This window comes from Rhizobium oryzicola (assembly GCF_030504645.1).
Taxonomy (GTDB): domain Bacteria; phylum Pseudomonadota; class Alphaproteobacteria; order Rhizobiales; family Rhizobiaceae; genus Neorhizobium; species Neorhizobium oryzicola.
This window is the reverse complement of record NZ_JAUKWQ010000008.1, coordinates 55,298-168,389: the sequence shown is the minus strand read 5'-3', so window position 1 is coordinate 168,389 and position 113,092 is coordinate 55,298. Positions and strand designations below refer to the sequence as shown.

At 59.9% G+C, this 113,092-nt stretch carries 103 protein-coding genes, 2 tRNA genes and 1 other RNA gene (2 of these 106 cut by a window edge); 57 read left to right on the top strand and 49 right to left on the bottom strand.

Going from position 1 to position 113,092, the window contains the following annotated elements:
* The 3 genes in view from murG to murB are tightly spaced (each overlapping or abutting the next) and all read left to right on the top strand, a layout consistent with a single transcriptional unit that may run on beyond the window.
* Positions 1 to 919: the 3' portion of an undecaprenyldiphospho-muramoylpentapeptide beta-N-acetylglucosaminyltransferase gene (murG, locus tag Q2T52_RS20620; protein ID WP_302078732.1), read on the top strand. The gene continues 206 nt to the left of window position 1, outside the view; only the last 919 of its 1,125 coding nucleotides appear in the window; its start codon lies off the left edge, out of view; the stop codon is at positions 917 to 919.
* Positions 916 to 2,331 carry a UDP-N-acetylmuramate--L-alanine ligase gene (gene murC / locus Q2T52_RS20615; RefSeq protein ID WP_302078731.1) on the top strand — a complete coding sequence of 472 codons (1,416 nt, stop codon included), beginning with the start codon at positions 916 to 918 and terminating at the stop codon, positions 2,329 to 2,331. The genes murG and murC overlap by 4 nt, the downstream gene beginning before the upstream one ends.
* The gene (gene murB, locus Q2T52_RS20610) at positions 2,328 to 3,302 is read left to right on the top strand and encodes a UDP-N-acetylmuramate dehydrogenase (protein ID WP_302078730.1); all 975 of its coding nucleotides are present in this window, start codon (positions 2,328 to 2,330) and stop codon (positions 3,300 to 3,302) included. The genes murC and murB overlap by 4 nt, the downstream gene beginning before the upstream one ends.
* Before the next feature lie 617 nt (positions 3,303 to 3,919).
* Here murB and Q2T52_RS20605 read toward each other — a convergent pair.
* On the bottom strand, positions 3,920 to 5,224 hold the full coding sequence (locus tag Q2T52_RS20605; protein WP_302078729.1) for an MFS transporter: 1,305 nt from the start codon (positions 5,222 to 5,224) through the stop codon (positions 3,920 to 3,922).
* 264 nt (positions 5,225 to 5,488) lie between these two features.
* On the opposite strand from Q2T52_RS20605, the gene Q2T52_RS20600 reads away from it, so the two are divergent.
* The 8 genes from Q2T52_RS20600 (at position 5,489) to Q2T52_RS20565 (ending at position 14,912) form a co-directional block, all read left to right on the top strand.
* Complete coding sequence (locus Q2T52_RS20600) at positions 5,489 to 6,415, top strand: D-alanine--D-alanine ligase (RefSeq protein WP_302078728.1); 927 nt, start codon at positions 5,489 to 5,491, stop codon at positions 6,413 to 6,415.
* Positions 6,412 to 7,335, top strand: coding sequence for a cell division protein FtsQ/DivIB (locus Q2T52_RS20595; protein WP_302078765.1), 924 nt, complete (start codon positions 6,412 to 6,414; stop codon positions 7,333 to 7,335). Before Q2T52_RS20600 ends, Q2T52_RS20595 begins: the two co-directional genes overlap by 4 nt.
* A complete protein-coding gene (gene ftsA, locus Q2T52_RS20590) occupies positions 7,332 to 8,663 on the top strand; it encodes a cell division protein FtsA (protein ID WP_302078727.1) in 1,332 nt (443 codons plus the stop codon). Before Q2T52_RS20595 ends, ftsA begins: the two co-directional genes overlap by 4 nt.
* Before the next feature lie 86 nt (positions 8,664 to 8,749).
* Positions 8,750 to 10,555, top strand: a complete 1,806-nt coding sequence (ftsZ, locus tag Q2T52_RS20585) for a cell division protein FtsZ (protein ID WP_302078726.1) — start codon at positions 8,750 to 8,752, stop codon at positions 10,553 to 10,555.
* Between the two features lie 269 nt (positions 10,556 to 10,824).
* The gene (gene lpxC, locus Q2T52_RS20580; RefSeq protein ID WP_302078725.1) at positions 10,825 to 11,778 is read left to right on the top strand and encodes a UDP-3-O-acyl-N-acetylglucosamine deacetylase; all 954 of its coding nucleotides are present in this window, start codon (positions 10,825 to 10,827) and stop codon (positions 11,776 to 11,778) included.
* A gap of 204 nt (positions 11,779 to 11,982) precedes the next feature.
* The gene (locus Q2T52_RS20575; RefSeq protein ID WP_436799565.1) at positions 11,983 to 12,825 is read left to right on the top strand and encodes an outer membrane protein assembly factor BamD; all 843 of its coding nucleotides are present in this window, start codon (positions 11,983 to 11,985) and stop codon (positions 12,823 to 12,825) included.
* Positions 12,826 to 12,834: 9 nt separating this feature from the next.
* On the top strand, positions 12,835 to 14,508 hold the full coding sequence (gene recN / locus Q2T52_RS20570; RefSeq protein ID WP_302078723.1) for a DNA repair protein RecN: 1,674 nt from the start codon (positions 12,835 to 12,837) through the stop codon (positions 14,506 to 14,508).
* 71 nt (positions 14,509 to 14,579) lie between these two features.
* Positions 14,580 to 14,912, top strand: a complete 333-nt coding sequence (locus tag Q2T52_RS20565; protein ID WP_302078722.1) for a hypothetical protein — start codon at positions 14,580 to 14,582, stop codon at positions 14,910 to 14,912.
* Here the strand turns inward: Q2T52_RS20565 and Q2T52_RS20560 are convergent.
* Entirely contained in the window at positions 14,888 to 15,553 is a 666-nt protein-coding gene (locus tag Q2T52_RS20560) for a transglutaminase-like cysteine peptidase (protein WP_302078721.1), read from the bottom strand. The genes Q2T52_RS20565 and Q2T52_RS20560 overlap by 25 nt on opposite strands.
* A 228-nt stretch (positions 15,554 to 15,781) precedes the next feature.
* On the opposite strand from Q2T52_RS20560, the gene ligA reads away from it, so the two are divergent.
* The gene (gene ligA / locus Q2T52_RS20555; RefSeq protein WP_302078720.1) at positions 15,782 to 17,938 is read left to right on the top strand and encodes an NAD-dependent DNA ligase LigA; all 2,157 of its coding nucleotides are present in this window, start codon (positions 15,782 to 15,784) and stop codon (positions 17,936 to 17,938) included.
* 334 nt (positions 17,939 to 18,272) lie between these two features.
* On the opposite strand, the gene Q2T52_RS20550 is transcribed toward ligA, so the two are convergent.
* Positions 18,273 to 18,800, bottom strand: coding sequence for a GNAT family N-acetyltransferase (locus tag Q2T52_RS20550; protein ID WP_302078764.1), 528 nt, complete (start codon positions 18,798 to 18,800; stop codon positions 18,273 to 18,275).
* A gap of 292 nt (positions 18,801 to 19,092) precedes the next feature.
* On the opposite strand from Q2T52_RS20550, the gene Q2T52_RS20545 reads away from it, so the two are divergent.
* Entirely contained in the window at positions 19,093 to 19,608 is a 516-nt protein-coding gene (locus Q2T52_RS20545; RefSeq protein WP_302078719.1) for a CreA family protein, read from the top strand.
* An 82-nt stretch (positions 19,609 to 19,690) separates the two neighbouring features.
* Here the strand turns inward: Q2T52_RS20545 and Q2T52_RS20540 are convergent, their stop codons facing one another.
* Both Q2T52_RS20540 and Q2T52_RS20535 read right to left on the bottom strand, forming a co-directional pair.
* Positions 19,691 to 20,155 carry a chemotaxis protein CheW gene (locus Q2T52_RS20540; protein WP_302078718.1) on the bottom strand — a complete coding sequence of 155 codons (465 nt, stop codon included), beginning with the start codon at positions 20,153 to 20,155 and terminating at the stop codon, positions 19,691 to 19,693.
* A gap of 2 nt (positions 20,156 to 20,157) precedes the next feature.
* Positions 20,158 to 22,113 (bottom strand): methyl-accepting chemotaxis protein, encoded by a 1,956-nt coding sequence (locus Q2T52_RS20535; RefSeq protein ID WP_302078717.1) that lies wholly within the window; start codon positions 22,111 to 22,113, stop codon positions 20,158 to 20,160.
* A 332-nt stretch (positions 22,114 to 22,445) separates the two neighbouring features.
* Here Q2T52_RS20535 and Q2T52_RS20530 point away from each other — a divergent pair, with 332 nt between their 5' ends.
* From Q2T52_RS20530 to Q2T52_RS20520, 3 genes are all read left to right on the top strand, one after another.
* Entirely contained in the window at positions 22,446 to 23,045 is a 600-nt protein-coding gene (locus Q2T52_RS20530) for an SCO family protein (protein WP_302078715.1), read from the top strand.
* Positions 23,046 to 23,115: 70 nt separating this feature from the next.
* Positions 23,116 to 24,000: a 50S ribosomal protein L11 methyltransferase gene (locus tag Q2T52_RS20525; RefSeq protein ID WP_302078714.1), complete on the top strand. Its 885-nt coding sequence runs from the start codon at positions 23,116 to 23,118 to the stop codon at positions 23,998 to 24,000.
* Positions 24,001 to 24,080: 80 nt separating this feature from the next.
* Positions 24,081 to 25,910, top strand: coding sequence for an aminopeptidase P family protein (locus Q2T52_RS20520; protein ID WP_302078713.1), 1,830 nt, complete (start codon positions 24,081 to 24,083; stop codon positions 25,908 to 25,910).
* Positions 25,911 to 25,913: 3 nt separating this feature from the next.
* Here Q2T52_RS20520 and Q2T52_RS20515 read toward each other — a convergent pair whose 3' ends face one another.
* The 3 genes from Q2T52_RS20515 to pncA all read right to left on the bottom strand — a co-directional run bounded on the left by Q2T52_RS20515 (position 25,914) and on the right by pncA (position 27,647).
* Positions 25,914 to 26,216 carry an AzlD family protein gene (locus Q2T52_RS20515; RefSeq protein WP_302078712.1) on the bottom strand — a complete coding sequence of 101 codons (303 nt, stop codon included), beginning with the start codon at positions 26,214 to 26,216 and terminating at the stop codon, positions 25,914 to 25,916.
* Positions 26,217 to 26,218: 2 nt separating this feature from the next.
* On the bottom strand, positions 26,219 to 26,917 hold the full coding sequence (locus tag Q2T52_RS20510; RefSeq protein ID WP_302078711.1) for an AzlC family ABC transporter permease: 699 nt from the start codon (positions 26,915 to 26,917) through the stop codon (positions 26,219 to 26,221).
* Positions 26,918 to 27,020: 103 nt separating this feature from the next.
* Positions 27,021 to 27,647 carry a bifunctional nicotinamidase/pyrazinamidase gene (pncA, locus tag Q2T52_RS20505; protein ID WP_302078710.1) on the bottom strand — a complete coding sequence of 209 codons (627 nt, stop codon included), beginning with the start codon at positions 27,645 to 27,647 and terminating at the stop codon, positions 27,021 to 27,023.
* Positions 27,648 to 27,828: 181 nt separating this feature from the next.
* On the opposite strand from pncA, the gene Q2T52_RS20500 reads away from it, so the two are divergent.
* On the top strand, positions 27,829 to 29,055 hold the full coding sequence (locus tag Q2T52_RS20500; RefSeq protein ID WP_302078709.1) for a YeeE/YedE family protein: 1,227 nt from the start codon (positions 27,829 to 27,831) through the stop codon (positions 29,053 to 29,055).
* A 380-nt stretch (positions 29,056 to 29,435) separates the two neighbouring features.
* Entirely contained in the window at positions 29,436 to 30,833 is a 1,398-nt protein-coding gene (locus tag Q2T52_RS20495; protein WP_302078708.1) for a DUF2778 domain-containing protein, read from the top strand.
* A gap of 9 nt (positions 30,834 to 30,842) precedes the next feature.
* On the opposite strand, the gene Q2T52_RS20490 is transcribed toward Q2T52_RS20495, so the two are convergent.
* Both Q2T52_RS20490 and Q2T52_RS20485 read right to left on the bottom strand, forming a co-directional pair.
* Complete coding sequence (locus Q2T52_RS20490) at positions 30,843 to 31,988, bottom strand: amidohydrolase (protein ID WP_302078763.1); 1,146 nt, start codon at positions 31,986 to 31,988, stop codon at positions 30,843 to 30,845.
* 8 nt (positions 31,989 to 31,996) lie between these two features.
* Entirely contained in the window at positions 31,997 to 34,468 is a 2,472-nt protein-coding gene (locus Q2T52_RS20485; RefSeq protein WP_302078706.1) for an ATP-dependent helicase, read from the bottom strand.
* 240 nt (positions 34,469 to 34,708) lie between these two features.
* Between Q2T52_RS20485 and Q2T52_RS20480 the strand changes: the two genes are divergently transcribed.
* The 6 genes from Q2T52_RS20480 (at position 34,709) to Q2T52_RS20455 (ending at position 44,921) form a co-directional block, all read left to right on the top strand.
* Positions 34,709 to 35,911, top strand: coding sequence for an efflux RND transporter periplasmic adaptor subunit (locus tag Q2T52_RS20480; protein WP_302078705.1), 1,203 nt, complete (start codon positions 34,709 to 34,711; stop codon positions 35,909 to 35,911).
* Positions 35,908 to 39,060, top strand: coding sequence for an efflux RND transporter permease subunit (locus Q2T52_RS20475; RefSeq protein ID WP_302078704.1), 3,153 nt, complete (start codon positions 35,908 to 35,910; stop codon positions 39,058 to 39,060). The genes Q2T52_RS20480 and Q2T52_RS20475 overlap by 4 nt, the downstream gene beginning before the upstream one ends.
* A 68-nt stretch (positions 39,061 to 39,128) precedes the next feature.
* Positions 39,129 to 39,368, top strand: a complete 240-nt coding sequence (locus Q2T52_RS20470; RefSeq protein WP_302078703.1) for a CopG family ribbon-helix-helix protein — start codon at positions 39,129 to 39,131, stop codon at positions 39,366 to 39,368.
* Between the two features lie 2 nt (positions 39,369 to 39,370).
* Positions 39,371 to 39,664, top strand: coding sequence for a type II toxin-antitoxin system RelE/ParE family toxin (locus Q2T52_RS20465; protein WP_302078702.1), 294 nt, complete (start codon positions 39,371 to 39,373; stop codon positions 39,662 to 39,664).
* Between the two features lie 94 nt (positions 39,665 to 39,758).
* Positions 39,759 to 41,174: an FAD-binding oxidoreductase gene (locus Q2T52_RS20460; protein WP_302078701.1), complete on the top strand. Its 1,416-nt coding sequence runs from the start codon at positions 39,759 to 39,761 to the stop codon at positions 41,172 to 41,174.
* A gap of 75 nt (positions 41,175 to 41,249) precedes the next feature.
* Positions 41,250 to 44,921 (top strand): AsmA family protein, encoded by a 3,672-nt coding sequence (locus tag Q2T52_RS20455; protein ID WP_302078700.1) that lies wholly within the window; start codon positions 41,250 to 41,252, stop codon positions 44,919 to 44,921.
* A gap of 19 nt (positions 44,922 to 44,940) precedes the next feature.
* On the opposite strand, the gene Q2T52_RS20450 is transcribed toward Q2T52_RS20455, so the two are convergent.
* The 6 genes from Q2T52_RS20450 to Q2T52_RS20425 form a co-directional block, all read right to left on the bottom strand.
* The gene (locus Q2T52_RS20450) at positions 44,941 to 45,162 is read right to left on the bottom strand and encodes a ribbon-helix-helix domain-containing protein (protein ID WP_302078699.1); all 222 of its coding nucleotides are present in this window, start codon (positions 45,160 to 45,162) and stop codon (positions 44,941 to 44,943) included.
* A 75-nt stretch (positions 45,163 to 45,237) separates the two neighbouring features.
* The gene (locus Q2T52_RS20445) at positions 45,238 to 45,441 is read right to left on the bottom strand and encodes a DUF4169 family protein (RefSeq protein WP_302078698.1); all 204 of its coding nucleotides are present in this window, start codon (positions 45,439 to 45,441) and stop codon (positions 45,238 to 45,240) included.
* A 15-nt stretch (positions 45,442 to 45,456) separates the two neighbouring features.
* Positions 45,457 to 45,963: an SspB family protein gene (locus Q2T52_RS20440; RefSeq protein ID WP_302078697.1), complete on the bottom strand. Its 507-nt coding sequence runs from the start codon at positions 45,961 to 45,963 to the stop codon at positions 45,457 to 45,459.
* 134 nt (positions 45,964 to 46,097) lie between these two features.
* Positions 46,098 to 46,468: a transfer-messenger RNA gene (gene ssrA / locus Q2T52_RS20435) on the bottom strand.
* A 9-nt stretch (positions 46,469 to 46,477) separates the two neighbouring features.
* The gene (locus Q2T52_RS20430) at positions 46,478 to 47,221 is read right to left on the bottom strand and encodes an AprI/Inh family metalloprotease inhibitor (protein WP_302078696.1); all 744 of its coding nucleotides are present in this window, start codon (positions 47,219 to 47,221) and stop codon (positions 46,478 to 46,480) included.
* Between the two features lie 93 nt (positions 47,222 to 47,314).
* Complete coding sequence (locus Q2T52_RS20425) at positions 47,315 to 48,136, bottom strand: PhzF family phenazine biosynthesis protein (RefSeq protein WP_302078695.1); 822 nt, start codon at positions 48,134 to 48,136, stop codon at positions 47,315 to 47,317.
* Between the two features lie 173 nt (positions 48,137 to 48,309).
* Here Q2T52_RS20425 and Q2T52_RS20420 point away from each other — a divergent pair, with 173 nt between their 5' ends.
* From Q2T52_RS20420 to Q2T52_RS20400, 5 genes are all read left to right on the top strand, one after another.
* Complete coding sequence (locus Q2T52_RS20420; protein WP_302078694.1) at positions 48,310 to 49,104, top strand: thymidylate synthase; 795 nt, start codon at positions 48,310 to 48,312, stop codon at positions 49,102 to 49,104.
* Positions 49,101 to 49,646 (top strand): dihydrofolate reductase, encoded by a 546-nt coding sequence (locus Q2T52_RS20415; protein WP_302078693.1) that lies wholly within the window; start codon positions 49,101 to 49,103, stop codon positions 49,644 to 49,646. The genes Q2T52_RS20420 and Q2T52_RS20415 overlap by 4 nt, the downstream gene beginning before the upstream one ends.
* A 135-nt stretch (positions 49,647 to 49,781) precedes the next feature.
* On the top strand, positions 49,782 to 50,900 hold the full coding sequence (hflK, locus tag Q2T52_RS20410) for an FtsH protease activity modulator HflK (RefSeq protein ID WP_302078692.1): 1,119 nt from the start codon (positions 49,782 to 49,784) through the stop codon (positions 50,898 to 50,900).
* The gene (hflC, locus tag Q2T52_RS20405) at positions 50,897 to 51,838 is read left to right on the top strand and encodes a protease modulator HflC (protein ID WP_302078691.1); all 942 of its coding nucleotides are present in this window, start codon (positions 50,897 to 50,899) and stop codon (positions 51,836 to 51,838) included. Before hflK ends, hflC begins: the two co-directional genes overlap by 4 nt.
* A 167-nt stretch (positions 51,839 to 52,005) precedes the next feature.
* The gene (locus Q2T52_RS20400) at positions 52,006 to 53,580 is read left to right on the top strand and encodes a DegQ family serine endoprotease (protein ID WP_302078690.1); all 1,575 of its coding nucleotides are present in this window, start codon (positions 52,006 to 52,008) and stop codon (positions 53,578 to 53,580) included.
* Positions 53,581 to 53,754: 174 nt separating this feature from the next.
* Here Q2T52_RS20400 and Q2T52_RS20395 read toward each other — a convergent pair whose 3' ends face one another.
* Both Q2T52_RS20395 and serB read right to left on the bottom strand, forming a co-directional pair.
* The gene (locus Q2T52_RS20395; RefSeq protein ID WP_302078689.1) at positions 53,755 to 54,357 is read right to left on the bottom strand and encodes a GNAT family N-acetyltransferase; all 603 of its coding nucleotides are present in this window, start codon (positions 54,355 to 54,357) and stop codon (positions 53,755 to 53,757) included.
* Positions 54,354 to 55,247: a phosphoserine phosphatase SerB gene (gene serB / locus Q2T52_RS20390; protein ID WP_302078688.1), complete on the bottom strand. Its 894-nt coding sequence runs from the start codon at positions 55,245 to 55,247 to the stop codon at positions 54,354 to 54,356. The genes Q2T52_RS20395 and serB overlap by 4 nt, the downstream gene beginning before the upstream one ends.
* On the opposite strand from serB, the gene miaA reads away from it, so the two are divergent.
* Entirely contained in the window at positions 55,246 to 56,169 is a 924-nt protein-coding gene (gene miaA / locus Q2T52_RS20385) for a tRNA (adenosine(37)-N6)-dimethylallyltransferase MiaA (protein WP_302078687.1), read from the top strand. The genes serB and miaA overlap by 2 nt on opposite strands.
* On the opposite strand, the gene Q2T52_RS20380 is transcribed toward miaA, so the two are convergent.
* The gene (locus Q2T52_RS20380; protein ID WP_302078762.1) at positions 56,154 to 58,190 is read right to left on the bottom strand and encodes an ATP-binding protein; all 2,037 of its coding nucleotides are present in this window, start codon (positions 58,188 to 58,190) and stop codon (positions 56,154 to 56,156) included. The two genes, miaA and Q2T52_RS20380, sit on opposite strands and share 16 nt — an antisense overlap.
* A gap of 414 nt (positions 58,191 to 58,604) precedes the next feature.
* Here Q2T52_RS20380 and Q2T52_RS20375 point away from each other — a divergent pair, with 414 nt between their 5' ends.
* Both Q2T52_RS20375 and ilvN read left to right on the top strand, forming a co-directional pair.
* Positions 58,605 to 60,383, top strand: coding sequence for an acetolactate synthase 3 large subunit (locus tag Q2T52_RS20375; protein WP_302078686.1), 1,779 nt, complete (start codon positions 58,605 to 58,607; stop codon positions 60,381 to 60,383).
* A gap of 36 nt (positions 60,384 to 60,419) precedes the next feature.
* Positions 60,420 to 60,992: an acetolactate synthase small subunit gene (gene ilvN / locus Q2T52_RS20370; protein ID WP_302078685.1), complete on the top strand. Its 573-nt coding sequence runs from the start codon at positions 60,420 to 60,422 to the stop codon at positions 60,990 to 60,992.
* A 94-nt stretch (positions 60,993 to 61,086) separates the two neighbouring features.
* On the opposite strand, the gene Q2T52_RS20365 is transcribed toward ilvN, so the two are convergent.
* The 6 genes from Q2T52_RS20365 to Q2T52_RS20340 form a co-directional block, all read right to left on the bottom strand.
* Positions 61,087 to 62,337, bottom strand: coding sequence for a DUF6250 domain-containing protein (locus Q2T52_RS20365; protein WP_302078684.1), 1,251 nt, complete (start codon positions 62,335 to 62,337; stop codon positions 61,087 to 61,089).
* Positions 62,338 to 62,661: 324 nt separating this feature from the next.
* Positions 62,662 to 63,507, bottom strand: coding sequence for an aldo/keto reductase (locus tag Q2T52_RS20360; protein ID WP_302078683.1), 846 nt, complete (start codon positions 63,505 to 63,507; stop codon positions 62,662 to 62,664).
* Between the two features lie 141 nt (positions 63,508 to 63,648).
* Positions 63,649 to 64,182 carry a hypothetical protein gene (locus Q2T52_RS20355; RefSeq protein WP_302078682.1) on the bottom strand — a complete coding sequence of 178 codons (534 nt, stop codon included), beginning with the start codon at positions 64,180 to 64,182 and terminating at the stop codon, positions 63,649 to 63,651.
* A gap of 126 nt (positions 64,183 to 64,308) precedes the next feature.
* Positions 64,309 to 64,932, bottom strand: coding sequence for a RhiA family protein (locus tag Q2T52_RS20350; protein ID WP_302078681.1), 624 nt, complete (start codon positions 64,930 to 64,932; stop codon positions 64,309 to 64,311).
* 65 nt (positions 64,933 to 64,997) lie between these two features.
* Positions 64,998 to 65,606: a RhiA family protein gene (locus Q2T52_RS20345; protein ID WP_302078680.1), complete on the bottom strand. Its 609-nt coding sequence runs from the start codon at positions 65,604 to 65,606 to the stop codon at positions 64,998 to 65,000.
* A 444-nt stretch (positions 65,607 to 66,050) separates the two neighbouring features.
* Positions 66,051 to 67,097, bottom strand: coding sequence for a helix-turn-helix domain-containing protein (locus Q2T52_RS20340; RefSeq protein WP_302078679.1), 1,047 nt, complete (start codon positions 67,095 to 67,097; stop codon positions 66,051 to 66,053).
* Positions 67,098 to 67,304: 207 nt separating this feature from the next.
* Between Q2T52_RS20340 and nthA the strand changes: the two genes are divergently transcribed.
* Genes nthA through Q2T52_RS20325 form a run of 3 tightly spaced genes read left to right on the top strand, consistent with a single transcriptional unit; the run spans position 67,305 to position 68,978 of the window.
* The gene (nthA, locus tag Q2T52_RS20335; RefSeq protein WP_302078678.1) at positions 67,305 to 67,964 is read left to right on the top strand and encodes a nitrile hydratase subunit alpha; all 660 of its coding nucleotides are present in this window, start codon (positions 67,305 to 67,307) and stop codon (positions 67,962 to 67,964) included.
* Positions 67,961 to 68,620, top strand: coding sequence for a nitrile hydratase subunit beta (nthB, locus tag Q2T52_RS20330; protein WP_302078677.1), 660 nt, complete (start codon positions 67,961 to 67,963; stop codon positions 68,618 to 68,620). The genes nthA and nthB overlap by 4 nt, the downstream gene beginning before the upstream one ends.
* Positions 68,607 to 68,978 carry a nitrile hydratase accessory protein gene (locus tag Q2T52_RS20325; protein WP_302078676.1) on the top strand — a complete coding sequence of 124 codons (372 nt, stop codon included), beginning with the start codon at positions 68,607 to 68,609 and terminating at the stop codon, positions 68,976 to 68,978. The genes nthB and Q2T52_RS20325 overlap by 14 nt, the downstream gene beginning before the upstream one ends.
* Before the next feature lie 12 nt (positions 68,979 to 68,990).
* On the opposite strand, the gene Q2T52_RS20320 is transcribed toward Q2T52_RS20325, so the two are convergent.
* From Q2T52_RS20320 to Q2T52_RS20310, 3 genes are read right to left on the bottom strand one after another with little or no spacing between them, the layout of a single operon-like run.
* The gene (locus Q2T52_RS20320; protein WP_302078675.1) at positions 68,991 to 69,767 is read right to left on the bottom strand and encodes an anti-sigma factor family protein; all 777 of its coding nucleotides are present in this window, start codon (positions 69,765 to 69,767) and stop codon (positions 68,991 to 68,993) included.
* On the bottom strand, positions 69,764 to 70,279 hold the full coding sequence (locus tag Q2T52_RS20315) for an RNA polymerase sigma factor (protein ID WP_302078674.1): 516 nt from the start codon (positions 70,277 to 70,279) through the stop codon (positions 69,764 to 69,766). The genes Q2T52_RS20320 and Q2T52_RS20315 overlap by 4 nt, the downstream gene beginning before the upstream one ends.
* A gap of 29 nt (positions 70,280 to 70,308) precedes the next feature.
* Positions 70,309 to 70,692, bottom strand: coding sequence for a COG4315 family predicted lipoprotein (locus tag Q2T52_RS20310; protein ID WP_302078673.1), 384 nt, complete (start codon positions 70,690 to 70,692; stop codon positions 70,309 to 70,311).
* Between the two features lie 148 nt (positions 70,693 to 70,840).
* Here Q2T52_RS20310 and Q2T52_RS20305 point away from each other — a divergent pair, with 148 nt between their 5' ends.
* A complete protein-coding gene (locus Q2T52_RS20305) occupies positions 70,841 to 71,965 on the top strand; it encodes an ATP-dependent DNA helicase (RefSeq protein WP_302078672.1) in 1,125 nt (374 codons plus the stop codon).
* Between the two features lie 7 nt (positions 71,966 to 71,972).
* Here the strand turns inward: Q2T52_RS20305 and Q2T52_RS20300 are convergent, their stop codons facing one another.
* Positions 71,973 to 72,482 carry a DUF4405 domain-containing protein gene (locus Q2T52_RS20300; protein ID WP_302078671.1) on the bottom strand — a complete coding sequence of 170 codons (510 nt, stop codon included), beginning with the start codon at positions 72,480 to 72,482 and terminating at the stop codon, positions 71,973 to 71,975.
* A gap of 126 nt (positions 72,483 to 72,608) precedes the next feature.
* Positions 72,609 to 73,295 (bottom strand): MerR family transcriptional regulator, encoded by a 687-nt coding sequence (locus Q2T52_RS20295; protein ID WP_302078670.1) that lies wholly within the window; start codon positions 73,293 to 73,295, stop codon positions 72,609 to 72,611.
* 228 nt (positions 73,296 to 73,523) lie between these two features.
* Here Q2T52_RS20295 and Q2T52_RS20290 point away from each other — a divergent pair, with 228 nt between their 5' ends.
* Entirely contained in the window at positions 73,524 to 74,276 is a 753-nt protein-coding gene (locus Q2T52_RS20290; protein WP_302078669.1) for a pyridoxine 5'-phosphate synthase, read from the top strand.
* 6 nt (positions 74,277 to 74,282) lie between these two features.
* Here Q2T52_RS20290 and Q2T52_RS20285 read toward each other — a convergent pair whose 3' ends face one another.
* The gene (locus Q2T52_RS20285; RefSeq protein WP_302078668.1) at positions 74,283 to 75,197 is read right to left on the bottom strand and encodes a bifunctional helix-turn-helix transcriptional regulator/GNAT family N-acetyltransferase; all 915 of its coding nucleotides are present in this window, start codon (positions 75,195 to 75,197) and stop codon (positions 74,283 to 74,285) included.
* A 96-nt stretch (positions 75,198 to 75,293) separates the two neighbouring features.
* On the bottom strand, positions 75,294 to 76,175 hold the full coding sequence (locus Q2T52_RS20280; protein WP_302078667.1) for an SDR family oxidoreductase: 882 nt from the start codon (positions 76,173 to 76,175) through the stop codon (positions 75,294 to 75,296).
* A 130-nt stretch (positions 76,176 to 76,305) separates the two neighbouring features.
* Between Q2T52_RS20280 and Q2T52_RS20275 the strand changes: the two genes are divergently transcribed.
* Complete coding sequence (locus Q2T52_RS20275; protein WP_302078666.1) at positions 76,306 to 76,710, top strand: winged helix-turn-helix transcriptional regulator; 405 nt, start codon at positions 76,306 to 76,308, stop codon at positions 76,708 to 76,710.
* A 3-nt stretch (positions 76,711 to 76,713) separates the two neighbouring features.
* Here the strand turns inward: Q2T52_RS20275 and Q2T52_RS20270 are convergent, their stop codons facing one another.
* Together Q2T52_RS20270 and Q2T52_RS20265 are read right to left on the bottom strand one after the other, a co-directional pair.
* On the bottom strand, positions 76,714 to 77,082 hold the full coding sequence (locus Q2T52_RS20270; RefSeq protein ID WP_302078665.1) for a DUF4087 domain-containing protein: 369 nt from the start codon (positions 77,080 to 77,082) through the stop codon (positions 76,714 to 76,716).
* A 189-nt stretch (positions 77,083 to 77,271) separates the two neighbouring features.
* The gene (locus Q2T52_RS20265) at positions 77,272 to 77,469 is read right to left on the bottom strand and encodes a hypothetical protein (protein WP_302078664.1); all 198 of its coding nucleotides are present in this window, start codon (positions 77,467 to 77,469) and stop codon (positions 77,272 to 77,274) included.
* A 371-nt stretch (positions 77,470 to 77,840) separates the two neighbouring features.
* On the opposite strand from Q2T52_RS20265, the gene Q2T52_RS20260 reads away from it, so the two are divergent.
* Together Q2T52_RS20260 and ilvC are read left to right on the top strand one after the other, a co-directional pair.
* Complete coding sequence (locus Q2T52_RS20260) at positions 77,841 to 78,461, top strand: TetR/AcrR family transcriptional regulator (protein ID WP_302078761.1); 621 nt, start codon at positions 77,841 to 77,843, stop codon at positions 78,459 to 78,461.
* 57 nt (positions 78,462 to 78,518) lie between these two features.
* On the top strand, positions 78,519 to 79,538 hold the full coding sequence (ilvC, locus tag Q2T52_RS20255; protein ID WP_302078663.1) for a ketol-acid reductoisomerase: 1,020 nt from the start codon (positions 78,519 to 78,521) through the stop codon (positions 79,536 to 79,538).
* Positions 79,539 to 79,573: 35 nt separating this feature from the next.
* On the opposite strand, the gene Q2T52_RS20250 is transcribed toward ilvC, so the two are convergent.
* The 3 genes from Q2T52_RS20250 to Q2T52_RS20240 form a co-directional block, all read right to left on the bottom strand.
* Entirely contained in the window at positions 79,574 to 80,050 is a 477-nt protein-coding gene (locus Q2T52_RS20250) for a hypothetical protein (RefSeq protein ID WP_302078662.1), read from the bottom strand.
* A gap of 186 nt (positions 80,051 to 80,236) precedes the next feature.
* The gene (locus tag Q2T52_RS20245; protein ID WP_302078661.1) at positions 80,237 to 81,412 is read right to left on the bottom strand and encodes a GNAT family N-acetyltransferase; all 1,176 of its coding nucleotides are present in this window, start codon (positions 81,410 to 81,412) and stop codon (positions 80,237 to 80,239) included.
* Positions 81,413 to 81,563: 151 nt separating this feature from the next.
* Positions 81,564 to 82,664, bottom strand: a complete 1,101-nt coding sequence (locus Q2T52_RS20240; RefSeq protein ID WP_302078660.1) for a branched-chain amino acid aminotransferase — start codon at positions 82,662 to 82,664, stop codon at positions 81,564 to 81,566.
* Between the two features lie 250 nt (positions 82,665 to 82,914).
* Here Q2T52_RS20240 and Q2T52_RS20235 point away from each other — a divergent pair, with 250 nt between their 5' ends.
* From Q2T52_RS20235 to Q2T52_RS20190, 10 genes are all read left to right on the top strand, one after another.
* On the top strand, positions 82,915 to 84,141 hold the full coding sequence (locus tag Q2T52_RS20235; protein ID WP_302078659.1) for an aminotransferase-like domain-containing protein: 1,227 nt from the start codon (positions 82,915 to 82,917) through the stop codon (positions 84,139 to 84,141).
* 147 nt (positions 84,142 to 84,288) lie between these two features.
* Positions 84,289 to 85,272 (top strand): ABC transporter substrate-binding protein, encoded by a 984-nt coding sequence (locus Q2T52_RS20230; RefSeq protein ID WP_302078658.1) that lies wholly within the window; start codon positions 84,289 to 84,291, stop codon positions 85,270 to 85,272.
* A 12-nt stretch (positions 85,273 to 85,284) separates the two neighbouring features.
* A complete protein-coding gene (locus Q2T52_RS20225; RefSeq protein WP_302078657.1) occupies positions 85,285 to 86,976 on the top strand; it encodes an ABC transporter permease in 1,692 nt (563 codons plus the stop codon).
* The gene (locus tag Q2T52_RS20220; protein WP_302078656.1) at positions 86,964 to 88,001 is read left to right on the top strand and encodes an ABC transporter ATP-binding protein; all 1,038 of its coding nucleotides are present in this window, start codon (positions 86,964 to 86,966) and stop codon (positions 87,999 to 88,001) included. The genes Q2T52_RS20225 and Q2T52_RS20220 overlap by 13 nt, the downstream gene beginning before the upstream one ends.
* Before the next feature lie 25 nt (positions 88,002 to 88,026).
* Entirely contained in the window at positions 88,027 to 88,767 is a 741-nt protein-coding gene (locus Q2T52_RS20215) for an NUDIX hydrolase (RefSeq protein ID WP_302078655.1), read from the top strand.
* Positions 88,768 to 88,832: 65 nt separating this feature from the next.
* Complete coding sequence (locus Q2T52_RS20210; protein ID WP_436799564.1) at positions 88,833 to 89,744, top strand: PhzF family phenazine biosynthesis protein; 912 nt, start codon at positions 88,833 to 88,835, stop codon at positions 89,742 to 89,744.
* 186 nt (positions 89,745 to 89,930) lie between these two features.
* Positions 89,931 to 90,125: a hypothetical protein gene (locus Q2T52_RS20205; RefSeq protein ID WP_302078653.1), complete on the top strand. Its 195-nt coding sequence runs from the start codon at positions 89,931 to 89,933 to the stop codon at positions 90,123 to 90,125.
* Between the two features lie 84 nt (positions 90,126 to 90,209).
* Complete coding sequence (locus Q2T52_RS20200) at positions 90,210 to 90,464, top strand: hypothetical protein (protein ID WP_302078652.1); 255 nt, start codon at positions 90,210 to 90,212, stop codon at positions 90,462 to 90,464.
* A gap of 160 nt (positions 90,465 to 90,624) precedes the next feature.
* On the top strand, positions 90,625 to 91,566 hold the full coding sequence (locus tag Q2T52_RS20195; protein WP_302078651.1) for an NAD(P)H-dependent flavin oxidoreductase: 942 nt from the start codon (positions 90,625 to 90,627) through the stop codon (positions 91,564 to 91,566).
* Between the two features lie 217 nt (positions 91,567 to 91,783).
* Positions 91,784 to 92,002, top strand: a complete 219-nt coding sequence (locus Q2T52_RS20190) for a hypothetical protein (protein WP_302078650.1) — start codon at positions 91,784 to 91,786, stop codon at positions 92,000 to 92,002.
* 82 nt (positions 92,003 to 92,084) lie between these two features.
* Here Q2T52_RS20190 and Q2T52_RS20185 read toward each other — a convergent pair whose 3' ends face one another.
* The 3 genes from Q2T52_RS20185 to Q2T52_RS20175 form a co-directional block, all read right to left on the bottom strand.
* Positions 92,085 to 93,188 (bottom strand): hypothetical protein, encoded by a 1,104-nt coding sequence (locus Q2T52_RS20185; protein ID WP_302078649.1) that lies wholly within the window; start codon positions 93,186 to 93,188, stop codon positions 92,085 to 92,087.
* Positions 93,189 to 93,473: 285 nt separating this feature from the next.
* Positions 93,474 to 93,617 (bottom strand): DUF1127 domain-containing protein, encoded by a 144-nt coding sequence (locus tag Q2T52_RS20180; RefSeq protein WP_302078648.1) that lies wholly within the window; start codon positions 93,615 to 93,617, stop codon positions 93,474 to 93,476.
* Between the two features lie 272 nt (positions 93,618 to 93,889).
* The gene (locus Q2T52_RS20175; RefSeq protein WP_302078647.1) at positions 93,890 to 94,036 is read right to left on the bottom strand and encodes a DUF1127 domain-containing protein; all 147 of its coding nucleotides are present in this window, start codon (positions 94,034 to 94,036) and stop codon (positions 93,890 to 93,892) included.
* A 688-nt stretch (positions 94,037 to 94,724) separates the two neighbouring features.
* Here Q2T52_RS20175 and Q2T52_RS20170 point away from each other — a divergent pair.
* Positions 94,725 to 94,809, top strand: a tRNA-Leu gene (locus Q2T52_RS20170).
* Between the two features lie 161 nt (positions 94,810 to 94,970).
* Positions 94,971 to 96,458 (top strand): trigger factor, encoded by a 1,488-nt coding sequence (tig, locus tag Q2T52_RS20165; RefSeq protein WP_302078646.1) that lies wholly within the window; start codon positions 94,971 to 94,973, stop codon positions 96,456 to 96,458.
* Between the two features lie 159 nt (positions 96,459 to 96,617).
* On the opposite strand, the gene Q2T52_RS20160 is transcribed toward tig, so the two are convergent.
* Positions 96,618 to 96,860, bottom strand: coding sequence for a hypothetical protein (locus tag Q2T52_RS20160; protein ID WP_302078645.1), 243 nt, complete (start codon positions 96,858 to 96,860; stop codon positions 96,618 to 96,620).
* Between the two features lie 146 nt (positions 96,861 to 97,006).
* Entirely contained in the window at positions 97,007 to 97,726 is a 720-nt protein-coding gene (locus tag Q2T52_RS20155; protein WP_302078644.1) for a Crp/Fnr family transcriptional regulator, read from the bottom strand.
* Positions 97,727 to 97,849: 123 nt separating this feature from the next.
* Here Q2T52_RS20155 and Q2T52_RS20150 point away from each other — a divergent pair, with 123 nt between their 5' ends.
* Positions 97,850 to 98,098: a DUF6894 family protein gene (locus Q2T52_RS20150; protein WP_302078643.1), complete on the top strand. Its 249-nt coding sequence runs from the start codon at positions 97,850 to 97,852 to the stop codon at positions 98,096 to 98,098.
* 42 nt (positions 98,099 to 98,140) lie between these two features.
* Here the strand turns inward: Q2T52_RS20150 and glgB are convergent, their stop codons facing one another.
* The 5 genes from glgB to Q2T52_RS20125 all read right to left on the bottom strand — a co-directional run bounded on the left by glgB (position 98,141) and on the right by Q2T52_RS20125 (position 109,231).
* A complete protein-coding gene (gene glgB / locus Q2T52_RS20145; protein ID WP_302078642.1) occupies positions 98,141 to 100,348 on the bottom strand; it encodes a 1,4-alpha-glucan branching protein GlgB in 2,208 nt (735 codons plus the stop codon).
* Positions 100,345 to 103,626: a maltose alpha-D-glucosyltransferase gene (gene treS / locus Q2T52_RS20140; RefSeq protein WP_302078641.1), complete on the bottom strand. Its 3,282-nt coding sequence runs from the start codon at positions 103,624 to 103,626 to the stop codon at positions 100,345 to 100,347. The genes glgB and treS overlap by 4 nt, the downstream gene beginning before the upstream one ends.
* 15 nt (positions 103,627 to 103,641) lie before the next feature.
* A complete protein-coding gene (locus Q2T52_RS20135) occupies positions 103,642 to 106,893 on the bottom strand; it encodes an alpha-1,4-glucan--maltose-1-phosphate maltosyltransferase (RefSeq protein WP_302078640.1) in 3,252 nt (1,083 codons plus the stop codon).
* A gap of 161 nt (positions 106,894 to 107,054) precedes the next feature.
* Positions 107,055 to 107,276 (bottom strand): DUF982 domain-containing protein, encoded by a 222-nt coding sequence (locus Q2T52_RS20130; RefSeq protein WP_302078639.1) that lies wholly within the window; start codon positions 107,274 to 107,276, stop codon positions 107,055 to 107,057.
* A gap of 77 nt (positions 107,277 to 107,353) precedes the next feature.
* A complete protein-coding gene (locus Q2T52_RS20125; protein ID WP_302078638.1) occupies positions 107,354 to 109,231 on the bottom strand; it encodes a diguanylate cyclase in 1,878 nt (625 codons plus the stop codon).
* A 169-nt stretch (positions 109,232 to 109,400) separates the two neighbouring features.
* Here Q2T52_RS20125 and Q2T52_RS20120 point away from each other — a divergent pair, with 169 nt between their 5' ends.
* From Q2T52_RS20120 to Q2T52_RS20110, 3 genes are all read left to right on the top strand, one after another.
* Positions 109,401 to 110,111: a BA14K family protein gene (locus tag Q2T52_RS20120; RefSeq protein WP_302078637.1), complete on the top strand. Its 711-nt coding sequence runs from the start codon at positions 109,401 to 109,403 to the stop codon at positions 110,109 to 110,111.
* Between the two features lie 91 nt (positions 110,112 to 110,202).
* The gene (locus tag Q2T52_RS20115) at positions 110,203 to 110,850 is read left to right on the top strand and encodes a thermonuclease family protein (protein ID WP_302078636.1); all 648 of its coding nucleotides are present in this window, start codon (positions 110,203 to 110,205) and stop codon (positions 110,848 to 110,850) included.
* Between the two features lie 495 nt (positions 110,851 to 111,345).
* A complete protein-coding gene (locus Q2T52_RS20110) occupies positions 111,346 to 111,606 on the top strand; it encodes a DUF6074 family protein (protein WP_302078635.1) in 261 nt (86 codons plus the stop codon).
* A gap of 58 nt (positions 111,607 to 111,664) precedes the next feature.
* On the opposite strand, the gene Q2T52_RS20105 is transcribed toward Q2T52_RS20110, so the two are convergent.
* Together Q2T52_RS20105 and Q2T52_RS20100 are read right to left on the bottom strand one after the other, a co-directional pair.
* Positions 111,665 to 111,841 (bottom strand): hypothetical protein, encoded by a 177-nt coding sequence (locus Q2T52_RS20105; RefSeq protein WP_302078634.1) that lies wholly within the window; start codon positions 111,839 to 111,841, stop codon positions 111,665 to 111,667.
* A gap of 471 nt (positions 111,842 to 112,312) precedes the next feature.
* Positions 112,313 to 112,388, bottom strand: a tRNA-Lys gene (locus Q2T52_RS20100).
* 319 nt (positions 112,389 to 112,707) lie between these two features.
* On the opposite strand from Q2T52_RS20100, the gene Q2T52_RS20095 reads away from it, so the two are divergent.
* A protein-coding gene (locus Q2T52_RS20095; protein WP_302078760.1) for a heme-degrading domain-containing protein crosses the window boundary here: on the top strand, positions 112,708 to 113,092 show its 5' portion. It continues 113 nt past the right edge of the window; 385 of the gene's 498 nt are visible here — the first part of the coding sequence; the start codon lies at positions 112,708 to 112,710; its stop codon lies beyond the right edge, outside the window.

Here is a 113,092-nt window from a genome sequence, read left to right as displayed (position 1 = left end):
CGTCGGACGCTCGCTGCTGACCTTGTGGACAGGCTATCGCGCAGCGCGGCGCCTGATTGCGCGGCTGAAGCCTGTTGCCGTGGTGGGCTTTGGCGGTTATCCGACCATTCCGCCCATGCTGGCGGCAACGGCGCTGGGCGTGCCGTCTGTGATCCACGAGCAGAACGCCGTCATGGGGCGCGCCAACAAGGCGCTTGCCAGCCGCGTGCAGGCGATTGCGGGCGGGTTCCTGCCTGAAGGCGCCGGCGCCTATGCCGCAAAGACCGTGACGACGGGCAATCCAGTGCGGCCTGCCGTTCTGGCGGCGGCGCAAGTTCCCTATCAACCCTCCCGTGACAACGATCCATTCCGCCTCGTCGTCTTCGGCGGCAGCCAGGGCGCGCAGTTCTTCTCGGGCGCCGTGCCGACTGCACTTGCTCTTCTGACAGAAGATGAGCGCAACCGGATCGTACTGACACAGCAGGCTCGCCCGGAAGATCGCACCCAGGTGGACAGTTGCTTTGGCAAGCTCAAGATATCCGCTGATGTGTCCCCCTTCTTCGGTGACATGGCGGAGCGGATTGGCGCGGCACATCTGGTGATCAGCCGTTCCGGAGCGTCTACCGTATCGGAAATTGCCGTGATCGGACGACCTGCTGTTCTCGTTCCCTATCCGCATGCGCTGGATCACGATCAGGCCGCCAATGCCGCCGCCCTTGTTGCTGCGGGTGGCGCAAAGGTCGTGCCGCAATCGGAACTGTCTGCCGAGAAGCTTGCTGCCATTCTGTCGGCAGCGCTTCGCGAACCGGATCGGCTGGCGCAGATGGCAGAGGCATCTCGCAAGGTTGGCCGCCCCAATGCGGTCGGCTTGCTTGCCGACCTCGTGGTGGCTATTGCTGCGGGCGAAGGACTATCGAAGTTTAAAGGAGTTAGCGCATGAAGATGCCGAAGGCCATCGGGCTCGTTCATTTCATCGGCATCGGCGGGATCGGCATGAGCGGCATCGCCGAGGTGCTTCATAACCTCGGCCACCGCGTTCAAGGTTCCGACCAGGCGGATGGCGCGAACGTTCAGCGCCTGCGTGACAAGGGTATTCCGGTTTTTGTCGGCCATCAGGCGGAAAACCTGGGTGACGCGGAAGTGGTCGTGGTTTCCACCGCCATCAAGAAGAACAATCCCGAACTGATCGCCGCGCGTGAAAAATCGCTGCCAATCGTGCGCCGTGCGGAAATGCTGGCGGAACTGATGCGTTTCCGCAATGCGATTGCCATCGGCGGCACGCATGGCAAGACGACCACCACATCCATGGTCGCAACGCTTCTCGAAGCTGGCGGGCTAGACCCGACCGTCATCAACGGCGGCATCATCAACGCTTATGGCACCAATGCCCGCATGGGTGAGGGTGAATGGATGGTGGTGGAGGCCGACGAATCGGACGGGACCTTCCTGAAGCTTCCGGCCGACGTGGCCGTCGTCACCAATATCGACCCGGAGCATCTGGACCATTACGGCAATTTCGATGCGGTGCGGGCAGCCTTCCGGCAGTTCGTGGAAAACGTGCCCTTCTACGGTTTCGGCGTCCTCTGCCTCGATCACCCGGAAGTACAGAGTCTCGTCGGCAAGATCGAGGACCGCAAGATCGTCACTTACGGTGAAAACGTGCAGGCTGACGCACGCTTCTCGAATGTGCGCATGGAAGGCACCAAGTCGATCTTCGACGTGGAGATTCGCCGCCGTCGCACCGGCCGCGTCTTCACCTTCAAGGACCTGACACTGCCAATGCCAGGCCGGCACAACATTTCCAACGCCACGGCAGCAATTGCCGTTGCCAATCGCCTCGGCATTTCCGAGGAAGATATCCGCAAGGGTCTCGCCTCTTTCAGCGGTGTCAAGCGGCGCTTTACGCTGACGGGGACCTGGAACGATGTCTCCGTCTTCGACGATTACGGTCACCATCCGGTCGAGATCAAGGCAGTGCTGAAGGCCGCGCGCGAAAGCTGCAAGGGCCGCATCATTGCCGTACACCAGCCGCATCGCTACAGCCGTCTTGCCAGCCTGTTCGAGGATTTCGTCACCTGCTTCAACGATGCAGACAGCATCATCCTCGCCCCCGTCTATGCGGCAGGCGAGGATGCGATCGAGGGTATTAATTCGGAAGCGCTGGTTTCTCGCATCCGCGCTGGCGGTCACCGCGACGCCCGTTATATGGCATCGCCCGATGCTTTGGCCGGTTTGATCGCAGGCATTGCGAAACCAGGTGATTTCGTGGTTCTTCTAGGGGCTGGTAATATTACGCAGTGGGCAGCAGCCCTGCCCAAGGAATTGCAAAGCATATCGGGACAGTTTGCATGAAACAGGTGAATGGGGAGAAGCTGCTGGCTTCGCTGGGGTCGGGTGTCAATGAGTTGCGGGGCAGGTTGACGCCTGACGCGCCGATGGAGCGTGTGACCTGGTTTCAGGCGGGTGGTCTGGCCGAACTGATGTTCCAGCCGCATGACGTGGACGATCTGGTCACGTTCCTGAAGCTGCTGCCGGAAGAGGTTCCGCTGACTGTTGTGGGTGTAGGCTCCAACCTGCTGGTCCGCGACGGCGGTATTCCGGGCGTTGTTTTGCGCCTCTCCGCGAAGGGCTTTGGTCAGGTGGAACTCGCTGGCGAGAACCGCATCCTGGCCGGTGCCATCTGCCCGGACAAGCACATCGCTGCCATGGCCATGGATAACGGCATCGGCGGCTTCGCCTTCTACTACGGCATCCCCGGTTCTATCGGCGGCGCGCTGCGCATGAATGCCGGCGCCAATGGCGGCGATACGGCTGCTCGTGTGGTGGAAGTGCATGCAGTGGACCGCCAGGGCAACAAGCACGTGCTCTCAAATGCGGATATGGGCTACACCTATCGCCATTCCGCGGTTCCTGCGGACCTGATTTTCACCCATGCGATCTTCGAGGGCTACTCGGATGAGCGCGCGAAGATCCGGGCCGAGATGGACGCAGTGCGCCATCACCGCGAAACCGTGCAGCCGGTCAAGGAAAAGACAGGTGGCTCCACTTTCAAGAACCCGCCCGGCCACTCTGCCTGGGAGCTGATCGATGAAGCCGGTTGCCGTGGCCTGATGAATGGCGGCGCGCAGATGTCATCGCTTCATTGCAACTTCATGATCAATATCGGCCACGCCACCGGCTATGACCTTGAATATCTTGGCGAGACGGTGCGCCAGCGAGTGTTCGAAAAGTCGGGCATCAAGCTGGAATGGGAAATCAAGCGCCTTGGCATCTTCATGCCGGGCCGTGAGGTAAGACCGTTCCAGGGTGCGACGACGGAGTGAGAGGGAGTTCCTGTCCCAGCATATGGAGCCTCATTCGTCATCAAGTACGAAAATTGCAATCCTGTTCTGTGAAACAGTAATCAGTCGCTTGTCACCCGCGGTTGAGATCTTATGCTGCAATTGCCATCTTGAGTCGTTTGGGGGACTTAATGTTACGTATTCTTCTCGCTTCCGCATTGATCTTGTCGTCATCCGTTTCTTCGATGGCGACAGAATTTACAATTACGCCAATGCTTTCATTGAAGGTGGGAAAAACCACCGTGATTACGGGAGTAGGTGGTAGAAGCTGTAGCGGTCCAGCTCCTTCCTGGGCTGAAGTCGCGGCTCATCTTCCGAGAACGACAACGGGTCAATTCACAGATGCCGGTGTGGGGTATGTGAAAAAACATGAGTGCTCGGGGGCTCTGGCGCCGGCTCGTGGCGTTAAGTTTACAGCGATCAGGGCCGGGCATGAATCCTTTAGATTCCGCGGAAATTTGTACTCGATCACCGTTTTTTAAAATGGAGTTGCTCTACGATGGAATATAGCCTCCGCTTGCCAAATCCCGGCGTCCACAAAAAAGCCCGCGAAGCCAGAAACTTCGCGGGCTTTTCTGTCAGTTTGAATCCGGTTGCGATCAGACTTCTTCGCGGCCGGACAAGAGGATGCAGACCAGTGTGATCACGGCCGAGAGGCCGAGATACAGGCCGACAGCCCACATGCCGTAGGTCGCCTGCAGCCAGGTGGCGGCATAGGGTGCCAGAGACGCACCGAAGATACCGGCCAGGTTGAAGGTGATCGACGAACCCGTATAGCGGACCGCGGTCGGGAAGGGGGCGGCAAGCGCGGTCCCGATCAGTCCGTAGGTCACGCCCATCAGCGCCATGGCGGCTGCCGAGAAGACGAAGATCATGCCGAGGCCATTCGTCATCAGTGGCGGCAGCAGGAAGGAGAACAGTGCAATCGCCACCGTCACGCCGATCAGCAGCTGACGACGGCCGATCCGGTCGGCATATTTGCCGGCCAGCGGAATGAAAATGCCGAAGACGATTGCGCCGACCAGCTGCACTTCCAGTGCCTGCAGAAGCGGCAACTGAAGGACCTTGGTGTTGTAAGCCAGCAGATAGGCCGAGCCGATATAGAACAGCACGAAGGTAGCAAGCGCCACGAAGGTGCCGAGCACGATGCTGCGCTTGTGGTTGCGGAAGAGGGCCGCAATCGGCACTTCCACGCGCTCATGCGCTTCCATGGCCTTCTGGAAGGCAGGCGTCTCGGTGATCGAGAAGCGGACCCAGAGGCCAACAGCAATCAGCAGGCTCGATGCCAGGAACGGAACGCGCCAGCCCCAGGAGAGGAGCGCATCCTTGGAAATGACCTGCAGCAGCAGCCAGAAGATGCCCGACGACAGGAAGAGACCAATCGGTGCCCCAAGCTGCGGGAACATGCCGTACCAGCTGCGCTTGCCGGGAGGCGCGTTTTCGGTTGCCAGCAGAACCGCGCCGCCCCATTCGCCACCAAGGCCAAAGCCCTGGCCGAAGCGGCAAAGCGCCAGAAGCAGCGGTGCCAGAACGCCAATCTGCGCATAGCTTGGCAGAAGGCCGATCACGACGGTGGAGATGCCCATGGTCAGAAGGGCGGCAACCAGCGTTGCCTTGCGGCCGATGCGGTCACCGAAATGGCCGAAGACAATCGCGCCGAAGGGGCGAGCGAAGAAGGCGATGGAGAAGGTTGCGAAGGAGGAGAGCTGTGCCGCCATCGGGTCGCTGTTCGGGAAGAACAGGGCCGGAAAGACCAGCACGGCAGCCGTCGCATAAACATAGAAATCGAAGAATTCGATTGTCGTGCCGACCAGGCTGGCCGTCAGGACTCGTGCAGGAGAATTGAGTGCAACAGGTACCAACGGCTCAGCGGACGGTGACACGGAAGGCGTCACTTGAGACATGGCTTGGGTCCACTGAGATAGTTACGTGAGCTCTAAAAGAAGGGCTGCGGCTCCCTTAAGGCAATTTTTGAACGATCAAAAGCCACATTCTGAAATTTTATCGAATTTTCGCGCCACGCATGCCCTGCGGAAGGGGCTCTCCTCAGATGCCGGATTAACGAAAGTAAACGATTCATTAACCTTAATCAGGGTCTAATGGACATGCGCAAGAATCACATCTGCGCACCGGCAATCGACAATAGAAAAGCAAGCAGGGGCATTTTGATGAGTGGCAAGCATGTGGCGGTTCTGATGGGAGGTCTGTCTTCCGAGCGCCCGGTAAGCCTGTCTTCGGGGAATGCCTGTGCGGATGCGCTGGAGGCGGAAGGCTTCCGCGTCACTCGTATTGATGTCGATCGCAATGTGGCGGCGCGTCTCAACGAATTGCGTCCCGATGTTGCCTTCAATGCGCTGCACGGTCCCTTTGGTGAGGACGGTGCGATCCAAGGCATTCTCGAATATCTGCAAATTCCCTATACGCATTCGGGCGTACTGGCATCTGCGCTTGCCATGGACAAGTCGCGCGCCCGCCATGTGGCGGCGTCAGCCGGCGTGCCTGTCGCGGAAGCGCTGGTTGTGGATCGTCATCAGATCGGCTCGGAACATCCGATGCCCGCGCCTTACGTGGTGAAGCCGGTTCGTGAAGGTTCTTCCTTCGGTGTGGTGATTGTCCGCGAAGGCCAGTCTCATCCGCCGCAGGTGCTGGGTTCCAGTGACTGGCGCTATGGGGACACTGTTCTCGTCGAGCGCTATGTGGCAGGCCGCGAACTGACCTGTGGTGTGATGGGTGATCGCGCGCTGGGTGTGACCGAGATCGTGCCGCTCTCCAACACCTTCTACGACTATGATGCGAAGTACGCGGCCGGTGGCTCGAAGCATGTCATTCCGGCGCAAATTTCACCAAATATTTACCAAAAGATACAAACACTCGCTCTTAAGGCGCATCAGGCGATGGGCTGTCGTGGAGTGAGTCGGTCCGACTTCCGTTACGACGACCGCTTCTCCGAGGACGGCGAGCTGATTTGGCTTGAGATCAATACCCAGCCCGGCATGACCCCAACCTCCCTGGTGCCTGAAATGGCGGCCCATGAAGGCCTTTCCTTTGGTGAGCTCGTCCGTTGGATGGTGGAGGATGCTTCGTGCTTGCGATGATCGGTAGAAGAGCTTCGGCCGCACGTGGCCGTTCTGCGGACTACCCGGTATCCGGGGATGACCGGATGATCCTTCCGCGCCCGTTGCGGCGCGTTTTCCGCTTCTGCGTCAGCCTTGCCACGGGCCGAATCAACATCCCGCGCCACACTGGCACGGTCTCCGTGTTTGCCTTCTTCGGTGCCGTTGGTCTCTATGGCATGTCGCTCGGCGGCCATGCGCAGGATTTTGCGCAGGCAACGACGTCTGCTGCCGGTTTTGCCATCGAAAGCGTTCGCGTCTCTGGCAACAACGAGACGTCCGAAATCGATATCCTGCAGCTGCTCGGTCTCGATGGCACGACGTCGCTTCTGTCGCTCGATGTGGATGCCGCCCGCCGCAAGCTCTCTGGCCTGCCTTGGGTCGAGTATGCGGAAGTGCGCAAGGTCTACCCGAAGACGATCGAGGTGATGCTCAAGGAGCGCAGCGCGTTTGGCATCTGGCAGCACGGATCGGAGCTATCGCTGATCGAGAAGGACGGCAGCATCATTGCGCCGTTGCGCGACAACAAGTTTGCGTCTCTGCCGCTGTTTGTCGGTCGGGATGCCGAAAAATATGCAGCCACCTTCGAGGCCGAGCTTTCCAAGTGGCCGGATATCAAGAACCGCGTTCGCGCCTATGTGCGCGTCGCTGGTCGCCGCTGGGATTTGCATCTCGATAACGGCGTGGTTCTCAAGCTGCCGGAATTCGATATCGAGCGCGCCATGGCTGTGCTTGCCAAGTACGAGGCGGAGCAGGGCGTTCTGCAGCGCGATATCGCCGCCATTGATCTGCGGCTTGCAGATCGCACCACTATTCGCTTGACGCCCGGCGCTGCCGACCGGCGCGCGCAGGCGCTTGCCGCCCGCACCAAGGCGCTTGCCAAGGCAGGAGGTCAGACGTGAGCCTGTTCGGTTCTTCCCATTTCGGCCTGCCCCGGCTGAAGCCGCTTTCTTCTAAGCGCACGCATGTGGTGTCGGTCCTTGACATTGGCTCCAGCAAGGTCGTGTGCATGATCGGCCGTCTGACGCCGCGTGCGGAAAGCCAGATCCTGCCGAACCGCACCCACCACGTCGAAATCATCGGCATCGGTCATCAGCGTTCGCGCGGCGTGAAATCCGGCGTGATCGCCGACCTCGATGCCGTCGAAAGCGTGGTGCGTCTCGCCGTTGATTCCGCCGAGCGCATGGCCGGCCTCACTATCGACAGCCTGATCGTTAATGTGTCGGCCGGACGTCTCACCAGCGATGTCTACACCGCGACAATCGATCTCGGCGGCCAGGAAGTGGAAGCGGGCGACCTGCGCAAGGTGCTGACGGCTGCGGCTCAACAGTCGCTGCGGCAGGACCGCGCCGTGCTGCATTCCCTGCCGACCGGCTTCTCCCTGGATGGCGAGCGCGGCATTCAGGATCCGCTTTCGATGTATGGCGATGTGCTTGGCGTCGACATGCATGTTGTGACCGCTGAGCGCGCCGCACTCCGCAATCTGGAGCTTTGCATCAACCGGGCGCATCTCTCCGTCGAAGGCATCGTCGCAACGCCTTATGCAAGCGGCCTTGCTGCCTTGGTTGATGACGAGGTGGAGCTGGGCTGTGCGGCGATCGATATGGGCGGTGGCACGACGACGATTTCCGTCTTTGCGGAAGGCAAGCTCGTGCACACGGATGCGATTGGTATCGGTGGACATCACGTCACGACAGATTTAGCACGCGGACTATCTACCCGAATCGAGGACGCTGAGCGTATGAAGGTAGTCCACGGGTCGGCGATTGCGACAGCAGCCGATGAACGGGATCTCATATCCGTACCGCCGATCGGCGAGGATGACCGTGATCAGCCAACACAGGTGCCACGCGCCCTGGTGACGCGCATCGTTCGCGCTCGCCTGGAGGAGACGCTGGAACTGATCCGCGACCGCATACAAAAGTCCGGTTTCAGCCCCATCGTCGGAAAGCGCGTCGTTTTGACGGGCGGCGCCAGCCAGTTGACCGGCCTGCCGGATACGGCACGTCGTATCCTGGCCCGTAATGTGCGTATCGGCCGACCGATGGGGGTCTCGGGCCTGCCAACGGCAGCCAAGGGGCCAGCCTTTTCGACCGCGGTGGGTCTGATGATTTACCCGCAGGTCGCGGACATGGAGACGCATGCGTCGCAAGGCGGCTTCCTGTCGGGATTCGGCAATGGAAACAGCCGGATCGCTCGAATGGGGCAGTGGTTGAAAGAAAGTTTCTGAGGCGCGAGTTTCACGCAAGCGTATCAGCCTAATGGAAAGAATCGGCCGGCTTGGCGAGGCGGCCAGAGAAAGAAGGAACGGTTACAATGACCATCAAGCTGCAAAAGCCGGACATTACCGAGCTTAAGCCTCGGATCACTGTCTTCGGCGTCGGCGGTGGCGGCGGAAACGCTGTCAACAACATGATCACCGCTGGTCTCGAGGGTGTCGATTTCGTCGTCGCCAACACCGATGCCCAGGCCCTGACGATGTCCAAGGCCGAACGCATCATCCAGATGGGCGTACAGGTAACCGAAGGCCTCGGCGCCGGTTCGCAGCCGGAAGTCGGCCGCGCGGCTGCCGAAGAATGCCTCGACGAGATCATGGATCACCTGTCGAGCACGCATATGTGCTTCGTCACCGCCGGCATGGGCGGCGGCACCGGCACGGGTGCGGCTCCGGTTGTGGCTCAGGCGGCCCGCAGCAAGGGCATTCTGACGGTTGGCGTCGTGACCAAGCCCTTCCACTTCGAAGGTGGCCGTCGCATGCGTCTGGCCGAGCAGGGCATCTCCGAGTTGCAGAAGTCGGTCGACACGCTGATCGTCATTCCGAACCAGAATCTCTTCCGCATCGCCAACGACAAGACGACCTTCGCCGATGCCTTCGCCATGGCTGACCAGGTGCTCTATTCGGGCGTTGCCTGCATCACCGACCTGATGGTGAAGGAAGGTCTCATCAACCTCGACTTCGCTGACGTGCGTTCGGTCATGCGCGAAATGGGCCGCGCAATGATGGGTACCGGCGAGGCTTCCGGCCAGGGCCGTGCGATGCAGGCCGCCGAGGCCGCGATTGCCAACCCGCTGCTCGATGAAACCTCGATGAAGGGTGCACAGGGCCTGTTGATCTCCATCACCGGCGGTCGCGACCTCACCCTGTTTGAAGTCGACGAAGCGGCAACCCGCATTCGTGAAGAAGTCGATCCGGATGCGAACATCATCCTGGGCGCGACCTTCGACGAGGCGCTGGAAGGCGTCATCCGCGTGTCCGTCGTTGCCACCGGCATCGATCGCGCCATGGCGGAGAACGATCTTCGTGCGGCTGAAATGCGCGCTGCGCAGAAGCCGATTATCCGTCCTTCCGCGGCCGTTGCTTCGGCTCCGGCCGCAATGCAGCCTGCAATGACGCAGGCACCCCGTGCTCCGATCATCGACCCGGTTGCCGATACGATCCGTCAGGCAGAAGCCCAGCTGGAACGTGAACTGGCGTTGAACTCCATGCACCAGTCTGTCCCGGCTCCGCAGCCGGTCGCCCCGCAGCCCGCGCCGGCTCCGGTTGAGGAAGAGTTCCGTCCGCAGAGCCGCCTGTTCCAGGCCGCCGCGCCGGTCGAGCCGATCGTCTCCCGTCCGGCGCCTGCACCGGCTCCCGCGCCGTCTTTTGCAGCGCAGCCCGCACCGGCACCTATGATGGCACAGCCAGCACCGGTTGCGCCGCAGCCGGCCGCTCCGCGCATCAGCCAACCGATGGAACAGCCGTCGCCTCTGGTTCGCTCCAGCATCGATCAGGTTCGCATGCCGAAGGTCGAGGACTTCCCGCCCGTCGTGAAGGCCGAGATGGACCATCGTGCGCAGCCGGTTCAGCAGGCCGCTGAAGAGCGGGGACCGATGGGCCTTCTGAAGCGGATCACGAATTCGCTTGGCCGTCGCGAAGACGAGGACAATGTTTCGGCTGACATGACGAACCAGGCACCGTCTGCGGCTTCGCAGCAGCGCCGTCCGCTGTCGCCGGAAGCAAGCCTTTATGCACCCCGTCGTGGCAATCTGGATGATCACGGTCGCGCTGTTCCGTCCTCCAGTGCTCACCACGAGGACGATCAGCTGGAAATCCCTGCTTTCCTGCGCCGTCAGTCCACCTGAAGCGCTTGAAATATCTGTTGAAAAGAAGCCCGGGCCGCTTGCCTGGGCTTCTTGCGTTTTGACGCCAGGCGGCTAGCCGCATAGCACGGTGACGGTTTTGCGGATTTCGTAACAATGCGAAAAAAACAGTGATTTGGAATGGGCGGGCAGCCGCCGTATTTACGAAGATAGAAGAAGCCGGAATCGACCGTCCCATTATGCGACGTCTGGCCAAAAAGATCCCGGGTCGGACCTCCAAAGTCCGGGCTGGCAATATAAAGGCAAATGAAATGACTATTGGACTTCTTGGGTTTCAGACCACGATCGCCGCTCCGGTTACGCTGTCGGGTATTGGTGTTCATTCCGGTAGTCCTGTCTCCATTACCTTTCAGCCTGCCGAAGCCGGTACCGGCATCCTCTTCAGCCGAACATTGGCCGACGGGTCTGTCGTAGAATATCGCGCCGTCTCGTCGAACGTCGGTAACACGGATCTTTGCACTGTCCTCGGCACGTCTCTGTCGCGTTCGATCGCAACCATTGAACATGTCATGGCCGCGCTTTATGCCCTTGGCCTCGATAACGTGGTTGTGGAAGTCGAAGGCGCCGAAATGCCGATCATGGATGGCAGTTCCTTCACGTTTATCGACGCCATCGAACAGGTCGGCATCGTCAATCTCGGTGTGAAGCGTCGTTACATCAGGGTGCTGAAGCCGGTGCGAATCGACTCCGGTGCCTCCTGGGCGGAGTTCCTGCCGTACGACGGCACACGCTTTGAAGTGGAAATCGACTTTGATTCGCCGCTTATCGGCCGCCAGTCCTGGAAGGGCGATCTGAGCGCCGGCGTGTTCCGCGAGGAACTGTCGCGCGCCCGCACCTTCGGCTTCATGCGGGATGTGGAGCGTCTCTGGGCTGCCGGTTTCGCGCTCGGTTCTTCGCTCGAAAATTCCGTCGTTATCTCGGATGACGATACGGTCGTGAATGTGGAAGGCCTGCGTTACAAGGACGAATTCGTGCGTCACAAGACACTGGATGCCGTGGGGGATCTGGCTCTGGCCGGCGCGCAGTTCATCGGTTGCTACCGCTCCTACCGCGGCGGCCACAAGCTGAACGCCAATGCGCTGAAGGCTCTCTTGAGCGATCGTACGGCTTATGAAGTCGTTGAGGCACCGGCTCGCAGCCAGCGCGTTCGTGCACGTGAGTTTGTGGCTGTCAACGTTCCCGAGTTCGCACCCTGGGTTGGTTGAAAATTCATAGTCCAGTCGACTGGGCCGTCTCGGTGAGGCGGCCTTTTTTCTTGGGAACCTTAACACTTGCTGCCATAAAATTGCGTCAAAGGGTGACCATTGCGTTGCTATCACGCTTCTTTTATGGCTAGAACGCCAGCAAGCGGTTGATCTTATCGCGTGGCAATCGGGAACTGTCGTATGGCTCAGTCAATGTCTATGGGAATGAGGAACACCGCCCGCGTGGCTCTGGTGTCGCTGGTAATGATCGGCGCCGGGGTTTTGGTGACGGGTTGCCAATCAGATCCCGATATCGACATCACCAAACTCGGCCTGGCTACCGACCCGCCGGAACAGCTCTACAAGCAGGGCCTTGCCAATATGAAGGCCGGCAATTTGGCGGAAGCCAGCCGCAAGTTCGATTCGATTGATCGCCAGAACCCGTTCAGCGAGTGGGGCCGCAAGGCGCTCGTCATGAGCACCTTCACCAAGTATCGTCTTGGGCAGTATGACGAAGCCGTCACCACCGGCAATCGCTACATGAAGCAGTATCCGCGTTCTGACGACAGCGCCTATGTTCAGTATCTGATCGGCCTGTCTTATTCGAAGCAGATCGCCGATGTGACGCAGGATCAGCGCGCAGCCTCTCGCACGATCGACGCCATGAGCGTCGTGGTGAAGGATTATCCGAAGTCGGAATATGTCGAGGATGCGCAGGCGAAGATCCGCTTTGCGCGTGACCAGTTGGCCGGCAAGGAAATGCAGATCGGCCGCTACTACCTCGAGCGCAAGGAATATCTGGCGGCTATTTCCCGCTTCCGCGTCGTGGTTGAACGTTACGGCAACACCAATCAGGTTGAAGAGGCGCTCGCGCGTCTCGTCGAGGCCTACTATGCCATGGGCGTGACCGAGGAGGCGCAGACAGCTGCGGCCGTTCTCGGCCACAACTACCCAGACAGCCAGTGGTATGCCGATTCCTTCAAACTGCTGAAGGGCGGCGGTCTTGAACCCCGCGAAAACAGCGGCTCGTGGATTTCGCGTGCCGGAGCGAAACTTCTCGGCACCTGACGGGGCATCATGCTGATCCAGTTGTCGATCCGCGATATCGTCTTGATCGAGCGGCTGGACCTGTCCTTCGAGAGCGGCCTATCTGTGCTCACCGGGGAAACCGGTGCGGGCAAGTCCATTCTGCTTGATAGCCTTTCGCTGGCCCTTGGCGGGCGTGGCGATGGCGGTCTCGTGCGCCATGGTCTGGACAAGGGGCAGGTGACGGCGGTCTTTGACGTGGCCGGCAACCACCGCGCCCGCGTTCTCCTGCGTGAGAACGGTATCGATGATGATGGCGACCTGATTTTCCGCCGCGTTCAATCCGCCGATGGCCGCACCAAGGCTTCCATCAACGACCAGCCGGTCAGCGTGCAGCTGATGCGACAGGCAGGCCAGATGCTGGTGGAAATTCACGGCCAACATGATGACCGTGCGCTGGTGGACATTGCCGCTCATCGCACGCTTCTCGATGCGTTTACGGGTGTCACCGATGAGGCAACTGCCGTCTCTGAGCTGTACCGCAGCTGGCGGGATGCCGAGCGTGCCTTGAAGACGCACAAGGCGCGCGTCGAAGCGGCACAACGGGAGGCGGATTATCTGCGTTCCTCCGTCGAAGAACTGGAGACCTTAAGTCCCCGCGATGGCGAGGAAGACGAGCTGGCGGAAGAGCGGGCGCGGATGCAGAAGTCCGAGCGGATTGCCGGCGACATCGCGGAAGCGTCCGAGTTCCTGAATGGCAGCGCATCGCCCGTGCCGCTTCTCTCCTCGATGATGCGGCGCCTGGAGCGAAAGAGCCATGAGGCGCCGGGTCTCTTGGAAGACACGGTTCAGCTGCTCGATCAGGCGCTCGATCTGCTTTCCAATGCGCAGATGGAGGTGGAGGCGGCGCTGCGCAAGACGGAGTTCGACCCACGCCAGCTGGAGCGCGTGGAAGAGCGTCTGTTTGCCCTGCGCGCCGCGGGCCGCAAATATTCCGTGGCGGTCGCTGACCTGCCAGCGCTTGCCGAAAAGATGGTTGCTGATCTCGCCGAACTCGATGCGGGGGAGGAGCGTCTCGGCCAGCTGCAGAAGGTGTCAGAGGCCGCCAAGCTGGCTTACGACGCTGCCGCTCTCGCTCTGTCCGCCAAGCGCCATCATGGTGCCGATGCACTGGCAGACGCTGTGATGGCAGAACTTCCGGCGCTGAAGCTGGAGCGCGCGCGCTTCATGGTGACGGTCTCTACCGATCCAGAGAATGCTGCGGCGGAAGGTATCGATACGGTCGAATTCCATGTGCAGACCAATCCCGGCACGCGTCCCGGCCCGATCATGAAGGTGGCCTCGGGCGGCGAGCTCTCGCGCTTCCTGCTGGCGCTCAAGGTGGCGCTCGCCGATCGCGGCTCTGCTCCCACGCTTGTCTTCGACGAAATCGATACCGGCGTGGGTGGCGCGGTGGCGGATGCCATTGGCCAGCGGCTCAAGCGTTTGTCGGATCGCGTGCAGGTTCTCTCCGTCACCCATGCCCCACAGGTGGCGGCGCGCGCCTCGACGCATCTGCTCATCTCCAAGGGACCGGCGGGCGATGGATCGGACAAGATCGCCACGCGCGTCGCGACCATGGCGCCGGAACATCGGGCCGAAGAGATTGCCCGAATGTTGTCCGGTGCTTCCGTGACGGACGAGGCGAGGGCGGCTGCGGCGCGTCTGCTGGCTGGTAACGGCTGATTGAAGCGCTTTCCGTTGCGTTTCGGCATAGGATCAACGGATTGAAACTCCGTATTGTATGAGAGAGTTTGATGCCGCCGTTTTCCGTTCTGATCGCTTCTATGGTCGTGCTGGTGGCAGCGCCCGGTGAGGCGCCGCCAACGCGGGCGGATCTGTCGCAGCGGGTGGAACAGGCCTTGGCCAGGCGATTGGATATCATGCCCCTTGCCACCCGCATCACGCATGTGGGGGAGAACCGCAACAAATCCGGATTTACCGTCTGCGGTTATGCCGATGAACGGGCGGGAACGGCTCGTAAAGGGCAGACCGAGCGCTTCTTTGTGGTCGTCCCCGGCAATTTCGCCATCCTCGATAGGGATGGCGCAGATCTCATGGATGATTACTGGCGAAATGCCGGCTGCTGAGCCTGGGCCGTCCGGACCGCTGCCGTTCTGACGCTGTTGTCGAAGCTGATCCAACGGTTGGGGTTCTCAGCCGTCTGGCGCTTCAGGAAGGTGTAGCCGGTCTCGTTCCAGTAGACGATGTCGTCGGTCATGTTGTCCAGAATGATATCGCCGCGATCGGTGCGTACCATCAACACCAGGTGACCCGCCTGCTCATGATCGAGCACGACCGTCAGCAGAAGGGCCGAGCTGTCCAGGCCTGCCTCGACCAGCAGCCGCTTTTTCAAGATCACATAGTCGTTGCAATTGCCCTTGCCGTCATCGGGATAAGTCCACCAGTTGGCGATGCCCTTGGCGGCGATATGATAATGGTCTTCGTCAGAGAGACCGGCGATCTGGTGATTGACCAGAAGGTTGATCCGCTGCAGGACGTTCCAGCGATGATCATCCAGTGTCAGCGCCTCTGTCTTGGGTTGGGGGGCATGGCAATCTGCAGGCTGCGCCTGGCAATACAGAACCCATCCGATCGGGATTGACGTCTGCTGATCGGTCGCTGCGAAATGCGTGTCCTTCGGTGTGCGCGCGGCGATGGCCTGTGTGGTTGCGATGACCAATACCGCACTGAGGCCGAACAGGATGGAGGCGATCTTCGAAATGCTCATGGAAATAATACCGACTTCGTTTCCGCCATGGATCGGCGAAAACGTTGAAGGCGGGCTCGACATAATCTGAAGGATTTTATCGATCTGTCGGGCTTCGGTACGATCGGCGCAAAGCTAGTTAACGATCGGCTACGTGGAAATTTAGAACTGGGTCTTTCCCGTTCTGGCGCTTTATTGTTGCCGGAGGGCGGTCTAAAAAGCCTCACGCAAAAACGAAGTGAGGGCTGAATGTCTCTGGATCAGATCCCGGTCGAAACCTTGAGCGAAGAGCAGGCCGCAGCCGAGCTTGCCTTTCTGGCGGCGGAGATCGCCCGCCACGACCAGCTCTATCACGGGGGGGATGCGCCGGAGATTTCGGACGCGGATTACGACGCGCTGAAGCGGCGCAATGATGCGATCGAGAAGCGATTCCCGGCGCTGGTGCGTGCCGACAGCCCGACATTGCGTGTTGGTTCCGCCCCGCTGCCAACCTTTGCGCAGATCACCCATTCGCGTCCGATGCTGTCGCTCGACAACACGTTTTCCGATGAGGACGTGCGCGACTTCGTCAATTCCGTCTATCGCTTCCTGGGCCGCTTGCCGGATGGCTCGATTGCCTTTACCGCCGAGCCGAAGATCGATGGCTTGTCCATGTCGATCCGCTACGAGAACGGGCGGCTGGTGAGCGGTGCGACGCGTGGTGATGGCACGACCGGCGAAAACGTCACCGCCAACATCCGCACCATTGCCGAAATCCCCAACCAGCTGCCCTCTGGCGTCCCTGCCGTGGTGGAAGTGCGCGGCGAGGTCTATATGGCGAAAAGCGATTTCCTGGCGCTCAACGCGCAGATGGAGGCTGAGGGCAAGCAGACCTATGTGAACCCACGCAATACGGCCGCCGGCTCGCTGCGCCAGCTGGATGCAAAGGTGACGGCAAGCCGCAAGCTGCGCTTCTTCGCCTATGCCTGGGGTGAAATGTCGGAGATGCCGGCCGATACGCAATTGGGCATGGTCGAGACCTTCCAGCGCTGGGGCTTCCCGGTCAACCCGCTGATGAAGCGGCTGAACTCCATCGAGGATATTCTGGCGCATTACCAGGAGATCGGCCTGAAACGGCCGGACCTCGATTACGACATCGACGGCGTTGTCTACAAGGTCGATAGCCTTGAACTGCAGCAGCGACTGGGTTTCCGTTCGCGCTCCCCACGCTGGGCAACGGCCCATAAATTCCCGGCAGAACAGGCCTTCACAACAGTGGAGAACATCGACATCCAGGTGGGTCGGACAGGCGCACTGACGCCGGTGGCGCGGCTCACGCCTGTCACTGTTGGTGGCGTCGTGGTGACCAATGCCACGCTGCATAATGAGGATTACATCAAGGGCATCGGCAATTCGGGCGATCGCATTCGGCCGGAGGACCATGACATCCGCATCGGCGACACCGTCATCGTGCAGCGGGCGGGCGACGTCATTCCGCAGGTGCTTGATGTGGTGATGGAAAAGCGTCCCGCGCAAGCTTTGGCTTACGAATTTCCGAAGAAGTGTCCGGTCTGCGGTAGTCATGCGGTGCGCGAGCGGAACGAGAAGACGGGCAGACTCGATTCGGTCACCCGCTGCACGGGCGGCTTCGTCTGCCGGGCGCAGGCGGTGGAGCATCTGAAGCATTTCGTCTCCCGCAATGCCTACGACATCGAAGGGCTGGGCTCGAAACAGATCGACTTCTTCTTCGAGGCGGAAGACCCGGCGCTGCAGATCCGCACCGCCCCCGACATTTTTACGCTGAAGCGCCGGCAGGAGCAGTCGCTGACCAAGCTCGAAAACATCGAAGGCTTCGGCAAGGTCAGTGTGCGAAAGCTGTATGACGCAATCGACGAGCGGCGCGAGATTGCGCTGAACCGCTTCATCTTTGCGCTCGGTATCCGCCATGTGGGTGAGACCACCGCCAAGCTTCTGGCGCGGGCCTATGGCACCTACGAGGCATTCGAGGCTGCGATGAAGGCGTCCGCCTCCTTCTCCGGCGAGGCCTGGGACGACCTCAACAACATCGAGGGCATTGGTGAGGTGATGGCGCGCGCCATCGTGGAGTTCTTCCATGAGCCGCGCAATATCGAGGTCATCAATCGCCTGCTGGAGGAGGTGCGCCCGCAAGCTGCCGAACAGCCGGTCAGAATGGACAGCCCTGTTGCCGGCAAAACCGTCGTGTTCACCGGCTCCCTGGAGAAGATGACACGCGACGAAGCCAAGGCGCGCGCTGAAAGCCTGGGCGCGAAAGTGTCGGGTTCCGTCTCCAAGAAGACGGATATCGTGGTGGCAGGGCCGGGCGCGGGTTCCAAGCTCGACAAGGCGCGCGAGCTTGGAATTGAGACCATGGACGAAGACGAGTGGCTGGCGCTGATCGGCGGGTGAAGCCAGCTTCTGTTTAAAGAGGTTGGGTGACAAATAGTGACCCCACCTAACTAGTTTCATGCGGAGTTTTGAGGAGTGGACGCGACGGCAAGATGAAGAAACCCCCTCTGGCCTGCTGGCCATCTCCCCCACAAGGGGGAGAAAACTCGCGACCAGGCCTTCACCAAATCGGGGCATGGAAGGTTCTGCGGGTTAAGGCCCTCCCCCCTTGTGGGGAGGGGTTGGGGAGGGGCGTTCTTCCCCCATCGATAGATGCGCGTCTGAAGGAATTGATCCGTCACTATCACTCGAAAGCGCAGCGCGCTGTAGAGTGCAAATGGTGTTGTGGAGAGGCTCAACTCCTCATCCGCGCCATCGTATAGGCATCGACATACTCGCCATCGCGGAAGGCAAAGTCCCGTAGCGTCCCCTCCACCTTGAAGCCGAATTTTTTGTAGAGGCCGATCGCGGCGTCGTTGTCGGTGTAGACGGTGAGTTCAATACGCCGAAGGTTCAGCCAGTTATCGGCGAGATCAAGAGCGGCAGCTAGGAGCGCCGTCCCGACGCCTTGTCCGGTGTAGTCATCATGGACACCCATGCCGATCGATCCGGCGTGTGAGCGCCTGCCTTGAAGGCGTGTCAGCCCAACTTCACCGATGATGGCGCCATCGTGTTCCGCAACCAGTCCTGTCGTGGCGGATGGACCGGATGTCCACCGCCGCGAAGTCTCCTCGATGCTCTGGTATGGCAGCCGGAGCGTGCCCCAGCGAAAGCCGGGCAGATTGACCAACGTCGTAATGGCTGCCGCATCTGATGGGCAACTGGCGCGGATGATCCAGTTTTTGGCAGCTATCTGGTTTGAGGCAGGTGGATTGTCGTTCATCATAGCTCTCTCTTCGATGTGCCGAAGCAGAGGATATGTCTGTTCCCCTGCCTCGCGTTTGGCAGGGTTGCGGGGATGACCGGAGCTTAACGCGCCACGCCGTCCACACGCCCTGCCGGGCGGATGGTGAGCACCGTGGTCATATGCATTGCGAATTTGGTCATGGCCGGAGAATGCCGTGAGGTTTGCGCGCCGTCAATGCAGTGGCGGTCATGTCTTGTAAGGTGCCGGTCAATTCTTATGTCTTCGTGCGAAGCCGCACGCTTCACATTCACTTGAGGGAGCACCATTGATGTTTGCCATTCTGCGATCATTGAAACACGCCGCAGGCATTGCCGCGGTTGCCGCCAGTCTGGCCTCCGTTGGCCCGGTCGCTGTACGGGCCGAGGTGGTGGGCAAGGTCGGCGTCGACTGGATGGGCAATGACATCGTCGTGGAAGCGGTCAACGATCCGAAGGTGAAGGGTGTGACCTGCCATGTCACCTATTTCGATCGCGGCGTTCTGGACCGTTTGAAGAACGGCAACTGGTTCGAGGATCCCTCCAACAACTCCATCGCCTGCCGCCAGACTGGCGAAATCGAAATTGGCGACATCGATCTCTCGAAGGATGGCGAGGAGGTGTTCAAGCAGGGAATGTCGCTGATCTGGAAGCAGATGGTGGTCAACCGCATCTACGACAAGACGAACAATACGCTGATTTATCTGGTGCATACGCGCCAGATCAAGGATGGCTCCGCCAAGATGGCGATCTCCACCGTGCCTCTGTTCAATCAGAAGGTAACCTGGACCAAGGGGCAGCCTCGCTGATTGCAGGCGCATTGGCCAAACGCCAGAAACCCCGGTCGCGAGACCGGGGCAATGACAATGGGGATTGCGTCCGTTCAGTCGATCAAGCGGCCTGAGCCAGCTCGTCTGCGATGACGGTGTCAAGGTTCAGGAAGCAGACCATGGTCTTCTCCAGGGCGACAATGCCGCGGCAGAAGGCGCGCTGGGCTTCCGGAATGATTTCCGGTGCCGGCTGCAGATCTTCGCTCTTGATGGTCATCATGTCGGAAACCTGTTCCACCAGAAGACCGACCAGCTTGCCGGCAATATCCGTGACGATGATCGCGGAGCGCTCTGACGGCTGGGTCATGTTCATGCCGAGGCGGCAGGCCATGTCGATAACCGGGATCACCGCGCCGCGCAGGTTGATAAGACCCAGTACGTAAGGCGGGGTGTGCGGCATGGGTGTGACAGGCGCCCAACCGCGGATTTCGCGGATGGCCATGATGTCGATGCAGAACTCCTGATCGCCGAGATGGAAGGACACGATCTCGAGATAGGCGCCGGACTGCTTAATTGCGTTGCTCATTTTCAGAACTCTTCCCATTTGTCACTGGATGCACCCGCAACTTTCCTTGCGGGTTGGCTGGTCATGGCGCTCGCAACCTTGTTGATCAGATTGCGGGCGGGAGAAGGACGCGGCTGAGAAGGGGCGGTGGATGCCTCCACAGCACGCGGTGTCGAACCTTCGATTCTGAACTGGCTCATCAGTCGAGCCAGATTTTCAGCATCGCTGGCTAGTGCGTGGCTGGAGGCATTGGTTTCCTCTACCATCGCAGCATTCTTTTGGGTGGTTTGATCCATCTGGGAGATGGCGGAATTGATCTCTGACAGGCCGACGAACTGCTCGCGGGCCGACGTGACGATTGCGCCTACATCGTCGTTGATGCGCATGACGTCATCGCCGATATGGTGCAGGGCTTCGCCCGTTGCGCGCACCAGGTCCACGCCGGTCTGGACTTCGTGCGTGGAGCGGGAAACGAGCGACTTGATATCCTTTGCGGCGCCTGCAGCGCGCCCGGCCAGTTCGCGCACTTCCTGGGCAACGACGGCAAAACCCTTGCCTGCTTCACCGGCACGTGCCGCTTCGACACCCGCATTCAAAGCCAGAAGATTGGTCTGGAAGGCGATCTCATCGACGACATTGATGATCTTGCCGATTTCGCCATTCGCCTGCTCGATCCGCTCCATGGCCGACATGGCGTCGGCGACCACTTTGGTTGACTTCTCGGCAAACTGCTTGGTGTTGTTGACCATCGTGCTGGCGCCTTCGGCGCGCTGCGTTGAGGTCTGCACGGTGCGGGTGATCTGTTCCAGCGATGCGGATGTCTCTTCCAGTGCGGCTGCCTGTTGTTCGGTCCGCTTGGCAAGGTCATCGGCGGCTGAACGCATCTGCTGGGCATTGGCCTGGATCGACGAGGAGTTGCCGGAAATCTGCGCCATCATCTCGCGCAGCTTGTCGGTCAGGCGATTGAAGTCCGCGCGAACGGGCTCTAGGTCTTCACGGAAGGGGCGTTCGATGCGGGTAGAAAGGTCGCCGTCCGTCAAGCGCGTCAAGGAGCTTGCCAGCGCATCGACGGCGGCGCGAATGGCTTCCGCATCGGTGCGCTGTGCGGTATCGCGCTCCAGGCGTTCGCGTTCACTCTGGCGGCGATCCTCGTGGCTGCGTGCCTCAAGTTCCTGCTTTTCCAGGCCGGCTTTGCGAAAAACGTCGGTAGCCCTTGCCATCTCGCCGATCTCGTCGGAACTTTCGGTCCCCGAAACCGTGGTGTGATAATCGCCACCGACAATGCGGTTCATGCTTTCAATGATATTCGACAGACCACGTCGGATCGCTCCAGCATGAACACGCTGCAAAAGTGCGATGACAGTCATGGCCAACAGCCCAAAGCCGAACTGTACGTAGACGGATTGTTGCGTCAGCGCGTTCGTCTCGTTGATTTTCTGCTCTGTGAGGTCGCCGCCGAGTTTGGCCAACTCAGCCAACGTTCCGGTTACTTTGTCTGCTGCCCGGTCGATGACGTCGTCGATTGCATGGAAGGCTTCTTCGTCCGCTTTCTTCTCGACAAGACTTCTAAGGTCGCTCGTCACCAATTTCGACAGCGTTGCCACATCCGCCGCAAAGGTAGACGCCAGCTCCGGCTTGTTGACGAGCTTGGCCAGGTCAACCACGCCCGGCACACCTTCCGCCAGGCCCTTGCTGGTTTCGGCAAAGATCTTCAGCCGTTCGGGTGTCACTGAACCCTCGTCCTTATCGACGATGGTATCCATCGCCGCGAGATCCAGTTCCAGCGCATCCACGCGCAGCGTATTGATCACCTCCACCTTGTCGCCAAAGCTGTTGGCTTCCTTGAGACCGGCTTCGACCTGCACCTGCTCATACCAGCCCACAGCAACCATCGTGCCGATGCCCATGAAGGCTGCGACGCCCAGCGTCATCAGTCGCTGTTTTACCGTGATGGTCTTGGTCAAGCTGTTGCTTTTCATGAAACGGATGGCTCCTGCTTTTCAGCGCGGGGGATCAACTGTGCGGATTCTTGACTGCATTCCTTATGATGGCGGATACGCCTGTTTGTAATGCGCACTGTCGCAAACAGAGCTTAAACATTCACTAATCCTGTTTTGTGTGGAATTGCACTTAGTTACTGTTAGTTTTTACTGGTGAATATCGGCCCCTTCTCATGTCTTTCCAATAGTCTTGAAGGTTCTGACTGAGTGGGGAGGCATAAGAGCGCACCGGCCCGTTCCCACACTCTGTTGAATTGATTGGTGCTTCTTTCCGGCGTATTGAGCCATCGTGATGCTGGAGTGTTAAGCTGATGAAAACGATCCGAACCGTTCTGTGGGGTGCCGTTATCGTTCTGGCCGGTGTGCTGGGTTGGTTGACCTATGAGGTTACCCGTAGCAAGCAGGACATTGCGGAAGGGCCTTACGGCGTTCCCTTCCAGCTGGTGGCCCAAAACGGTCAATCGATCACCGAAAAGGCTTTCCAGCAGAAGCCGACGGCACTCTTCTTCGGCTTTACTCATTGCCCCGAAGTCTGCCCGACAACGTTGTTCGAACTGAACGGGTGGTTGCACAAGGTCGATCCGGATGGCACGAAGTTCAACGCCTATTTCGTCACCGTTGATCCCGAGCGCGATACGCCGCAGATCCTGGGTCAATATATCTCCAACGTTACGGATCGCGTGATTGGCATATCCGGCGCACCGGATAAGGTGGGGGACGTCATCAAGGGTTTTCGGGTCTATGCCCGCAAGGTGCCGGTCGATGAGAAAGATCCCAACGGTGATTACACCATGGACCACACAGCCTCCGTGTTTCTGCTGAACAAAGGTGGCCGCTTTGCCGGCACCATTGCCTACGGCGAAAACCCGGAGACGGCTGTGAAGAAGCTGGAGAACCTGACCAAAGGGTAAGCGGTTGAAGGCGAGGGCCGTTCATGGCATTGGTCGGCCCACAACATCATTCATGAGAAAGCCCTGAGCCTTGGCCGAACTTCGCCTCTACGTCACCGCTACCGAAAGGCAGGCGGAAGAGATCCTCGACATCCTCTCCGATTGCTTCATGGAGGAGGACTACGCCTTGGGCACGACCGAGGTGGACGAGAAGGCCGATCGATGGGAAGCCTCCGTTTATATGATGCTTGATGAAGAGGCTGAACTCTTCGAGCGCATCAAGGCCGCCCTGGCGGAAAGTTTTTCTCATCTCCCGATCGAGCGCGAAGTGCTTCCCGATATCGACTGGATTGCCAAGTCCCTGGAGGGGTTGAAGCCGGTTCGGGCAGGTCGCTTTCTGGTGCATGGTTCGCACGACCGCGACAAGGCGCGACCTGGCGATCTGTCGATCGAGATCGATGCCGGTCAGGCTTTTGGAACGGGTCACCACGGCACGACAGCTGGCTGCCTTGAAGTGATCGATCGCGTCGTGCGCCGCTACGAGCCGCGCAATGCACTCGATCTTGGAACTGGGAGTGGCGTGCTTGCTATTGCCGTGCGCAAGCTGCGCAAGATCCCGGTTCTGGCAACTGATATCGATCCGGTTGCGACGCGCGTTGCGGCGGACAACGTGCGTCTCAACGGTATTGCCACGGGTATTGCTTTGGAAACCGCGCCGGGCTTCCACTCTGCGGCCTTTGCCAAGCACGGACCTTTCGACCTCATCATTGCCAATATTCTGGCGCGCCCGCTGATCAAGATGGCGCCGCAGCTGGTGCAGCACCTCTCTTCCGGCGGCAATGTTATCCTGTCAGGTATTCTGGCCAGCCAGCGCTGGAAGGTGATTGCCGCCTATAATGGCGCGGGCCTCGCCCATGTCCGCACGATCTGGCGCAATGGCTGGGTGACGATCCACCTGCGGTCAGAACTTCTCTGACTCTATCATTGTGCCTTAGGCTGAATTGGCTAACATCCGGCCTCCGAGAGTGAATCGCACGTCCAGTGAAAGCAGATCCCATGTTCCAGTCCTTCGACACGAAATCCTCGCCGGAGCTTGCCGCCCAGCGTGTGTCAGCCCTTCGGGCAAGTTTTGATACACTTGGGATAGACGGCTTTCTGGTTCCGCGCGCGGATGAGTATCAGGGCGAATATGTGCCGGCTTCCGCCGAGCGCCTTGCCTGGGTGACGGGCTTTACGGGCTCGGCAGGCATCGCGTTGATCGCTCGCGACGTGGCCGTCATTTTTGTCGATGGCCGCTATACGACGCAGCTGGTGGAGCAGGTCGATCTCAAGGTCTTTACACCAGGCGATCTTGTCGGCGATCCGGTGCATTTGTGGCTGCCCAAGAATGCGCCAAAGGGTTTCCGCCTGGGCATCGATCCCTGGCTGCATGCTGGCACGGAAGTGAAGCGCCTGGAAAAGGCGTTGGCGGAAGTTGGCGGCGAGCTGGTGCTTTTGGGTGCGAACCCTCTCGATGCGATCTGGACGGACCGTCCGGCGGAGCCGCTCGGACCGGTCGTCGTGCAGCTTGAAAGCCACGCAGGCGAGTCGGCGCTTGAGAAGATTGGGACCATCGCCAAGCTGGTCGAGCAGAAGGGTGCGGCAGCGGCCCTGATCAACGATCCGTCCTCCGTCGCCTGGATCTTCAATATCCGTGGTTCGGACGTGCCGCATACGCCGCATCCGCTGGCGCGTGCCATCATCACGGCGAGCGGCAAGGCGGAGCTGTTCATCGATTCCCGCAAGGTGGCCGGGGAGGCGGCTGCGCATCTGGATGCGCTGGCGAAACGCCGTGAGCCGTCCGAGCTGCTTGCCGCCATCGGTGCGCTGGCGGCCGATGGAGCGAAAATTCTCGTCGACCCTGATTCCGTTTCGTTGGCTCTGACAACGGCGATTGCCGTTGCCGGCGGTGTTGCGGTTGATGCCGTCGATCCTGCACGCCTGCCGCGTGCCGTCAAGAATAAGGTCGAGCTTGATGGCTCCGCCAAGGCGCATGTGCAGGATGGCGTTGCGATGGTGGAGTTCCTCCACTGGCTGGACAGCCAGCAGCCGGGCTCGCTGACCGAGATTGCGGCCGTCAAGGCGCTGGAGGCATGCCGTGCCCGCGTCGGCGAAAGCCTGCAGAATCCGTTGAAGGATGTTTCCTTCGATACGATCTCCGGTGCCGGCGAACATGCCGCCATCATGCACTACCGCGTGACAACTGCCTCGGACCGCCCGATCAATGGCGGCGAGATGTTCCTGATCGATTCCGGTGCGCAATACGTCAACGGCACCACGGATATTACCCGCACGGTTGCCATCGGCGCGGTGCCGGAGGAGCAGAAGCGCTTCTTCACGCTGGTTCTGAAGGGCATGATTGGCATTTCCACGGCGCGCTTTCCCAAGGGCTCCCGCGGTTGCGATCTCGATCCGCTGGCACGTATCGCGCTTTGGAAGGCGGGCGGCGATTACGCACATGGCACCGGCCACGGCGTCGGTTCGTATCTCTCTGTCCACGAAGGTCCGCAGCGCATCGCACGGCTTTCGACGCAGGAGCTGCTGCCCGGCATGATCCTGTCCAACGAACCCGGCTATTATCGTCCCGGTTCCTTCGGCATCCGTATCGAGAACCTCATCTTTGTGCGCGATCTCGAACCGGTCGAGGGCGGCGATCATCTGATGATGAGCTTTGAGACGCTGACTTGGTGCCCGATCGACCGCCGCCTTATTCTTGTCGATCTGCTGACGACGGAAGAGCGCGACTGGCTGAACGCTTACCATGCGACGGTGCGCGAGAAGCTCTCGCCGCTCATCAGTAAGCCTGAGGTGCTGAGCTGGCTGCAGCAGGCAACCCAGCCCGTCTGATGATCAAGCGAAATGCCGGATGAGGACGGCTGTTCCCCATCCGGCAATGATCAGGCCAAAGCCTGCATGGCGCAGGCCCACCAGCAGCGCGACGATCAGCGCCGCCTTCACATCCCAGCCGCCATCAAAGAAGGCCGGTGCCACCAGCGTTGCCAGCACAGCACCGGGCACGGCATTCAAGGCGCGCTCCAGCCGAGGCGGTATCGTCTTCATCCGTGTGATCATCACATAGCCGCCGATACGCGTGGCATAAGTCGCAAGGGCCGCTGCGAGAATGATCAGAAGCGTGCGCAGGTCCGTCGTCATGGTCAGCTCTCCGCCTTCGTGCCTTTGGGCTCCGGCAGGAGTGCCGCAACGATGATCCCGGCGATCGCGCCGATGCTGACATGCCAGGGCGAGCCGACCGTGTGCATGGCAAGGATCGAGGCTGCCGCGCTGACCGCCACGACGGGCAGGAAGTTCGCCCGGCGGCGGAAGCCAAGGACGAGACCAAGGAAATAGACCGGTAGCAGCACATCCATGGCAATCGCCTTCGGATCGGTGATCAGCTTGCCGAAGACCGCGCCGAGCGCGGACCCCGCAACCCACACGACATAGATGACAAAGGCCATCGAGAGGTACCAGATGGGTGAGACGCGGCCTGTCTCTTCCGAGCGTTTCACGCTCTCGGCAAATTGCGGGTCGGTCAGGAAGAAGAAGGCGAGCAGACGCTGACCAAGCGTATAGTCCTGCACATGCGGCGCCATGGCTGCGGAATAGAGGATGTGGCGGAAGTTCACCGCAAACACCGAGAGCACTACCAGCCAGGCCGGCACGTGATGGCCGAAGAGTTGAACGCCGACCAATTGGCTCGCACCGCCGAAAATGGTAGCGCTCATGATTGTCGCCTCCAGAGGGGTCACGCCACCATCGACTGCCACTGCGCCGAACAGCAGACCGAAGGGCAGTGTGGAAAAGGCAACGACAGCACCCGTCCGGGCGCCTTGCCAGATATCCGTCCGGTTCATGAGGCTATCCTGATATTTCTTGATGTGCGCGTGTGATAAGCTGCAAACGATCCGCGCACAATCGCGTTAAGCTGATAGATCTATTGAAATTTTTGAAAGAGGTTCAGTCGGCGAGTATCTGTGACGATTTGACGATCGCAATGCCGCTTGCGCGCATTTCCTCGATCGCGGCGCGAACACCGGCCGGATCGATGCCGCGGCTGGCATCCTCGATGAAGCAAACCTTGACGCCCGGCAGCATGGAGACAGCATCGAGCGCGGAAAACTTGACGCAATAATCCGTCGCTAGCCCACAGATATCCAGCTCCGTCACCTGCTGCGCACGCAAATACCCCGCAAGGCCGGTTATGGCGGCCTGGTCATTGTCTCGGAAAGCCGAGTAACTATCGACGGCGGGGTTCTCCCCCTTCTGCTGGATGTAATCTATTGCATCCGTGTTCAGGTCCGGATGGAAATCGGCGTCGGGCGTACCCTGCACGCAATGATCCGGCCAAAGCACCTGCGGCTGACCAGACAGGGTGCCCATGTCAAACGGCTTGGACCCCGGATGCTGGGAGGCAAAGCTGCCGTGGTTTGCAGGGTGCCAGTCCTGCGAGGCGACGATGACGTCATAGCTGCCATTTTCGATCAGGGCATTGGCGATCGGCACGATGGCATCGCCATCCGGCACCGGCAGATTGCCGCCGGGGCAAAAGCCGTTTTGAATGTCGATCAAAAGCAATGCCTTCATCGCTGCTTACTCCTCAATGTGCTTCTTCAACATATAAAGCATGCCAAGTGGCAGCAGCGGATACAAGCGCCGAACAATAGGAAGGGAACAGAAATCTATTCCGAGCGCCAAGGTTGGAAAGTCATTTCTCGCCGTTGATCGTGACGTGACATAAATCCTTGCTACTTCAAGGAGATTTTTCATGTCTATTGCGCAAACTGCAGAGGAGCCCCAACGCTCCAGTCTGCCGCCCTTGGGCGTTCCAGGGCTTGGAGCTCTGATCGTTCTCGTGGTCGGCACCCTCGCGCTCGGTGCCGTCTATGGGCCGGCACAGGGCGCTCTCTTTCTGATCGGCGGCGGCCTCGGTATCTCGCTTTACCACGCTGCCTTCGGCTTTACGTCTGCCTGGCGCGTTTTCATCTCGGAAGGCAGGGGGCGGGGGCTTCGCGTGCAGATGTTCCTGCTGGCGCTTGCCGTCATCCTGTTCTTCCCGCCGCTCGCAACTGGCACCTTGTTTGGCCATGAAGTGCGCGGCAACATTTCGCCTGCTGGCGTCGGTGTGCTTGCCGGCGCCTTCATGTTCGGTATTGGCATGCAGCTCGGCGGCGGCTGCGCCTCCGGCACGCTGTTTACCGCCGGTGGAGGCAATGCGCGCATGCTCGTGACCTTGTTCTTCTTCATTGTGGGCTCTCTGCTGGGTACCATCCATTTCAACTGGTGGGTCAGCCTCCCATCGCTGCCGCCGACGGCACTGTTTCAGACCTTCGGTGCGTTTGGTGGCATTGCCGTTTCTCTGGTTATTTTTGCGGCTATTGCCGCATTGACTGTCTATGTGGAGAAGCGCCGCTATGGCGTGCTGGAACAGGAGCCGGAATCGCGCCGCCACGGGCTCGAGCGCTATTTGCGCGGGCCGTGGCCGCTGGTGGCCGGTGCCGTGGCGCTGGTCATCCTGAACTTTGCGACCCTGGCAATTGCCGGGCGTCCCTGGGGCATCACATCTGCCTTCGCATTGTGGGGCGCCAAAGGTGCGCAAGTGATTGGTATCGATCCTGCCCAGTGGGCCTATTGGCAGACGCCGGCCAACGCCAAGGCGTTGGCGCAAAGCGTGTTTGCCGATGTAACCTCGGTCATGGATTTCGGTATCATTGCCGGCGCCATGTTAGCTGCCGCGCTCGCCGGACGCTTCGCACCGTCTTTCGACATTCCGTTGCGGTCCGTGCTGGCGGCTGTGGTCGGCGGCTTGCTGCTCGGCTATGGCGCCCGCATTGCTTATGGCTGCAATATTGGCGCTTATTTCTCCGGGATCGCCTCGGGCAGCCTGCATGGTTACCTCTGGGCGGTGGCAGCATTTGCCGGAAATGTGATCGGTGTAAAGCTGCGCCCCTGGTTCTTCTTCGAACGTAGCGTAATCCGCCGCATCGACGGCTGAAGAGACTCCTTTAAAGTTGTTCCCGACGGCAGAATTTCTATCTGCCGTCGCTGCGCCACATTTCAGTTAAATTTCTGGCAAGATGTGTTAATAATGCCACCCGTGCGCCACGCCCTGCGGGCTTGATCCATCGCAAGGGTTCCCGTGGCAAACGGAATTAATGTGGTTTTGCAAGGCTCAAGCGCCCTTAGCTGAGCAAGACTTGCATTAGGCGGGGACATCGTAAAGAAATTGGTTACCATATTTAGGCATTCTTACCCGGAGCATGTTTTGCCATGCGACCGCTCATCGGTCGGCTTGGCTTTGGAGTTCGTGTACAGGCCGGCGTTGCTTTGCCAGCGACGTTGGGTCGGGTTAACGGGTAAAGGGTAGCGCGTATCATGGCATTGGCATTTTCGACGGGCATGTCCGTCCCATCGCGTTCCCGCCGAAACGGTAATGCAATCTCCCGCAAGGCCCCGATATTTACTGTTTCCGCCGTTTTGGGCGCAGGCTTTGCCGTCGGTGCCTGGATGATCGGCGCTTTTGCGACAGTGCAGACGATGGCGCCCAATCAGGCAGCGCCCATGTCGCTGCAGGCGCGCCTCGGCGTGGTGACGCAAATACAGAAGCCGCATCTACTTGCTTCCACTTCCCAAGCCGACCGCCTGATCCGCGTGAACAAGTTTCAGCGCATTTCTGGCGGCCCTGATAATAAGAGCGGTCGCCTTGAGGGGGCCCAGTTCGCACAGCTCGCCGCCAGCCGTCCGCATGTGGACGAAGTGAAGAGCAATGTTGCCAACGCGCTTCAGGAAGCGGAGCTGGCGAAGCAGACGGAACTTTTTGCAGCGCTCGCCGCAAAGCGCCCTGCCACAGAGCAATTGAAGTCAACCCTGTCCGCTGCGCTCAATGATACGGTTCTGGTCGCACCTGCGACCCAGATGGCCTGGAACGATCAGGATGACGCTGACGACGCTGCTGATGATGGCGTGCAAGTTGCGGCCTTGGAAACACCAGCCGAAGCTGCCGTGAAGCAGGCGCTTGGCCAGGCCGAAGATGAAGGCCTGCCGATGGCGGGGCCGTTGCCGATCCGTCGTCCGCCTGCCAATGCGCTCGCGATGGCGATCGCGCCTTCTGCCGAGCGGGCGCAGCCTGCAAAGCCGACCCAGGTGGCCAAGCCGCCGGTTGCCGCGAAGGATGAGGACGACGAGGAAGACGAAAAGCCGACGGCACTTGCATTCGCGCGTCCTGAAAACCCGATCAAGAGCACCGCGCGTAGCGTGCCGTGGCCAGATCGCGGCAATGGCGGCACCAGGATTGCGGTCTATGATATTTCCGCCGGCGTCGTGCATATGCCGAACGGTGAAAAGATGGAGGCGCATTCCGGCATTGGCGAAATGCGCGACAACCCGAAGTTCACGCATGTGAAGATGCGCGGACCGACCCCACCCGGCACCTACAAGCTTTCCATGCGCGAATCGCTTTTCCATGGCGTGGCTGCAATTCGCCTGACGCCGGTTGATGGTCGCGCGCCGCAGGGCCGCACCGGTCTTCTGGCGCACAGCTTCCTGTTGCGCAATCGCGGCGATTCCCATGGTTGTGTGGCTTTTGCCGATTACCCGCGCTTCCTGAAAGCCTTCCAGCGCGGCGAAATCACCCATATGGTCATCGTTGCTCGCCATGACGGTCGTATCCCGGCCATTTCCGTCAAGAGCGATGGTGGCAGCCGCAATGCCGAAAGCGCATCCGATAACGGTCCGCGCCGCACGCTCGTCGACTACCTGAAGCGGGATGGCTGAGGATCTTCCTCAGCCAAGCACGTTCCTGACGAGCCGCAGGAAGACCCTTGATCCGATCGGGATCAAGACATCCGGAAAATCGTAATCCGGATTGTGCAGGGCAGGGTGGTTTTCTCCTGCGCCCAGAAAGAACATGGCCGACTTTGCGACGTCGCCGAAGCGGCCAAAATCCTCCGATGCCCTAAAAATCTGGCCTGCCTCATGGGGCAGGCTTTCCTGATCCAAAGCCTGCTGAATCAGGGCTGTCGCTTCCTCATCGTTCCAGCAATGGCGGAACTCGTCGTGATAGGAAAAGCTGACTGAGAGGCCGTGACGTGCCGCCGATGTGCGGGCCAGTTCTTCCGCCTTAGCGCGGAGCGCGCTCATTGAGCTATCCGTCACCGTTCGCAGCGTTACCCAGAGTTCGCCCGCACCCGGCGCGATGCCGAAGGCGGCCTCGCCCAAGGTGACGTGCGTGATCGTGGCGAGAATCAGATCCCCGTTTTCGATGCTGCCAGACCGCAGACCGGTCAGCGCTGGAATGAGCTCGGCAAGAGCGGGTGCGGGGGATATGCCGCTTTCCGGCAGGGAGGCATGCGCCGTCTTGCCGGTCAGCGAAATCTTCAAGCCGCAGGATGCGCAATTGGCAGGACCAGATTTCATCCAGCTGAACCCGAGCGGCAGGCCCGGCATATTGTGCAGCGAAAAGGCATAGTCCGGCGTCAGTCGCTCAAAGGCCGGGTCCGCCAGCACGGCGGCAGCGCCCGCACCATTTTCCTCCGCCGGCTGGAACAGCAGGATAACGCGACCGCTTTTGGGGCGCTCCTTCTGAAGCGCCTTCGCAACGGCGACGAGTGTGGCCATGTGGCCGTCATGGCCGCACATATGGCCTTTGCCTTCGATCCGCGAGCGATGCGGCAGGTCGGAGATTTCCGCAATCGGCAGCGCGTCCAGTTCGGCGCGGATGAGGACGGTCGGCCCCGGCGTCTCGCTTTCGAAAACGGCGGCAACGCCGGTACCGCCAAGGCCCGTTACGATATCATCCGGTGCGGTCGTTTGCAGAAACCGCACCACTTCAGCCGCCGTGTCATGCTCTTCGCCCGACACTTCCGGCATCTGATGCAGCTTGCGCCGCCAGAGGGTGATGTCGGAGAGGTCGCTTTCGGTCATGGGCATCCGAGCGCTCACGCCTTCTCCACAAATCCGTCTAGCACGCGCTTCTGGCCCGCCTTGTCGAAATCGATGGTCAGCTTGTTGCCTTCGATGGACGAGACATTGCCATTGCCGAACTTGATGTGGAACACGCGGTCGCCCACGGAGAATTTCGAGGGCGTGGAGGCAACGGATTTTGCCACCAGTTCGCCGTCGATCGTCTTGGTGCGCGGGCCGCTTTCGCCATAGCCGATCCGTTCCACCGCGTGGCCGGAGCGGCTGCCCCAATTGTCGCGGGTGGCATCGGTCTTGTTGGCCTGGGCACGCTTCCAGCCCGGTGTCGAATAGGAATTGGCAAAGGGATCGGCACGGTCGAAGCGCGACTGGCCGTAGCCGCCGCGACCATAGCCGCCATAGCTGCTCTCGCTTTCGGCCACATCCACATGGGCGGCGGGCAGTTCATCCAGAAAGCGGGACGGCATGGTGGATTGCCAAAGGCCATGGATGCGACGGTTGGAGACGAACCAGATGTGGCAGCGGCGTTTCGCACGGGTAATGCCGACATAGGCAAGCCGGCGTTCCTCTTCCAGGCCTGAGCGTCCGCCTTCATCCAGCGCGCGCTGGTGCGGAAACAAGCCTTCTTCCCAGCCGGGTAGGAAGACGGTTTCGAACTCCAGGCCCTTGGCCGAATGCAGCGTCATGATGGAGACGGCATCCATGTCTTCGTTCTGCTCGGCATCCATGACCAGCGAGACGTGCTCCAGGAAGCCGCGCATGCTCTCGAAGGCCTCCATCGAGCGGATGAGTTCCTTCAGGTTTTCCAGCCGTCCCGGTGCTTCCGCCGACTTGTCGTTCTTCCACATGTCGGTGTAGCCGGACTCTTCGAGGATCTGTTCGGCAAGCTCCGTATGCGGAGTCGTTTCAAGCAGTTCCGACCATCTCTTGAAACTTTGAATCACGTCGAACAGCGCCTTGCGCGCCTTCGGCTTCAGCTCGTCCGTCTCGATCAGGTCGGCGGCACCGGCCAGCATGGGTACATCGCGGGCGCGGGCATAATCATGCAGCGTGCGGATTGTGGTATCGCCTAGGCCCCGCTTCGGCGTGTTGACGATGCGCTCGAAGGCGAGATCATCCGCCGGCTGACAGACGAGACGGAAGTAGGCCATGGCATCGCGGATTTCGAGGCGCTCGTAGAAGCGCGGGCCGCCGACGACACGGTAGTTGAGGCCGAGCGTGACGAAGCGATCTTCGAACTCGCGCATCTGGAACGAGGCGCGCACCAGGATCGCCATGTCGTTCAGATTATGCTTGTTGCGCTGAAGCTGCTCGATTTCCTCGCCGACCGCGCGGGCTTCCTCTTCGGAATCCCAGGCGGCGTGCACGATCACCTTTTCGTCATCGGGACTGGTGCGCTCGGTGAAAAGCGTCTTGCCGAGACGGCCTTCGTTGTGGGCGATCAGGTGGCCTGCAGCGCCGAGAATATGCTCGGTGGAGCGATAGTTCCGCTCCAGACGGATGACCTTGGCGCCCGGAAAATCCTTCTCAAAACGCAGGATGTTATCCACCTCCGCGCCGCGCCAGCCATAGATGGACTGGTCGTCGTCACCCACGCAGCAGACATTCTGCGGCACATCCTTCGGCCGCTGTGCGAGCAGCCGCAGCCACATGTACTGGGCGGTGTTGGTGTCCTGATACTCGTCCACCAGCATGTAGCGGAACTTCTGGTGATAATCCTTCAGGATATCCCCGTAACGGCGGAAAATGTCGATTGGATGCAGCAGCAGATCGCCGAAGTCGCAGGCGTTGAGGCTCTTGAGGCGCGCCTGATAGGCGGCATAGAGCTCGCGGCCCTTGCCGTTGGCGAAGGCACGCGCATCGCCTTCCGGAATGTCCTTGGGCGTCAGGCCCTTGTTCTTCCAGGTGTCGATCATGCCGGCAAACTGGCGGGCGGGCCAGCGCTTGTCATCCAGACCTTCCGCCTGGATCAGCTGCTTGATCAGGCGGATCACATCGTCCGTATCGAGAATGGTGAAATCCGAGCGCAGGCCGACGAGCTCAGCGTGGCGGCGCAGAAGCTTCACGCCGATCGAGTGGAAGGTGCCAAGCCAGGGCATCCCCTCCACGGCGCCGCCAACGAGTACGCCGATGCGTTCCTTCATCTCACGGGCGGCCTTGTTGGTGAAGGTCACCGCCAGGATCTGGCTGGGGAAGGCGCGGCCTGTCGCGAGAATATGCGCGATGCGGGTGGTCAGCACACGCGTCTTGCCGGTGCCGGCACCGGCCAGCACCAGCACAGGCCCCTCAATGCTTTCCACCGCCTCGCGCTGCTCCGGGTTGAGGCCGGAGAGGTAATCGGGCGCGCGGGATTGATCGCGGGCGGCCATGGCGCGCGCGGCAATGCCCAACCCGCCACCGGCGGCGGGTGCTGCGGCAGCGGTGGGTTTGCGGGGTGCGTGTTCCGGCTCTTCATCGAAGAACGGAATGTCGTCGAAACTGTTCGTCATGCGACCAATCTAGTGATTCCGGAAGAACAAGGCCATAGAGTATGTTCTGGTTTTATTCCAGCACCTATCGCCGCAAAGGATTGGCGGTGTGAGTGTGACGCGTTGAATCGGCCCTATCACAGGTGTTCACGCATCCGTGAAACATCGTCAGGTTACAATTCAGCAAGGTGAGCAATCCGGCATTGCGTGTATTTTCGTAAAACCTGATACTTCGGCCGATTATTCCCTTGGAGTGTCTTGATGCGGATATGGAAGCAGTTGCTGCTGAGTGTCGCAATCCTGTTTGCGGGCGGGTGTCTATGGATCACGCTCAGCCCCGATGCGGCGCGTGCCATGGTGCGCATGGGAATTCCGGCCGGGGTCGTTGCCTATATCAATCCATCCGCCTTGCCTCTATCCGATGCACCGGTGACGACAGCACGCAACAGCTCGCCCAGCCCCGCCCGTCAAGGGCAAGGACAGGGGCAGGGGCAGGGCGGCGGAAATCGCTCGCCTCTTGTCGTGACGGAAAAGGTGACCACCGGCACGGTGAATGATCGCCTGAGCGCGATCGGCAGCGGCGAGGCGATCCAATCCGTGGTGGTCATGCCGCAATCCTCCGGCACGATCACGGAGATCCTGGTGTCTTCCGGGCAGAAGGTGCGGCGTGGGGATGTGCTGGCGCGTCTGGACAGCGAGGAACAGCGCATTGAACGTGACAAGGCGCAAGTCGCCCTGAGGAGTGCGAAGGAGAAGTCGGCATCCTATCGCAATCTGCAATCGGTCACACGGCTGGAGGCGCTGGATGCGCAGATCGCCGAGGAGGCCGCCAAGCTTGCCCTGAGCACCGCCGAACTCAATCTGAAGCGCCGTGATATTGCCGCACCGATTGATGGCATTGCAGGCATTGTTGCCGTCAATATCGGCGATAACGTCACCACCCAGACAAGCGTGGTGACGGTTGATGACCGCTCAGACCTGCTGGTTGATTTCTGGGCGCCGGAACGTTTTGCCACATCCATTCATGCCGGCATGCCGGTGGAGGCAACCGCAATCGGTCGGCCTGGGCAGACCTTTACGGGGGACGTTCAAGCGGTGGACAACCGGGTCGATCCCGCCAGCCGCACGATCCGTGTGCGCGCCCGCCTCAAGAATGACAGCGACATGCTGCGTGCGGGCATGTCCTTCAATGTGTCGATGCGCTTTGCCGGCGATACCTTTCCGGCCGTCGATCCGCTGGCCGTGCAGTGGGATGGCGAGGGCGCCTTCGTGTGGCATGTGCGGGAAGCGAAGTCGTTCAAGCAGCGCGTTCGCATCATTCAACGCAATGCCGATTCCGTTTTGGTGGATGCCGCAGTGAAGCCCGGCGACTTCGTGGTGACCGAGGGCCTGCAGCGCGTGCGTGAAGGTGCGCCGGTGCGATTGTCGGAAGGGCGCAAGACGGAGGAGGTCGCCAGCCAATGAGCCAGAACGATCAAACCTCCAGCGATGCAAAGGGCGGCTTTACAGCGCTCTTTGTTCGCCGCCCCATCCTTGCGGCTGTGATCAATACGCTTCTCGTCGTTGCGGGCCTTGCGGCCTTTGTCGGCGTTGAGGTGCGCGAGCTGCCGGATGTCGACCAGCCGGTCATCACCGTGCGGACCGAATACGAAGGTGCCGCGCCCCAAACCGTCGACCAGGAGTTGACGCAGGTCATCGAGGGAGCGGTGGCGCGTGTCAGTGGTTTGAAATCCATGTCGTCGGAATCGCAATTCGGTTCCAGCCGCGTCACCATGGAGTTTTCCGATAGCGTGGATCTGGCCGTGGCGGCCAATGATGTCCGCGATGCCATCGGACGCGTTGCCAACCAGTTGCCGGATACGGCGGATGAACCGCGCATCATCAAAGCAGACTCCGATTCCCAGCCCATCATGCGCCTTGCCGTTACGTCAGCGACGATGTCGATGGAGGACCTGACGCAACTGGTGGACAATGAAATCATCGACCGTCTTGCCGCTGTCGATGGGGTTGCGGATGTGGAGCTTTACGGAGACCAAGAAAAGATCTTCCGCGTCGATATCAATCAGGCGGCACTGGCAGGGCGGGGGCTGACGATAGGCGACCTATCGAATGCGCTGGCAAGCGCGGCGCTGGACGTTCCCGCCGGCTCCTTGAAAAGCCGCACGCAGGATATCGTGGTTCGCGCCACGGCAAACCTTTCGAAGCCCGAGGAATTCGAAAACATCCTGATCAAGGACAATATCCGGCTGCGGGACGTGGCAAGCGTCACACTGGGTCCGGATGATGGCGCAACGACACTGCGGTCCAACGGCGTTCAAGGGGTCGGTCTCGGCATTATCCGGCAGGCGCAATCCAACACGCTGAATATCTCAAGCGGGGTAGCCACTGCCGTGGAGGAATTGCAAAAGGCATTGCCGGAGGGCACGCGCATCGTGATTACCAGCGACGATGCCGTGTTCATTCAGGGCGCGCTGCACGAGGTGGAACTGGCACTCGGCCTTTCCGCCCTTATCGTTGTCGCTGTGCTCTACCTCTTCCTTCGCGACTGGCGGGCAACGCTCATCCCAGCTCTCACCATGCCGGTTGCGCTGATCGGCACACTGACGGCGATCTATCTGGTCGGATTTTCCATCAACATCCTGACCCTTCTCGCCATCGTACTTGCCACCGGCCTGGTGGTTGATGACGCGATCGTCGTGCTGGAAAATATCGTTCGCCGTCGATCCGAAGGCATGGGGCCGCGGGCCGCCGCCATCATCGGCACGAAGGAAGTGTTTTTTGCAGTGTTGGCGACAACCGCGACACTGGCGGCGGTGTTTATTCCGCTTTCCTTCCTGCCCGGCCAGATGGGTGGGCTATTTCGTGAATTCGGCTTCGTGCTGGCGTTTGCCGTGGGGCTTTCATCGATCACGGCCCTGACGCTGTGTCCGATGCTCGCATCGCGCATGCTGACAAAGCCGATGGTCGAGCCTAAAGGCATCCTGTCCCGTTTCGGAGACCTGTTCTCCGGCGTTTACGGGTGCAGCTTGAGGTTTTGCCTGAACGCTCCGCTGGTGGTGATCGCCGTCTCCATCGTCTTTTCGCTCACAGCCTATACCGCCTTCGGGCTGGTGAAGAACGAGCTGACGCCGCGCGAAGACCGGGCGATGGTGATGCTGCGGCTCAATGCGCCGCAAGGCGTCAGCCTGGAATACACGCAGGATCAGTTGAAGCGGGTGGAGGAGAACCTTCAGCCGCTTTTGGATAGCGGCGAGATCCGCAATATCTTCTCCATCTCAGGAATGAATAATTCGTCCAATAACGGCTTCATGGTGCTGACCTTGGCGCCCTGGGGAGAGCGCGAGCGCAGCCAGAACGATATCGTCAACGATATCAATGCGGCAGCGGCGCGCGTCCCTGCTTTGCGCGGGTTTGCCATCCAGTCGAACAGCCTGCGCATTCGCGGTGCCGGCAGTGGATTGCAGGTGGCGCTTGTGGGCAACGAGCATGAGAGCCTGACCAAGGCCGCCATACAGCTCGTGCAGCAGATGGAGGGCACCGGCCTGTTCGAGACGCCGCGGCTCGATAATGAACCGACGCAGGCGCAGCTTTCCGTTTCGATCAATCGGGAACGCGCATCCGATCTCGGCATCGACATAACGGGCCTCTCGACAGCGCTGCAGGCGCTTCTGGAAGGGCGCTCCATTGTCGATGTCTTCGTCAATGGCGAAGCCCTGCCGGTCAAGCTGACATCCTCGACGCAGCCGCTGAATGATCCAACGGATCTCGAAAACATCTTCTTGCGGACAGGTGACGGCAAGACAGTTCCAATGGCGACCGTGGCAACTCTGGAAGAAGGAGCGGTTTCGCCTCGTCTCAACCGCGAACAGCAGATGGCATCCGTCTCGCTCTCGGCCGGTCTTCGCGACGGTGTGTCGCTGGGGCAGGCGCTGGAGGAGGTCAGCCGTCTCGCGCAGCCGCTATTGCCTGCAGGGTCCCGTCTCGTACCGCTGGCAGAAGCCCGCACTTTGGGAGAAAATTCCTCCAGCATGTTGATCACCTTCGGCTTTGCCATCGCCATCATTTTTCTCGTGCTGGCGGCGCAGTTCGAAAGCGTCCTCGCTTCGCTCATCATCATGTCCACGGTGCCGCTCGGCCTTGCCTGCGCCGTCTTTGCGCTCGTCATCACGGGCTCCAGCCTCAACGTCTACAGCCAGATCGGGCTGGTGCTGCTGGTCGGCGTGATGGCGAAGAATGGCATTCTGATCGTAGAGTTTGCCAACCAGCTCCGAGACCGGGGCGAAGGCGTCCGTGACGCGATCGAAAAGGCGTGTCGCCTTCGCCTTCGACCTGTCATGATGACGATGATCGCCACCGTGCTGGGCGGCGTGCCGTTGGTGTTTGCGCAGGGTGCCGGGGCAGAGGCGCGTGTGGCGCTCGGCTGGGTCATCGTCGGCGGGTTGGGACTTGCGACTGTTGTGACGCTGTTCATCACCCCGGTTGCCTATCTGCTGCTGGCGCGCTTCTCAAAGCCGCACGCGCATTCCGAGGCCCTTCTGCATGAGGAGTTGCGGAATGCGGCGGTGCCGGTGAAGAACGCGGATGAGGAAGGCCAGTTGCTGGCGGCGGAGTGAGCTTGAAATCGTTGACGACGTTGCCGCAATGCTTCAGCATTGTTCCGCAGCTGTTCAAGGGAAGTTCAATGGCAGTTTTGACGATTAAAGTTGCGGATGAGACGCTGTCGGAAATCGACGCTTTGGCAAGACGTCTCGATCGACCTCAATCGGAAATCATCGAGCTTGCGATTACCGATCTGGCTGAACGCGAAAACCGGGATCTGGCTGAGATCGAAGCGGGTCTTGCGGACGCACAACGGGATGACTTCGCCAGTGACGAGGAGGTATCGCTTGTCTTGGCCAAATACGCTCCATCACGAATTTGACGGTGGTCAAATTGTCCGTTCGATGGACGCGCCGTGCGCTCCGGCGCATTGATGAGATAGGCGCTTATGTTGCCGATGATAATCCTTCTGCTGCTGCGAGAGTCGTTTCCAGACTGATCGCGGTTGGCGAGGGACTTGCAAATCATCCTTTCAGAGGTCGCATCGGTCGCGTGGAGCAAACCCGCGAACTGGTTGTCCACGGCCTGCCTTACGTTATCGTCTACACATTGGAGCAAGATCACATCGCTGTGGTGACTGTTCTTCACACGTCCAGGAAATGGCCGCGGAAATTTTAATAGTCCCTATAACTTATGGACAACGCCTCATGTCTCGCTTACCAAGCGTTGCGGTCAGGTGCGGCCATCATGGGCCGCGTGCGGAGATGTGATCATGGTCATGAGGGACGTTCAACCCGGTCAACGCAATGAGGCAGGTATTGCTGCCGTCAAGGCGGAGCTTGCAGCGGCGCTAGGGGCAAAGTTCCAGACGGGCCAGTCCTTCCGCGAGCAGCATGCCCATACGACCACCTATCTGCCGAGCCAGCTTCCCGATGCCGTCGTGTTTGCCGAAACAGTCGAGGATGTGAAGGCTGTGGTGAAGGCCTGCGCTGCCCACAAGGTTCCGGTCATTCCCTTCGGTGCCGGGTCTTCGCTGGAAGGGCAATTGAACGCACCGAGCGGCGGCATTTCTCTCGATATGACCCGCATGGAAAAGGTCTTGCGCGTCTCTGCTGAAGATCTTGACGTAACCGTAGAGCCGGGCGTCACCCGAGAAGCCCTGAACACATATCTGCGCGATACCGGCCTGTTCTTCCCGATCGATCCGGGCGCGAACGCCTCCATCGGCGGCATGACGTCGACGCGTGCTTCCGGCACCAATGCCGTGCGCTACGGCACGATGAAGGACAATGTGCTGTCGCTCACGGTCGTGACGGCCAACGGCGAGGAAATCTCCACCGGCACGCGGGCGCGCAAATCCTCCGCCGGTTACGACCTGACGCGGCTATTCGTCGGTGCCGAGGGCACGCTCGGCGTCATCACCTCGATCACGCTGAAGCTGCAAGGCATTCCGGAAAAGATCGGTGGTGGCGTCTGCGGTTTCCCCACCGTCAAGGCTGCTTGCGATGCTGTCATCATGACAATCCAGATGGGCATTCCGGTTGCCCGAATCGAACTTCTGGATGCCATGCAGATCAAGGCCTGCAACGCCTATTCCGGCCTGACGCTTAAGGAGCAGCCGACGCTGTTTCTGGAATTCCACGGTACGGAAGAAACTGTGCCGCTGCAGTCCGAACAGTTCTCCATGATCGCCCAGGAATGTGGCGGCGAGGAGTTTCACTGGACGGCCAATGCCGAAGAGCGCGCCGCACTGTGGAAGGCGCGGCATAACGCTTATTGGGCTGGCCGCGCACTCGCTCCGTCGCTCAACGGTTTCTCGACCGATGTCTGCGTGCCGATTTCCAAGCTTGCCGATTGCGTGGCCGAAACCCAGGCCGATATCGAGCAAAACGGGCTTCTGGCGCCGATCGTCGGCCATGCGGGGGATGGCAACTTTCACGTTTTGCTGCTGTTCAACGACAAGGACCCCGCCGACATTGAACGCGTCGAAGGGTTTGTGCAGCGATTGAACCGCCGGGCCATTGCCATGGGCGGCACCTGTACCGGCGAACACGGTATCGGCCAGGGCAAGATGAGCTTCCTGGAAGAGGAGGCGGGGCCTGCGCTGGCCCTGATGCGCACGATCAAGCAGTCGCTCGACCCGGACAATATCTTCAATCCGGGCAAGATCTTGCGACCGGCACGGTAAAACGCGCATTTGCGTCTTGGCCCGGTCGCATGGGGTGGATAGACTGCGCGTTCTGTAAAGGGAGAGTAAAGACCAGTGCTTGGACGCATATTTCTGTTCCTGGGCGGCCTCGTGGTCGTGGCACTGTTTACGGCGCTGCTGGCGCCGTTCTTTGTTGACTGGAGCAGTTTCCGCACGGAATTTGAATCGCAGGCCAGCCGTATCCTGGGCAAGAAGGTCACGGTGCATGGCACAGTCGATGCGCGTCTTCTGCCCTTTCCTTCTGTGACCATGCATGATGTGCGTGTTGGCCAGGATCTGGATGGTACGCCACTCGTCCAGGTGGCGCAGTTCTCGATGGACATGGAGCTTGCGCCGTTTCTCTCCGGGGAGGCGCGCATCATCGACATGCGCATCGACCGGCCCAAGGCACGCATTCGCCTGCTGAAAGATGGCCGGCTTGACTGGATGCGCGGCAGCCGCCCGGAAATTCCCGCCCGCACCGTCGTACTCGAGGGCGTTCATGTCTCGAATGCCGAGATCGATTTCATTGATGACGGCAGTGGCCGGACGCGCCGCCTGACATCGCTGACAGCCGAAATGTCGGCCAGTTCTCTGGCAGGCCCCTGGCGCGCGGAAGGCAATGCGACGCTGGATGGCTATGAGGGCAAGTTTACATTCTCCAGCGGCGAACCGGATTACAATGCCGGTACCATGCCGCTTCGCATGAAGATCTGGCCGGATATCCAGCCGATCGAAGTGCAACTGGATGGCGCTCTTGCCGTTACGGAAGGGCGTCCTGGCTATCAGGGCGCGTTCAACCTGCTGTTCACGGAAGAGCCGGCCGGCAAGGTGCAGCCTGCAACGGCCCAGAACCCTGGCCAGAAGCCGCCAGCCCCTCCGCGCGTCAAGGGCAAGTTCGAGCTCACCAACGACCGCATCCGCATTCCCGATTATCGCGTCGAACTGGGTGTGACTGACGACCCCTATGTGATCACGGGCGAGGCGACGCTGGACACGGGCGACAAGCCCGAATTCCTGCTGACGGCAGACGGCCAGCAGGTGGATGTGAACCGGCTGACGGACCAGATGGTGAACGGCAAGACCGGTCGTGACCCGCGTCTCTCCGCCCATCGCCGTCTGAACGCATTGATCGAACTGGCCGCACGCGTACCGGTGCCGCAAGTGCCCGGGCGGGCGACGCTTCGGCTGCCGGCGGTCGTCGTTCAGGGCACGACGATCCGCGATGTGCGCCTCAACCTTCGCCCCGCCAAGCAGGGCTGGGCGGTGGACAATGCGGTCGCGATCCTGCCCGGTCGCACGCAGGTGGAAGCGCAGGGCATGCTGCGCCTCACCGGCGCACCCTCCTTTATCGGCAAGATGCTGCTTGCGTCCAATCAACCCTCCGGCCTCGCCGACTGGCTGTCCGGCCAGATCGATCCGGCCATCCGCCAGCTGAAGGCGGCGGGGTTTTCGGCAAGCGTTAATCTCACGCCGGAGATCCAGCGATTCGAACAGCTGGAGCTCGCCATCGGCCCCGCAACGCTGAAGGGGCGTGTGGAACGGCAGTCTCCGCCGGAACGCACGCCAAACCTCACGCTCGACCTTGCCGGAAACGAGATCGATATCGATGCGCTGCGGGCGCTGGCATCGCTGCTGACGGGAGATGATGCCGGTCAGGATGTGCTGGATCATCGGTTGGCCGCTCATCTCAAGGCTGATCGCCTGACCGCATTCGGTATTGCAGCCAAGGATGTCGATACGGTTCTGTCGCTTGGCAATGGCGCCATGTCTGTCGACAGGCTGACAGTCGGCGATCTCGCCGGCGCGCGCATCACCGCGAAGGGCAAGGCGGAAGGCTCCATCCTCTCCTACACCGGCAACGGTTCGGTGACGTTCAGCGCGGCGGATCCTTCGGCTTTCTTCGCGATGCTGCGAGATAACCTGCCGCGCCACCCGGCGCTCGACCGCCTTGTGCGCAATGCCGAGTGGTACAAGAACAGTCAGCTTTCTGCCTCCATTTCGCTGGGCGATTGGGTCAGCGCAAGCATTGGCGGCATGTCGAACGGCAGCCAGGTGGCAGCTCAGGTGCAGCTTTCGAACCTGTTTGATCTCACGCAGGATGTCGGCATCGAAGCCAATGCCACGCTGCAAAACCCGGAGGCCGCACCCGTGCTGGGACAACTCGGTCTCGATCCGCTGCCGATCGGCGGGGAGGGGGCTGCCAAGGCGACGGTGAAGCTCTCCCGCAATGGTACAAAGCCGGCGCAGGCGGAGATTGCCTATGAAAATGCCGGCACCCAACTGACCGCCAAGGGCGAGATCGCGCTCGATGGACCCAAGTTCGGGGAGGGGCAGGGCGACGTCAGTCTGAAGAGCAATGATCTGGAGCCGACGCTTGCCATGCTTGGCGCGCATTTGCCGGAATTCGGCGCGGGCCTTCCGGTGGAACTGGAGGCGCATCTTTCTCTTGCCGAGAACAGGCTGGGGCTTGGGCAGCTGTCAGGGAATGTGGCCGGAAACCGGTTGCAGGGCGATGTCACAATTGATCGCGGCCTGGCGACGACAGCCGTCAGCGGTTCCCTTGCAATTGGCTCGATTGATCTCGGCTGGCTGGCGGAGGCCGTCTATGGCCCGCTGACCGATCCGGCCACCGGCGCATGGACGGAAACGGATTTTGCCAAGCCCATTCTCTCGGCCACGGATTTCTCGCTGGATCTGAAGGCGGATAGCTTCCACGCGCCCTCGCTGCCGGCTGTCTCTCGCTTTACGGCGCGTCTTGCCACGAAGTCCGGCGGCATCGCGCTTGAGAATGCTGGTGGTGATTGGCTGGGCGGCAAGGTTTCCGGGCGCGCGGCGATGTCGAATGGTGGTGGCGTCGGTCTCTTCCAGACGCGTCTGACTATCGAGAATGCGGATCTTGCCAGCCTTGTCTGGCACAGTGCCGCGGGGCCTGTTGCACAGGGGCGCGTGAGCGGGGATCTGGTTGCGGAGGCGACGGCCAAGACCGTTGCCGGCCTGATCGATGCAGCCAGCGGCTCGGGCACCATGAAGCTTTCCGGTCTTGTGCTGCCGCGTGTCAATCAAAGCCTGTTGCCCGGTCTGCTGGCAGATGCCGACGGGCTCCAGGGTGACGTGACCGAAGCCAAGGTGCTGCCGCTCGTGGCGCGTCGCATCCATGACGGGGCGATCAATCTGGGCGATGTGGACGTGCCGTTCACCATCACCGGCGGGCGGCTGCGCGCCCAGAACATCGCCGCTCGTTCCGGGGAAACCACCGTCTCCGGCAATCTCGATTGGCGGCTGCGACCCGACACGCTTACGGGCAGTGTCGAACTTGGATATGCCGCAGGCCCGGAAGCCATTGCAGGCGGGGATCCCAGCATACGGCTGGTTTATAATGGTGACATTGCCCAGCCTTCTGAAGCGCTCGACATTTCGTCCATGACGAATTTCCTCTCGCTTCGCGCTTCGGAACAGCAGCGCCGCCGCGTGGAAACGCTACAGGCGAGCGTGTTGGAGAAGCAGCGGCTGCGCCGGGAGGTGGCACTCTATACCTTCCGCCAGAACGAGCGGCGGGTTGCGAAAGAGCGGGCGGATGCGGAGGAGCGGGCGCGGCAGGCCGAGCAGATCCGCCTCCAGGCGGAGAACGAGCGACGCCAGCGTGAACAGCAACAGCGGGACCAGCAACAGCCGACGCTGACCGTTCCACCGACGGGCGATCTTTTCCGCAATGGCGCAGGCTTCCCCGGCAATCAGTCGAATTGACCATGCGTCGATGGCATGATCAGGTGGCTGATATTTCGCCCTTCAGCCAATGCAACACATAAACCCGCAAGGCCGAGGAGAGATTGCTCTCGGCTTCGCGGGTGTCGTCGATTTCGGCGATGAGGGCGGCCATGCTGATGTTGCGGCTGGCGGCAATGGAGCGCAGCTCCTGCCAGAAGGCATCCTCCAGCGAAAAGCTGGTACGGTGGCCGTGAAGCGTGGCGGAATGCTTGCGGATCATTTTGCCGCTCGGCTGTTGATCGGAATTTAAGACGGAGATTCCGAAACTCCGTTCAACGCATTGTCCGAACTTGGATTATTCGTCTTCTGTTGTTTGCCCGGACTTATCCAGGCGGCCCTGATCGAGTGCGCGTTCCGCCTTCTCATTCAGGGCCTTTGTCAGGTTCTTTTCACTTTTTGTGCGGCCGAAGGAGATGCGGTTCTGCTCCGCCTGCTTCTCCTTCTCGGATCGCGCCTTGACCTTACGGAACTGGCGCAGATTGACGACGTCGCCGCTCATGAGACCGCTCGCCGCTCAGTGCTTCTTGCGGAAGGAATCAAGCGAGACGACGGAGCCCGGCTTCTTTTCTTCGGAAGAATTTTCTTCCTCTGTCTCAGCCGGCTTGGAGACGGCTTCAACCGGGTAGGCGGTGATCTCCGCGGAGCTTTCGTCCTCTTCCGCCAGCGGCACTTCGAATTCGAGTTCGAAGTTGACGGCGGGGTCGTAAAAGCCGCGGATCGCGTTGAAGGGAATGACCAGCTTTTCCGGTGTGTCGGAGAAGGACAGGCCAACCTCGAAATGGGTTTCGGTCACCTTCAGATCCCAGAACTGATGCTGGATAACGATGGTCATCTGCTCGGCATATTTGCTCTTCAGGTGCTGCGAAATGCGCACACCCGGCGCGCCGGTCAGAAACGTGATGAAGAAGTGGTGATCACCCGGCAAACGGCCCGTGGCCGCCACCTCCGACAGAACCTTACGAATGACGCCGCGAAGGGCATCCTGTGCCAGAATGTCGTAACGGATGTGATCCTGCCCCATAGGTGCTTTCTTCCAATCAATTTCGTTTCTGTAGCGATACGCGCCATTGCCACTTTATAAGTCACGGGACAGCGGCAAGGAAGCCCCGGATTTACAAGTTGCGCCATCATAGCGGATTTAGAGTAAGTCGAGAAGGTGAAGGCTTCTGTTGCCAGGTGCCTTCGGACCCCGCCTCAAGGGGCTAACCAAGAGGACTTAGAGCGGAATTCCCGCACCGCCATTAGGCAGCGAGAGCGTATTCCTTAGCGTTGTTGTCGTTTGCAACTACACTTGTGACCCGATAACGGCGGTATCATGCCGAGCAAAAGTTCGATCTTTACACCCTTGTCGATCCTATTTCGCCCCCATCAGAAAAAGGCCTCGCGTGAGGTCCGCCTTTTTCTGGTGGAGGCGCCGGGTACCGCCCCCGGGTCCAATAGGTTTATTCCACCGACCGTTTATTGCCATAGCCGGAGCAAGCCCCGGCAAGGTTCATATAAGTCTTTCTCGGGCCAATGAAAAGGGGTGCGCGTCATCATCGGCACTGATTGGCAAAACCGAGATAGTCGCGTCCATCCTGATTGTAATATTTGACCGTATAGCCGACATGGCCGCGGTCATCCATGCGGACCTGGCAACGAACGCCCCAGCGCGAATCCCTGCACCAGTTGACGATGAAGCACTGTCCCTGGGCCACTTGCGCAATGACCGGGCTCGACATGTCGACGGCGCGGCGAATGTTCAGGTCATAGGCGGCGCGCACCTGTGCCGGGTATCGGGATGGCGGCCGCATGTCCGAGGGCTCGGCACAGCGCCCCGTATCGGCACGCAGATAGCAGTTCTCCTGCCGATCGCCTTCCCAGGGCGGCGTAAAACCTCCTGCCACGGGTGGCGGGTTGTCCCAGCGACGCCCCACCCGTTGACCATCCATGGGGCGCGCCGTGAACAGGCTTCCGTCGGCGGCACGACCGGCAAGATTGCCGCGTGAGGGTTCCAGCGTGGCAAGTTGCCTGCCCATTCCTTCCAATGTCACGCCTTGATCGTCTGCGTTCCAGCTGTTCACGAAAGCGAGTTGCCCAAGGCAGCCTTCCGTCGAGGCGCGCAGCTTGCCCATCATGCTATCCGCCGAAAGCCGCAGGACACAGCGTCCCATCATGCCGCCCGTATCGATGCTCCAGGCACCGACATAATCATTCGCGAAATTCTGCGCCAAGGCGGGCAGGGCGGTTGAAAGTACAAGCACAAGAGCGGCAGCCGGCCGGCGGAGATGTGGCAGCATTTCTGATTCCTGACGCGCTGAGATGGATCTCCTTTGTGGTCCGCGGAGGGGCCATTTGTCGAGCGGCAGTGATGTCCAAAACTTGCAGGCAATTCAGAAAGCGGTTTCGCCGCGAAGCACAGTTTGTACCGCGCCGCCAATCCAGGTTTCCGCGCCCTCGCGACGCACGTAAAGCCTGGCCGCACGGCCAACCATGGTGCCTTGTGCCGCAACGTACTGGTCCGGGGCATGGCCGGCCTGCATGAGCCACAATGCAAGCCCGCCGTTCAGGCTGCCGGTGGCGGAATCCTCGAAGCCTGCGGCAGTAAAGGCCCGAACCTCGAATTCGCAGTCACCTTCCGCGCTCGGTGCGACGACGCCCACCCTCATGCCCTTCAGGATCGAGAAGTCCGGCTTGATCGCCAGCACCTCTGCGCTGGAAGCAAGCAGCAGACCCATCCAGCCTGGTCCATTGTCGACCCAGGCGGCGTCCACCAAGGAGGCAGGCGCAAGGCCGATGCCGTCAAGGGCCCTTTGCAGCACCGCCTCTTCCACCGGTCCGGAGCGGGCAAGCGGTGGCGTTGCAAAGGCAAGCCGCTCCGCCTCGCGCCGAACAGTGATCAGACCGGCACCGCATTCCTGCACGATGTCGTCGCCCTTGGGTTTGCCGCCCGCTTCCAGCCAGGCATGGCAGGAGCCAATGGTCGGATGACCCGCAAAGGGCAGTTCCTGCAGGGGTGTGAAGATGCGCACGCGGTAATCCGCACCTGACACGGTCGGTTTCAGTAGAAAGGTCGTTTCGCTGAGGTTCGTCCAGCGTGCGAAGCTTGCCATCTGCTCGGTGGAAAGATCGTCGGCGTCATGCACGACGGCAAGCGCATTGCCCTTGGTGGCGGTGGAGGAAAAACAATCGACCTGTCTGAAGGCATGCGCCATGGGGGGTTCCTTGGTAGTACCCGAAAGATGTTGCGGTGTTCTAGGCGGAAAGAGGACACATCGGAAGCGGGATTGCGCATGGGGTCGTCCTTGCTTGGGGATGGTCGGATTGAGCCCTGTCACTGAGGTCCGCGCGCCCCTATAATGCGCTCAACAAGAATCGGTGGCTTCCCATGAAACAGTATCTCGACCTTCTTCGGCATGTGATGGAGACCGGCACGGATCGCGGTGACCGGACGGGCACTGGCACGCGGTCGGTGTTCGGCTATCAGATGCGGTTCGATCTGGCCGATGGTTTTCCGGTGCTGACGACGAAGAAGCTGCATCTGCGCTCCATCATCCATGAGCTGTTGTGGTTCCTGAAGGGCGATACCAATATTGCCTACCTGAAGGAAAACGGTGTCGGTATCTGGGATGAGTGGGCGGACGAGAACGGCAATCTCGGCCCGGTCTATGGCTATCAGTGGCGATCCTGGCCGACGCCCGAGGGTGGCCATGTGGACCAGATCGCCAAGCTGATTGACGGCATCAAGCGCAATCCGAATTCCCGCCGACATATCGTATCTGCCTGGAACCCGGCGCAGGTGGATGAGATGGCGCTGCCGCCCTGCCATTGCCTGTTTCAGTTCTATGTTTCGGGGGATCGCCTGTCCTGCCAGCTCTACCAGCGGTCGGGCGATATCTTCCTCGGCGTGCCATTCAACATTGCGTCCTACGCGCTGCTGACGCTGATGGTGGCACAGGTGACCGGCTACAAGCCCGGTGAGTTCATCCATACGCTGGGGGATGCGCATATCTATTCGAACCATTTCGAGCAGGCGCGTTTGCAGATGCAGCGCACGCCGAAGCCCTTACCGACCATGGAGATCAATCCTGACGTGACCGATATCTTCGGCTTCCGTTTCGAGGACTTCAATCTCGTCGGTTACGAGGCGGACGCGCATATCAAGGCGCCGGTCGCGGTATGACTGGCGAGGCAAAGCCCCAAGTGCCGATCGTGCTGATCGCCGCCGTTTCATCGAACGGCGTAATCGGCCGCGATGGCGACATGCCCTGGAAGCTTTCGACCGACCTCAAGCGTTTCAAGGCCATGACCATGGGCAAGCCATTGGTGATGGGCCGCAAGACGCTCGACAGCTTCGGCGGACGCACCTTGCCGGGGCGGCCGCATATTGTCGTGACGCGGCAAAAGGCTCTGAACGTTCAGGCTGTGGAATGTGCTGCATCGCTCGATGAGGCGATTGCGCGCGCGCGTCAACTGGCCAATGAAAGCGGTGCGTCTGAAGTGGCCGTGATCGGCGGCGGCGAGATCTATGCCCAGGCGATCGAACGTGCGGATATCCTCTACATTACCCATGTGGAGGCTGAGATCGAAGGGGGCGATACCTTCTTCCCCGTGATCGATGCTGGCCTCTTCGAAAAGACGGAAGAGACCGCTGTTCCGGCCGGTGAAAAGGACACTTATCCGACCCGATTTACGGTTTATAGACGTCGTTCTGCGGCAAACTGAAACATTTCGTTACCAAACACCGCGAAGTGAGACGCGCCCGCGTTGAAAGCGCGCCTGCGCATACCTATAACGGCTGTGCCCGGAACGCGACAACGCGCGAGGTTCGGGGGGAGTGACACGAACAAAGAGGTTTTGATGCCCTGGAGCAATCAGAATGGCGGCGGTCCCTGGGGGGGCGGCGGCGGCAATAACCAAGGGCCATGGGGCCAGGGGCCGAACCGTCCTCGTGGCGGCGGCGGTGGCAATGGTGGCGGAAACGGCGGTCCGCCGGATCTGGATGACATTATTCGCCGCAGCCAGGAGCGCCTGCGCAACGTGGTGCCCGGCGGTTTCAATGGCGGCGCCTTTGCCGTCGTTCTCCTGATCGTTCTTGCATTTTTTGCCGTTGAATCCATTTACACGGTGCAGCCGGATGAACGCGGTGTGGAACTGCGCTTCGGCAAGCCCAAGGAAGAGATTTCCGGTCCCGGCCTGCATTTCCATTTCTGGCCGCTGGAGACCGTCGAGATCGTCAAGGTTACCGAGCAGCAGCAGAATATCGGCTCGCTCAACAATCCCTCTTCGGCCGCTGGCCTGATGCTGTCTGGCGATCAGAACATCGTCAATGTGCAGTTCTCGGTGCTTTACACGGTTACCGATCCGCGCGCCTATCTGTTCAATCTGGAAGCGCCCGGTGCCACCCTGCAGCAGGTGGCTGAAAGCGCGATGCGCGAAGTGGTTGGCCGCCGTCCGGCGCAGGACGTGTTCCGCAACAACCGCGAACAGATTTCCACCGAAGTGCGCGACATCATCCAGGGCACTATGGATGCCTATGGCTCCGGCATTTCCATCAATGCCGTGCCGATCGAGGATGCGGCACCCCCGCGTGAAGTGGCTGATGCCTTTGAAGAAGTGCAGCGCGCCGAACAGGACGAAGACCGCTTCGTCGAGGAAGCCAACCAGTATGCCAACCAGAAGCTTGGTCAGGCACGCGGTCAAGCCGCTCAGGTTCGCGAAGAAGCATCTGCCTACAAGGATCGCGTGATCAACGAGGCGACCGGTGAAGCACAGCGTTTCGTGTCGATCTACAACGCCTACAAGCAGGCGCCGGAAGTGACCCGCGAGCGCATCTATATCGAAACCATGGAGAATGTTCTGAAGAACTCCAACAAGATCATTCTGGATGAAAAGCAGGGTGCCGTTCCATACCTGCCATTGAATGACCTCATTCGCTCCAATTCGGCGCAGGGCCAGAACCAGGGGGCACGTCAATGAACCCCAGTCGCTTACCTGCTTTCCTCATCGGTCTCGGTGTGCTGTTCTTCCTGGTCTATTCCTCCGTGTTCGTGGTCAACGAACGGGAACAGGCCATCGTCGTACGCTTCGGTAATATCCGTGACGTGAAGTCCGATCCTGGCATCTATTTCAAGCTGCCGTTCTCCTTCATGGATGCCGACCGCGTGCAGTTCATCGAAGACCGCTCGCTGCGTTTCGACCTCGACAATATCCGCGTTCAGGTGCGCGGCGGTGCCTTCTATGAAGTCGATGCCTTCGTGGTCTATCGCATTTCCGATCCGCGTCGCTTCCGCGAAACCGTTTCCGGTGATCGCGATGCAGCCGAAGCCCGCCTGCGCACACGTCTCGATTCGGCGCTTCGCCGGGTTTACGGTCTGCGCAACTTCACCTCTGCTTTGTCTGACGAACGTTCGTCGATGATGCAGGAAGTGCGCTCTGACCTGCAGGGTGCGGCAGAAAGCCTTGGCCTCAACATCAAGGATGTTCGCATCCGCCGCACGGACCTGACGCGCGAAGTCTCGCAGCAGACCTATCAGCGCATGAAGGCCGAGCGTCTGGCCGAGGCTGAACTGATCCGCGCCCGCGGTAACGAAGAAGGCCAGCGCCGCCGCGCGATCGCCGACCGCCAGGTGGTCGAGATCGTGTCCGAGGCGCAGCGCGATTCGGAAATTATCCGAGGCGAGGGCGATGCCCAACGCAACCGCCTGTTTGCGGAAGCCTTCCAGCGTGATCCCGGCTTCTTCGAGTTCTATCGCTCGATGCGTGCCTATGTGGGGGCGTTGGGCGACAAGGGTACGACCATGGTACTGAGCCCGGATTCGCAGTTCTTCCGGTTCTTCAACCAGTCGAACGCGCCGCAGCCCGGCGCTCCGGCGCTGGCTGCGCCGACGGCGCCTGGGACGTCCGGCAATCCCTGATGAATAAGGACAAGGGCGGTTTTCGGACCGCCCTTTCTCTTTAGATGTCGTCCGTACGCGGCTTTGCTGTGAACATCCATCGCCTCACGAAAAAGGCGATTCCCTGCGTCTTCATTCCGCCTTATGGTTTTGGCTTGATGCGGATATAGCGACAACGAGGATGCCTGATGGTGAATTTCACGCGCTCGCCTTTAAGACACTCGATTGCTGCGGTAATGGCCGCTGCCATGATCGGCAATCTTTCCGCTACTGTCGCCTTCGCGCAGGTCTCGCCCGCCATTCAGCCAACGCTGCCGAACCGCACGGCTGCAGCCATGGCAGGCCCCGCGTCCGTCGCGGATCTCGCCGAAGGGCTGCTGGATGCGGTCGTCAATATCTCGACCTCGCAGAGCGTCAAGAACGAGGGCGCCGGTCCGCAACCGGTCGTGCCGGAGCAGGGCTCTCCCTTCCAGGAATTCTTCAACGATTTCTTCGACAAGCAGGGCAAGGACCAGGGTAACCGCAAGGTCAATTCGCTGGGTTCGGGCTTCGTCATCGACCCGTCGGGTTATGTCGTGACCAACAACCACGTCATCGAGGGTGCTGATGATATCGAGGTCATCTTCCCGAACGGAAACAAGCTGAAGGCGAAGCTGGTCGGCACCGATACGAAGACCGACCTTTCCGTGCTGAAGGTTGAGTCGAAAACGCCGCTGAAGGCGGTCAAGTTCGGCGATTCCAAGCAGATGCGCATCGGCGACTGGGTCATGGCGATCGGCAACCCGTTCGGCCTGGGCGGCTCTGTCACCATCGGTATCATCTCGGCGCGCGGGCGCAACATCAATGCTGGCCCTTACGACAACTTCATCCAGACGGATGCAGCGATCAACAAGGGCAATTCCGGTGGTCCTCTTTTCAACATGAAGGGCGAGGTGATCGGCATCAATACGGCGATCATTTCGCCGAGCGGCGGCTCGATCGGCATCGGCTTTGCCGTGCCGACAGAGCTTGCACAGAACGTGGTGCAGCAGCTGATCGATTTTGGCGAGACGCGCCGCGGCTGGCTCGGCGTGCGCATCCAGCCTGTCACGGATGACGTGGCGGAAAGCCTCGGCATGGATAGTGCGCGTGGTGCGCTGGTGTCCGGTGTCGTGAAAGGCGGTCCTGTCGACAATGGTGTGATCAAATCGGGTGACGTGATCCTCTCCTTCGATGGCAAGCCGGTGAAGGAAATGCGGGATCTGCCGCTCGCCGTTGCCGAAAGCCCGGTCGGCAAGGCTGTCGACGTGGTGATCATGCGCAATGGCAAGCAGCAGACGGTGAAGGTGACGCTCGGCCGGCTGGAAGACAATGCCGAGGCGGAAGACGAGGACAAGGATACCTACAAGGACAAGTCCACGGAGCAGGGCGCCAAGCCACCGGCGGACAAGAAGGACCCGCAAAAGCAGGTCAATGCGGAAGATCCCGCAAAACTGTTCGGTATGACCGTGTCGATGCTGACGCCGGAACGGCACAAGAGCTTTGGCATCGCCGATGCGGTTGAGGGTGTTGTCGTCACGGAAGTGACAGCCGGTTCACCCGCTGCTGAAAAGGGGCTGAAGGTGGGCGATGTGATTGTCGAGATCGCTCAGGATTTCGTCGCCACGCCGGGTGATGTCACCGACCGCATCAAGGAACTGAAGAGCGAAGGCCGCCGCAATGCGCATATGATGATTGCGGGTTCAAACGGTGAGTTGCGCTTCGTGGCGCTGCCGCTGGAGTGAGGTGGTGCCAACCGCAAGCGCTACGTGAGTTCAAGACCCCTCCCCAACCCCTCCCCACAAAAGGGGGAGGGACTTAACCCGCAGCACTGTCCCTGCTCAGATGTGGCGAAGGCGTGGCCGCGGGTCTTCTCCCCCCTTGTGGGGGAGATGGCGGCAGCCAGAGGGGGAATGAAGCTAGGTGACGACTTCACGTGGTACTCGACCACGCTCCAGATATTGCTCCTTCGTGATCGCGTAGCTCACATGGCGCTGCAGATGCGGATGCGTGTCCGGCACGCGCGGATGATTGAAGTCGAGATCCGGCCGCCTGATCATGCCGATACGCTGCATGACGGCGGTGGAACGCTGGTTCTCTTCCACCGCGAAGGAGACGATCCAGCCGAGCCCGATGGTGCGGAAGCCATAGTCGAGCAGTCCCTCGGCCGCTTCGGTGATATAGCCATGGCCCCAGTAGCGGGTCGCAAGCCGCCAGCCGATCTCGATCGTGCCTTCGGGGAAGATGCCGGGCATATTGGCAGGCGAAATGCCGCAAAAGCCCATGGGCTCCTCTGTTTCCTTCAGTTCCACGGCGAAGAAGCCCAGCATCTGGTCCGCGATCAGCGAGTTGACGCGGGTCAGTAGTTCGTCGGCTTCTTCATGGGAACGGCGGAAGGGGAAGAACTCCATCACCTTCGGATCGGCGTTGATCTCCCGAAACAGGTCGCGATCGCTGTCGATCCAGCTGCGCAGGCGTAGCCGCTTGGTCTCCAGAATGATGCGAGGCTCGGTCAAGCTCATTGGGGGACAACGAAATCCGTCTTGCGATAGCCCTGGATATAGAGGAGGGCGGTCAGATCGCCATGGTCGATGCGCATTTTCGCCTGGGCGGCCACAGTCGGCTTGGCATGCAGCGCGACACCGGAGCCTGCCAGCCCCAGCATGCCGAGGTCGTTGGCGCCATCGCCGACCGCGATCGCTTCATCAGGCGAAATGCCGAGTTCGGCGGAAATCTCGTTCAGCGCATCCACCTTGGCCTGCTTGCCGAGAATCGGTTCCGCAACTTCGCCGGTCAGCACGCCGTCCTCTTCCAGCAGGATGTTGGCACGGTTGACGTGGAAGCCTAGCATGTCGGCGATGCGGCTGGTGAAGACCGTGAAGCCGCCGGACACGAGCGCGGTGTGGTGGCCGCGGGCGCGCATGGTGGCGAGCAGCTCCAACCCGCCCGAGGTTAAAGTGATGCGCTTTTCGATGACTTCATCTACGACCGAAATTGGTAATCCCTTCAGCAGTGCAACGCGCTCGCGCAGGGCCGGCTCGAAGGCGATCTCGCCATTCATAGCGCGGGCGGTGATCGTCGCCACCTTGTCCTTCAGACCCACCACATCCGCCAGTTCGTCAATGCATTCCTGGCCGATCATAGTGGAGTCCATATCGGCGATCAGAAGCTTCTTGCGTCGCGTCTCGGCATTCTGAACCACCACATCGATGGGGGCCGAGCCGATGACGGCGCGAAGGGCGGCTTCCACGTTTGCTGCGTCCGCATCATCCTTAAGCGCCAGATCGCAGGCAATGCCATCCGCCAGCCAGTAGAGACCGGAGGCCTTGACGGCGTCTGCGGCCTGTTCTCCAAGCTTCGATGTCAGGATGGGGTTTGACGGATGGGCAATGAGCGTGGCAACGAGAGCCATGATGAAAGACCTTGAACCAAATGGCGGGGCCATCCTGATAACCGGACCGACGGCCAGCGGCAAGTCGGCGCTGGCGCTGTCGCTCGCAAAGCAGCATGGCGGCGTAGTGATCAATGCCGACAGCATGCAGGTCTATGATACGCTGCGCGTGCTGACGGCGCGTCCCGCAGACGAAGAGATGGAAGGCATTCCCCACCTGCTTTACGGGCATGTGCCGGCGGGAGAGCTTTATTCTACCGGTGACTGGCTTCGTTCGGTACAGCAGCTTCTGCCGGAGATCAGGCACGAAAGCCGCCTGCCGGTGTTCGTCGGCGGCACGGGGCTTTACTTCAAGGCGCTGACAGGCGGGCTGTCGGAGATGCCGGCGATCCCGACAGATCTGCGGGAGAGCTTGCGGGCACGTCTGATTGCGGAAGGGGCCGAGCCGCTTCACCAGGAGCTCAGCCGTCTCGACCCTGTTGTTGCGGCGCGTCTGGCGGTCAGTGATGGTCAGCGCATCGTGCGGGCGCTGGAGGTGGTTCTCACAACGGGGCGTTCGATTGCGGAATTTCAGGCGGCAACGGGCCCCGTCATCATCGATCTCGCGACGGCTCGCAAGATCGTTGTGCTGCCGGAGCGTAAGGTGCTGCACGACCGGATCAATCGCCGTTTCGAGATCATGCTGGAGACGGGCGCAGTGGAAGAGGTGGAGGCGCTTTTGAAGCTTCATCTGCCAGCGGATGCCACCTCTATGAAGGCCATTGGCGTTGCCGAGATCGCAGCCATGCTGAGGGGCGAGATGTCGCGCGATCAGGTGATTGAGCGCGGCTCGGCGCTCACGCGGCAATATGCCAAGCGCCAGATGACCTGGTTTCGCAACCAGATGGATGACAGCTGGGAACGGTTCGATCCGTTGGGGATCGCTGGTCAGTCCTTGTCGTAAAGGCTGGAAAGCGGCCGCTTCAGCAGGCTCTCGCGCAAGGACCCTTCACGTCGCGGCAAGGGTTGCCGTTCGCGTAAGGGATCATCCGTGGACCCGAAACGGCTGTCCGCTGCGGGAAGCTCGCGGCGAATGATGCGTGCCTCCGCGGTAGCCGGCTCGGGGTTTCTGCCAGGCAGCATATCGGGCCGATAGGGCTCTAACGAGGCCGATGATCGTGGCGGCGGTGGCGCGGCAGGCGAGGGCGCGCGCGGCTCCTCCCGCACAAGCTCCTCGCGCCAGCGATCCACCTCGGCACTGCTGGCCGGCACATCCATGCCAGGCTCGGTACGCGTTTCCCGTCCCGGATAGCTCTGCTCGAACGAGCGCTGGAAGTTTGAAATGTCGGGCGTGGTCACCGCGCGCATGCGCTGGACGACCATGCGCAGATCGACATTGTCAGGCGATTGCTCAGAGCCCTTTTCACTGACGCCGTTTGCCTTTGGCAGCATATTCTCTGAAACGCGGCTGAAGCGCATGCGCATGGGCACGGTGATTGCCTCGCCGAAGGCGATCGCCTCTCCATTGCCGATGGAAGACAGGAAGCTGGTTGTGGAAATGGACGAGTTCGGAATGGCGGAGCGGATGATCTCCTGGTCGCGATCATTGGCAAGACGCATGGCAAACACGGTCGAGCATTGAGAAAGGATGGTCTGGTCCAGTTCGCCGGGACGCTGCGTGATCACGCCGAGCGAGACGCCGTATTTTCGACCTTCCTTGGCGATGCGGGCAATCGCCTGACGCGTCGGGAAGAAGCCGAGGTCGCGATCGGCCGGAACGTAGCGGTGCGCTTCCTCGCACACCACAAGCATATGGATCGCGCCTTCGCTCCAGAGTGCCAGTTCGAAGGACATGCGGCAAAGGATGGAGGCAACTGAGTTCACGACTTCCGAAGGAATGCCCGCCAACTGGAAGGTACAGATCGGGCGGTCGTCGCCCGGAATGCGAAAGATATGCGCAATGGTCTCCATGATCGTGTCATTGATCGTGTTGTTGGAGAACATGAAATGGTAGCGCGGATCGTTAATCGCCGATTGCACGCGCATCTTGACGGAACGCAGGAAGGGTTTCTCGCCGCGCCCTTCCAGGCGACCGATGCGCTCGTCGATCAGCGCAAGTAGATCCGCCATGCGATAGGGCACCGGCGTATCGGCTGTGACGGAACTCTTCTCCGTGCTGCGGCGCATCAGCGACGTGTCGCCGCCGCGAAAGGCGCGTTTGGCTTCAGGAATCAGGTCGCGCAGGATATCCAGTTCTTCGGCAACGGGCGGACGCCCGCGAAACACCACTTCTGCGAACTCGTCCAACCGCATCAACCAGAAGGGCAGGTCGAGCGTTTCGGTATCGATGACGACCGCCTTTTCGGGGAACGCTGCTGCAAATTCGTTATGCGGGTCGAGGATCAGGACGCGCAGCTTCGGGTCGGACTCGATGGCCTTGTGCAGCAGCAGGGAAACCGCTGTCGACTTTCCCACGCCCGTCGAGCCGACGATGGCGAAATGCTTCGACAGCATGGAGGGAATGTGGATGCTGGCCTCGATCGATTCATCCTGGGTCAGCCTTCCGATGACACAGGTATCGGAATTGCGGCTTTCATAGATCCGGCGAAGGTCTGCTGCGCGGATGCGGTGGGCTATGGCGCCGAGATAGGGATAGCGGGAGATGCCGCCAGAGAATTCTTCGCGTCCGTCAGGTCCGACGCGGACTTCACCCATCAGTTCCACTTCGACACGGAACTCGTTGTCTCGGCCTTCGCCCCATTCCGTGCCACCGGTCGACATGGCATAAGTCAGGGCTACCACGCGGTTGGAGCCAACGCTGATGGAAATCAGTCGGCCGACCGACCAGAGCTCTGTCAGCTCTGTGGAACCGCCTTCTGCAAGTGCTGCAATCGTTGCCCGCGAACCGTTGCAAGAAACGACCCGGCCCAGCATGCGGTTGCCGGGATGCATGGTATCACGCCGTTCCCGCTCGGCTGCCGACATCAGCTGTTCGCGCTCGTGATCACTCAAGTGATTGGCCTCTTCATGCGGCGGGTTGTGGCGTGACCTGCGCCCAAACTTGAGAAATAGTCACACTTTTGGACCTTAAGCGCCCATTCTTAACAAGTGGTTTCCGGTTGCATTTCTTCCAAGTGCCTGTTTTTCAAGCTTATCATTGTCCTTCTTGGTCTTTTCTTGCGCAGCTGCGTTGACGCGGCGCAATTTTGTGGCTAACAGTCTGCCTCATGAAGATTTCAAACGCACTTATCGTGGTGGGACGGCGCATGGGCAGGATGGTGTAACCATCCGGCATTAGCCACCCATGCGCTAACCGAAGGCTCCCTCAAGGGGCCTTTTTTTATGCCTTCAATCAGGCCCCGGGGCCTCGTCGCAATCAGCAGAAAACGGACTTTCGACATGACGGGTACAGAGAATAGGATGACAGGGGCGGAGATCGTTCTGAAGGCCCTGAAGGACAATGGGGTCGAACATATCTTCGGATATCCGGGCGGTGCCGTGCTGCCGATCTATGACGAGATCTTCCAGCAGGACGACATCCAGCACATTCTCGTTCGCCATGAACAGGGCGCCGGTCACGCCGCAGAAGGTTATGCGCGCTCCACCGGCAAGGTCGGCGTCATGCTGGTCACGTCCGGTCCGGGTGCCACGAATGCCGTGACGCCGTTGCAGGACGCGTTGATGGACAGCATCCCGCTCGTTTGCCTCACCGGTCAGGTCCCCACCACGCTGATTGGTTCGGATGCCTTCCAGGAATGCGACACCGTCGGCATCACGCGCCCCTGCACGAAGCACAATTGGCTGGTCAAGGACGTCAACGAACTGGCATCCATCATCCACGAGGCCTTCCGCATCGCCCAGACCGGTCGCCCGGGCCCGGTCGTCGTCGATATCCCGAAGGACATCCAGTTCGCGACCGGCACCTATACGCCGAAGACGGAAGATGCTGTTGAAAAGAGCTACCAGCCGAAGGTTCAGGGCGACCTGAATGCCATCCATGCGGCCATTGAGCTGATGGCGAGCGCACGCCGCCCCGTTCTCTACACGGGCGGTGGCGTCATCAATTCTGGTCCGGAAGCCACCCGTCTGCTGCGGGAACTGGTTGAGCTCAGCGGTTTCCCGATCACGTCCACGCTGATGGGTCTCGGCGCCTATCCGGCATCCGGCCCGAACTGGCTCGGCATGCTTGGCATGCATGGTTCCTACGAAGCAAACATGGCCATGCATGATTGCGACGTCATGGTCTGCATCGGTGCGCGCTTCGATGACCGCATTACCGGCCGTCTGAACGCCTTCTCGCCGAATTCCCGCAAGGTCCATATCGATATCGATCCGTCGTCGATCAACAAGAATGTCCGCGTCGACATCCCGATCGTTGGTGATGTCAGCCGGGTTCTGGAAGACATGGTTCGCATTTGGCGGGCGCTGCCGAACAAGCCTGCCAAGGCGCAGACGGCCGAGTGGTGGGAGCAGATCAACCGCTGGCGCGCGCGCAAGTCCTTCGCCTACAAGAACTCGAACGACGTCATCATGCCGCAATACGCGATCCAGCGTCTCTATGAGGCATCCAAGGGTCGCGAAACCTTCATCACCACGGAAGTCGGCCAGCACCAGATGTGGGCAGCCCAGTTTTTCGGTTTCGAGCAGCCGAACCGCTGGCTGACTTCGGGCGGCCTCGGCACCATGGGTTATGGCCTGCCGGCCGCGATCGGCGTACAGGTTGCGCATCCGGAAGCGCTCGTCATCGACATTGCCGGTGATGCCTCGATCCAGATGTGCATCCAGGAAATGTCCTGCGCGATCCAGTATAACCTGCCGGTCAAGATCTTCATCCTGAACAACCAGTACATGGGCATGGTGCGCCAGTGGCAGCAGCTGCTGCATGGTAACCGCCTCTCCAACTCCTACACGGAAGCCATGCCTGATTTCGTCAAGCTGGCGGAAGCCTATGGCGCGGTCGGCATGTATTGCGACAACCCGGCCGAACTGGACGGCAAGATCGCCGAAATGATCGAGGTGAAGCGTCCCGTCATCTTCGACTGCCGCGTGGCGAACCTCGCCAACTGCTTCCCGATGATTCCGTCGGGCAAGGCACACAACGAAATGCTGTTGCCGGATGAGGCAACGGATGAAGCCGTTGCCAATGCCATCGACGCGAAAGGCCGGCAGCTCGTTTAAGAGCTGCCACCGGATCATTTCAGAGGAACAGTCATCATGAACGCACACCTTCAACCCACCGGTTCGGCCTATTTCATCCAGCAGGAAACCTCCAAGGAAGAGCGCCACACGCTCTCCGTTCTCGTCAACAACGAGCCCGGCGTTCTCGCCCGCGTCATCGGCCTGTTCTCCGGCCGTGGCTACAACATCGAAAGCCTGACGGTGTCGGAAACGGAGCATGAGGCGCATCTGTCGCGCATCACCATCGTGACGGCGGGAACGCCCGGCGTTCTGGAGCAGATCAAGGCACAGCTGGAACGGATCGTGCCGGTTCACCGCGTCGTGGACCTGACTGTGCGCGCCAGCCAGCTGGGGCAAGAGCGTCCGATCGAGCGCGAAGTGGCGCTGGTCAAGGTGGTCAGCGACGGCGAAACACGTGCCGAGACGCTGCGCCTGGCTGACGCCTTCCACGCCAAGGTGGTGGATGCGACTGTCTCGCACTTTATTTTTGAGATCACCGGCAAGTCGTCCAAGATCGACCAGTTCGTGGCCGTGATGAAGCCGCTCGGCCTGACCGAGATCTGCCGCACCGGCATTGCCGCGATGAACCGCGGCCCGCAGGGCATGTAAGGTTTGTTTGAGCGGGATTGAGACGGCAACCTGTCATTATCAAAGATAGAGCCCGGATTGATAGGATCCGGGCTCTACAGGTATTTCCAGGCGGTTACGAAGCCTGACGCGCAAGCTCCGGCATTTCGGTCGCCTTCTGGCTGCCAAGCTGCCTTTCCATCAGCGCATGATAGCGTGCGGTCAGATCGTCGACATTGAGACCCGACTCCTGCGGCCCGAAGCTCAGATGGCTGACGGTGAAGTCTGAATAGATCGCCGTCTTGCGGTTCAGGAATCGGGGAAGCGACACGGTGACCGCGTGTTCGTCATCACAGGGACCAAGGGCCAGATGTTGAATGTCGCGACCCATCCAGGCGATGAAGTTGATCGACTGGCGTTGATCCCACTCGATGACAGGCGAAGGAAGCGGCAGGTTAGGCATGGATTGCTGCAGCACGTAATCATGTAATGCTGTAGCCTTTGCCGCGCTGCCCCACAGCGTGCCCTCATGGCCACCCGGCGGGTTCTCAAATTCACCAACGGATGTGGGAAGCGAACCGGCAAGCTGTTGCAGATAAGCACAGACGCCATTGTTCACGACGTTGGCGGAGACCACGAAATAATTCGGGTTGCGGCGGCGGAATTCGATGAAGCCCGCCAGCTTTTCCAGATCCATGTAGACGATATCGTCATCGCATTTGAGAAAAAGGGAATCCTCGAATGCCGTGATATGTTTGGCGTAATAGGCATAGGCATGCCAGTACGGAAGGCGCGCGGAGGTGTCGCCGATATAGCGGCGGATGGGAGCCTTGACATCGGGCAGTTCAAGATCGCCGCCCCAGCCGCCGCGCAGCATGATCTCAGCACCATCATCAAGGGCAAGGCCGGTCCATGCGCCGACGGTCGCACCGTTCACGAAGACCGCAAGCGTTCCATCTGACTCGATGGACAGCACGACCTCGTTCGGCTTGCCCGGGCTGAGTACACTTGGCGTTTGGCTCATCCACAACTGCTGGACATCATCTCGGTCCAGGTTCTTCAGGCGCTCGCGCGGCAGGCGGCGAAGCGCTGATGCAGCATTGCTCCAGCCGCCTACGACGATTTCATAGAAGTGATCGGGATCATTCTTCGGCAAGACGGCGAGGTGCAGGTCGTTGGTGATCGAAATGCGCGCACGGAACGGGCTGATGGCGTCAAGCTTGCCATGTCTCTGATAGGCCGCTGCCGATTTCATGAAACGCACTGGGCCAAACTCGCGGTTCAGCCATTCATGGTCGCTTGCTGTGCGTGTCAGATCCCAGATGTGCCATTCGTCGATCAAGCCGATCTCAAGCGCCCGGCGCACATACTGGTTGAGAATGCTCATCCTTTTTTCGCGTCCGGCGAATGTGACAAGAATGACTGGAGCCATGAATAGCCTCGTTGGGATCAGGTAAAGGGCGATCTGATTGGTCAGGGTCTGGACCAGATCAAAAGGCGGTGGAAAATTACAACCGCTCCATGCCCCGAACGTGAAGATCCGCGAACAGCCTCGGTTGCAAAGCCATCGTCATCGAACATCCCGCTCATCGGGGTGGAGCGCCCGAAAGTATCGGAAACAGATTTGAAGAACTGTCCGAATGCTTTGCGGCGCACCTATCGAATACCAACGGCTTGCGGCCGGACGCTTAGAAGTAGAATCCAGCTCGCGTCAGATCATTGCCAGTGCTTGCTTGCGCGTGGGTGGAGGAAATGCGTCATCCAGTGCGTCCCAGTCCTCGTCACTGATGTCGAGGTCGATCGCGCCACGGTTTTCTGCAACGCGTGCTACGCTTGAGGTCTTCGGGATCGCAACGACACCTTCACGTTCCAGAACGAAGGCCAGCGCCACCTGGGCCGGCGTTGCCTGATAGGTCTTTGCGATCCGCACCAGTTCCGGGTGGCGCAGCAGCCGGCCCTGCTCGATGGGCGAATATGCCATGATAGGGATGGAACGCTGCTGGCACCAGGGCAGGAGATCGTATTCTATGCCGCGGCGCGCAAGATTAAACAGCACCTGATTGGCGGCGCAGTATTCGCCGCCCGGCACGGAAATCAGTTCTTCCATGTCGTCGACATCGAAGTTGGAAACACCCCAGGCGCCGATCTTGCCGGCGGCCTTGAGGTCTTCGAAACCGCCAACGGTTTCCTCAAGCGGATGTTCTCCGCGCCAATGCAGCAGGTAAAGATCAAGGCGGTCCGTGCCGAGGCGGTGGAGGCTCCTCTCACAGGCTTCAATGACGCCGCGACGGCTGGCATTCCAAGGATACACTTTGCTGACGAGGAAGACATCGTCGCGGCGGCCTACGATGGCTTCGCCCACTACTTCTTCGGCGGCGCCCTCGCCATACATTTCGGCGGTGTCGATCACCGTCATGCCCTGATCAATTGCCGCCTGCAGGGCCGCGATCTCGGAGGCACGATGGCGGTGGTCCTCGCCCATCTTCCAGGTGCCGATACCGAGCGAGGGGATCTGGATGCCTGAAGATAGGCTTACAAAAGGAATTTCGTTTTCCATGGGTTCGCTGCTCCGTCGCAACTGCGCTTGTGAGAGCCAATATAATGGTAGGGGACCGCCGGAAGAAGCGTTGAAAGATCCAGTTGAGATTTTCTATGGAGTGCGCCCCCGCTTAGCACGAGGGCGCTCAGTTGTGAGAAGCTAGTTGAAGGACTTGGGACGATCTCGGCAATCATCGTCCGACTCGTGGCCAGGAACGCCCACGATGTACGTGTCAGCAAAGGTACCAGGATTAGCCAGTGCCGTTGCCTTTAGGTCATTTGCGAACTGCTGAGCTGGGTTTGGCATCGTTGCTGGCACAGAAGGCGTAACACTCACATGACCCGCTGGAGGGGTGGGAAGAGCTTGGTCAAAGGTGGCCGTGAAGATGCCGAAACCGACGATGGTAGAGCTATCTCCCACCTGGGGGATCGCCTTGGCCGTATTTAGCCGGAGTGCGCATTTGAAGCCAGAGGGTGCAGCAGCGATATTCGCAAGGCTCTTGTTAAAGGAGAGCGTGGGGTTAAACGGAAACCGTGCTGTGCGTAGGTCCAATGCACCCTGCTTGTCCGTCAGCAGGCCTCGATAGATGTATTCCGCCGATGCCGGCGCGGCCGTCGCAACAACCGTGACCAGAAGGCCGAGGGTGATCAGGATATGCCTGATCGGATTGGCGAAATTCAAAGAGATTTTCATCATCATTCTCCGTTTTGAGGGTGGTTGGCCCCTGCGTCATGCAGGGTGGGTACGCCGGCTCCGCCCTGGCCGGAGTGGATGTTGCGCCGCCTGGACGACGCGAATGTCTGAAAGGTAATGCTGGCCTCACCAATGATTTTCCGGCGCATGCCGGATGATGTTGTCGGTGCCCATGATCACCGCACGCGTCGGTCGCGCCGGGCTCAGTTCGATCCTGTGGCTTCCGTCCAGACGGATCGGGTCCAGCACTTCACCGGCCTTGAAATCATCGAAGTGGACCCAGTAACTGATCGGATCGATGATGAAGGTGGTGCTGACATTCATGTTGAAGGGCGCCGCCAGCAGCGCACTGCCGCCGCGGGCAATGCCGTGATAGACGGGAAAATCGAAGCGCGCGTGCATCTGTCGGATCGTCAATCCGCCGAAGGAGGTTTCGGCGCGCAGGTTGGAAAAGACCGGGCTGGCAAAGCCATCGGATTTCAGGTCCACCAGATTGTTGCGCTCCGGATCGGCTTCCACCTCTTGCGAAATGCGCACCCGGCCCTTGTCCTCGGGTCCGCTCCGCTCTCCCCAGAAGAAGCTTGTCCTGTCATTCCAGCAGAAGGTGATGGAGGTGCCGGGCGCGGCCGGTCGGGACAGCCATGCAAGGCTGCGGATATGGGCAGAACCTTCGCTTCCCTCCGGGCGCTGGAACAGGACAAAATTGCCGTGCATGTTGGAAGCATTGGTACAAGTCAGGCTGTAATCCATCTGCAGATCTCCGGTATCGCGGTTTGGCCGGTGGCTGCGGCTTGCACAGCCACCGGGTTTCTTGGTCAGGAGACCGTGATCATGTTGTCGAGGTTGAGGACGGCCGTGCGCGCGGTGCGGGCGCCGCCATAGGTGACCTCGACGGCCTGTGTCACATCCTGGATGTCCATGACGTCGCCGGTTTCGAAATTGCCGAAGATCACCCAGTAGTTCGGGTGGGGTGTGAAGACGGCCGTCATGTTCGGCTGCGCCTGCACGGCGAAGGTGCCGGAGCCTGCCATGCCGATACCGACGGAGGTTTCGTTCGGCTTGACGTTGGAGAGCTGCTTGATCGTCAGGGAGCCCAGCGAGCCGCCGGAGCCAAGGTTAGAGAAGGTGGTTGCACCATAATCGTCCTTCTTCAGTTCGATCTGGTTGAGGCCGTTCGTATCGGCTGCCACCACTTGCGAAGCGGCAAACCTGACGCCGGGCTTCAGGATGCCGGTTTCAGACCAGGTGAAGCAGTAATCCAGACCCCAGGTGAAGGTGACGCGCGACCCCGGGGCTGCCGGACGTGCGAACCAGGCGAGCGAGAAGACATTGCCGGGCATGGTGGAGGGAAGCGGTTTCTGGAACACGGCGAAGCTGCCGGAAAGCTGGGAGTCGTTGACGCAGGTCAGCGAATAGCTGGTCATGGAAAGTACCTTTCTGTTTTGGTGAATCTCCCGGATCAAGGGGAGCCGACGCCCGTCGGGAGGTACTCGGGCGTCGGCTCGTCCATCTCCGCCAGGTCGCGGGCGGTCTTCCCGACGGAGATGGAGTTCGGTGCACCAGACCCTCTGAGGTCCGGCCGTGGAGACGCAGCAGGCGGCAGCAGAGGCTTCCGCCATTTTCGTCTCCGCAAATCTTGGGTTGGGGTCAGTTTGCTTGGGTGGCCTGCGGGGTGGGCGTTGGTGTTCCGTCGAGTGGTCGCAGCATCATGCCTGAAGTCCTTGGTTCCGTTTTCGCCTTGGCCGCTTCGCGTTCTGCTTTTGCCGTTGCTTGAGTTGGAACCTAGGCAAATCAGGCCTTTCCGTCCGGGGGCGTGCGTCCCAAAAACTTGGATCAGCGTCCCAAAGGAGTTGGGGTCAGGCAGAGGGTCAAACATCGCCAAGCTCAATCAGCCACTGGCGGAACCGGCTTGCCGGGTCTTGTGAAGGTGCAGCATGCTTGCGCGGCGTCGGCAGCAGGCCGAGTTTCGCCTTGGTGCGAAAGCTACGCGGCGAGGCGCCGAAACTGGTGCGAAAGAGCCGGCTGAAATGCGCCTCGTCCTGGAAGCCCGCGTCATAGGCGATATCGCCGATACGCCGGTGAAACATCGACGGGTCGGCCAGATCCATCAGCGCCCGGCGCAGTCTTCTTTTGCGGATGAAGGTTTCAACGCCGCCAGATCCTTCGAACTGGCGAAACAGCTGGCTGCGCGACAGGCCGAAGCGGTCGCTCAAGGCGGCTGGGTTCAAGGATGGATCGGTGAGGTTGTCCTCGATGTGGCGGCGCATTTCGCGCATGCGGCGGCCGGCATCCGGCCGGTCCGTTCCCCGCTCCGTTGTTCCAAGGCAGAGGGCGAGGGGCGCACGCAACACTGCGGCCAGTGCCATTGCCTCCTCGCGTCCGGCATAATCCGGCATGCGTGCGAGGCTGACAGTGAGCTCTCGGAGAAACGCCGTTGATACCCTTTCGCCGCGCAGAATTCGTGGCTCCATCCGATCAGGTGGCGCCACAGATGAGGGAAGAAAAAGCCGCGGCAGAATGAGATGAAGAGCGTCACTGTCGCGAAGCGTACAGGCGATCTCGTCGCGTAAGTCGCTGATGGCCACATCGCCTGCACGTATGATGCATGGGTGGAGGCCGGCAAATCCGATGGCGCCACTGATCGGCATTGTAACCACGAGATGGTCAAGGTCATCCAGTCCCGCTTGCGCTGCCGATCGTGTCAGCCGCCCGGAAAGGCCGGTTGTATGGCAAAGCAAAAAGAAACCGAAATGATAGGCTTGTAGCTTGGCGCGAGAGCCGTCTTTGTCACCCAGCCCCTCCGGGGTAAAGTTGAAGAGCGCATCCAGGCTTTCGCGCGCAGCATAGACGGACCTCATATCATCCAGCCGGATCGCGACGCGTTCCAGCGGGTCTGATACGGCGGTCCCGGCCATGCTGACTGGATTGCCTGCTCCCACGCAATACCTCTATTGGTTGCGTAAGGAATATAATCAGCATAACTTTTGATTGTATAGGAATAAATTCTATGAGTTTTATGCGGCTGCTTGAACCTCAAGTGTCGTGCGCAATCGCGAGCGTCGTTTGCTCTCTTGACCGGCCCCGATGGTGGTGGTGTCTATGCAGCATATGAGGAGATCAGCATGAGCACGCATCACCATCATGGCGCCGACGGGCACGACCATGATCATGACCACCATCACCACGACAACCACTATTCCGACATGCAGGCCCGCGTGCGGGCGCTGGAAACGGTGCTGACGGAAAAGGGGCTGATCGATCCGGCTGCCCTCGACGCGATTGTCGAGACCTATGAAACGCGGGTTGGACCACGTAATGGCGCGCTTGTCGTGGCCCGTGCCTGGGCAGAATCCGATTTCGCGGACTGGTTGAAGCGGGATGCGACGGCGGCAATCGCCAGCATGGGCTTTACCGGGCGGCAGGGCGAACATATGCGGGCGGTGTTCAATACCACGGAGACGCATAACCTCGTCGTCTGCACGCTCTGCTCCTGTTACCCCTGGGCGGTGCTGGGTCTGCCGCCTGTCTGGTACAAGGCGCCTGCCTATCGTTCCCGTGCGGTGATCGATCCACGCGGCGTGCTCGCGGAGTTTGGCGTGAGCCTGCCGGAAACCACAAAGATTCGCGTCTGGGATTCGACCGCCGAGCTGCGCTACCTCGTGGTGCCAGAGCGACCTGAGGGCACTGAAGGCTGGACCCAGGAAGAACTGGCGGATCTGGTGACTCGCGATTCGATGATCGGCACCGGCCTTGCATCATCAGTTAAGGGCAGGGCACCATGAACGGACCCCATGACCTCGGTGGCCAGATGGGTTTTGGCCCCGTCGCGCCCGAACCCAACGAACCCTATTTCCACGGTGAATGGGAAAAGCGGGCGCTCGGCATCACACTCTCCTGCGGCGCTTTCGGGGCCTGGACGATCGATGAAAGCCGCCACGCGCGCGAATGCATTCCGCCGGCGAACTATCTCTCCGCCAGCTATTACGAAATCTGGATCCGCGCTCTGGAAGTGCTGCTGGAGCGGCATGGATTCGTGAAGCCTGCGGAAATCGAGGCCGGTCATGCGCGTGAGCCCGGTGCCGTGCCGAAGCGGGTGCTGAAGGCGGATATGGTCGCCGGTGTTCTCGCCAAGGGTGGCCCGTGCGACCGGCCGTTGGACACGGCTCCCCGCTTCGTGGTGGGGCAGAAGGTTCGTACGCTGAACATCAACCCGATAGGCCATACACGCCTGCCGCGCTATGCACGTGCAAAGATCGGCGTAGTCGAGGCCGTGCAGGGCTCGTTCGTCTATCCTGACGATAACGCCCATGGGCGCGGCGAAAATCCGCAATGGGTCTATACGGTGGTTTTCGATGGCGAAGAGATCTGGGGCAGGGGGAGCGACCCCACACTCACCGTCTCCATCGACGCTTGGGAGAGCTATCTTGAGCCAGTGTGAGACCTCAAGTCCGTTTACCGAGGCGGAGGGCCTGCCACGCTCTGCCGAGGGCGATCCGGTGTTTGCCGAACCCTGGCAGGCGCAGGCCTTTGCGCTGACGGTGCATCTGCATGAACGCGGCGTATTCGGCTGGAACGAATGGGCGGCTTCGCTGTCACGCGAGGTGCATCGACCGGAGCGGGCACGGGATGGGGCCGACTATTTCGATGCCTGGGTGGCGGCGCTCAGCCATCTCCTGGCGGAGAAGGGCGTTGCGGACCAGGAGACGGTTCTGGCCCTCCAGCATAGCTGGCAGCGGGCAGCGGAGGCCACGCCGCATGGATCACCCATCGTGTTGGAAAACGATCCGCTACGGTAAGGCGCGATCACTTCAGGCCGGAAACTGGCGGTAGCATTCCTCCGCCACTTTCCGCAGCAGTTCGCGCGGCACTTCCCCCGTGACCGCATAGCCGAAGCCGTTGTCGATCCAGTAGAAGGTTTCGACCTTGCCGACGGCGGCAAAGCGGAAGCTGGTTTCGCGGCTCTCGCCATTGCGGCCCACCAGCATGGTCAGGCGCTGGCCGTTCTGGTCCTCATACATGAACAGCGCGCCGGCCTGTCCGTCCACCGGCACCAGCCGCCCACCGACCAGATGAAAGCCGAGCGAGCCGAGGTTCGGTACTTTCAGGTTGGTGCGGGACAGCCGCTTGCCGAGCCAGGTCGCGAGATGCGCCTCCTCGGTGGCCGCGACTTCGACAGGATGGCGCACTTCACTGGCATAGATGAGATAGGCCGCATGGGCTTCATCCGGTAGATCAGTTGAGGCAAGAACGGGCTGTTTCTGGGCGCCTGACACGGGAAGCAGCGTGCCGGTGCCGACACCCGCTACGAACAGAAGAGCCGCGGCTGCCGCCAGCGCAAGCCTGCGGCCAAAGGTGCTGTGCCGTACGGGCTTGAGAAGGCGACCATCTCCGGCGCCTCGTCGCTCATAAGGCGCAAACAGCGTACGAATGGCGCTTCCCTGCGCCTGCCACGCGGACACACGGGCGGCATCCTCAGGGTTGTCCGCAAGCCATGCCGCAACGGTTTCCTGCCGGTCCGGCGTCAACTGGCCATCGGAAAAGGCGTGCAGCTCGTCCTCCGAAGGTCGGATGTCGTGGCTCGTCATTTCGGTCTCCTCAGCGGAATGATGTTTTCCGCCTGCATGCTCTCACTGATTTTCTGCCGTGCCCGCGCCAGCCGCGACATGACGGTTCCGACAGGAATGTCCAGCATGGTTGCGACATCAGCGTAAGCGCAGCCTTCAAGGACGACCAGCATCAGCACGGCGCGCTGCTCTTCGGGCAGGCTGTTCAGCGCCACCTCCAAGCGCCGCCGCTCCAAGGGGTCGGAGACTGCAACCGGTGCCGGCACATTCAGCGCCTCCTCAATGTCGGTATCCGGGTGGCGGGTGCGGTAGCGAAGCCCATTGCGATAGCGACGCGTCATGATCGTCAAGAGCCAGCTGCGCAGGTTGAGACCTCGCCATTGGCCACGACGAGTCAATGCCGTCTCAAGACTGTCCTGCAACAGATCTTCGCCCTCCGCATCCGAGCGGGCAAGGCTGCGCGCATAGCGGCGAAGCGCTGGAAGGAGGGCCAGGATCTGGCCCTCGAAGCTCGACTCGGAAGGCGTTTTCATAGCCTACAATACCATGATCAGAGCCATGATCAGGGGCGGGCCAGATCCCAGTTGCCGCCAACGCCGTCGCCGGTGATGTCGCCCGCCTTCATGTCCTTGACCCAGTAGTAGAGCGGCATGCCGTCCTTGGCCCATTGTTTGGAACCATCCTTGCGGGTGATGACCGTGTAGGCGCCCGCATCCTTGGCATCTGCCGAAGCCTTCAGCGGCGGCCAGTTGGCAAGGCATTGGCCTTCGCAATTGGAAACGCCCTTTGTGTCCTTCTTGAAGGTGTAGAGCGTCATGCCGTTTTCGCCGGCAAGCACCTTGCCCTTGGCGCTGTCGACCGTCTTGACCGGTGCGCCGGCTGCGAAGGCCAGCGTGACAGAGGCGAGAAATGCGGCCGTTGCCGCCGTCATGCGGATGAATGTCATGGGGTGTCCTCCGTGATGTCAGGCGGGCCTCATGCCGCGCCCGACATGAGACACCACAGCCATCCCGTTTATTCCCGGCCCACACACAAATTTTTGCGGAACGGCTTTTCCGGTTGCCTGCGGCCTGAGAATCCTGCCATGTCGCCCCATGCAATTTGCTCCGCAGCAAGATGAAGCCCTGAAGGCTGTTGCCGCCTGGTTGAAGGAAGGCAAGCAGCCCGTGTTCCGCCTGTTCGGCTATGCCGGTACGGGTAAGACGACGCTTGCCCGCTATTTCGCCGAGCATGTGGATGGCGATGTTCTGTTTGCCGCCTTCACCGGCAAGGCCGCGCAGGTTCTGCGGTCGCGTGGCGCCTCCAATGCCAAGACCATTCACTCGCTGATCTATCGCCCCCGCGGCGAAGAGGCGGTTGAGGACGAGGAAACCGGCAAGACCTCGATTGCGCCGATGTTTTCCATCAATCGCCAGAGCCCGGTCGCCAAGGCGGCGCTGATCGTCATCGACGAATGCTCGATGGTGGATGAGCAGCTGGGCAAGGATTTGATGAGCTTCGGCACGCCCATTCTGGTGCTGGGCGATCCGGGCCAGCTGCCGCCAGTCTCCGGCGGCGGGTTCTTCACCGAGCAGGAGCCTGATTTCCTGCTGACGGAAATCCATCGCCAGGCGCGCGACAACCCGATCATCAAGCTTGCCATGCAGGTGCGCGAGGGCAAGGAGATCATGTATGGCGATTACGGCACGGCGCAGGTCATCTCCCGCAACGAGGTGAACCAGACCATCGTGCTGGAAGCGGATCAGGTGCTGGTCGGCACCAACAAGACGCGCAGGCGCTATAACCAGCGCCTGCGGGAGCTGAAGGGTTTTTCGCTGCCCTATCCGCAATCCGGTGACAAGCTGGTCTGCCTGCGCAACGATCCAGCCAAGGGCTTGCTGAATGGTTCGCTGTGGCAGGTCATGAGCTCATCGCGCGAGACAGTGAAGCCCGGCATCAACCTGATGATCAGGCCCGAAGACGACGACATGGATCGGGGTGCAGCGAAAATCAAGCTGTTGAAGCAGGCCTTCGAGGAAGAGGGGGAAATCCCCTGGACGACACGCAAGCGTTATGACGAGTTCGATTTCGGCTATGCGCTGACCGTCCACAAGGCGCAAGGTTCGCAGTGGAACAATGTCGTTCTGTTCGATGAGAGCTGGGCCTTCCGCGACACGCGCGAGCGCTGGCTTTATACGGCCATCACGCGTGCGGCCGAAACGCTGACGATCGTTCGCTGACTCTTGTTCAGCGTGGGCGCAGCGATGCCACCTTGCCGATCAGCTCGCGGTCGCTTTTGCCCGATGCACTGGCGATGGCGCTCAATGTCATGTCCGGTGCCGCCGAGGCAAAGCCAGCCTTCTGCAGTTCGGCAACCAGATCGGCTTCCGTCCTGCCGATAATGGCCGAGACCTGTGCGATCTTGGCATTGCTCAGAAGCTGGAAGACGGCCTGTGGATTGCCGGCTCTTTGTCCACCGTCCGGCGAGCCTGAGGGAATGAAGAAAGCCAGCGATGCCAGAACGGAAACCACCAGCGCAATAGCCATGGGCGGGCGCTTCATATAGGCGGACAGCGGACGCCAGTTTTTCCAAAGATGCAGGACGAAAGGCAGGATCAGCACCATGCTCAGCCATTCATGGATGCCGTGGAACGCGCCAGGCCCCCAATGGAAGAAGATCGCCACGCCGGAAAGAAGAGATACGAGAAACAGCCCCGTTATGAATGGGGTTGCGTAACGAGAGAGTAAAGCTGGCATGATGTGACCGCATCTGGTTCTAGAGAATCTCCTTCAACCAGTAATGCGGCATCTAAGGCGGGTCACGTTACAATTTAGCAATTAAAGTTATACGCACAGATGTCTCTTGTCGCGTAATGATATTTTCTAGTGCGGGAGAATGCCGAGGATAACTGCCTTTGCCGCAGCCTGTGAACGATTGGCAGCCTCCAGCTTGACCATCAGCCCGTCTTCGAGATCCTCGAGTTCAGCTTCGGTAATCTCGAGAGCTGTGGCCAGTTCCCGGCCTTTGTAACCCTCCACCATCAGAGCCAGACACTTGCGCTCCATATCGGAAATGTCGGGGCGACGAGCTTCGACGCGTTGTGTTTCCTGTGGTTGATTGCCGATGTCGATGATCAAGGTCCTGATCTGCTGGATTTGGCGATGGAGGGTTGAAACGTCAGACGTGAGTTCACGGCGTCGCGTGTCCAGAAGGGTACGGAAATGCAGATCAGCCTCCTCCTGACTGCCGGCCGTTTCCAGCGCCGTCATCAGTTCCTGAATGCTGGAAAGCGGCACGCCCACTTCCCGGCAGGCATTGATCACGGCCATGCGCTGGATGCTTTGCGCGTTGTAGACCCGCATGCTCCCAAGCCGTTCCGGAGCGAGTAGTCCCTTCTCCTCATAGAAGTGGAGGGTGCGATGCGTCACGCCGAAGGCTTCCGCCATGTCCGCAATGGCAAGTGGAGCAGCCGGCAGTTTGGCCACTGCTGCAATCTGGGGCATGAAGCCCAAAATCTGTTGCCGGCCTTCGCCGCTGCTCGGCTGAGCATCGAATAGGTTCTGCTGCATTTAAACCCCCTTGGCTGGCCGTGACCGGCCCTCTCGCATTCCTCCCGGCTGCCGTTTTCGGCTTATCTATGCGACATTTTAACAGGTTTAACGAAAGGTTGAATTATAATTACCTTATTACAAGAAATAGGAGTGCTGACTGCGTTTTTTGGGTCTTGAACGAAGGGCGTGGTTGCTGTGCGGTCATGGATTGATCTACACAGTTGCCGCCAAAACAGGAATCCTGCCATGCCCGCCAAGCTTTCCGTCAACCTCAACGCCGTCGCAATGCTTCGTAATCGTCGGGATCTGCCCTGGCCGAGCGTTGCCCATCTTGGACGCGTGGCGCTGCAGGCCGGTGCCTATGGCCTGACCGTGCATCCGCGCCCGGACCAGCGCCACATCCGTTTCTCGGATCTGCCGGTTCTGCGCGCGCTCATCGATGACGAATTTCCGCAGACCGAGTTCAACATCGAGGGGTATCCGTCGGAAGACTTTCTGCTGCTCTGCGAGCGGACCGAACCTGAGCAGGTGACCCTGGTGCCTGACGATCCGACGCAGGCGACATCCGATCACGGGTTCAATTTCCGCACCCAGGGAGAAATGCTGAAGCCGATCGTCGCGCGCCTCAAAGCCAAAGGCATGCGCGTTTCGTTGTTCGCCGATGGTGATGGCGATGAGGATGCGGTAAAGCTTGCCAAGGCAACCGGTGCTGATCGCATCGAGCTTTACACTGGCCCCTATGGTGGATGCTTTGATGATCCGGCCAAGGGCAGGGAACAGATGGAACTGCTGGGCCGCACTGCCGATGCGGCGAAGGCCGAAGGACTTGGCGTCAATGCCGGTCATGACCTGACGGTCGCCAACCTTCCAGCGCTTGTGAAACGCATTCCCTATCTTGCGGAAGTCTCCATCGGTCACGGCCTGACGGCGGATGCGCTGGAATTCGGTATGGCGGAAACCGTGCGCCGTTTCCGCCGAGCGTGCGGGGAGGCTCTTTGATGGGCTCTATAGATCAAGCACCCAGGTCTGGCCTTTGAGTTCCGGGCCGAACATCGTGTGGCGTTCCTCAGACACAAGGCGGAAACCCGCTGACCTGTAGATGGCACGCGCCGCATCCAGATTGTCGTTGGTCCAGAGGCTGACCTGTCGATAGCCGCATTGACGGGCGAACTGAATGGCTTCACTGACGAGCAGTTTGCCGAGCCCCAATCCGCGTGCGGCCTCTTCGACATAGAGCAATCGCAGTTTGGCGGTGCCCGCGCCCCCATTGGCGATAAAGATCGAGCCCAGCCTTTGGCCGGCGCGTTCGGCAATCCATCCCCGTTCCATGGCGGGGTTAAAGTTTTTCAGGAATTGCCCCGCCACCTCGGCCGCCAGTGCCTCGAACCGGTCATTCCAGCCGAAGGCCGTCGTGTAGAAGCGGGTCTGCGCCTCTATGACCCAACCCATGTCGCCGGGACGATGGGAGCGCAGGACAACGGGGCTTTTGACCTTGTCTCCACCCCGCAGCAGATCCTGAACGGTGCGCATGGCGGTCACCAGCGCCTGTTCACCATCCACGCCAAGTGGGATCAGAGACTGTGCCACCTGCTGGCGAGACTGATCGCGCAGTGTCTCCCATTCCCCTCTTCCCGTTTCCGTCAGGAACAGGTTCAGGCTGCGCCTGTCATTCTTGTCCTGTTCTGTATGCACAAGGTTCTGCGAGCGAAAGCGCCTGAGGATGCGGCTGAGATAGGCGGGATCGATATGCAAATCGCGCGTCAGGTCCGCGGCGGTCACGGTCGCACGAGAGCCGATCTCATAAATCACCCGGGCTTCCGTGAGCGAGTATGGAGACTGAAGATAGGCTTGAGAAAGCAACCCTAGACGGTCTGTGTAGAACCGATTGAAGCTTCGGACCGTATCGATGACGTCAGACATGAAATCCTCCTGTGGAGGACTTTGTCCAATAATTAGTTGACTTAGTCAAATAAAATTGCCGGCGACGCATTGACGTGCGTCACCGGCACTGCAAGCTCAGCCAAGTGCTGCCTTATGCTGCTGGAAAAAGTCTGCCAGCGACTGCGGCTTGCGACCCGTCAGCTTCTCGAAATCATCGGTTACGAGATCGAAATTGCCAGCGCGGACATTGGCATCCGAAGAAACGACGAGATCGACCACGAAATCTGGAAGCCCAGCGCCACGAGCGCCAGCTGCCAGCTGTTCATCATTGACCTTTGTCACCGCGAGCGGCTTGCCGGCTGCCTTGGAAATGGCGTCCGCGATCTGATCCGCATTCAGGGATTCGGCTCCCGTCAAGGTGAGGATGGTGTTGCCGGCGGGCGGGTTGGCGAGCGCGGCTGCTGCGGCAGCGGCACAGTCTTCACGCGAGATGTTTGCAACGCGACCTTCGCCCATCGCCGTGTACCAGGTTCCGACGGCGAGGTTATGCGGCATGCTGCCCAGGTAGTTATCGAAGTACCAGGAATTGCGAATGATGGTGTAGGCGAGGCCGCTGGCCTTGATGGCCTGTTCAGTTCCCAGATGGTCGGGCGCAAAGCTGACCACAGACTTGTCTGGGTTCGGCATGGATGTGTAGAGAACGTGCTTGACGCCCGCCTTGGCCGCTGCTGCCACTGCAGCGGTGTGCTGCTTAAGGCGCAGGCCCGGCACCGCCAGCGTGTCCGTCGAAATGATTAGAACGCGATCGACGCCGGTGAAGGCTGCTTCGAGGCCCGAAGGATCATCAAAATCGGCCTTGCGCGTTTCGATGCCTTGCGCTTCGAACGCCGCCAGCTTCGCCGTGTCCCGGCTTGCGGCAATGAGATCGGATGCTGCGACCTTGCCATCCTTCAGCAAGTGGCCAATAATGGCCTTGCCCAACTGGCCGGATGCGCCGGTGACAAGAAGCTTCGTCATGCGAATGGGTCCTTTTTGATAGGGTTCGAACAGATGCGCTCTCTTTTTGAGAGTTGCTCTTAAATAGAGATTGACTGCCATCTGTAAAGAAGGCACTTTCCCGCCAGATCGTTACCTAAAGGGAACTATCATGGACCAGCGGGCGCCTATCGATTTTCTCAAAGTTGACCAAAGTAGCGAATGGGACCAGGACAACTGTCCGGTGCGCTCCGTCATGGCGCCGATCTCGGGCAAATGGTCGACACTGCTGCTGCACGCGCTGTCTGAAAGGCCGTATCGCTTCGGCGAGTTGCGACGCCTGGTGCCGGACATCTCCCAGCGCATGCTAACCCAGACGCTGCGGGATCTGCAACGCGACGGATATGTGAACCGCACGGTTTTTCCCACCAAGCCGCCGAGCGTCGAATACAGCATGACGCCCCTCGGCCATTCGTTGTTTTCGCGTCTTTATCTTGTCATCGAATGGTCGGTGCAAAACCACGCATCTGTGCTGGAGGCAAGACAAGCCTTTGATGAGGCCGAAACCTCTGCCTGAGCCTCACCCCTGGGGCTTCGGCAGCGACTTGTCACCCTTGCACTTGGCCAGCGGCAACTGCTTTACAGAGATGATCTCGGTGATCCTGCGTGCGCGCTTGTCGGTCTCGACAGACATGCATGTGCAGGCATAGCCATAATAGCCGTTGGTTTTGACGAATTCGCCGGCGGAAAAGTCCGGCATCTTGTCGACGCCTTTGGGTTCGACATCCGACCCTTGGGTCATGATCGTCCAGGAACCTTCACGATCATCAAGCCAGTAGTTTCCGGGTGTTGGGTTTTGGACCCACCCGCAACGGTTTTCGGCGGCCAAGGCCGGGGCGAACGACAAGACGGCGATCAGGCCGGCCCTCATAACGGTTGCGATCCTCATTGCGTGCCTCCAGCATCCCTATGAACCCATGCTGATGGCTAAGCAGATTCCGCGCTGCTTCGGCAAGCGCCGTGAGCTATGCGCGGCTCGCGAGAGGAGTGTCCGTCCTACTCCGCCACCACAAACCAGGAGGCTGAGGAAGGGCTTGGCGCGTTGCAGGCCATTCCTCTGCCTCGCTGAGTTGCGAGATCAGCCCGTGAACTTGTTGCGGTGATGCGGCTGTTTGGACTGCTTTGGAGCGGGGCCTTGCTGGCCAGCCGGTGGCGGCGCGGATGTGCTGGTTGTCTGCTGCTGGTTGTTCGCAGGAGCTTTCTTGGGGCTCGCGGCTTCTGAGATCGTGATGCTGGCAAGCAGCGCCATCATGGTTGCGGCGATAAGGGTGCGCATGGGTGTTTCCTTTATTTCTGTTTATGAGCGGAAGCAAATCTTCGCGCTTCGCAGACATAGGCAGGCGATTGTTGCAGCTCAATTACAGTAGGTCCTGCGCATTTTGCATTGCAGCATTGCTTGCGTCGCCGGCCCGCCTCGCAAAGATTAAAATGTTTTTCAAAATCAGACGCTTAATTCTTCTTTGCGAAAATCGACAGTTGCCAAAATAATGGAACATTCGATTGTTCACTCCTGAGTGAAGCAGTGTTCATGGAACAATCAGCCGGTCGATGAAAGTGCTTGACGCGCCGATTTTCGGACGCTAGAACGCGGAACCGTACCGTACGGTACTTTATCGGGAGGTGGAAGTGTCCGTTCAGTTGCCAGACATGCCAGAGTTTACGCCACGCCAGAACGCTGTTCTGGAACAGGCGCTGAAGCTTCTGGTGAGCGGCGGCGAGAAGGCGCTCACCACTTCCGGTCTCGCCCGTGCGGCCAATTGCTCCAAGGAAAGCCTTTATAAGTGGTTTGGTGATCGCGATGGCCTTCTGGCAGCGATGATTGCCTACCAGGCGAGCAAGGTGCGCACGGCCGAACGCAGTGGGGGACGCCTGACGGCGGATCTCTTGCGGGAACATCTGGAAGTTTTCGGGCGCGATTTGCTTGAGGTTCTGTCCGGCGATGTCTCGCTGGCGCTAAACCGTCTGGCGGTGGGGCAGGCCAGCCGGGAAGGCTCAAAGCTCGGCACGCTTTTGATCGAGCATGGACGCCGGCAGATCGATCGCCGCGCCATCGGCCTGATGGACGCGGGACGCCGCGCGGGCTTGCTGCGCTTCGAGGATGCCGACAGTGCCTATCATACGCTTTATGGCCTCATCGTCTCGGATCTGCATGTGCGCATGCTGCTGGGCGAACCGGGCCTGAAAGACAATGCACGCCAGGCCAAGAAGGCGGTTGCTGCCTTTCTGGTGTTGCACGGTCTCGATACCAATTCCGAAGGTGGCAATTAGGCTGCCCAAGGGTCATGAGCCATTCAACAAACAACACGCATAGGGAAGGATAAAACGATGCGCGTCTATTACGATCGCGATGCCGATCTCAATCTCATCAAGTCCAAGAAGGTCGTCATCGTCGGTTACGGCTCCCAGGGCCGCGCCCACGCGCTGAACCTGAAGGATTCCGGTGCCGCCAACGTCGCCATCGCCCTCAAGGCCGGCTCCCCGACCGTCAAGAAGGCCGAAGCTGATGGCTTCAAGGTCATGACCGTTGCCGAAGCTGCCGCCTGGGCAGACCTTCTGATGATGGCAACCCCGGACGAACTGCAGGCCGATATCTACAAGGCCGAGATCGCTCCGCACATCCGTGACGGCGCAGCAATCGCCTTCGCGCATGGCCTCAACGTTCACTTCGGCCTGATCGAGCCGAAGTCCACCGTCGACGTCGTCATGATCGCTCCGAAGGGCCCGGGCCATACGGTTCGTGGCGAATACCAGAAGGGCGGCGGTGTGCCTTGCCTGGTTGCCGTTCACCACAATGCGTCCGGCAATGCGCTTGAACTCGCTCTCTCCTACGCCTGCGGCGTTGGCGGCGGCCGTTCGGGCATCATCGAAACCAACTTCAAGGAAGAGTGCGAAACCGACCTCTTCGGCGAACAGGTCGTTCTCTGCGGCGGTCTCGTCGAGCTCATCCGCGCCGGTTTCGAAACGCTTGTCGAAGGCGGTTACGCGCCTGAGATGGCATACTTCGAGTGCCTGCACGAAGTGAAGCTGATCGTGGACCTGATCTACGAAGGCGGCATCGCCAACATGAACTACTCGATCTCCAACACGGCCGAGTGGGGCGAATATGTCACCGGTCCGCGCATCATCACGGCTGAAACCAAGGCTGAAATGAAGCGCGTTCTGCACGACATCCAGACCGGCAAGTTCACCTCCGACTGGATGCAAGAATACCGTTCGGGCGCTGCCCGCTTCAAGGGTATCCGCCGCCTCAACGACAGCCACCAGATCGAAGAAGTCGGCACGAAGCTGCGCGCCATGATGCCGTGGATCGGCAAGAACAAGCTGGTGGACAAGTCGGTCAACTAATCATTTGACGGGAAGTTAGGGCCGATTTTTCGGCCCTAACTGAACAGAGATCCGACATATATTTTGTTGTCGGAGAGGATGTCTTCGATTTCTTCCATGTATGAAACGAGTTCCTTCAGGAAGTGTACGGCAGAAAACGTCTTTGTGTGCTTTCTGTCTGATTTAACATCTATGATTGCTTCTACTTCTATTCTGTTTTTCATCATTTCGTATATATCATTGGATAAACATTGGGGAATATGCTTGGTTAATACGATATCTTGGCTATGAATTATGTTTCCAATGATATTCCAACAGTTGTCGGTGGCCTGCTGGTCGTTTTTGTAAGATTCGGATTTGACAATCTTGAGGTTTCTCTTTTTCAGAAGGTGCTGGCTTTTTGTGAGTTCGGCCAGCCTCCTTATTGAAATTGCTAGGATGATGAGATCCTTGTGAGCAAGTTCCTCTGATACTATCTGGTATTCTCCGTTACCTATTTTTTCGATGTTTTTTGATGTGGCGAAGCATGCCATCCGAGCAATGCGTTCGTTAGTTTCGTAATACGAATGCTTACAGAGCTGCTCGTTGAGTTTCGGGGGTGTCATATTGTGGCCTACCGTTCGTCATACGGTAGCACGCTACATCTATTTGTTCGAGTTTCTATTGCTTCTTTATGATGAAATGCTGGCCCTGAAAGGGCGGGCTTTGGCTCCGCCTTTTCAGCTGTCAGGCACGAGTTTCGTCACCGTGAACTGCTGCCGGATTTGGAAGCCAAGCCGTTCATAGACCCTGATCGCCCCGATATTGCTTGCATAGGCATGCAGGAAGGGACGATCGCCGCGCTGGACGATGCCTTCGATGACCTTTGCACATAAGCGCATGGCCAAGCCCGCACCGCGAAAATCCGGATGCGTGCAAACGCCGGAGACTTCCGTGTAGCCTTGAAAGTGCATGCGTTCGCCTGCCATCGCGACGAGACGCCCATCAACACGCATCCCGAAAAACCGGCCGAGCGTGTGGGTGCGTGCGGCGAAAGGGCCGGGTGCCGTCAGTTGCGCGAGCGCCAGCATGTCGGGTGCATCCGTGTCGCCGAGTGTAATCACCTCTCCCGGATCAGGCAGGTTCAATTGGTCCGTCGCCACCATTTGTACCGCCTCCGCAACCAAGTCCGCCCGACAGCCGTTCGGGATCTTGGGCGCGTGCGCCTGAAGCAGAATCAGCGGGCCGCGATTCGCAACAAGTTCGGCCAGATCTGCAAGCGTCTCCGGCGTCTCGTCCAGTGTTGCGGCGAGCGGGCCGATATCTGCCGCGTAGGCGCGTGCTCGCTCCGTCCCTATGGAGACTTGCCTGTGCGGGCCGGAGAGGGCGGCCCAGATGGGGCGATCAAGAGGCATTGCCATGCGTTTCCCTTCCTGGAGGTTTTGACGAATGCGTTCAGCAAGCGGCAGTGCGGACAGGCCCGCTTCGATGGCGTCGAGCCTGTCGATCAGGGATGTGGAAGCGTCAGCACACAGATCACGAACTGCAGCCTCGACCGCAGGCCAAAGCTTTCTCTGCCCGGCATCGACCAGTGCCGTTCCGGCTGGCGTAGCGGCAAGGGTTCGTGTCCGCTTGTCGGCTTCATCCTGTGTCAGGGAGATAAGGCCACTTTCCACCAGGCGGGCCGTGAGTTTTGTCGCCGCAGGCTGGCTCACGCCGAGCGCTTCAGCCAATCCGCCAATCGTCAGGGTGCCATTTTGCGCGACCGCGCCAAGCGCCGTCCAAAGACCGGGCGCTGTCGGCATGCCGAGTTCCGTCGAGACATTGGCAACGTCATTCTGCATCCGCTCGCCCAGCCTTTTCAACCGGGTACCAAGGGCCAGATAGCCGTGGGCGCGAACGAAATCTTTGGTCATGATGATCTCCTCCACACCATGATACATAACCGGTTATATTTATCAATACGGGGATGCCGGGTTGTGGTCCAATGAATCTGTCTATTGCGCGTCGCGGCCTTTGCAGAAGTTAAAGGCCGGGGCGAAAGCTCCGGCCTTTTCCGTGTGATGCTCAAGCTGACACGGTGCGGGTCCAGCCGTGCTCGTCGTTGGTGACGCCCTTCTGCAGGCCGACGAGTTTTTCGCGCAGTTCGGTAGTGAGCTTGCCGGTCTGGCCGTCGCCGACCAGGAATTCGCCTGCGGAATGCTTGACCAGACCGATACCCGCCAGAACAGCAGCGGTGCCACAAGCGAACGCTTCGACCAGTTTGCCGCTTGCCGCGTCGGCCTGCCACTCTGCGAAAGAGTAGGGGCGTTGTTCGACGCGCAGGCCCTTTTCTTCAGCAAGCACGATCACGGAAGCGCGCGTGATGCCGGGCAGGATGGTGCCGCCGAGCGGCGGGGTGACCACCGATCCGTCATTCATGACGAAGAAGACGTTCATGCCCCCCAGTTCTTCGACCCAGCGGTGCTCCGCAGCATCAAGGAAGACGACCTGGTCGCATTCTCTCTTGTAGGCTTCGGCTTGCGCCACGAGGCTTGCGGCATAGTTGCCGCCGCATTTGGCAGCGCCTGTGCCGCCAGCGGCTGCGCGCGTATATGCCGTTTCCACCCAGAGCGACACCGCCTTGGCGCCACCCTTGAAGTAGGCGCCGACGGGCGAGGCGATGATGCAGAAGATATATTCCTGTGCCGGACGGACCCCGAGGAAGGCCTCGTTGGCAAACATGAAGGGGCGAAGATAAAGGCTGGCGTCGCCCGAGGGGATCCAGTTCTTGTCGATCCGGACCAGTTCCTCGACTGCCTTCAGAAAGAGTTCTTCCGGCACGGCAGGCATCGCCATGCGCTCTGCTGATTGCGCGAATCGGCGGGCGTTTTCTTCGGGCCGGAAGAGAAGAATGCGGCCGTCATCTGCCTTGTAGGCTTTCATGCCCTCGAAGATTTCCTGCGCGTAATGAAGTACGGCGCTGGCCGGATCGAGTTCAAGCGGCCGTCGCGCCGTCACCTTCGCATCGTGCCAGCCTTTGTCGGCAGTCCACTTGGCCAACACCATGTGATCGGTAAACACCTTGCCGAATCCCGGCGTTTCCAGGGCGCGGATTCGGTCAGCGTCCGGAACCGGAGACTGGTGGAATTCGATTGTGATTTCAGGAGAGTGCGAGGTCGCGGTCATTGCTGGCACCTTGATAGTCCATTGAAGAATGGGCGGCACACTACTGCCGCCATCCCTGTTTTGGAAAGCTCTGTTTCACCGAGTTTCGGCATTTGACTCAAAACAATCTTCTCATCCTCCGCCGCCGCGTACTTGCGCCGCTAAGGCGTTCCCGAGCCACCGTAATTCACTCGATAGGTCAGTATTGTTGACATATCATTTATTGCGTGATTTTGTGTGGAGACGATAACAAAATTTCGAGGAAACCTCCGTGCTGGATTGGGATCATATTTTCGCCACGCGCTCGTCGCGCATGCGCGCTTCTGAAATTCGCGAACTGCTGAAGCTGCTGGAGCGGCCGGACATCATCTCGTTCGCCGGGGGCATTCCCGATCCGGCGCTGTTTCCGGATGTGGCCTTCAGCCAAGCCTACGCGGAGATCTTTTCCGGCCCCCAGGTGAACGCCGCCCTGCAGTATTCGGTCAGCGAAGGCTACAAACCGTTGCGCGAATGGCTGGTCGGTGAAATGGCGAAATTCGGCATCCCTTGCGGGGCCGACAACATCTTCATCACGTCGGGTTCGCAGCAGGCGCTGGATTACCTTGGCAAGCTGTTCCTGTCGCCGAAGGATACGGCGCTAGTGACCTGGCCGACCTATCTCGGCGCGCTGCAGGCCTTCAACGCCTATGAGCCGAATTACGACCAGTTGACGCCGGGCGGCAATCGCACGCCGGATGCCTATCGCGAAACGGCGGCGAAGAACGGTGGCGCGGTCAAGTTCGCCTATCTTTCTGCCGACTTCTCGAACCCGACGGGCGAGACGGTCGATCTGCAGGGTCGCCAGAAGCTGCTCGAACTCGCCGACGAACTGGACATCGCCGTCATCGAAGACGCAGCCTACCAGCATCTGCGTTACGATGGAGAGGCCGTGCCGCCGATCATGGCGCTCGATATCGCGCGTTCCGGCGGCATCGAGAACACGCGCACCATCTACTCCGGCAGCTTTTCCAAGACGCTCGCGCCAGGCCTGCGCGTCGGCTATGTCGTTGCCAACTCTTCCATCATCCGTAAGCTGGTGTTGATGAAGCAGGCTGCTGATCTGCATTCATCGACGATCAATCAGATCGCGATCACCACGGTGGCGGAACGCTTCTTCGAAGAGCAGGTCGCCAAGATCAGGGCTGCCTACAGCGCACGCCGGAATGCCATGCTGGCGGCACTCGCCAGGTACATGCCTGTTGGGACGAGCTGGACAAAGCCGGAAGGCGGCATGTTCGTCTGGGTTACGCTGCCCGCGAATCTCGACGGGGCCGAACTGCTGGCCCGTTCGATCGAGACAGAAAAGGTTGCCTTCGTTCCGGGTCAGGCCTTCTTCGCCGATCGCTCCGGCGCCAACACGCTGCGTCTCTCCTTCTCCTGCGCCAACGAGGCGATGATCGAGGAAGGAATTCAGCGTCTTGGCCGCCTGATCCGCAACGCGGAAGCCAAGGCCGCCTGAGGCGACAATTTCGAACGCGCGGCTCCGTATGTATCAGTGTACGGGGCCGTTTTGCGTTTTGCGGAAACTTTCCTCTATAATTCCGCTTTGTCATATCTCTGTTAGACACCCATGATTTAGCGGAGCATCCAACTTGAGGGGTGCTCCATGAAGACGCTGCTTTCCGCTTTCTCCGCTGTCATTGCGCTGGGTGTTTTTGCCAGTTCCGCCCAGGCTGCTGATCTGGTTCTCTACACCAGCCAGCCGAACGAAGATGCGCAGGCCACCGTGGATGGGTTCAAGGCCGCCAATCCCGGCATCTCGGTCGATTGGGTGCGTGACGGTACACCGAAGATCATGGCAAAGCTGATGTCCGAGATCCAGGCGGGTGCGCCGGTTGCCGACGTTCTCCTGATTTCCGACACGGTCACGTTCGAGCGCATGAAGCAGGACAAGCTGCTGATGGCCTACAAGTCGCCAGAGGCGAAGGCCTATGACGCATCTCTCTATGACGCCGATGGCTATTACTACTCGACCAAGCTCATCACCACAGGCTTCATGTACAACACCCAGGCCGGCATGAAGCCGAAGAGCTGGAAGGATCTGGCGAAGCCCGAAGCCAAGGGTCTCGTCACCATGCCAAGCCCGCTCACCTCGGGTGCCGCTCTCATCCACGCCCAGACGCTTGCCAATGTGCCGGGTCTCGGCTGGGATTACATCAAGGCTCTCAAGGCCAATGGCGCAACCGCAGCGGGCGGCAATGGTGCCGTTCTGAAATCGGTCGCCAGTGGCGAGAAGGCCTACGGCTTCGTGGTCGATTACATGCCGATCCGTGAAAAAGCCAAGGGCGCGCCGGTGGAGTTCGTCTTCCCGGAAGAGGGCGTTTCCGCCGTGACCGAGCCGGTCGCGATCGTTGCCGGCACCAAGCACGCCGAGGCCGCCAGGAAGTTCGTGGATTATGTGCTGTCGGAAAAAGGCCAGGACGGCTTCCTGAAGCTCGGCTATATCCCGGCCCGTAACGGCATGCCGGTTCCGGCTGGTTTCCCGGCGCGCGAAACGATCAAGCTTCTGCCGCTGAACCCGGGGGATGCGCTGAAGAACAGCGACAAGGACCTGAAGACCTTCACCGATATCTTCGGTTCCAACGGCTGATCGATCCGGTCCATGCTGTCCAGGTTTTCAGGAAACAGCCAGCCGCGCTGGCTGTTTCCGTTTGTGGTCCTCTGCCTGTTTCTGCTCAGCGTGTTGCCGCTGGGGCGGTTGGCGCTGACCGGCCTTCAGTCGCTTGTGAAGGGCGGCAATCATCAGATCCTTCTGGAGCCTTCGCTCTGGCTTGCGGTCTGGAATACGCTGATCACCTCTCTCTGGGGCACGGTCATTTCGGTTCTGATCGGCGGCAGCTTCGCCTTCCTGCTCACGCTGTTTAACGTGCGGGGCAGGGGCGTCCTCGCCTTCCTGTTCATGCTGCCGATGATGATCCCGCCGCAGGTGACGGCGCTCTCCTGGATCGGCATGACCGGCCCCTCCAGCACGCTTTTGAAGGCGATAGGTCTTGCGCCGCCGCTTGGTAGCCCGCAGCCGCTCTATTCGCTGGGCGGTATTGCGCTGCTCTACGGTGTGCAGAATGCGCCGCTGGTCTATCTCGCGCTCCGCGCCAGCCTGCTGTCCATTCCCCGAGACGGCGTTGAGGCGGCGCGGCTGTCCGGCGCATCGCCCCGGCAGGTGCTGTCGCATATCATCTTTCCGCTGGTCATGCCCGGGCTGATCGCCGGTGCGGCTATCTCCTTCGTCTCCTGCGTCGGCAATTTCGGCATTCCGGCGATCCTCGGCATTCCGGCCTCGATCTACACGCTGACGACGCTCGTCTATTCGAAGTTCGCCAGTTTCGGCGCCAGCACCTTCGGCGACATCTCCATTCTTTCCGGCTTGATCGCTGTGCTGTCGATCCTCGGGCTTCTGGTCGAGGAGAGGATGCTGCGCGGTCGCGATTTCCGTGTGTTGGGGCTGTCCGGACCAACGGCTGCCTTCCAGCTGGGCCGCTTGCGGGTGCCGGTCGGAATTCTTCTGTGGATCGTCATGGCGGCGATCCTGTTCCTGCCGCTGCTGGCGCTGGTCGCGAGTTCGCTGGCGCCTGCGTATGGTGTGCCGCTGACAATGAAGACGGTGACCTTCCGCGCCTATGAGGAAATCATCTTCCGGCAGGCGATCACGCGGACGGCGTTTCAGAACTCGTTGCTGCTGTCGTCGCTGGCCGCACTCATCCTGCTCTGCATTTCGGTGCCGGTCTGCTATTTCGTGGTCAGAAGTGGCCGGCGCGTCGCGACACTGGTGTCGGGGCTTGCCGATATTCCCCATGCGCTGCCGGGCATCGTGATTGCCGTTGCCTTCATCCTGCTCTGCGCCGGGCCACTGCCGCTGGTGGGTGTCACCATTTACGGTACGCTCTGGATCATACTGCTGGCCTATTGCTCCGCCTTCCTCTCCGTCAGCCTGCGGCCCGTCGTCAGTGCGTTCCGGCAGCTGGATCCGTCGCTGGAAGAGGCGGCGCGGCTGGCGGGTGCAGGGTTCATCCGGCGCATGATTGACATCCTGATGCCGCTGATGGCGCCTGCCTGCGGGGCTTCGGTCATTCTCGTCTTCCTCATCGCCTCGCATGAGCTGACGGTCTCGGCGCTGCTCTGGTCGGCGGGAACACAAACGCTGGGCGTGGCGATCTACAATCTCGATGACAGTGGCAGCTTCAATCTGGCGTCTGCGCTGTCCGTGCTCGTGGTGGTGATGGTGATTGCCGTGATGGCCGTTCTGGAGCTGGTGGCAGACCGTCTGCCGAAGGGAGTGGTGCCGTGGCGCAGTTGAGCCTGAACCATCTGTCAAAAAGCTTCGGCGCAGGCAGACCGGCCGTGAATGACCTGTCGCTGACAATTCGCGATGGCGGTTTTCTGGCGCTGCTTGGGCCCTCTGGTTGCGGCAAGACGACGGTGCTTCGGATGATCGCCGGCTTCGAGCAGCCGACCGGCGGCAGTATTCGTCTTGGTGAACGGGTGCTGGCGGATGAGAAAAGCTTCATTCCCCCGGAAGCCCGCAATATGGCGATGGTCTTTCAGTCCTATGCGCTGTGGCCGCATATGACGGTGGCCGAGAATGTAGGGTATCCCCTGAAGGTGCGCGGCATCGGCGGCGATGCACGGAGCCGCAAGGTGCGGGAGGCGCTCGCCTCCGTGCGGCTGGAGGACTATGCGGATCGCAGGCCTGCGGCCCTTTCGGGCGGTCAGCGACAGCGCGTGGCGCTGGCGCGCTGCCTTGTAACAGAACCGGATGTGGTGCTGCTGGATGAGCCGCTCGCCAATCTCGACCGGCATCTCCGCCAGGAAATGGAAGAGACCTTTCGCGAGTTTCATCGTCGCTCCGGTGCCACCATGGTCTACGTCACGCACGACCAGTCGGAGGCCATGGCACTTGCAACCGATGTCGCCATCATGTCCGAGGGAAAGCTGTTGCAGGTCGGTGCGCCGGAGGCGATTTACGCAGAGCCAGAAGGTCGCGTGGTGGGAAGCCTGATCGGGCAGGGCGCTATCCTGTCCCTTCCCATTTTCCCATCGTCGCCGCGGCGTCTGGACTGGCTGTCGCTGTCGCATGCACTACGCCCGGTCATGCAGCCGCATCCGGATGTGCGCACTGCAGATGTCCTTATTCGTCCACAAGATGTCGAACTGGCGCCCGAGGGAATCCAGGCTAAAGTGGAGACAAGCCTGTACGAGGGCGAGCGTTACGCCTTGCGGCTGACACTTTCGGACGGGCAGATGCTGCGCGCCTTCAGCCGCCTTCCGGTTCGGGTTGGAGAGTTGGTTCGAGTCAGGATTGGTTCAGGTTGGCGTTTGTAGGTTCAGGCAAACACAGGAGATTTGCATGAAGTTCGGCGCGCAGGGCTGGCCCGTGGAAGGCACCGTCTTTCCGATCAAGGATGTGGACGTCCGCATGGAGGATGGTCAGCATTCGTTCGAAGCGGCGCATGAGGCTGAGATTGCCGCCAACTGGCAGAGGGAAGTGAAGGCCAATCCCGCGCTCTACAACGGCAAGATCCTCATGCAGGAAGAGATCAGCCTGCAGGATGGCGTGCTGCGGGCCACGGGGCGGTTGGCTTTCTTTTCCACGCTGTTGTGGTGGCGCAAGCAGGCCAGGCCCTCCAGCGGTTACACCCTGGTCGGTACTGCCGTGCCTGTCTCGTCCGATGGTGCAATCATCGCGATCCGCATGGCCTCGCATACCGCCAATCCCGGCAAGGTCTATTGTGCGGCGGGCTCGCTGGACGGCTCTGACGTGACGGATGGTCGTTGCGATGTCATTGGAAATATGACCCGCGAACTGCTGGAGGAAACCAGCCTTGATATCGCCGAGAGCACACCGGACGGGCCGCTTTACGCCACATGGACGGGCCGCCGGGCCTATGTCTTCCGCCTGCATCGCTTCCCGATGACTGCCGAGCAGATCTGCGCGCAGGTCCGTCGCCACATGGCGGACCAGTTCGAAAGCGAAATCGATGATGTTCTGCCGATCCGCTCTGCCGATCCCAATGCGCAGAACTATGATTCCATGACACGCCTGCTTTTGCCTTTCTTTTTTGAGGATGTTTCGCGCGCGACGGGTTGAACCCAAAAGCCTCCTCGGGCAGGTTGGCGCCGCCCCGCAACAAATGAGGAGGACTGTTCTTGGGAATGCGCTACGCCATCTACGACGTTTTCACCGCAACCAGACTGGCCGGAAATCCGCTGGCAGTCGTCTTTGACGGTGACGGACTTTCTGATGAAACCATGCAGGCGCTGGCCCAGGAGTTCAATCTTTCCGAGACGGTCTTTGTCCAGACCTCAACCAATCCTGCCCATGCCGCGAGCCTTCGCATCTTCACGCCCGGGCGAGAGCTTCCCTTTGCCGGACATCCGACTGTCGGTACCGCTGTTGCTCTGGCGGAACTGGATCCGAATCGTCCCGGGCCGGAACTCGATATGGTCTGCGTGCTGGAAGAAAAGGTCGGCCCAGTGCGCTGCGCGGTCCGGCTGCGGGAAGGCGAGGCGGGCTTTGCGGAATTCGATCTGCCGCGCACGCCCAATTCCATTGAACTGCCGCTGGACCGGCAGGGACTGGCCGATGCGTTGGGCGTCAAGGTTTCCGATCTCGGCTTCGAGAATCACGCCGTCTCCATCTGGAGCGCCGGAGTGCCGTTTCTGATGTTGCCGCTGCATAATCTGGCAGCAGTGCAGGCGATCGAATTCGATCCGACGTTGTGGGAGAGGGCCGCACCCTTTGTAGAAGGGCGGTTGGCGTCAGCCTATGTCTACTGCCGCGGCGGCGTACACCATGCGGCAAAATTCCATGCGCGCATGTTCTCGCCTGATATGGGCATTCCCGAAGATCCGGCGACGGGTGGTGCGGCTGCGGCGCTTGCCGGTGCCATCCACCATTATGATGCGCTGCCGGACGGTCACCATCCGATCCTGATCGAACAGGGCGTGGAAATGGGCCGTCCTTCCTTCATCCATCTCCACCTCGATATCAAGGAATCCACCATTGCCCGTGCGCGGATCGGTGGGCAGGCGGTGCGCGTCGCTTCCGGCATACTGGATATGTGACCTCTCCCGAATCATTGTCGCATTTCATCCGCAGTTCGCTGTTAGAACAGGTGACATGTGCAGATCATGGACGCTTGTCGTTCGTCAGTCCGTGATCGTCCGATATCGGGCACATGAAGAATTCGGAAGGCTTGTGGAACCGAAACAACGGTGCTGCGTTATGGGCCTCCGAGCGGGAGATGGACGATGAATGCCCTGTTGGTTGAAGCAAGCCTGAAACGCGGCCCTGACGAGCGTATTGCGCTCGGGATTATGAATGTCCGCCAGGCCGCTGCACTTGCCTTGCAAGGCATCGAATTCTCCATACTTCGCCGGGCGGATGCAACGCCTCCGCTTGTCCTGAACCGTCAGGATTTATTGCGCCTGAGCGAACAGGACTGAAACTTCCAAGAACAGCCGCGACAGTCGTGCGTATAGCGGCACGAGTGCCGCCCTATGGGCGGTTTACATATTTTAGGAGTGATCATGATCAGGAGTGAGAAGAGGCCGACAGACGAGCCGCTGAACTCTGAGGATCTGGCAAAGTGCCAACAGGTGTTCGAGAAGCTGAAGGCGGAAATTTGCCCGCCTGACGACCAGGAGGAAACCAATCGCCTTGCGGCGATCACCATCGAACTCTACCGGCAGGGCGTGCGCCGCGAGGAGCAATTGCGGGAAATGGTGGCAGCGGCCCGCGGGCATCAAAGCGCGCAGGATGCAGGAGATATCCTACGCCATTAGGCCGTTATCCTGCCGTGTTTTGAAGGCGAATTCAAACGCGGGTCATGCAGTGGCCCGCGTTTTTCATTGGCGCCTGTCAAAGCTATTGCCGTTTACGTAAACTGCGGTTTATATCTCCGGGTTATCTTTGTTGGCCGACAGCGCATCCTGGGGAGGAGCAATGCCCGTACCGTCATCATTCCAGAACCTTCGCCTGCCCGCGGTTGCCGCACCGATGTTTCTGGCCTCGGGGCCGGATCTTGTCGTAGAAGTCTGCCGCTCCGGGGTGGTGGGAACTTTACCGGCACTGAACCAGCGCAGCACACAAGGCTTTGCGGACTGGCTGAATGAAATTTCCGAGCGCCTGAAGCCACATCCGACCGCAGCACCATTCGGCGTCAACATCATCGTGCATCGCTCCAATCCGCGGGTGGAGGCTGACCTGATGGAGATCGTCAAGCATAAGGTGCCGCTGGTGATCACATCCCTGGGGGCCGTGCCCGATGTGGTGAACGCTGTTCATTCCTATGGCGGCCTTGTCTTCCACGATGTCATCAATCGCCGCCATGCGGAGAAGGCGGTCGAAGCCGGCGTGGATGGATTGATCGCAGTCTGTGCGGGTGCGGGTGGCCATGGCGGAACACTGAGCCCCTTTGCCTTCATTCCGGAAATCCGCTCTTTCTTCTCCGGCACCATTCTCCTGTCCGGTGCCATCAGCAATGGCCAGCAGATTGCTGCTGCGCGCATGATGGGCGCCGACCTTGCCTATCTCGGGACTCGCTTCCTGGTCACACGCGAGTCGCTTGCCAGTGACGCACAAAAGGAGATGACGGCTAAGGCTAGAGCTGGCGATATTGTCTATACTCCGGCAATCTCCGGCGTTAACGCCAATTTTCTGCGGCAAAGCATCGTAGCCGCGGGGCTCGATCCTGAAAACCTCGTCGCGCATGGTGCGATGGATCTGGGCAATGAGGCCAAGGCCTGGAAGACGGTCTGGTCGGCAGGGCAGGGCGTTTCCGCAATCGACGACATCCCCGGCGCCGCTGAGCTCTGCGAACGGTTGATCAGGGACTATGCGGAGGCCTGTGCAGCCGCTGCAAAGGATCCTTTTGCGGCACGCTGAGGACAGTCAAACGGATGTGATGCGCCGGGAGATGTTGTGACGACGTGCATCATCTTCGATAATCCTTTGATATCATTTGGTGTTTTCTAAAGAGCCACATCTGTATCTAGATATTGGCCGAACCGCTCTATTGTTTCCGCCTCAATTGATTTCCATGTTCCAGGTGTTGGAACAACACAGCCTCCGTACATGGTGCGGGGCGCATGGAGTAAGAGCTATGAAGCGTCTCGTTATTGCCAGCATATTTGCCTTGGCCGGAGTGAGCACAGTCGCATTTGCGGAAGAGCTGAGCCACGCGTCTGATGGTCGTCTGAGCATTGAGTCGCCCGGTGCGACGGTACGGCAGGATGTGACCGAGAATGGTCACCGCTATGCCGAGACATTCGTGGTGCAGCCGAATCATACGTTGAAGCTCGTCGATCGAGTCAGCCTCTGACGTTGCTGCCCCCGGAAGCGATGCTCTCCCGGGGGCCATTTGCAGATTGGTCATGTCGCTCATGAAAGAGCATGGCCGTGACCTATTGCTTCCAGCTGCGGAAATCCGAAGCCGTGCAGCCATATGGGGCAGGTCCGTCACCGAAGCGCTTCTTCAGTTGCGCGCAGCCCCATTCGTTCAGCGGTTGCGGCATGGCGTTGTTGATGTCCATGCCCGGCTTTTGAAATTGCGTCGGTGAGGCGAGGACATACCAGAGCCAGAAGCCCGTAATCCCCACGACGAGCAGAAGCATAAGACCGAGGAAGGTTTTGATACCGCCCCAGAGGGAGCCGCTCTTTACCGCTGGGGGCGGCGCGAGATCGGAAGAGTTTGCATTGCCGACAAGAGAAGCCAAGGGCGCCAAGGCCGCGGTGCGCTCCTGATCCGTCAGGTCGATTCGCCGCAATTGCCTGTCGAGTAAAACAGGCAGAGCGGTGCTGCCGTGCCGCACTGCCATCGCGACCGGCTTTCCCCCATTTTCCCCGATAATGATCGGCTCTTCTCCTTCGCGCATATGCGTATAGGCGGTGCGCTTCGTCTTCCCGTCTGCGATCTTGTCGCTGTAGGTGATGAACAGACGTCCCTTCTTGTTCTGAACGCTACTGATTTCCACGGGAATCGGCGTGAGTAGCGCGGGGTGGCCCAACTGCCCTTTCACGCGCCAGATGCGAAGGCCCAGGAACAGCATTGCGAGGCTCGACCCAAGCAGTAAAACGCAGAGCGTGGAAAAGGTGATGATACGGTTCCACAGCTTGTCCAGCCCGAGGCTCATGGTCGCCAGTTCGGGATGATCGCTCGCAATGACGATGCCGGTCTCATAGTCTCCCATGTGAAAATCGACGAACATCACCTCCACGTGGGATGAGTAGCTCTGGCCTTGGTAGCTGTAGCGAAGCTGAGCCTCGCAATCGGTAAAGACGAACTTGCGCGTTGTGCAGCGGCCGTTGTCGATATCACCATCATCCAACGGCAAAGGGCTTTGACTGATCTGATAGTCGCGAAGAAGGCCAGGACCCTGAGAGAGGACGATAAAAATCGCCAGAGCCAGAATGACGGGCGTGGACCAGAAAAACGCCTTCGGCGCGGAAATGACGCTGCGGGAAAAGGAAAACGGTCGATTGGGAAGATTGAGAGTAGGCGGGAGCATATGACACCTCGTGCCACCGGACTGCATAGCCGCTTAAACGCGCATAGCAAATCCTGGAGAATGGACTGACGCCCGCTCATCTAGAGGCATGGTTCCACATAACCAGATCAGGGAAGCTGAATCTTTGTCAACTGTCGCAGGAAGCCTATTCCCCCGATTGATTGCACGTCTGGTCATCGGACAGCAAAAAGCCCCGAACTGTCATAGTTCGAGGCTTGACGCACTCAGCATTTCCGAATGCCTGATCAGGCGCAGCGATCCGCGCCAGCAGCCTTCGTCACTTCATTAACGGAACGAACGCGAAGCGATCGACCGGATATCGTAGCGGGTCAGGCCGATGTCGTTCAGAGCCTGGTTCGACAGGCCGCTGAGTTCATTCATCGTACGACGGTAGCTGATCCAGCTCTTTGCAATGCGGATAGGGTTCATGGGTGTTTCCTCGAATTTTTTGCCTGAAGCTCTTCGTCTTCATGAGCTGAGGGTCTTATACATCCACTTGATATGCGAGTGCAGTGCAAAAACTCATCAACTGCTATGCGTTTGTGCAGGTGTATGCCGCATTTTGCAGCGAAGCATAAATTCGAGGCGACGGTGCCTTGGTATTGAGCTCTGGCAGGGCGGGAAGCGCGCAAACGGAAGGCACAAAAAAACGCCCCCCGTTTGGGAGGCGTTTTAGCGAAGCCAGGTTATGGCGTCGGATATTAGATGCCGACAGCGGTGCGGGCAACGCGACGGATGTCCGAGCGGCCAATGCCGAGGTCGCTGAGTTCGCGGTCCGACATGCGGCCGAGTTCAGTTACGGTCTGACGATACTTGCGCCAGTTATTGAGCGAGCGTGCGATGTTCATGGTCGTTTCCTTTTTTAATCGATTTGGGAGGCCGTTTGCCGTCCCTCAATTTGATGAGCTGAATATATGTTGCGCCGCGTCATTTAAACAGCGCCCATCCCGTATGCCACCTATGCGGTTCATGCATTGCTGGTGAATCGCAATTAACGCCTGTGGTGAAAAACTGTGCGGTATAGATGTGGGGAGGGACGATGAGGTGGCCTGAAACGCAAAGCGCTCACCGGGGGAGGAGGTCCGGTGAGCGCCATGGGAGGTGACTGACGACTGGGAGGAGGAGTGTCGTCAGTCTAATCGAAGGATTGCCGGGAGGAGGAGGTGCAACCTTCGAAGCTATGTACTCGGTTAACCGAGGGCTGTCGGCAGTGCCGTGGCGGTTGCCAGACCGCCTTTGTTGAAATTGATGATATGCAAAAGCGGTTCTCTTGTGCAGCGCAATATCGGCATGAGAGGCATACCATCAGCGCATGGCTCTCTCCATGCACGTTGCATCATTGGCTTCGACCGCAACCAGCGCTTACACCAGCGCGGGGTTCCTTTTGTAGGAGTGGTCTGTCTGACTTATCCCTGTGGTTTATGTAGGGGCATCGCGCGCTTTGTCATTTTTCCTTTGCGCTGAGAAAATCGGGTGATATAGAGACGCGCGCTCCGGAAGGCCTCTGCGCGAGGATTTTCGACGCGGTTTTGGGGCGCGGGTATGGTGAAATTGGTAGACACGCCAGATTTAGGTTCTGGTGCCGCAAGGCGTGGGAGTTCAAGTCTCTCTACCCGCACCACTCCGCTGAGTCCGCAGCCATGTGCCGGTGACGGCTGCAGGCGGCATAAGACCCCAGCGCATACGAGATTGCATCCAAGCCACGACCGGCGAATGTTCCGGCGTCGTGCTCATTAAAACAACGGCTGTCTGAGCACCGCCGAATGATATGAAGGTATGACAATGCAGGTTATCGAAACGCTCGCTGAAGGGCTGAAGCGCGAAATCAAGGTCGTAATCCCGGCCAAGGACATGGAACAGCGGATGAACGAACGCCTGGCTGACGCCAAGGACAAGGTTCGTATCAACGGCTTCCGTCCGGGCAAGGTGCCAGTCGCACACCTGAAGAAGGTTTACGGCAAGTCCATCATGGCCGATGTCGTGAACGAAATCGTGCGCGATCAGCCTGCTGCCATTCTTTCCGACCGCGGCGAAAAGTCTGCAACGCAGCCGAACATCACCATGACTGAAGATGAAGCCGAAGCTGATAAGATCTTGAATGCTCAGGCCGACTTCGAATTCACGCTGTCCTACGAAGTCCTGCCGGCGATCGAAATCCAGCCGACCAGCGGCATCAAGGTGACCCGCGAAGTCGTTGAAGTCTCCGAAGAGGAAGTCAACGAACAGATCCTTAAGATCGCCGAAAGCGCCCGCGCTTACGAAGCCAAGGATGGCGCCGCCGAAAATGGCGACCGCGTGACGATGAACTATCTCGGCAAGGTTGATGGCGTTGCCTTCGATGGCGGCGCTGCCGAAGATGCCGACTTGGTTATTGGCTCTGGCCGCTTCATCCCCGGCTTCGAAGACCAGCTGGTTGGCGTAAAGGCTGGCGACGAGAAGGTCATCACGGTTACCTTCCCGGCTGACTACCCGGCTGCAAACCTGGCTGGCAAGGATGCGACCTTCGACATCACCGTCAAGGAAGTTGCAGCTCCCGCCGCCCAGGAACTGAACGACGAACTGGCTTCCAAGCTCGGCATCGAATCGCTCGACAAGCTGAAGGAAATCGTTCGTGGCCAGATTGAAAGCCAGTACGGCAGCGTGACCCGCCAGAAGGTCAAGCGTCAGATCCTCGACCAGCTGGACGAACTCTACAAGTTCGAAACCCCGGCAACCCTCGTTGATGCCGAGTTCGAAAACATCTGGCGCCAGATCAACACCGATCTCGCACAGTCCGGCAAGACCTTCGCTGACGAAGACACGACCGAGGAAGAAGCACGCGAAGAGTATCGCAAGCTTGCCGAGCGTCGCGTTCGTCTCGGCCTCGTTCTCTCCGAAATCGGCGAGAAGGGCGGCGTTGAAGTGACCGAGGAAGAAATGCAGCGCGCTCTCTACGCTCAGCTGCAGCAGTTCCCGGGTCAGCAGAAGGAAATCCTTGATTTCTTCCGCAATACGCCTGGCGCTGCCGCTTCGCTGCGCGCTCCGATCTTCGAAGAGAAGGTTGTTGACAAGCTGCTGACCGAAATCGACGTCACCGACAAGAAGGTCTCCAAGGACGAGCTTCTCGCCGACGACGAAGATGGCGAAGTGAAGACTGAAAAGAAGAAGGCTGCTCCGAAGAAGAAGGCCGCAAAGGCTGAATCTTCTGAAGCGGCTGCCGAGGGCGAAGACGCTCCTGCCAAGAAGAAGGCGCCGGCCAAGAAGAAGGCTGCCGAGGGCGACGCCGAGTAATCGGCGCACCTTGCTTGCCAAGACAAAAGCCCTCCGAAGTGTTGCTTCGGAGGGCTTTTCTGTTTGAGCTATGTCACGATCTGAGCTGTTGCCGCAGAGACTACCCGGTCATGTTAAGCTTAGATGTCTATAGGGATGGTAGGGACCGATGCCGATCCCTCAGGCCGCTGCGCCTTTGGTTTGCAGCAGATCTGCGTCCGACTTTGCCGTGGCTGTCACAGAGGATTGACGGATGGCGTTCTCCATATGCCAGCCAAATGACCAGGCTTCCCGGAATTGTATGCGCTGATCCTCTGTGATGTTGGATTGCAGGGGAGCCATGAACGGGTTTTCCTTGACGGAGGCTCCGAGAAGGCGGGCTTTTGCCCCCCTGATCTGACACTCTAAAATCGCTTCAAGCATGGCATGTACTCTGACTGAAAGAGTTCAGGTTAAGGTTAGCAATGTGTTGCATCAAGCGGCGTCCAGTCTCTGTCCCGAGTATTTTCCTGAGGATTTTCAAATAATTCGGTTGCCGCGTTGCATATGTGATTCGGCACGCCTTGTGATCAACGAGGTTCATTTTGAAGGCTCAGATAGATCGGGTCGAAACCCGCAAAGCGCTGCAGGCGGCTCCAGTCCAGAATGGTAATGGTCTCTCGAGTCCAGACGATCAGTTCCTCGCGGCGCAATTCCTGGATCACGCGGTTCATGTGGACGAGCGAGAGGCCGAGCACGTCGGCCATTTCCGTTTGCGATAGGGGCAGGTGAAAGCTCAAGCCCTCCACGCGGCCGACCACTTGCAGGCGCTGATGGAGTTCGCAGATGATATGCGCCAGATGTGCAGCACGAGACCGGCGCCCCATGGCCACGATCCATTGCCGATAGATGGCCCCTTGGATCAGAGTATCCAGCCAGAGCAGACGTGTCAGATGGGGCGCAGTTTCCGTGATCTGTTTTAGCGCCTGATGTTCCGCTGTCGCGACGCGGCAGGGCGAAAGTGCAACAATGCCGTGATCCATTGTGTGAACCAGGAATGCATGCAGATCGATGAATTCACCCGGCACGTGGATGGCGGTGAATTGACGGTTGCCGTCGGCGGTGATGTTATAGCGCGCGGCAAATCCGTCCAGCAGAACGGTGCTGTGAGTGGGGCGGTCACCTTCGGAAACAATATCTTCACGGGTCGCGAAACGCCGCTCGCGCGTCAGCGCAGAACGAAGCAGCGCCCGTTCATCTTCGCTCAACACGTCTCGGCGTTCGAAATTCAGGAACAGGGGCTCGAGCATTCTTCCTCCACGCCTCATCGAAGCGTGATCAGGAATTAGGGCTCGCATCCATTAGCGCCAGCTAAGTTGGAACATTTTTTTGCAAAGCCGATTTTGGAGAGGCAATGCAAGGTGGAACATGACATGGCGCGCTATCATTTCGATATTCACAATGGAGATGGACCGACCAGCGATGCGGTGGGCATGGAATTGTCCTCCCGGGCCGAGGTGCTGGCGGAGGCCGGAAAGATCCTCTCCGACATTGCACGGGATGAAATTCCTGGGCATGACCGGATATCCATCGTTCTGAAGGTCAGGGATGAGCGCGGCGTGCCGATCTTCATCAGCAGCCTGTCCTTCATGGCCGAGTGGCTGGATGATATGCCCCAGTGAAGCCATTGAGCGGCTTCACTTTCGATCTATTGTCGGCCCTGATCAGCCCATCCACTTCAGATAGATCGTCGCGAGCGGCGGCAGGGTCAGCAGCAGCGAGTGGTCGCGTCCGTGAGCGCTGACCGCTTCGGTCCAGACCTCGCTGTTGCCGGCGTTTGAACCGCCATAGATTCCCGCATCGCTGTTGAGGATGACCTGCCAGCGCCCAGGTTTTGGCACGCCCACGCGGTAACCCTCCCGCAGCACCGGCGTCATGTTGGAGATGGTGAGGATGGCGCCATTCTGATCGGCTGTGGTCCGCAACATGCCGAACACCGAGTTTTCCGCATCATCGCCGACCACCCACTGGAAACCATCCGGGTGCAGGTCGCCATGCTGCAGGGCCGGTTCGCTCGCGTAGATCCGGTTGAGATCGCCAATGAGCCTCTGCACGCCTGCGTGTTCGGGATGGTCCAGAAGATCCCAGTGAAGGGACGCATCATGGTTCCATTCGGTCGGCTGGCCAATCTCGCCGCCCATGAAGAGCAGCTTCTTGCCGGGATGCGCCCACATGAAGCCGAAATAGGCGCGAAGGTTGGCATGCTTCTGCCAGTGGTCGCCCGGCATCTTGCCGAGAAGCGAGCCTTTGCCGTGAACGACTTCGTCGTGGCTGAGCGGCAGGACGAAGCGCTCCGAATAGGCGTAGACCATGCCGAAGGTCAGCATGCCATGGTGATAGCGGCGATAGACCGGCTCCTTCTCCATATATTCGAGCGTGTCGTGCATCCAGCCCATGTTCCATTTGAAGTCGAAGCCAAGGCCGCCTTCTTCCGGCGGCTTCGTCACACCCGGCCAGGCGGTCGATTCTTCGGCGACGGTGAATGCGTGCGGGCAGCGCTGGTGGATGATGCTGTTCAGATGCTTGAAGAACTCCACGGATTCGAGGTTTTCGCGGCCGCCATACTGGTTGGGGATCCACTCACCGGCATTGCGGGAATAGTCGCGGTAGAGCATGGAGGCGACCGCATCGACGCGTAGCGCATCAACGTGGAAATGCTCCAGCCATTCCATGGCGCTGGCAATCAGGAAACCCTTCACCTCGTTGCGCCCGAGGTTATAGATCAGTGTATTCCAGTCCTTGTGAAATCCCTCGCGCGGGTCTTCGTGTTCGTAGAGCGCTGTGCCGTCGAAGCGTGCAAGGCCCCAGACGTCGGTCGGGAAATGGGCGGGGACCCAATCGAGGATGACGCCGATCCCGGCTGCATGGCAACGATCGACGAAATAGGCGAAATCCTCAGGCGTTCCGAAGCGGCCGGTCGGCGCGAACAGCCCGAGTGGCTGATATCCCCAGGAGCCGCCGAAGGGATGCTCCATTATCGGCAGCAGTTCGATATGGGTGAAGCCGAGCCGTTCGGCATAGGGGATAAGCCGCTGGCTGAGTTCGATCCAGTCAAGAGACCGGTTGTTCTCTTCGGCAATGCGCAGCCAGGAGCCGAGGTGCACTTCATAGACGGACATCGCACCTTCGCCGCTTCGCCGTTCAGGGGCGGAGCGCATCCAGTCGTCATCGGTCCACTGGAAGGGGGCGCTGGATGCAACGATAGAGGCTGTCGCGGGCGCGGCTTCCGAGGCGCGCGCCACCGGATCTGCCTTCTGCGGCAGCAGAACCCCGTTGCGATCCAGGATTTCGAACTTGTAGCGGTCGCCGGGGCCGATCCGCGGCACGAATAGTTCCCACACGCCGGATTGAGCGCGCAGGCGCATTGGGTGGCGGCGGCCATCCCAGGCGTTGAAGTCTCCGACCACGGAGACGCGCCGCGCATTGGGAGCCCAGACCGAGAAGCGCACGCCCGACACCCCATCGATATCCATGGCGCGTGCGCCGAGCGTGCGACCGAGATCGTAATGGGTGCCTTGACCGATCAGATGCAGATCGAGATCGCCCAGCAGCAGCCCGAAGGAATACGGATCTTCCGTCTCCTGAACATCCTCCGGCCACTGGATGCGCAGCCGGTAACGCCCGATCGTATCGAGTGCTGCGGCAAATATGCCGACTTGATGGATGGGCTGCATGCGGGCGAGTACTGCATTGCTGCCGGGTTCGACCAGTTCCACGCCGACCGCACCGGGTAGGATCGCCCGCACGATGGCGCGGCCATTCCAGGAATGTGGGCCGAGAATGGCAAAGGGATCACCGTGACGCCCATCCGCGAGCGCTTGCAGCGCATCCCGGTCCAGCCCGGCCATGAGTTCCGAGGGTTCCATGATCATGCTGCGGTCTCCGATAGCCGGTCAACGATGGCGGCAAAGCCGCTCAAGGGGATGGGGAGCCATTTCGGGCGATTGCGCGCCTCGTAGGCGATTTCGTAGGCAGCCTTTTCCAGGAGGTAGAGGCCGAGGATGCGCTGTCGTTGGGTCTTGTCCATGGCAAGGCGCGGAGAGGCTTCCACGGCGGCAAAGTAGCTTTCCAGGAAAGCCGTTTCCGCCTGTTCGGAAAAGCGGCGAATGAGGTGGCTCCGGCGCTCGTCCTTGGTATCAACGACCGCATCCGTCTCCAGTTCCGCCGTGGCAGCAAGATAGCTGAGGGAGCGCAACAGGCCTGCGACATCCTTCAGAGGATTGCCCTTGGCGCGCCGCTCGGCAAGGTCCTTGGCCGGTTCGCCTTCGAAGTCGATGATGTAGGCATCACCCTCCGACACCAGGATCTGGCCGAGATGGAAGTCGCCGTGATTGCGGGTAAGTAGCGTACCAGTGGTGGCTTCCGCCAGGCGATCGACGGTGGCGGTCAGGTCGTCTCGGTGGGCCAGGATCGGATCAACCAGCGATGCGATGGCCGGATCAAGTTCCTCCCGTGCTTCGGCGAGAATGGAAAGCGCTGTCGAGATCTGTTCGATGACGCCATGTTTCCACGTTCCGACATCGTCGGGACCTGCGGAGATTGGCCGAAAATCTTCCTGATCCGTCTCACCGGCCAGGGCAACATGAAGCTCGCCCAAACGGCGACCAACATTCGATGCAAAGTCGATCAGCGGCTTCAGGTGGTCGTCGGCGGTTTCCTCGGCATCCTCGGCGATGGCTGCCTCATCCAGCGCGTGGCGAAGGTTGCCGAGCATCCAGGTCCAGCCGTCGCCCTGATTGCGAATGGCACCTTGAACAAGGATCAGCGTGAAGCGGGTTCCGTCTGGCGCCGTGCGCACGACCTCGCCCAGCAGTGGAGCGGTGTTCTGATAACCCACTTCGGTCAGGTACCGCGTCATCTCCACTTCCGGATGAACGCCGGGGAAGATGTGACGGATCAGCTTGACCATCGCCATGTCGCCGATGATCAGCGAGGAGTTGGACTGTTCGGCGGACAGCCAGCGAACGGTCATGTCGTCGGAAATGTTCATGCAATCGAGATGATCGGTGCCGATGAACTCCAGCGTCCCGGCGCGCCCGGAAATGGTCGAACGTTCACAAAGACCTTTGACGATGCCGCGCGCCATGGCTTCCGTGGCGAAGCCGTCGGTCAGGAAGCCGACGCGGCGACCCTGGCGGATGCGGGCAAGCGAGAGCTGCTGGGCGAGGGCCGACGGCTGCGTCTCATCCCAGGCCACTGTCAGCGGTAACAGATAGCTGTCCTTGTGGCCTTCCAGTTCCACTTCCAGCTCACCGAGCAGAATATTATGGGTGAAGCCCATGGGGGTGGCCGCCACCAGCGTGGCCTGTCGCAGAGCTTCGCCCTTGGCGCCGAACCAACGACGCTTGGAAAGATAGGAAGGAAGGATATCGCGCGACAGCGTACCGGCCAGCCGCGGCTCATCTACCAGTTCCGTCAGGTCGCGGCGGATGACCATGGTGGTGAAATCGGGCAGCTGTTCCGGCGGCTCGGTGCGCCAGGCGGGACCATCCGCTTCCGCCACCAGCTGGAACCAGAAGAAGCCATAGGGCGGCAGTGTCAAGAGATAGGTCAGCTGGCCGATCGGCGGGAAGGGCGACATGCCCGTCAACTCGATCGGAACGCGACCGTTGAATTCCGAAAGGTCGAGCTCCACCGCTTGCGGCAGGCGCGAGAGGTTGGCGACGCAAAGGACCACTTCGCCATCGTGCTCGCGCAGATAAGCGAGGATCTTGCGATTGCCGGGCGCAAGGAAGCGCAGGGAGCCGCGCCCAAAAGCGGGATGGCGCCCGCGCAGCGCCAGCATGCGCCGCGTCCAGTTCAGGAGTGAATGGGCATCCGCCGTCTGGGCCTCGACGTTCAGCGCTTCATAGCCATAAAGCGGGTCCATGACCGGCGGCAGCACGAGCCGCGCGGGATCGGTGCGGGAAAAGCCGCCATTGCGGTCCGGCGACCATTGCATGGGGGTGCGCACGCCATCCCGGTCGCCGAGATAGATGTTGTCGCCCATGCCGATCTCATCGCCGTAATAGATGACAGGCGTGCCGGGCATGGAGAGAAGCAATGCATTCATCAACTCGATGCGACGGCGGTCACGCTCCATCAGGGGGGCTAGACGGCGGCGGATGCCGAGGTTGATGCGGGCACGACGATCGGCGGCGTAGATATTCCAGAGGTAGTCGCGCTCCTCGTCGGTCACCATTTCCAGCGTCAGCTCGTCGTGATTGCGCAGGAAGATCGCCCACTGGCAATTGTCAGGGATCGCGGGCGTCTGGCGCATGATGTCGGTGATCGGGAAGCGGTCTTCCTTGGCGATTGCCATGTACATGCGCGGCATCAGCGGAAAGTGGAAGGCCATGTGGCATTCATCGCCCTCACCGAAATACTCGCTCGTGTCCTCCGGCCACTGGTTGGCTTCCGCGAGAAGCATTTTGCCGGGATGGCTGGAATCCAAGGCCGCGCGGATGCGCTTCAGGATGTCATGCGTCTCGGGCAGATTTTCGTTTATCGTGCCTTCTCGCTCCACCAGATAGGGGATCGCATCGAGACGGAAACCATCGATGCCGGTTTCCAGCCAGAAGCGCATGACGTTGAGCAGCTCGTCCAGAACGGCGGGATTGTCGAAGTTGAGGTCCGGCTGGTGGGAATAGAAACGGTGCCAGTAATAGGCGCCTGCCACTGGGTCCCAGGTCCAGTTGGACTTTTCCGTATCGAGAAAGATGATGCGCGTTTCCGGAAACTTCTGGTCCGTGTCCGCCCAGACGTAGAAATCCCGCTCCGGCGATCCAGCCGGCGCATTGCGTGCGCGCTGGAACCACGGATGCTGGTCGGATGTGTGGTTGATGACAAGCTCGATTATCACGCGGATGCCGCGCGCATGCGCTGCTTCCACGAAGGCGCGGAAATCATCCATGGTGCCGTAGTCGGGGCTGACATTGCCATAGTCGGCGATATCGTAACCATCGTCGCGGCGCGGTGACGGGAAGAAGGGCAGAAGCCAGATGGCCGTGACACCAAGCGAAGCGATGTAATCCAGTTTCTGGTGAAGACCCGGAAAGTCCCCGATACCGTCGCCGTTGCCGTCGAAGAAGGACTTCACATGCAGCTGGTAGATGATGGAATCCTTGTACCAGAGCAGATCGGGCCCGGGTTGAGCCTGCGTTATATCCATGTTGTTCCTCCCGAGTTATCGAATGCGCCAGATGAAGAAGGGCAGGGCGGCCGGGTCGAGCCGGATGCGCTGCCGCTTCCCGGTCAGCGTGAACTTCGCCCCTCCGATGAGGTCTTCCACATCAAGCGATCCGTGGTCCGGGAGGTTCCATGACCAGAGCGGGATTTCGACATCCGCCTCCTGCACGGTGTGCGGATCAAGGTTGACGGCGATCAGCAGGACGTTCTCGCGACCGGCGCTGGCCTTCTCGAAAAACAGGACGTTGTCGTTGAAGGCAGGAAGCAGCGTCAGCCCCAGATGGGAATGCAGCGCGGGGTTTTCCTTCCGCAGACGGTTGAGCAGCGCGATCTCGCCCTTGATGTTGCCGGGGCGATCCCAGTCCCAGGCGCGGATCTCGTATTTTTCCGAGTCGGCATATTCCTTGCGCTTGGCATCCGGACGGCCTTCGCAAAGCTCAAAACCGTTATAGATGCCCCAGAGCCCCGACAGGGTCGCGGCAAGCGCTGTGCGGATGAGATAGGCCGGACGCGGCGCGTTCTGCAGGAAGTCCGGGTTGATGTCATGCGTGTTGACGAAGAAATGGGGGCGGAAGAAATCCCGTGGCGCTTCCGTCGTCAGTTCGCGCATGTAGGTTTCCAGCTCCCACTTCGAGTTCCGCCAGGTGAAGTAGGTGTAGGATTGCGAGAAGCCGATCTTGGCCAGCCGATACATGACCTTGGGCCGCGTGAAGGCTTCCGACAGGAAAACCACGTCCGGGTGGCGCGCGCGGATGTCGGCGATCAGCCATTCCCAGAAGGGGAACGGCTTGGTGTGCGGGTTGTCCACGCGGAACAGCTTGACGCCCTGATCTACCCATTTCTGCACGATATCCCGCAGCGTCTGCCAGAGTTCCGGCACCGCGTCCTTGGCGTAGAAATCGACGTTGACGATATCCTCGTATTTCTTCGGCGGGTTTTCCGCGTAGCGGATCGTTCCATCCGGTCGCCAGTCGAACCAGCCGGGATGCTCCTTCAGCCACGGATGGTCTGGTGAGGCCTGGATGGCGAGGTCCAAGGCAATCTCCATCCCTTGATCGGAGGCTGCTGCAATCAGCCGGCGGAAGTCTTCAAAGGTGCCCAGTTCCGGGTGGATCGCCTCATGGCCGCCGGCCTCCGAACCGATGCCATAGGGGCTGCCCGGATCATTGGGACCGGCCTGCAGCGTGTTGTTGCGGCCCTTGCGGTTGGTGCGGCCGATCGGGTGGATGGGTGGGAAGTAGACGACATCGAACCCCATCTCCTTGATGGCGGGCAGGCGACGGATGACATCATCAAAGGTGCCGTGCCGGTTCGGGTCGCCGCTTTGCGAGCGCGGAAACAACTCGTACCAGCTGGCAAAGGCAGCTTCCTTTCGCTCTGCATCCAGCACCATGGCGGTCGATCGCACGCGGTGAGGGCGCTGGTCGGCGCGCGCCATCAGCGCAAAGGTGTCAGGTGCCAGCAGAAGCTCGGTCTTCCGCTCCGGTGTGCTCTCCTCCAGCTGTTGCAACAGCTTGCGCAGCTGTTCTGCCAGCTCAGGTTCAGTGCCTTCCGCAGCGTCACGAACGAGATTGGCGCCTTCCTGAAGCTCCAGATGCAGGTCGAGCCGCGCCTCATGCTTCTTGGAAAGCTCATAGCGGAAGATGGCGAAGGGGTTGCGCCAGCCTTCCACCGCAAACTCATGGCGGCCAATCCGGCGCGGGGTAAACTCTGCCCGCCAGCGATCGTTCTCCACCAGCTGCATCGGTACTTCCGTCCAGGCGTCCTCATCCGCTGCCCGCCAGGAGAGGCTCGCGGAAATCGGATCATGGCCATCCCCGAAAACATCGGCCTCGACGCGGACGGTTTCACCGACAACGCGTTTGACTGCAAAGCGTCCCTCATCGACGGAGGGTGTAATTTTCTCGATCGCCAGCCGGGGTGATGCGGCAGCCGCTGCCGCGTCCGGTAGTTCCACTTTCCCGATCACGAAGGGAGAATTGGCACCTTCCATGATCCGTAGTTCAGCCGGTTTCAGGCGAAGGTTGCCGGATGGCAGCGCATCGCCGGTTGCCGGATCCTTTAGCGGCAGGAAGGCGGATGCAGCTTCACGCAGGGCATTGAGCGGGGCAGGAGTCGGGCGCCGCACATCGCGGTTGACGACGACGGCACGGATGCGGCCGGAGGAGCGCAGATCTTCCCGTTCCGGGCGCAGAAGTGCCAGTGCAGGTGTCTTGCTGGTCGAAATCAGCTGAAGCGGCGCACGGTAATAGGTGCCGCTGTCCTTTTCGATCAGGCGGTTCGTCTGCCGGATCGTTTCCGTCAGATCATAGCAACCGCGTTCGGCAAGCGCCCGCAAACCACCGCCATCCCCGTAAGTCGGATCGAGCGGCGTAGTGGCGCCGAACTCGAAACCCATCGGGATCATCAGGCCCTCGCCCAGCGTGGCCGAGAGCTGAAGTGTGCGCTGTGCGCGACGCTGCAGGACTTCCAGGCTTTCGGTGCCGTGAGCGACGCGCTTGTTGAAGGGCGCTTCTGGAAAGGTGATCTGGTAGCCGAGCCGACGCTGGATCTCGTATTCCTCGACGAACCAGCGCCCGTCGAGATCCCACCAGGCGAGTGACGAGAAGGTGCCATTAAAGCCGATGTCTCCAAGCCTGCGGCGCAAGTCAAAGCTTGTTCCTGGTGTCCATGCCAGAAATTCGATATCCGCATTGGCTTGCCTTGCTTGCGCGATGAGGGTGCGCCAGACTTCCAGCGGTGTGCGCTCCAAGCCAAGGCAGCGGAAACCGGAAACGCCTGCCGCGATAAGTTCCGAGACTACGCGCTGCCAATCCTCCAGCGCCTGTTGATCATTTTGCAGGTCGACCGGTTTTGCAGCGCGATCTTCCGGCGACTTGCGTGGATCGGCGACCACAGGCGGTTGTTCCGCCTCGTCGCTGGCAGTTCGGTCGAGCACGAGATCCAGCATGAGGCGCAGGCCTCGTCCCTGTGCCTGTTCAGCCAGAGGGGCGATGGCTTCGCTGATTGTGTCTCCCAAACCAAGACCGGGCTCTACATGGTGCCGATTTCTGGAGACGAAGATGCTTGCGCCTTTTCCTCGGACGAACAGAGGAGCAGAGAGGATTGTGTCGAATCCGAGCCGCGCCGCATGGTCGAAAACGGCAAGCCAGCTTTCCTGTCCCCGCAGAAGCAGAGGATGAACGTAGTAGATGCGGGGCGCATCGGCGGGCTGTGGTCGGGTGTTCAGGGTCTCTGCGGGGATCGCCATGGGTGCTGCCTCAGTTCGATCTGGTGCACCCTAACGCCCTGCTAACAGCGTGGTTCCCGCGCACGTTGTCTTATAGTCGGCGGGCTCTATGTCATTCTTTCCGACCTTCGGATGCGCGCAATTCAACCCGCGCGCACCGTTAACATTTTGAATTATCTAGATTAATGAATCTGCGCTTCGTGCAGAGCCTCTTCAAAACAGGCTCGTGCCTCTTCCGGGGCAACACGTCCGTCATGGGCCGCCAGACAGGTGTGGTGTGCCTGCACGAAGCGCGGGCCTTTTATACGTGGCCAGCGATGATCGAGAAAGTCCAGCGCTTCCTTGGGCCCAGTTACGGCGAAGGTGCCGACTTTGACGGGGTCTCTCCAGGGATGTCTTTCCATGTTCTGCCTCCTGTTCATCGGGCGCTTGCCGCGCCTTAGATCAGGCAAAACAATCGATCGGTGGGATGGTTCCAGTGTCAGCCGGTCGAGGCAAAGCTGTCGGCTGATAGCGTAGAGGCAAGCAAGGTTCGGTTGCGCCCTCTTCTTTTCGCTTCGTAGAGTGCGCTGTCTGCCTTCGCGAACAAAAGCGGCGGATCGAGTGCCTGACCCTCGAAACTGCCGATGCCTATGCTGATAGTCACGCGGCCCCAAGGGCGGTTGGCTTCGTGCCGGATCCCCAGTCGCTCGATCCTGCGCCGGATCTTCTCTGCCACCAGTGCAGCGCTGGCCTCGCCTGTGCCCGGAAGCAGAATGGCGATCTCTTCACCGCCATAGCGCGCGGCCAGATCGGTAGCCCGTAGGGAGCCTGAGACTGCCGCCGCGATGGCCTTAAGGCAATCGTCGCCCGCTGAATGGCCATAGCTGTCGTTGTACTGCTTGAAGCAGTCCGCATCGATCATCAACAGTGACAGTGGTTTTGCTTCTTCTTCAGCCTCGCGGAACAAGCTCTCGAACCGGATGTCGAATGCGCGACGGTTGGCGAGACCGGTGAGGGCGTCGGTATTGGCAAGAATGTCCAATTCGTCCTGCATGGCCTTCTGGCGCGTTACGTCGCGCGTAATGGCAACGAAGCCGCTGACGTTTCCTTTGGGGTCCTTCAGAGGGCTTATGGACGTGTCGAGCCACAACACCTTTCCGTCCAGACGCTCCATAGAATACTGCACGCGTGACACCGCCTCGCCGGCTTCGAGCTTTTTCCAGATTTCGGCCGCATGTCGCGCCTGTGCGCTTTCGATCTCTTTAAAGATGTTGGTTCCAACCAGGTCCTCCGGGTTTCGACCGAGTATCCTTTGGGCGGAGGAGGACACGTATTGGCGTGTGCCATCCATTGATAGCTTCTCGATCAGGTCTGCCGAGGCTTCCGCAATTAGCTGGAACTCTTCGTCGCGCTGATGGAGCTTGGCTTCGCTTTCGGCACGCAACTCAGCCTGAGTGCGCCAGCGGATGGTCAGGATGCATGCCAGCGCCACCATGAAGATACCAAACATCCAGCGCCATTTGGCCCGCGCCATCCAGTCGGCAATCATCTCCCATTCAGAGGCCGAGGCCGCGATCAGAACGCCTGATCGCGGGCTTTGGTAGGAGGCCGCCAATCTGACCGTCCCGTCCACCTTCGAAAGGAAACGCTGGGCATGCGGATCGGGATCTTGAAGAATTTTGACGAAGGGATCATCCGCCGGCATGCGGTTGCCGAGAACTTTTTCCGGGAACGGAAGGCGCGCCAGAACCAGGCCGTCGCCGCGCGCGAGAAGTATACTTCCGTCCGCCCCAACATCGAAGCGACTAAAGAACTCCAGGAGATGACCGAGCTTGATGCTTGCCAGAACCACGCCCTCAAAGCTGCCATTGGGTCCATTGATGCGGCGGGAAACGCTGATCGCCCATTCTCCATTCACGCGGTTGCGGATCGGCGGACCGATATAGGTTCCCAGTGAGACAGAGTTCTTGTGGTGAATGAAGTAATCACGATCCGAAACGTTGATGGCCGAGATTTTGGGCGAGGTTGATGCAACGACAATGCCGCCCATCTTATCGATATATACGATGCCCTCCAGGCGATCTGCCCATTGCTGCTGTTGGCGCATGACCTTGCGGAGTTCAACGAGTCTGTCCTCGCCATTTCGGTTTTCATCGATCTCCGCTTCAATTGTCGCGATAGCCAGTTCGGCCAGTTCGACGCTGTCATCGACGTGCTGCCCTACGGCTTGCGCCGTCTGAAGCAGATGAGATTCTAGCTTCTGGTAATTGGCTTTTAAGGTTGCGTACTCGCCCCAGATACCAAGCGCGATGAAGGCCGCGATGCCGCAGAGCAAAGCAAGCAGAGTGCGCGAAAGAAAGCTGCGTTTCACCGGCATAGATTTTCCTGTTGGCTCGCCCCCTGCGAACCGGCGGCTAACCGTGACATTCATAGGTTAGTGTCTGCTGAATGCCCCTCAAAAATTGTAGTGCAATTGCCACTTCTGTCGGAACTGGTTTCCGCTTCGTTCATTAGTGCGGCATCAATCGAAGACCGGAGATTGTTGCTTGAAACCGATCCTTTCCCTTTTCGTCGCAATCCTCGGCGTTTCGCTTCTCGTGGTGATCGGGCTGCCTCTGGCCAATGCGCTCGTTGCTCAGCCCAGTACCCACCAGTTCGCGCATTTGAACGATCCACCCCTCTGGACGGACGAGCCAATTCGCATCAATCGGATGGCGCAAGCCTTTCCGCGAGCAGATGAAATCCTGCCAGATCAGGACACCGCCGTTGCATCTGTGAATGCCGACCACCAAGTCACGCCGGTTAAAAGCATCTCGCAGGATGCAAATCCATCGGTCGAGGTTGCGGCGTCTGCTCCTACAGATGAAGGTCTGACGCGGGCGCATATTGCCTGGTGTGCGGCACGCTATCGCTCCTATCAGGTCGAGGATAACACGTATCAGCCTTTCGGAGGCGCCCGCCGGATCTGTCAGTCTCCGGATGAAACGCCGTCGACCTCTGTTGCGACGGCTGGCGAGGCGCAAGCGGATGATCGGCTGGATGCTGCCATTCCAGCCGCAACAACGTCGCCTGGGGCCTTGCTGAGCGAACACGTTGCCTGGTGCGGTGCACGATACAGCTCCTATCGCGCCGAGGACAATACGTACCAGCCCTATTCGGGTCCGCGCCGGACATGCCAGTCGCCCTACGCCGGTGATACCGCCGCCCGGGATGAGATCCGGAACCCGGATATTCACAATCAGCAGGCACAGATGTAATCTTCTGTTGTGGAAAGACACAGCGCGTGTCTCTCAGCAATAATTTGGAAACCACGACTCTGGATGATGGCCATCAACAAGTGAGGTGGCCATGGCATCCGCAGCATCAGCCAAGGGGCGACGTCCCCGTAAAGCAAAGAAGAGCGCGTCCAGAGGCGGGCTAATCCCCTGGGTTCTTGCGCTCGGCGGTGTATCCGCTGCTATCGCGGCCTATGACCATTCCACCTTTATCCGGCAGACATTGAACAAAGGCGTAGGGGAGTTGCCTTCGATCCAGTCGCTCACTGGATCTGATAAGGAAAATTCCACAAGTGCCGCTGTCCATCCTACCCCACGCCCCGAGCCGCCTATGGCGAAAGCCGTCGGCGACGACCTGATTGGAAAAAGCTATTCCGGTACTTTCTATTATTGCGGTCGCTCAGGCCTCGATAACTGTGTGGTCGAAGGCAACCTGTTCTGGCACAAGAAGCAGCCCATCCGTCTTGCCGATATCTCCGTTCCCATGAGCGAAAGCGCGAAATGCCCGGCGGAGCGGGAACGTGGATTTGCGGCAAAGGTGCGTCTGCGTGAACTGCTGAACCAAGGAAGCTTTGAGCTGGTGGATTGGCCCAACCGCGATTCCGACAAGGATGGCAAACGCCTGCGCGTTGTCATGCGCAATGGGCGTTCAATTGGAGCGGAACTTATTCGCGAAGGTTTGGCGCGTCCGATCTCTGAGGCTAGCAAGCCCTGGTGTTAGAGCCTATCAGGGTTAAATGGAAACAGTTCTGTTGGCTCAGGCGGGATCATATGCGAGGAGAGCGGCGCGTGTCGTAGCTAACGCATACGGCCAAGCCGCTCGACAAAGCAGATGACCTCGCCTGAGCCAACCCGAAGGGCCGGATTGCCTTTGGCATCCGGCAAGCATCAAATTCGTCGGTTACGCTTTTCGCTTCGCATCGGCGAAGCGGCGTAACCGAGGGGCCGGATCATTTTCCGCCATTATCTTCGGCTTTCGTCTCGACCGTACCAGGAGGTATGCACTTCGCCGAAAGCCTTGATCCTGACAAAAATGCTTCCGGCAGAACGATTCCATTGAGCCCTGATAGGCTCTAATGCGATCAGCGCCTGCGGCAATCCGTATCAAGCCGGGACTGGAGCAAATATGCGATTGGCCGTTTAGAATTTGAGAACCACTTCAGGCGATTCTTGCGGCTCATGTTTGTGATTCGCGTGATTTGTTTCAGGAGATACCATGGCGCTCGCACATTTCCCGGCCGACAGGAGAATAGCCGAAATCCGGCGGTGCGCCGAGGTTCTGCAGAAGGTTCACGGAGAAGAGGCGAACCAGTTTTGGCGGGCTACCATGCGTGACTTCGCCGCCAATCTTGTCCGTCAGGGTGCAGCACCTGAAGATGTTTCACATCAGGCGGCTCTGTTCATGGCAGCCGTACAGAACGAGCTGCAGTCCATGTTTGCAAATGAAGAAGAGCAGGCGCTCGACGCCTCGGCGTGATTGTCAAGCGTTAGGCGTTGCCAGCCTTAGACTCGCAACGCCTTCTCATGCAACGCTATCAGTAAGCCTGTGAGCGTGGAAAGATAATTGGGGTCGGATTTTCGCCGCCGTGCTGCTGCACCATGCCCCCCACCGGACCACCCTGATAGACATGCGGGTCACCCGTGCTTGCGCAGCCAGAGGTGACAAGTGCGAGCGTGGCCATGGCAAAAAGTGTTGCTACCGACTTTTTCATTTTATCATCTCCGTGTGTCGCGCTCTAAATCGGATTTCGTGCGGATTTGCGCAAGAGGCGCTTTGCAAGAAAGAGTGTTCGCTCGCAGGATTCCGCGCCGTGATATTTGACGATGATTGCAGCTTCGCAGGCAGCGTGCAGTCCGTCACCCACACAAGGTTTCACCATCATTGACTGGTTGGGACGGGTAGCGCGTGCTGCCCTCGCGACGTCGCGACTGAGATCTCGCTTTGCCTCCAGCTCTCAGGCTCTCTGAGAAGCCAGGCTGCGTCCATTACAGGTGCGGACATTTCTTATGGCTGTTTGCATCTGATCGGGGTTGGTATCGTCGCAATGCAAATCGCGCGGTGTCCGAAACTTCGATGGGCAGAATAGGTGGGTGCCGATACATGCGCGGTTGAGCAAGATGTCTTCATCCGCTTTGCGCCTAAGCGGCGCATTAACGTATCTTCTTGTTTGCTTTAGGAAATTTGGTGGGTGATGTAGGGCTCGAACCTACGACCCGCTGATTAAGAGTCAGCTGCTCTACCAACTGAGCTAATCACCCGTCCGAGCGGTTCAGTGTGCTGCACCGCTTGTGTGAGGGGGCGTATAAAGGGGTTGTTGCGGCTTGTCCAGCACCCTTTTCAAAAAAGTTTCGCATCTTTTTGCCTGATGCCACGTCTCAGTTCCCAGGCCATTGTGGAGCATGCCCGCGGAAGCCTTATATTGCAGGGGATTGACTGCCGCTGTGGATAACACATGCTGTCTCCAACACTCTCACAAAAAAAGTTCTTCGACTTTTCATTGGCCGTTGAGCCATGTGAAGATCAGCCAACATTGTTATGGAAACGGATTCTTTATCAGATCGACAGGGAGGATTTGTCGTGGGAATTGAGCAGGATATTGAGCGAATTGAATCGCAGATGCGTTCACTTCAGTTCGAAGGTTTCGATCTAGATGCGGCATGGTCGGTCGGGCGGCATCTGCGTGACCTTGCTTCAGAACGAGGCCAGACCCTCTCTATCGACATCCAGATCAACGGGCAGCAGGCCTTCTTTGCCGCGCTGCCAAATGCACGGCCGGATTTCGAATACTGGATTCGTCGCAAGCGCAATCTCGTGCTGCGCTTCCTGCGGCCGAGCTATCTGATTGGTCTCGAATTATCGCTCCAAGGAACGACGCTTGAGGAGAAATGGGGATTGCCGACGGCGGACTATGCCGCCCACGGCGGTGGCTTCCCTATTGTGGTCAAGGGCGTCGGCTGCATCG

Coding starts and splice junctions, on each gene's coding strand:
- Q2T52_RS20290 (WP_302078669.1), top strand. CDS start 73,524: ATGCCCGCCAAGCTTTCCGTCAACCTCAACGCCGTCGCAATGCTTCGT.
- Q2T52_RS20200 (WP_302078652.1), top strand. CDS start 90,210: ATGATCAGGAGTGAGAAGAGGCCGACAGACGAGCCGCTGAACTCTGAG.
- Q2T52_RS20475 (WP_302078704.1), top strand. CDS start 35,908: ATGAGCCAGAACGATCAAACCTCCAGCGATGCAAAGGGCGGCTTTACA.
- Q2T52_RS20425 (WP_302078695.1), bottom strand. CDS start 48,136: ATGGCGCATGCCTTCAGACAGGTCGATTGTTTTTCCTCCACCGCCACC.
- Q2T52_RS20230 (WP_302078658.1), top strand. CDS start 84,289: ATGAAGACGCTGCTTTCCGCTTTCTCCGCTGTCATTGCGCTGGGTGTT.
- murB (WP_302078730.1), top strand. CDS start 2,328: ATGAAACAGGTGAATGGGGAGAAGCTGCTGGCTTCGCTGGGGTCGGGT.
- Q2T52_RS20445 (WP_302078698.1), bottom strand. CDS start 45,441: ATGAGCGGCGACGTCGTCAATCTGCGCCAGTTCCGTAAGGTCAAGGCG.
- Q2T52_RS20510 (WP_302078711.1), bottom strand. CDS start 26,917: ATGAACCGGACGGATATCTGGCAAGGCGCCCGGACGGGTGCTGTCGTT.
- Q2T52_RS20460 (WP_302078701.1), top strand. CDS start 39,759: ATGGTCATGAGGGACGTTCAACCCGGTCAACGCAATGAGGCAGGTATT.
- Q2T52_RS20180 (WP_302078648.1), bottom strand. CDS start 93,617: ATGAACCCTATCCGCATTGCAAAGAGCTGGATCAGCTACCGTCGTACG.
- Q2T52_RS20265 (WP_302078664.1), bottom strand. CDS start 77,469: ATGCGCACCCTTATCGCCGCAACCATGATGGCGCTGCTTGCCAGCATC.
- Q2T52_RS20365 (WP_302078684.1), bottom strand. CDS start 62,337: ATGAGCATTCTCAACCAGTATGTGCGCCGGGCGCTTGAGATCGGCTTG.
- Q2T52_RS20495 (WP_302078708.1), top strand. CDS start 29,436: ATGGCATTGGCATTTTCGACGGGCATGTCCGTCCCATCGCGTTCCCGC.
- ilvN (WP_302078685.1), top strand. CDS start 60,420: ATGAACGCACACCTTCAACCCACCGGTTCGGCCTATTTCATCCAGCAG.
- Q2T52_RS20320 (WP_302078675.1), bottom strand. CDS start 69,767: ATGACGAGCCACGACATCCGACCTTCGGAGGACGAGCTGCACGCCTTT.
- Q2T52_RS20185 (WP_302078649.1), bottom strand. CDS start 93,188: ATGCTCCCGCCTACTCTCAATCTTCCCAATCGACCGTTTTCCTTTTCC.
- Q2T52_RS20195 (WP_302078651.1), top strand. CDS start 90,625: ATGCCCGTACCGTCATCATTCCAGAACCTTCGCCTGCCCGCGGTTGCC.
- Q2T52_RS20130 (WP_302078639.1), bottom strand. CDS start 107,276: ATGGAAAGACATCCCTGGAGAGACCCCGTCAAAGTCGGCACCTTCGCC.
- Q2T52_RS20605 (WP_302078729.1), bottom strand. CDS start 5,224: ATGTCTCAAGTGACGCCTTCCGTGTCACCGTCCGCTGAGCCGTTGGTA.
- Q2T52_RS20150 (WP_302078643.1), top strand. CDS start 97,850: ATGGCGCGCTATCATTTCGATATTCACAATGGAGATGGACCGACCAGC.
- Q2T52_RS20135 (WP_302078640.1), bottom strand. CDS start 106,893: ATGGCGATCCCCGCAGAGACCCTGAACACCCGACCACAGCCCGCCGAT.
- Q2T52_RS20280 (WP_302078667.1), bottom strand. CDS start 76,175: ATGACGAAGCTTCTTGTCACCGGCGCATCCGGCCAGTTGGGCAAGGCC.
- Q2T52_RS20250 (WP_302078662.1), bottom strand. CDS start 80,050: ATGGCATGCTTCGCCACATCAAAAAACATCGAAAAAATAGGTAACGGA.
- Q2T52_RS20420 (WP_302078694.1), top strand. CDS start 48,310: ATGAAACAGTATCTCGACCTTCTTCGGCATGTGATGGAGACCGGCACG.
- Q2T52_RS20110 (WP_302078635.1), top strand. CDS start 111,346: ATGGCGCTCGCACATTTCCCGGCCGACAGGAGAATAGCCGAAATCCGG.
- ftsZ (WP_302078726.1), top strand. CDS start 8,750: ATGACCATCAAGCTGCAAAAGCCGGACATTACCGAGCTTAAGCCTCGG.
- Q2T52_RS20315 (WP_302078674.1), bottom strand. CDS start 70,279: ATGAAAACGCCTTCCGAGTCGAGCTTCGAGGGCCAGATCCTGGCCCTC.
- Q2T52_RS20430 (WP_302078696.1), bottom strand. CDS start 47,221: ATGCTGCCACATCTCCGCCGGCCGGCTGCCGCTCTTGTGCTTGTACTT.
- Q2T52_RS20490 (WP_302078763.1), bottom strand. CDS start 31,988: ATGCCCATGACCGAAAGCGACCTCTCCGACATCACCCTCTGGCGGCGC.
- Q2T52_RS20160 (WP_302078645.1), bottom strand. CDS start 96,860: ATGCTTGAAGCGATTTTAGAGTGTCAGATCAGGGGGGCAAAAGCCCGC.
- Q2T52_RS20400 (WP_302078690.1), top strand. CDS start 52,006: ATGGTGAATTTCACGCGCTCGCCTTTAAGACACTCGATTGCTGCGGTA.
- lpxC (WP_302078725.1), top strand. CDS start 10,825: ATGACTATTGGACTTCTTGGGTTTCAGACCACGATCGCCGCTCCGGTT.
- Q2T52_RS20575 (WP_436799565.1), top strand. CDS start 11,983: ATGAGGAACACCGCCCGCGTGGCTCTGGTGTCGCTGGTAATGATCGGC.
- Q2T52_RS20350 (WP_302078681.1), bottom strand. CDS start 64,932: ATGGATTACAGCCTGACTTGTACCAATGCTTCCAACATGCACGGCAAT.
- Q2T52_RS20565 (WP_302078722.1), top strand. CDS start 14,580: ATGCCGCCGTTTTCCGTTCTGATCGCTTCTATGGTCGTGCTGGTGGCA.
- Q2T52_RS20520 (WP_302078713.1), top strand. CDS start 24,081: ATGTTCCAGTCCTTCGACACGAAATCCTCGCCGGAGCTTGCCGCCCAG.
- Q2T52_RS20535 (WP_302078717.1), bottom strand. CDS start 22,113: ATGAAAAGCAACAGCTTGACCAAGACCATCACGGTAAAACAGCGACTG.
- Q2T52_RS20550 (WP_302078764.1), bottom strand. CDS start 18,800: ATGAACGACAATCCACCTGCCTCAAACCAGATAGCTGCCAAAAACTGG.
- Q2T52_RS20415 (WP_302078693.1), top strand. CDS start 49,101: ATGACTGGCGAGGCAAAGCCCCAAGTGCCGATCGTGCTGATCGCCGCC.
- Q2T52_RS20225 (WP_302078657.1), top strand. CDS start 85,285: ATGCTGTCCAGGTTTTCAGGAAACAGCCAGCCGCGCTGGCTGTTTCCG.
- Q2T52_RS20485 (WP_302078706.1), bottom strand. CDS start 34,468: ATGACGAACAGTTTCGACGACATTCCGTTCTTCGATGAAGAGCCGGAA.
- Q2T52_RS20190 (WP_302078650.1), top strand. CDS start 91,784: ATGAAGCGTCTCGTTATTGCCAGCATATTTGCCTTGGCCGGAGTGAGC.
- Q2T52_RS20355 (WP_302078682.1), bottom strand. CDS start 64,182: ATGAAAATCTCTTTGAATTTCGCCAATCCGATCAGGCATATCCTGATC.
- ligA (WP_302078720.1), top strand. CDS start 15,782: ATGTCTCTGGATCAGATCCCGGTCGAAACCTTGAGCGAAGAGCAGGCC.
- Q2T52_RS20305 (WP_302078672.1), top strand. CDS start 70,841: ATGCAATTTGCTCCGCAGCAAGATGAAGCCCTGAAGGCTGTTGCCGCC.
- Q2T52_RS20240 (WP_302078660.1), bottom strand. CDS start 82,664: ATGACCGCGACCTCGCACTCTCCTGAAATCACAATCGAATTCCACCAG.
- murC (WP_302078731.1), top strand. CDS start 916: ATGAAGATGCCGAAGGCCATCGGGCTCGTTCATTTCATCGGCATCGGC.
- Q2T52_RS20215 (WP_302078655.1), top strand. CDS start 88,027: ATGAAGTTCGGCGCGCAGGGCTGGCCCGTGGAAGGCACCGTCTTTCCG.
- glgB (WP_302078642.1), bottom strand. CDS start 100,348: ATGATCATGGAACCCTCGGAACTCATGGCCGGGCTGGACCGGGATGCG.
- Q2T52_RS20500 (WP_302078709.1), top strand. CDS start 27,829: ATGTCTATTGCGCAAACTGCAGAGGAGCCCCAACGCTCCAGTCTGCCG.
- Q2T52_RS20375 (WP_302078686.1), top strand. CDS start 58,605: ATGACGGGTACAGAGAATAGGATGACAGGGGCGGAGATCGTTCTGAAG.
- Q2T52_RS20125 (WP_302078638.1), bottom strand. CDS start 109,231: ATGCCGGTGAAACGCAGCTTTCTTTCGCGCACTCTGCTTGCTTTGCTC.
- Q2T52_RS20450 (WP_302078699.1), bottom strand. CDS start 45,162: ATGATCCGCAAGCATTCCGCCACGCTTCACGGCCACCGTACCAGCTTT.
- Q2T52_RS20530 (WP_302078715.1), top strand. CDS start 22,446: ATGAAAACGATCCGAACCGTTCTGTGGGGTGCCGTTATCGTTCTGGCC.
- Q2T52_RS20155 (WP_302078644.1), bottom strand. CDS start 97,726: ATGCTCGAGCCCCTGTTCCTGAATTTCGAACGCCGAGACGTGTTGAGC.
- Q2T52_RS20480 (WP_302078705.1), top strand. CDS start 34,709: ATGCGGATATGGAAGCAGTTGCTGCTGAGTGTCGCAATCCTGTTTGCG.
- Q2T52_RS20285 (WP_302078668.1), bottom strand. CDS start 75,197: ATGTCTGACGTCATCGATACGGTCCGAAGCTTCAATCGGTTCTACACA.
- Q2T52_RS20340 (WP_302078679.1), bottom strand. CDS start 67,097: ATGGCCGGGACCGCCGTATCAGACCCGCTGGAACGCGTCGCGATCCGG.
- Q2T52_RS20105 (WP_302078634.1), bottom strand. CDS start 111,841: ATGAAAAAGTCGGTAGCAACACTTTTTGCCATGGCCACGCTCGCACTT.
- Q2T52_RS20470 (WP_302078703.1), top strand. CDS start 39,129: ATGGCAGTTTTGACGATTAAAGTTGCGGATGAGACGCTGTCGGAAATC.
- Q2T52_RS20270 (WP_302078665.1), bottom strand. CDS start 77,082: ATGAGGATCGCAACCGTTATGAGGGCCGGCCTGATCGCCGTCTTGTCG.
- Q2T52_RS20345 (WP_302078680.1), bottom strand. CDS start 65,606: ATGACCAGCTATTCGCTGACCTGCGTCAACGACTCCCAGCTTTCCGGC.
- Q2T52_RS20545 (WP_302078719.1), top strand. CDS start 19,093: ATGTTTGCCATTCTGCGATCATTGAAACACGCCGCAGGCATTGCCGCG.
- Q2T52_RS20440 (WP_302078697.1), bottom strand. CDS start 45,963: ATGGGGCAGGATCACATCCGTTACGACATTCTGGCACAGGATGCCCTT.
- Q2T52_RS20540 (WP_302078718.1), bottom strand. CDS start 20,155: ATGAGCAACGCAATTAAGCAGTCCGGCGCCTATCTCGAGATCGTGTCC.
- Q2T52_RS20175 (WP_302078647.1), bottom strand. CDS start 94,036: ATGAACATCGCACGCTCGCTCAATAACTGGCGCAAGTATCGTCAGACC.
- Q2T52_RS20515 (WP_302078712.1), bottom strand. CDS start 26,216: ATGACGACGGACCTGCGCACGCTTCTGATCATTCTCGCAGCGGCCCTT.
- Q2T52_RS20275 (WP_302078666.1), top strand. CDS start 76,306: ATGGACCAGCGGGCGCCTATCGATTTTCTCAAAGTTGACCAAAGTAGC.
- Q2T52_RS20205 (WP_302078653.1), top strand. CDS start 89,931: ATGAATGCCCTGTTGGTTGAAGCAAGCCTGAAACGCGGCCCTGACGAG.
- Q2T52_RS20360 (WP_302078683.1), bottom strand. CDS start 63,507: ATGGAAAACGAAATTCCTTTTGTAAGCCTATCTTCAGGCATCCAGATC.
- Q2T52_RS20310 (WP_302078673.1), bottom strand. CDS start 70,692: ATGACATTCATCCGCATGACGGCGGCAACGGCCGCATTTCTCGCCTCT.
- Q2T52_RS20245 (WP_302078661.1), bottom strand. CDS start 81,412: ATGACCAAAGATTTCGTTCGCGCCCACGGCTATCTGGCCCTTGGTACC.
- Q2T52_RS20380 (WP_302078762.1), bottom strand. CDS start 58,190: ATGTCGGCAGCCGAGCGGGAACGGCGTGATACCATGCATCCCGGCAAC.
- serB (WP_302078688.1), bottom strand. CDS start 55,247: ATGGCTCTCGTTGCCACGCTCATTGCCCATCCGTCAAACCCCATCCTG.
- recN (WP_302078723.1), top strand. CDS start 12,835: ATGCTGATCCAGTTGTCGATCCGCGATATCGTCTTGATCGAGCGGCTG.
- nthA (WP_302078678.1), top strand. CDS start 67,305: ATGAGCACGCATCACCATCATGGCGCCGACGGGCACGACCATGATCAT.
- tig (WP_302078646.1), top strand. CDS start 94,971: ATGCAGGTTATCGAAACGCTCGCTGAAGGGCTGAAGCGCGAAATCAAG.
- Q2T52_RS20115 (WP_302078636.1), top strand. CDS start 110,203: ATGGCATCCGCAGCATCAGCCAAGGGGCGACGTCCCCGTAAAGCAAAG.
- Q2T52_RS20300 (WP_302078671.1), bottom strand. CDS start 72,482: ATGCCAGCTTTACTCTCTCGTTACGCAACCCCATTCATAACGGGGCTG.
- hflK (WP_302078692.1), top strand. CDS start 49,782: ATGCCCTGGAGCAATCAGAATGGCGGCGGTCCCTGGGGGGGCGGCGGC.
- ilvC (WP_302078663.1), top strand. CDS start 78,519: ATGCGCGTCTATTACGATCGCGATGCCGATCTCAATCTCATCAAGTCC.
- Q2T52_RS20210 (WP_436799564.1), top strand. CDS start 88,833: ATGCGCTACGCCATCTACGACGTTTTCACCGCAACCAGACTGGCCGGA.
- miaA (WP_302078687.1), top strand. CDS start 55,246: ATGATGAAAGACCTTGAACCAAATGGCGGGGCCATCCTGATAACCGGA.
- pncA (WP_302078710.1), bottom strand. CDS start 27,647: ATGAAGGCATTGCTTTTGATCGACATTCAAAACGGCTTTTGCCCCGGC.
- Q2T52_RS20600 (WP_302078728.1), top strand. CDS start 5,489: ATGAGTGGCAAGCATGTGGCGGTTCTGATGGGAGGTCTGTCTTCCGAG.
- Q2T52_RS20395 (WP_302078689.1), bottom strand. CDS start 54,357: ATGAGCTTGACCGAGCCTCGCATCATTCTGGAGACCAAGCGGCTACGC.
- Q2T52_RS20295 (WP_302078670.1), bottom strand. CDS start 73,295: ATGCAGCAGAACCTATTCGATGCTCAGCCGAGCAGCGGCGAAGGCCGG.
- nthB (WP_302078677.1), top strand. CDS start 67,961: ATGAACGGACCCCATGACCTCGGTGGCCAGATGGGTTTTGGCCCCGTC.
- treS (WP_302078641.1), bottom strand. CDS start 103,626: ATGGATATAACGCAGGCTCAACCCGGGCCCGATCTGCTCTGGTACAAG.
- Q2T52_RS20560 (WP_302078721.1), bottom strand. CDS start 15,553: ATGAGCATTTCGAAGATCGCCTCCATCCTGTTCGGCCTCAGTGCGGTA.
- Q2T52_RS20595 (WP_302078765.1), top strand. CDS start 6,412: ATGATCGGTAGAAGAGCTTCGGCCGCACGTGGCCGTTCTGCGGACTAC.
- Q2T52_RS20260 (WP_302078761.1), top strand. CDS start 77,841: ATGCCAGAGTTTACGCCACGCCAGAACGCTGTTCTGGAACAGGCGCTG.
- hflC (WP_302078691.1), top strand. CDS start 50,897: ATGAACCCCAGTCGCTTACCTGCTTTCCTCATCGGTCTCGGTGTGCTG.